Annotated in this window: 103 protein-coding genes, 3 tRNA genes, 3 pseudogenes and 1 riboswitch (1 of these 110 running past the window's edge); of the genes and pseudogenes, 45 read left to right on the top strand and 64 right to left on the bottom strand. The window is 55.5% G+C overall.

All coding sequences use genetic code 11. From position 1 onward, the window contains the following. The 10 genes from P0119_09965 to P0119_09920 all read right to left on the bottom strand — a co-directional run. A protein-coding gene (locus P0119_09965; GenBank protein MDF0666377.1) for a response regulator crosses the window boundary here: on the bottom strand, nt 1–599 show its 5' portion. 418 nt of this gene lie to the left of the window's left edge; only the first 599 of its 1,017 coding nucleotides appear in the window; it begins with the start codon at nt 597–599; its stop codon lies off the left edge, out of view. An 8-nt stretch (nt 600–607) separates the two neighbouring features. Next, a complete protein-coding gene (gene fliG, locus P0119_09960) occupies nt 608–1,600 on the bottom strand; it encodes a flagellar motor switch protein FliG (protein ID MDF0666376.1) in 993 nt (330 codons plus the stop codon). Between the two features lie 9 nt (nt 1,601–1,609). Beyond that, nucleotides 1,610–3,175, bottom strand: a complete 1,566-nt coding sequence (fliF, locus tag P0119_09955) for a flagellar basal-body MS-ring/collar protein FliF (protein ID MDF0666375.1) — start codon at nt 3,173–3,175, stop codon at nt 1,610–1,612. Between the two features lie 188 nt (nt 3,176–3,363). Further along, a complete protein-coding gene (gene fliE, locus P0119_09950; protein MDF0666374.1) occupies nt 3,364–3,672 on the bottom strand; it encodes a flagellar hook-basal body complex protein FliE in 309 nt (102 codons plus the stop codon). Next, nucleotides 3,672–4,121: a flagellar basal body rod protein FlgC gene (gene flgC, locus P0119_09945; GenBank protein MDF0666373.1), complete on the bottom strand. Its 450-nt coding sequence runs from the start codon at nt 4,119–4,121 to the stop codon at nt 3,672–3,674. Before flgC ends, fliE begins: the two co-directional genes overlap by 1 nt. 62 nt (nt 4,122–4,183) lie before the next feature. Then, nucleotides 4,184–4,684, bottom strand: a complete 501-nt coding sequence (flgB, locus tag P0119_09940) for a flagellar basal body rod protein FlgB (protein MDF0666372.1) — start codon at nt 4,682–4,684, stop codon at nt 4,184–4,186. A 95-nt stretch (nt 4,685–4,779) separates the two neighbouring features. Beyond that, the gene (locus P0119_09935; GenBank protein MDF0666371.1) at nt 4,780–6,192 is read right to left on the bottom strand and encodes a sigma-54 dependent transcriptional regulator; all 1,413 of its coding nucleotides are present in this window, start codon (nt 6,190–6,192) and stop codon (nt 4,780–4,782) included. A 16-nt stretch (nt 6,193–6,208) separates the two neighbouring features. After that, complete coding sequence (locus P0119_09930; protein MDF0666370.1) at nt 6,209–7,486, bottom strand: ATP-binding protein; 1,278 nt, start codon at nt 7,484–7,486, stop codon at nt 6,209–6,211. Continuing rightward, nucleotides 7,483–9,669 carry a tetratricopeptide repeat protein gene (locus tag P0119_09925; protein ID MDF0666369.1) on the bottom strand — a complete coding sequence of 729 codons (2,187 nt, stop codon included), beginning with the start codon at nt 9,667–9,669 and terminating at the stop codon, nt 7,483–7,485. Before P0119_09925 ends, P0119_09930 begins: the two co-directional genes overlap by 4 nt. A gap of 112 nt (nt 9,670–9,781) precedes the next feature. Further along, nucleotides 9,782–11,233, bottom strand: coding sequence for a sigma-54 dependent transcriptional regulator (locus P0119_09920; protein MDF0666368.1), 1,452 nt, complete (start codon nt 11,231–11,233; stop codon nt 9,782–9,784). A gap of 397 nt (nt 11,234–11,630) precedes the next feature. Between P0119_09920 and P0119_09915 the strand changes: the two genes are divergently transcribed. Further along, nucleotides 11,631–11,759 carry a hypothetical protein gene (locus P0119_09915; GenBank protein MDF0666367.1) on the top strand — a complete coding sequence of 43 codons (129 nt, stop codon included), beginning with the start codon at nt 11,631–11,633 and terminating at the stop codon, nt 11,757–11,759. Nucleotides 11,760–11,808: 49 nt separating this feature from the next. Beyond that, a complete protein-coding gene (locus tag P0119_09910; GenBank protein ID MDF0666366.1) occupies nt 11,809–12,018 on the top strand; it encodes a hypothetical protein in 210 nt (69 codons plus the stop codon). 179 nt (nt 12,019–12,197) lie between these two features. Here P0119_09910 and P0119_09905 read toward each other — a convergent pair whose 3' ends face one another. From P0119_09905 to P0119_09880, 6 genes are all read right to left on the bottom strand, one after another. Next, nucleotides 12,198–14,042, bottom strand: coding sequence for a hypothetical protein (locus tag P0119_09905; protein ID MDF0666365.1), 1,845 nt, complete (start codon nt 14,040–14,042; stop codon nt 12,198–12,200). A gap of 1,731 nt (nt 14,043–15,773) precedes the next feature. Continuing rightward, on the bottom strand, nt 15,774–19,208 hold the full coding sequence (locus tag P0119_09900; GenBank protein MDF0666364.1) for a hypothetical protein: 3,435 nt from the start codon (nt 19,206–19,208) through the stop codon (nt 15,774–15,776). A gap of 238 nt (nt 19,209–19,446) precedes the next feature. After that, complete coding sequence (locus P0119_09895; GenBank protein MDF0666363.1) at nt 19,447–20,466, bottom strand: hypothetical protein; 1,020 nt, start codon at nt 20,464–20,466, stop codon at nt 19,447–19,449. A gap of 274 nt (nt 20,467–20,740) precedes the next feature. After that, complete coding sequence (locus tag P0119_09890) at nt 20,741–22,789, bottom strand: dynamin family protein (protein MDF0666362.1); 2,049 nt, start codon at nt 22,787–22,789, stop codon at nt 20,741–20,743. 107 nt (nt 22,790–22,896) lie between these two features. Then, nucleotides 22,897–23,271 carry a DUF2628 domain-containing protein gene (locus P0119_09885; protein ID MDF0666361.1) on the bottom strand — a complete coding sequence of 125 codons (375 nt, stop codon included), beginning with the start codon at nt 23,269–23,271 and terminating at the stop codon, nt 22,897–22,899. Nucleotides 23,272–23,557: 286 nt separating this feature from the next. Continuing rightward, entirely contained in the window at nt 23,558–23,806 is a 249-nt protein-coding gene (locus tag P0119_09880; protein MDF0666360.1) for a DUF3467 domain-containing protein, read from the bottom strand. Nucleotides 23,807–24,185: 379 nt separating this feature from the next. Between P0119_09880 and P0119_09875 the strand changes: the two genes are divergently transcribed. After that, nucleotides 24,186–24,383: a hypothetical protein gene (locus P0119_09875; protein MDF0666359.1), complete on the top strand. Its 198-nt coding sequence runs from the start codon at nt 24,186–24,188 to the stop codon at nt 24,381–24,383. 34 nt (nt 24,384–24,417) lie between these two features. Here P0119_09875 and P0119_09870 read toward each other — a convergent pair whose 3' ends face one another. From P0119_09870 to P0119_09835, 8 genes are all read right to left on the bottom strand, one after another. Beyond that, a complete protein-coding gene (locus P0119_09870) occupies nt 24,418–26,301 on the bottom strand; it encodes a M48 family metallopeptidase (protein ID MDF0666358.1) in 1,884 nt (627 codons plus the stop codon). 1 nt (nt 26,302) lies between these two features. Then, a complete protein-coding gene (locus P0119_09865) occupies nt 26,303–27,253 on the bottom strand; it encodes a sigma-54 dependent transcriptional regulator (GenBank protein ID MDF0666357.1) in 951 nt (316 codons plus the stop codon). Nucleotides 27,254–27,760: 507 nt separating this feature from the next. Then, nucleotides 27,761–29,185, bottom strand: coding sequence for a sigma-54 dependent transcriptional regulator (locus P0119_09860; protein ID MDF0666356.1), 1,425 nt, complete (start codon nt 29,183–29,185; stop codon nt 27,761–27,763). Between the two features lie 139 nt (nt 29,186–29,324). Then, on the bottom strand, nt 29,325–31,583 hold the full coding sequence (locus tag P0119_09855; GenBank protein ID MDF0666355.1) for an ATP-binding protein: 2,259 nt from the start codon (nt 31,581–31,583) through the stop codon (nt 29,325–29,327). A gap of 57 nt (nt 31,584–31,640) precedes the next feature. After that, complete coding sequence (locus P0119_09850; GenBank protein MDF0666354.1) at nt 31,641–32,927, bottom strand: outer membrane protein transport protein; 1,287 nt, start codon at nt 32,925–32,927, stop codon at nt 31,641–31,643. Between the two features lie 92 nt (nt 32,928–33,019). Continuing rightward, nucleotides 33,020–35,848, bottom strand: coding sequence for a Dyp-type peroxidase (locus P0119_09845; GenBank protein MDF0666353.1), 2,829 nt, complete (start codon nt 35,846–35,848; stop codon nt 33,020–33,022). Then, nucleotides 35,845–36,522 (bottom strand): hypothetical protein, encoded by a 678-nt coding sequence (locus P0119_09840; GenBank protein ID MDF0666352.1) that lies wholly within the window; start codon nt 36,520–36,522, stop codon nt 35,845–35,847. Before P0119_09840 ends, P0119_09845 begins: the two co-directional genes overlap by 4 nt. Before the next feature lie 84 nt (nt 36,523–36,606). Then, entirely contained in the window at nt 36,607–37,629 is a 1,023-nt protein-coding gene (locus P0119_09835) for a hypothetical protein (GenBank protein MDF0666351.1), read from the bottom strand. Nucleotides 37,630–37,837: 208 nt separating this feature from the next. On the opposite strand from P0119_09835, the gene P0119_09830 reads away from it, so the two are divergent. Next, nucleotides 37,838–38,272 (top strand): transposase, encoded by a 435-nt coding sequence (locus P0119_09830; protein MDF0666350.1) that lies wholly within the window; start codon nt 37,838–37,840, stop codon nt 38,270–38,272. A 10-nt stretch (nt 38,273–38,282) separates the two neighbouring features. Then, nucleotides 38,283–39,071 (top strand): annotated as a pseudogene (locus tag P0119_09825) (IS256 family transposase). A 300-nt stretch (nt 39,072–39,371) separates the two neighbouring features. Here P0119_09825 and P0119_09820 read toward each other — a convergent pair. The 3 genes from P0119_09820 to P0119_09810 form a co-directional block, all read right to left on the bottom strand. Beyond that, nucleotides 39,372–39,608: a JAB domain-containing protein gene (locus P0119_09820; GenBank protein ID MDF0666349.1), complete on the bottom strand. Its 237-nt coding sequence runs from the start codon at nt 39,606–39,608 to the stop codon at nt 39,372–39,374. A gap of 19 nt (nt 39,609–39,627) precedes the next feature. Then, complete coding sequence (gene ltrA, locus P0119_09815) at nt 39,628–41,313, bottom strand: group II intron reverse transcriptase/maturase (protein ID MDF0666348.1); 1,686 nt, start codon at nt 41,311–41,313, stop codon at nt 39,628–39,630. A gap of 563 nt (nt 41,314–41,876) precedes the next feature. After that, a complete protein-coding gene (locus P0119_09810; GenBank protein MDF0666347.1) occupies nt 41,877–42,224 on the bottom strand; it encodes a JAB domain-containing protein in 348 nt (115 codons plus the stop codon). A 360-nt stretch (nt 42,225–42,584) separates the two neighbouring features. Here P0119_09810 and P0119_09805 point away from each other — a divergent pair, with 360 nt between their 5' ends. The 4 genes from P0119_09805 to P0119_09790 all read left to right on the top strand — a co-directional run bounded on the left by P0119_09805 (nt 42,585) and on the right by P0119_09790 (nt 44,300). Next, entirely contained in the window at nt 42,585–42,863 is a 279-nt protein-coding gene (locus P0119_09805) for a type II toxin-antitoxin system RelE/ParE family toxin (protein ID MDF0666346.1), read from the top strand. 13 nt (nt 42,864–42,876) lie between these two features. Then, a complete protein-coding gene (locus P0119_09800; protein ID MDF0666345.1) occupies nt 42,877–43,176 on the top strand; it encodes a HigA family addiction module antitoxin in 300 nt (99 codons plus the stop codon). A 357-nt stretch (nt 43,177–43,533) separates the two neighbouring features. Then, a tRNA-Thr gene (locus P0119_09795) sits at nt 43,534–43,609 on the top strand. A gap of 235 nt (nt 43,610–43,844) precedes the next feature. After that, entirely contained in the window at nt 43,845–44,300 is a 456-nt protein-coding gene (locus P0119_09790) for a hypothetical protein (GenBank protein MDF0666344.1), read from the top strand. Nucleotides 44,301–44,355: 55 nt separating this feature from the next. On the opposite strand, the gene P0119_09785 is transcribed toward P0119_09790, so the two are convergent. The 5 genes from P0119_09785 to P0119_09765 all read right to left on the bottom strand — a co-directional run bounded on the left by P0119_09785 (nt 44,356) and on the right by P0119_09765 (nt 49,891). Beyond that, complete coding sequence (locus P0119_09785; GenBank protein ID MDF0666343.1) at nt 44,356–44,946, bottom strand: hypothetical protein; 591 nt, start codon at nt 44,944–44,946, stop codon at nt 44,356–44,358. A 228-nt stretch (nt 44,947–45,174) separates the two neighbouring features. Then, nucleotides 45,175–46,596, bottom strand: coding sequence for a sigma-54 dependent transcriptional regulator (locus tag P0119_09780; GenBank protein MDF0666342.1), 1,422 nt, complete (start codon nt 46,594–46,596; stop codon nt 45,175–45,177). A 24-nt stretch (nt 46,597–46,620) separates the two neighbouring features. Continuing rightward, nucleotides 46,621–47,391: a hypothetical protein gene (locus P0119_09775; protein MDF0666341.1), complete on the bottom strand. Its 771-nt coding sequence runs from the start codon at nt 47,389–47,391 to the stop codon at nt 46,621–46,623. Between the two features lie 11 nt (nt 47,392–47,402). Next, nucleotides 47,403–48,878 (bottom strand): ATP-binding protein, encoded by a 1,476-nt coding sequence (locus P0119_09770; protein MDF0666340.1) that lies wholly within the window; start codon nt 48,876–48,878, stop codon nt 47,403–47,405. A 182-nt stretch (nt 48,879–49,060) separates the two neighbouring features. Next, complete coding sequence (locus P0119_09765) at nt 49,061–49,891, bottom strand: hypothetical protein (GenBank protein ID MDF0666339.1); 831 nt, start codon at nt 49,889–49,891, stop codon at nt 49,061–49,063. A gap of 155 nt (nt 49,892–50,046) precedes the next feature. Here P0119_09765 and clpB point away from each other — a divergent pair, with 155 nt between their 5' ends. Continuing rightward, nucleotides 50,047–52,662 (top strand): ATP-dependent chaperone ClpB, encoded by a 2,616-nt coding sequence (gene clpB / locus P0119_09760; GenBank protein ID MDF0666338.1) that lies wholly within the window; start codon nt 50,047–50,049, stop codon nt 52,660–52,662. Here clpB and P0119_09755 read toward each other — a convergent pair. Further along, the gene (locus tag P0119_09755; GenBank protein MDF0666337.1) at nt 52,652–53,077 is read right to left on the bottom strand and encodes a hypothetical protein; all 426 of its coding nucleotides are present in this window, start codon (nt 53,075–53,077) and stop codon (nt 52,652–52,654) included. The genes clpB and P0119_09755 overlap by 11 nt on opposite strands. A 156-nt stretch (nt 53,078–53,233) precedes the next feature. Here P0119_09755 and P0119_09750 point away from each other — a divergent pair, with 156 nt between their 5' ends. After that, a complete protein-coding gene (locus tag P0119_09750; protein MDF0666336.1) occupies nt 53,234–53,809 on the top strand; it encodes a Uma2 family endonuclease in 576 nt (191 codons plus the stop codon). Nucleotides 53,810–53,918: 109 nt separating this feature from the next. On the opposite strand, the gene P0119_09745 is transcribed toward P0119_09750, so the two are convergent. The 13 genes from P0119_09745 to P0119_09685 form a co-directional block, all read right to left on the bottom strand. Continuing rightward, nucleotides 53,919–54,644: a DUF3313 domain-containing protein gene (locus P0119_09745; protein ID MDF0666335.1), complete on the bottom strand. Its 726-nt coding sequence runs from the start codon at nt 54,642–54,644 to the stop codon at nt 53,919–53,921. 89 nt (nt 54,645–54,733) lie between these two features. Continuing rightward, on the bottom strand, nt 54,734–54,895 hold the full coding sequence (locus P0119_09740; GenBank protein ID MDF0666334.1) for a hypothetical protein: 162 nt from the start codon (nt 54,893–54,895) through the stop codon (nt 54,734–54,736). Between the two features lie 271 nt (nt 54,896–55,166). Further along, nucleotides 55,167–55,394, bottom strand: a complete 228-nt coding sequence (locus P0119_09735; protein ID MDF0666333.1) for a DUF2283 domain-containing protein — start codon at nt 55,392–55,394, stop codon at nt 55,167–55,169. Further along, a complete protein-coding gene (locus P0119_09730; GenBank protein MDF0666332.1) occupies nt 55,382–55,693 on the bottom strand; it encodes a hypothetical protein in 312 nt (103 codons plus the stop codon). The genes P0119_09735 and P0119_09730 overlap by 13 nt, the downstream gene beginning before the upstream one ends. Before the next feature lie 37 nt (nt 55,694–55,730). Beyond that, the gene (locus tag P0119_09725) at nt 55,731–56,558 is read right to left on the bottom strand and encodes a DUF3387 domain-containing protein (GenBank protein MDF0666331.1); all 828 of its coding nucleotides are present in this window, start codon (nt 56,556–56,558) and stop codon (nt 55,731–55,733) included. Then, nucleotides 56,555–59,236, bottom strand: a complete 2,682-nt coding sequence (locus P0119_09720) for an HsdR family type I site-specific deoxyribonuclease (protein MDF0666330.1) — start codon at nt 59,234–59,236, stop codon at nt 56,555–56,557. Before P0119_09720 ends, P0119_09725 begins: the two co-directional genes overlap by 4 nt. Further along, entirely contained in the window at nt 59,233–60,102 is an 870-nt protein-coding gene (locus P0119_09715; protein ID MDF0666329.1) for a nucleotidyl transferase AbiEii/AbiGii toxin family protein, read from the bottom strand. Before P0119_09715 ends, P0119_09720 begins: the two co-directional genes overlap by 4 nt. Then, a complete protein-coding gene (locus tag P0119_09710; GenBank protein MDF0666328.1) occupies nt 60,099–60,632 on the bottom strand; it encodes a type IV toxin-antitoxin system AbiEi family antitoxin domain-containing protein in 534 nt (177 codons plus the stop codon). The genes P0119_09715 and P0119_09710 overlap by 4 nt, the downstream gene beginning before the upstream one ends. Nucleotides 60,633–60,841: 209 nt before the next feature. Next, nucleotides 60,842–61,411, bottom strand: coding sequence for a hypothetical protein (locus tag P0119_09705; protein ID MDF0666327.1), 570 nt, complete (start codon nt 61,409–61,411; stop codon nt 60,842–60,844). Between the two features lie 83 nt (nt 61,412–61,494). Beyond that, nucleotides 61,495–63,204, bottom strand: coding sequence for a DUF559 domain-containing protein (locus P0119_09700; GenBank protein ID MDF0666326.1), 1,710 nt, complete (start codon nt 63,202–63,204; stop codon nt 61,495–61,497). Continuing rightward, complete coding sequence (locus P0119_09695) at nt 63,194–64,834, bottom strand: class I SAM-dependent DNA methyltransferase (protein ID MDF0666325.1); 1,641 nt, start codon at nt 64,832–64,834, stop codon at nt 63,194–63,196. Before P0119_09695 ends, P0119_09700 begins: the two co-directional genes overlap by 11 nt. 117 nt (nt 64,835–64,951) lie before the next feature. Beyond that, nucleotides 64,952–65,155 carry a hypothetical protein gene (locus P0119_09690; GenBank protein MDF0666324.1) on the bottom strand — a complete coding sequence of 68 codons (204 nt, stop codon included), beginning with the start codon at nt 65,153–65,155 and terminating at the stop codon, nt 64,952–64,954. After that, on the bottom strand, nt 65,152–65,370 hold the full coding sequence (locus tag P0119_09685; protein MDF0666323.1) for a hypothetical protein: 219 nt from the start codon (nt 65,368–65,370) through the stop codon (nt 65,152–65,154). The genes P0119_09690 and P0119_09685 overlap by 4 nt, the downstream gene beginning before the upstream one ends. On the opposite strand from P0119_09685, the gene P0119_09680 reads away from it, so the two are divergent. Continuing rightward, nucleotides 65,369–65,623: an AbrB/MazE/SpoVT family DNA-binding domain-containing protein gene (locus tag P0119_09680; GenBank protein MDF0666322.1), complete on the top strand. Its 255-nt coding sequence runs from the start codon at nt 65,369–65,371 to the stop codon at nt 65,621–65,623. The genes P0119_09685 and P0119_09680 overlap by 2 nt on opposite strands. Then, on the top strand, nt 65,611–65,940 hold the full coding sequence (locus tag P0119_09675) for a type II toxin-antitoxin system PemK/MazF family toxin (protein ID MDF0666321.1): 330 nt from the start codon (nt 65,611–65,613) through the stop codon (nt 65,938–65,940). Before P0119_09680 ends, P0119_09675 begins: the two co-directional genes overlap by 13 nt. A gap of 489 nt (nt 65,941–66,429) precedes the next feature. Here the strand turns inward: P0119_09675 and P0119_09670 are convergent, their stop codons facing one another. Further along, nucleotides 66,430–66,585, bottom strand: coding sequence for a hypothetical protein (locus P0119_09670; GenBank protein ID MDF0666320.1), 156 nt, complete (start codon nt 66,583–66,585; stop codon nt 66,430–66,432). A gap of 29 nt (nt 66,586–66,614) precedes the next feature. Here P0119_09670 and P0119_09665 point away from each other — a divergent pair, with 29 nt between their 5' ends. After that, nucleotides 66,615–67,196: a hypothetical protein gene (locus tag P0119_09665; protein ID MDF0666319.1), complete on the top strand. Its 582-nt coding sequence runs from the start codon at nt 66,615–66,617 to the stop codon at nt 67,194–67,196. A 26-nt stretch (nt 67,197–67,222) separates the two neighbouring features. Here the strand turns inward: P0119_09665 and P0119_09660 are convergent, their stop codons facing one another. The 4 genes from P0119_09660 to P0119_09645 all read right to left on the bottom strand — a co-directional run bounded on the left by P0119_09660 (nt 67,223) and on the right by P0119_09645 (nt 69,496). Further along, nucleotides 67,223–67,405, bottom strand: coding sequence for a hypothetical protein (locus P0119_09660; GenBank protein ID MDF0666318.1), 183 nt, complete (start codon nt 67,403–67,405; stop codon nt 67,223–67,225). 4 nt (nt 67,406–67,409) lie between these two features. Beyond that, entirely contained in the window at nt 67,410–67,547 is a 138-nt protein-coding gene (locus P0119_09655; GenBank protein ID MDF0666317.1) for a hypothetical protein, read from the bottom strand. Nucleotides 67,548–67,746: 199 nt separating this feature from the next. Next, on the bottom strand, nt 67,747–67,959 hold the full coding sequence (locus P0119_09650; protein ID MDF0666316.1) for a hypothetical protein: 213 nt from the start codon (nt 67,957–67,959) through the stop codon (nt 67,747–67,749). 7 nt (nt 67,960–67,966) lie between these two features. Continuing rightward, nucleotides 67,967–69,496 carry a YifB family Mg chelatase-like AAA ATPase gene (locus tag P0119_09645; protein MDF0666315.1) on the bottom strand — a complete coding sequence of 510 codons (1,530 nt, stop codon included), beginning with the start codon at nt 69,494–69,496 and terminating at the stop codon, nt 67,967–67,969. Between the two features lie 344 nt (nt 69,497–69,840). On the opposite strand from P0119_09645, the gene P0119_09640 reads away from it, so the two are divergent. Beyond that, nucleotides 69,841–70,281, top strand: coding sequence for a hypothetical protein (locus P0119_09640; GenBank protein MDF0666314.1), 441 nt, complete (start codon nt 69,841–69,843; stop codon nt 70,279–70,281). A 136-nt stretch (nt 70,282–70,417) separates the two neighbouring features. Then, entirely contained in the window at nt 70,418–70,654 is a 237-nt protein-coding gene (locus P0119_09635) for an Lrp/AsnC ligand binding domain-containing protein (protein MDF0666313.1), read from the top strand. Here P0119_09635 and P0119_09630 read toward each other — a convergent pair. Then, nucleotides 70,651–71,640 (bottom strand): Gfo/Idh/MocA family oxidoreductase, encoded by a 990-nt coding sequence (locus tag P0119_09630; GenBank protein MDF0666312.1) that lies wholly within the window; start codon nt 71,638–71,640, stop codon nt 70,651–70,653. The genes P0119_09635 and P0119_09630 overlap by 4 nt on opposite strands. Before the next feature lie 133 nt (nt 71,641–71,773). Here P0119_09630 and P0119_09625 point away from each other — a divergent pair, with 133 nt between their 5' ends. Together P0119_09625 and P0119_09620 are read left to right on the top strand one after the other, a co-directional pair. Then, nucleotides 71,774–72,574 carry a dienelactone hydrolase family protein gene (locus P0119_09625; GenBank protein MDF0666311.1) on the top strand — a complete coding sequence of 267 codons (801 nt, stop codon included), beginning with the start codon at nt 71,774–71,776 and terminating at the stop codon, nt 72,572–72,574. Between the two features lie 98 nt (nt 72,575–72,672). Continuing rightward, the gene (locus P0119_09620) at nt 72,673–73,566 is read left to right on the top strand and encodes a hypothetical protein (GenBank protein MDF0666310.1); all 894 of its coding nucleotides are present in this window, start codon (nt 72,673–72,675) and stop codon (nt 73,564–73,566) included. 133 nt (nt 73,567–73,699) lie between these two features. Here P0119_09620 and P0119_09615 read toward each other — a convergent pair whose 3' ends face one another. Beyond that, the gene (locus P0119_09615) at nt 73,700–74,137 is read right to left on the bottom strand and encodes a DUF423 domain-containing protein (GenBank protein MDF0666309.1); all 438 of its coding nucleotides are present in this window, start codon (nt 74,135–74,137) and stop codon (nt 73,700–73,702) included. A 193-nt stretch (nt 74,138–74,330) separates the two neighbouring features. On the opposite strand from P0119_09615, the gene P0119_09610 reads away from it, so the two are divergent. From P0119_09610 to P0119_09580, 7 genes and pseudogenes are all read left to right on the top strand, one after another. After that, nucleotides 74,331–74,789: a polymer-forming cytoskeletal protein gene (locus P0119_09610; protein ID MDF0666308.1), complete on the top strand. Its 459-nt coding sequence runs from the start codon at nt 74,331–74,333 to the stop codon at nt 74,787–74,789. Nucleotides 74,790–75,089: 300 nt separating this feature from the next. Continuing rightward, complete coding sequence (locus P0119_09605) at nt 75,090–76,733, top strand: FAD-dependent oxidoreductase (GenBank protein MDF0666307.1); 1,644 nt, start codon at nt 75,090–75,092, stop codon at nt 76,731–76,733. Between the two features lie 38 nt (nt 76,734–76,771). Further along, nucleotides 76,772–77,515 carry a 5-oxoprolinase subunit PxpB gene (gene pxpB, locus P0119_09600; protein MDF0666306.1) on the top strand — a complete coding sequence of 248 codons (744 nt, stop codon included), beginning with the start codon at nt 76,772–76,774 and terminating at the stop codon, nt 77,513–77,515. After that, complete coding sequence (locus tag P0119_09595; protein ID MDF0666305.1) at nt 77,502–78,266, top strand: LamB/YcsF family protein; 765 nt, start codon at nt 77,502–77,504, stop codon at nt 78,264–78,266. Before pxpB ends, P0119_09595 begins: the two co-directional genes overlap by 14 nt. A 772-nt stretch (nt 78,267–79,038) precedes the next feature. Continuing rightward, entirely contained in the window at nt 79,039–80,613 is a 1,575-nt protein-coding gene (locus tag P0119_09590; protein ID MDF0666304.1) for a hypothetical protein, read from the top strand. Nucleotides 80,614–80,627: 14 nt separating this feature from the next. Continuing rightward, a complete protein-coding gene (locus P0119_09585) occupies nt 80,628–81,680 on the top strand; it encodes a C1 family peptidase (protein MDF0666303.1) in 1,053 nt (350 codons plus the stop codon). A gap of 179 nt (nt 81,681–81,859) precedes the next feature. After that, nucleotides 81,860–82,648 (top strand): annotated as a pseudogene (locus P0119_09580) (IS5 family transposase). A 64-nt stretch (nt 82,649–82,712) separates the two neighbouring features. Here P0119_09580 and istB read toward each other — a convergent pair. Together istB and istA are read right to left on the bottom strand one after the other, a co-directional pair. Further along, entirely contained in the window at nt 82,713–83,495 is a 783-nt protein-coding gene (istB, locus tag P0119_09575) for an IS21-like element helper ATPase IstB (protein MDF0666302.1), read from the bottom strand. Next, nucleotides 83,492–84,760, bottom strand: a complete 1,269-nt coding sequence (gene istA / locus P0119_09570) for an IS21 family transposase (GenBank protein ID MDF0666301.1) — start codon at nt 84,758–84,760, stop codon at nt 83,492–83,494. The genes istB and istA overlap by 4 nt, the downstream gene beginning before the upstream one ends. Before the next feature lie 141 nt (nt 84,761–84,901). On the opposite strand from istA, the pseudogene P0119_09565 reads away from it, so the two are divergent. The 6 genes and pseudogenes from P0119_09565 to P0119_09540 all read left to right on the top strand — a co-directional run bounded on the left by P0119_09565 (nt 84,902) and on the right by P0119_09540 (nt 91,497). Further along, nucleotides 84,902–85,201 (top strand): annotated as a pseudogene (locus P0119_09565) (transposase). A 536-nt stretch (nt 85,202–85,737) separates the two neighbouring features. Continuing rightward, on the top strand, nt 85,738–86,334 hold the full coding sequence (locus P0119_09560; protein MDF0666300.1) for a hypothetical protein: 597 nt from the start codon (nt 85,738–85,740) through the stop codon (nt 86,332–86,334). Then, on the top strand, nt 86,327–87,553 hold the full coding sequence (locus P0119_09555) for a caspase family protein (protein ID MDF0666299.1): 1,227 nt from the start codon (nt 86,327–86,329) through the stop codon (nt 87,551–87,553). The genes P0119_09560 and P0119_09555 overlap by 8 nt, the downstream gene beginning before the upstream one ends. 27 nt (nt 87,554–87,580) lie before the next feature. Continuing rightward, nucleotides 87,581–89,680 (top strand): tetratricopeptide repeat protein, encoded by a 2,100-nt coding sequence (locus P0119_09550; GenBank protein ID MDF0666298.1) that lies wholly within the window; start codon nt 87,581–87,583, stop codon nt 89,678–89,680. A 193-nt stretch (nt 89,681–89,873) separates the two neighbouring features. After that, nucleotides 89,874–90,710, top strand: coding sequence for a caspase family protein (locus tag P0119_09545; GenBank protein MDF0666297.1), 837 nt, complete (start codon nt 89,874–89,876; stop codon nt 90,708–90,710). 424 nt (nt 90,711–91,134) lie between these two features. Further along, nucleotides 91,135–91,497, top strand: coding sequence for a hypothetical protein (locus P0119_09540; protein ID MDF0666296.1), 363 nt, complete (start codon nt 91,135–91,137; stop codon nt 91,495–91,497). Nucleotides 91,498–91,519: 22 nt separating this feature from the next. Here P0119_09540 and P0119_09535 read toward each other — a convergent pair whose 3' ends face one another. Continuing rightward, nucleotides 91,520–92,329 (bottom strand): class I SAM-dependent methyltransferase, encoded by an 810-nt coding sequence (locus P0119_09535; GenBank protein ID MDF0666295.1) that lies wholly within the window; start codon nt 92,327–92,329, stop codon nt 91,520–91,522. 24 nt (nt 92,330–92,353) lie between these two features. Further along, nucleotides 92,354–93,469, bottom strand: a complete 1,116-nt coding sequence (locus P0119_09530) for a DUF1679 domain-containing protein (protein ID MDF0666294.1) — start codon at nt 93,467–93,469, stop codon at nt 92,354–92,356. A gap of 355 nt (nt 93,470–93,824) precedes the next feature. Here P0119_09530 and P0119_09525 point away from each other — a divergent pair, with 355 nt between their 5' ends. From P0119_09525 to P0119_09480, 10 genes are all read left to right on the top strand, one after another. Then, the gene (locus P0119_09525; protein MDF0666293.1) at nt 93,825–94,580 is read left to right on the top strand and encodes a hypothetical protein; all 756 of its coding nucleotides are present in this window, start codon (nt 93,825–93,827) and stop codon (nt 94,578–94,580) included. A 204-nt stretch (nt 94,581–94,784) separates the two neighbouring features. Further along, nucleotides 94,785–96,071 (top strand): serine--tRNA ligase, encoded by a 1,287-nt coding sequence (gene serS / locus P0119_09520; GenBank protein ID MDF0666292.1) that lies wholly within the window; start codon nt 94,785–94,787, stop codon nt 96,069–96,071. 66 nt (nt 96,072–96,137) lie between these two features. Continuing rightward, nucleotides 96,138–96,227 (top strand) — tRNA-Ser (locus P0119_09515). Between the two features lie 120 nt (nt 96,228–96,347). Continuing rightward, nucleotides 96,348–96,584 carry an HlyU family transcriptional regulator gene (locus P0119_09510; protein MDF0666291.1) on the top strand — a complete coding sequence of 79 codons (237 nt, stop codon included), beginning with the start codon at nt 96,348–96,350 and terminating at the stop codon, nt 96,582–96,584. 143 nt (nt 96,585–96,727) lie between these two features. Further along, nucleotides 96,728–97,036 carry a hypothetical protein gene (locus P0119_09505; GenBank protein ID MDF0666290.1) on the top strand — a complete coding sequence of 103 codons (309 nt, stop codon included), beginning with the start codon at nt 96,728–96,730 and terminating at the stop codon, nt 97,034–97,036. Nucleotides 97,037–97,252: 216 nt separating this feature from the next. Further along, nucleotides 97,253–97,516, top strand: coding sequence for a hypothetical protein (locus tag P0119_09500; GenBank protein MDF0666289.1), 264 nt, complete (start codon nt 97,253–97,255; stop codon nt 97,514–97,516). 223 nt (nt 97,517–97,739) lie between these two features. Then, nucleotides 97,740–98,294 (top strand): hypothetical protein, encoded by a 555-nt coding sequence (locus P0119_09495; GenBank protein ID MDF0666288.1) that lies wholly within the window; start codon nt 97,740–97,742, stop codon nt 98,292–98,294. Between the two features lie 133 nt (nt 98,295–98,427). Beyond that, nucleotides 98,428–98,847 (top strand): peptide-methionine (R)-S-oxide reductase MsrB, encoded by a 420-nt coding sequence (msrB, locus tag P0119_09490; protein MDF0666287.1) that lies wholly within the window; start codon nt 98,428–98,430, stop codon nt 98,845–98,847. 252 nt (nt 98,848–99,099) lie between these two features. Next, nucleotides 99,100–100,296: a hypothetical protein gene (locus tag P0119_09485; GenBank protein ID MDF0666286.1), complete on the top strand. Its 1,197-nt coding sequence runs from the start codon at nt 99,100–99,102 to the stop codon at nt 100,294–100,296. A 41-nt stretch (nt 100,297–100,337) separates the two neighbouring features. Then, the gene (locus P0119_09480; GenBank protein MDF0666285.1) at nt 100,338–101,249 is read left to right on the top strand and encodes an NAD(P)-dependent oxidoreductase; all 912 of its coding nucleotides are present in this window, start codon (nt 100,338–100,340) and stop codon (nt 101,247–101,249) included. Between the two features lie 5 nt (nt 101,250–101,254). Here the strand turns inward: P0119_09480 and P0119_09475 are convergent, their stop codons facing one another. Next, nucleotides 101,255–101,827 carry a DsbA family protein gene (locus P0119_09475; protein ID MDF0666284.1) on the bottom strand — a complete coding sequence of 191 codons (573 nt, stop codon included), beginning with the start codon at nt 101,825–101,827 and terminating at the stop codon, nt 101,255–101,257. A gap of 75 nt (nt 101,828–101,902) precedes the next feature. Beyond that, on the bottom strand, nt 101,903–103,837 hold the full coding sequence (locus P0119_09470) for an ATP-binding protein (GenBank protein ID MDF0666283.1): 1,935 nt from the start codon (nt 103,835–103,837) through the stop codon (nt 101,903–101,905). A gap of 292 nt (nt 103,838–104,129) precedes the next feature. Continuing rightward, nucleotides 104,130–104,224, top strand: a riboswitch (cyclic di-GMP riboswitch). Between the two features lie 88 nt (nt 104,225–104,312). On the opposite strand from P0119_09470, the gene P0119_09465 reads away from it, so the two are divergent. Then, complete coding sequence (locus tag P0119_09465; protein ID MDF0666282.1) at nt 104,313–104,666, top strand: flagellar basal body rod C-terminal domain-containing protein; 354 nt, start codon at nt 104,313–104,315, stop codon at nt 104,664–104,666. 166 nt (nt 104,667–104,832) lie between these two features. Next, the gene (locus P0119_09460) at nt 104,833–107,007 is read left to right on the top strand and encodes a radical SAM protein (protein MDF0666281.1); all 2,175 of its coding nucleotides are present in this window, start codon (nt 104,833–104,835) and stop codon (nt 107,005–107,007) included. A 238-nt stretch (nt 107,008–107,245) separates the two neighbouring features. Here the strand turns inward: P0119_09460 and P0119_09455 are convergent, their stop codons facing one another. Continuing rightward, the gene (locus tag P0119_09455; protein ID MDF0666280.1) at nt 107,246–107,881 is read right to left on the bottom strand and encodes a peroxiredoxin; all 636 of its coding nucleotides are present in this window, start codon (nt 107,879–107,881) and stop codon (nt 107,246–107,248) included. A gap of 545 nt (nt 107,882–108,426) precedes the next feature. Here P0119_09455 and P0119_09450 point away from each other — a divergent pair. Next, nucleotides 108,427–109,884 carry a patatin-like phospholipase family protein gene (locus tag P0119_09450; protein ID MDF0666279.1) on the top strand — a complete coding sequence of 486 codons (1,458 nt, stop codon included), beginning with the start codon at nt 108,427–108,429 and terminating at the stop codon, nt 109,882–109,884. 143 nt (nt 109,885–110,027) lie between these two features. Continuing rightward, on the top strand, nt 110,028–110,393 hold the full coding sequence (locus tag P0119_09445) for a pentapeptide repeat-containing protein (protein MDF0666278.1): 366 nt from the start codon (nt 110,028–110,030) through the stop codon (nt 110,391–110,393). A gap of 25 nt (nt 110,394–110,418) precedes the next feature. On the opposite strand, the gene P0119_09440 is transcribed toward P0119_09445, so the two are convergent. The 4 genes from P0119_09440 to P0119_09425 all read right to left on the bottom strand — a co-directional run bounded on the left by P0119_09440 (nt 110,419) and on the right by P0119_09425 (nt 115,143). Beyond that, nucleotides 110,419–113,382, bottom strand: coding sequence for a DUF748 domain-containing protein (locus P0119_09440; GenBank protein ID MDF0666277.1), 2,964 nt, complete (start codon nt 113,380–113,382; stop codon nt 110,419–110,421). 363 nt (nt 113,383–113,745) lie between these two features. Continuing rightward, nucleotides 113,746–113,822, bottom strand: a tRNA-Arg gene (locus tag P0119_09435). Nucleotides 113,823–113,837: 15 nt separating this feature from the next. Then, nucleotides 113,838–114,959 (bottom strand): tyrosine-type recombinase/integrase, encoded by a 1,122-nt coding sequence (locus P0119_09430; GenBank protein ID MDF0666276.1) that lies wholly within the window; start codon nt 114,957–114,959, stop codon nt 113,838–113,840. Further along, a complete protein-coding gene (locus tag P0119_09425) occupies nt 114,946–115,143 on the bottom strand; it encodes a helix-turn-helix domain-containing protein (GenBank protein ID MDF0666275.1) in 198 nt (65 codons plus the stop codon). The genes P0119_09430 and P0119_09425 overlap by 14 nt, the downstream gene beginning before the upstream one ends. Nucleotides 115,144–115,343: the final 200 nt, after the last annotated feature.

The following is a 115,343-nucleotide window of genomic DNA, read 5'->3' as shown; positions in this document are numbered from 1 at the left end:
GCGAGATCTTGCTGACGCTGCGCTTCGGAATGTCGCCGGCCCTCTGTCAGCCCACGCTCATATTCCATCTGATCGTCATCCCTTCGGGGCGCGCCGTCATCCCCGAATGTCTGGAATGGTACGCTCTGCAGCCGTACCCCGCCGGACCGGACGGCGGCATGCTTCAACACCGTACTCTCGTTGCGCAGCCGATGGAGTTCCAGCGCACGGCGCACAGTAGCCAGCACAGCGTCTTGGTGAAACGGTTTCATCAAGAAATCGACGGCGCCGGCCCGCATCGCCCGGATCGCCAGTTCGACCGAGGCTGCCCCGGTCATCACGATCCCCATCATGCGACTGTCGATCAGCTGTGCCTGTTCCAGAACTGCAATTCCATCTTGGCCCGGGAGTAAGACATCGATAATCAGCAGGGCGGGAACCATCTGCTTCACCATCAAGAGCGCCTCTTGTCCCGAACCCACGACCCGAATTGGGACGCCTTCCGGCCGAAACAGATCGAGGAACAAACTCCGAATCCCCTCGTCATCATCAACGACCAAAACCGTTCCCTGACGTCGCGGAGCGCGTCTATCAGGAACAGCCGACGTTGGGATGGTCATCCCCGTCACTACAGCATCTCCTCTCCGGCGCCTGCGATGACGATACGACCTTCTTCCTCGAGTTTTCGGCAGACTTTCAGGATATTCTGTTGGGCTTTCTCGATATCGGACACCCTGACCGGCCCCTTGGCCTCCATATCTTCTTTCAACATGTCCGCCGCACGACTCGACATGTTCTTGAAGAATTTCTCCTTCACCTCCGGATTGGCGCCGCGGAGAGCCAATGGAAGGTCGTCCTTGCTGATTTCTTTCATCAATTCCTGTAGGCCGCGATCATCGACCTTCACCAGGTCGTCGAAAACGAACATGAGCGCCCGGATCGCGTCCGCCAACGGCTGGCTCTTCTCCGCAATCTTGACCATAATGCCGCCCTCGTTGGCCTTATCCATCCTTGTGAGAATATCGGCCATCACCTCAGGCCCGCCGATGCTCTGTGAACCAGCGCCCTTACTCCCCAGCAACGTCTCCTGCATGCTTTGGCTCAGTTCTTCCAGGATGTCAGGCTGCACCTCCTCCATGGTGGCAAGCCGAAGCGCCACGTCTCCGCGCATCGATTCCGGAAGCCCTGCGAGCACTTTCCCTGCTTGATCACTTTCAAGATGCGCGAGAATGACCGCCGCCGTTTGCGCATGCTCGACCTTCAGCATTTGGACAAGCGTTTTCACATCGACCCATTTCAGCGCCTCCAGCCCCGGATAACTTTTTCGGGTCATCGATTCGATGATCCGCGCCGCCTTTTCCGGACCCAACGCCTTAATGAGGACGATCTTGATGAACTCTTTTCCCTGAAACTGAACCTCACCGGACGCACTGGCGGTCCGAAAATCCGAGATGACCGCATCTTCCTCATCTCGTGAAATGTGGGCCGTGCCGCTCATAAAACTTCCCAGCCGCTTGATTTCTTTGGGGTCAAGTTGTTTCATGACCTGGGCGGCCGCTTCTTCTCCGATGGCACGAAGAAGGATGGCCGCCTTCTGCTCACCCGTCAGGTTCTTCGGCATGGTGATGCGCTAGGTGGGGTTTTTCAGCCATTGCTTCACAACCACGGCGGTCGTGTCCGGATTCTTTCTCGCCATGTCGATGATCTGCGCCCGGTCAGGTCCGCCGGCCAATGAGGCCTCCGCCGTCCCGACCGCGCCGGGCAGCGAAGCGGTCGAGGCTTCGGCCTGCGTCTGCGCCGTCGTCGAACCCAACATCGTCAACAACGGGCGGACAACGAACAAGAGAATCACTGCAAACAGAAGGATTCCGACCGCATAGCGGAGATAGGGCAACCATGACTTGGAGCCTTCCGCCATGGCTTCTGACGTCGTACTCTGCACCTCGTCCGGTTCCGCTCCGAATTGAACGTTGACGACTTGAACCTGATCTTGCCGCTCGGACGAAAAGCCCATCGCTTTCTTGACGATCTCCTCGATCCTTTTCAAATCTTCTTCCGAACGTGGGGTGTATTTGCGCGCGGCAGCCGGCGCATCCGTCGACTGTCCATCACTGATTTTGGCTGCTTCATATATCCCATCGACCAGCACGGCCACGGACAATTGTTTAATGACGCCCACCGGCTCGACGATTTTTGAAACGGTTCGACTGATCTCGTAGTTGACCGTTTCATTTTTCGTGTGACTGTTGCTTGAGCTGGTTTGCGCCGGCTCCTGATCCGTTCCCGGCGGCACGTTCGACTGCACACCCGGCACGCCGCCGCCGACGCCGTTGGTGCCGTTGGCCTTTTCCTGCCCTCGCTGTTCGCTCCTCACCACCTGGCTGTTCGGATCGTACCGTTCCTCCGTCGTCTCGACCTTTCGAAAATCCACCCGGCTGGACACGCGCACCACGGCCTTGTTGACGCCCACGATCCGCTCCACCATCGATTGGATACGCGTTTCCACGTCCTTTTCGACGCTGCGCTGATAGTCGAGCTGTGCATTGGTCAACCCGGAGGTTTCGTCCGTCAGGGTCGTCGACAACATACGGCCGTGCCCATCCACCACGGTCACCTCGCGGGCCTGTAGACCCTCCACACTGCTGGACACCAGATGGATGACCCCTTGCACCTGCGACTGAGTCAACTGTTGTCCGTTGCGCAGGGACAGGATCACGGACGCGCGGGCTTTTTCCTGCTCGTGGGCGAAAAGCCGCCGTTCCGGAATCGCCAGATGAACACGCGCCCGTTCGACTTCCGGCAGCTGTGCGATCGTTCTGGCCAACTCGCCCTGTAACGCGCGCCGATAGTTGAGCTTCTGGACGAATTCGGACATGCCAATCGACGTCCGATCAAAAATCTCAAACCCGACTCCTCCTCCGTGGGGAAGCCCTTGGCTCGCCAGTTGCAGTCGTAGGTCATGGACCTGAGCGCTCGGAACCAACACCGTCGATCCACCGCCCGTTGTTTCGTACGGCACCTTCGTCTCCTTCAGCTTATCGATGATGGCGGCCGCGTCTTCGCTGCTGAGATTCGTGAACAACACCTGCATGTCTGGTTGCTGCGTCCATAGCGCCAGCGCGATGAGACCAGCCACCGATCCCGCCAGAGCGATGAGGATGATCATCCGCTGATTAATGGAGAACTTGGAGAACATTCTAGCCACTCTCCTTCATCGCGCCTGATCGACTCGCAGGCTGCAGTGCTAACGCCAGAATAATTTCAGGATGCTCAAAAAGGCCGTTCAGCAAGGCCGCAGCGAGCGAAGAGGCGAGGCGTACGCTTCGGTACGTTGAGCCTCTGAGCGATGCGAGAACGCTGCTGGCGGGCTTTTTCAGCATCCTGTTAGACCTGCATCCGTTGAATTTCTTCATAAGCCGCCACCAGTTTGTTCCTGATTTGCATCATCAACTGGAAAGACACGTCTGCCTGCTGCAACGCCACCATCGTCCGGTGAATGTCCTGCGTGTCACCCGTCATGAGGGCTTCCACCGCTCGGCCGGCTTCCAGCTGCGTGTCGTTGACCTTTCCGATCGCGGACTTGAGCGTATCCACGAATCCGGAGGCGCCGGCTGTCCCGGCTGACCCGACGCCATGAGCCACATCGGGAATGGGAGCGACACCGGATGTCGGACCGTATATCTGACTCATCATCACCTCCCAATCTCGAGCGCCTTGTTCCACATGGCGCGTGTCGCATTGATCGCCTGGACATTGGCTTCGTACGCGCGCGAAGCGCCGATCATGTTCACCATCTCTTCCATGACATTCACGTTGGGAAGCCGCACGAACCCTTTGGGATCGGCGTCCGGATGATGGGGATCATAAATCAGCTGTCCAGGCTTGGAATCTTCCACCACTCGTGCGACGGAGACCCCTTCGAGCGCATGCGCCGCCGGTCCGATCGCGACTTTGCGAAACGCCTGTTGAAATGAGCCTGGGACCGAGGTCGAACGAAAGACGACATCCCGTCGTTTATACGGACCACCAGTCGGCGTCTTGGTCGATTGGGCATTCGCAAGATTGCTGGCGATCACATTGAGTCGTCGCCGTTGGGCATCCAAACCGGAAACCGATACGGCCAGACTGTCGGACATTTCCATGGTAGGCCTCCTTGGTCGGCTGTCAGCCGGCTTGCCGACAGGGCAAGCTGAACGGCTAGGTGTTATCTCGCATCTCGTATGGCACTCAGTAATCCGTTGAACTTCTTGGCCAGTATCGTCGCAGCTGCGTTGTACTGCATGGCGTTCTCGGACAATTTGGCCATCTCCAACTCGAGATTCACGGAGTTTGCGTCGAGCGGGAGATCGCCGGCGGGGACTTCACTGAGTTTCCCCGTGACTGCCTGAACACCCTGCGGCCCACGAGCGCCGAAATGTCCAGACTGCGTCGCAGCCATGACGATCGGCAGACGTCCCTTGCGGGCCGCCTGTAATTGATCCATAAAGGTCAATTCCGATGCGCGGTAGCCCGGTGTTTCTTCGTTGGCCAAGTTCGAAGCGATCACTCGTTGTCGTGCGCTGCGAAGATCAAGTGTTCGCTCCAAGAGCCGCATCGTTCGATCAAAAATCGTCATGACCCCATGCTCCTTTCCACCAACGTCGTTATACCCTTGCAACCATAATGCCTGTTGGAGCACTGAGGTGACGGCCATGATCGCTGCCACTGGTCATCCCCATCGGTTTTCGCTCCACTCGCCTGCCCTCCCCTGGCCATTACCGTCCGTAGTAAGAACTTGCCGACCGGCAATTCTTGCCTCGTTCACGGCGCAGTGATAGACAATGGTCGTTCAGTCTCCCGATACTCTCGCAGTTTATTTCGTAACGTACGAATGCTGATGCCCAGCTCCTTCGCCGCGTGGGTACGATTGTCCTTCACTCGTGCCAGCGTCTTAAAAATCAACTCCCTCTCCATTTCCCACAGGGATCCGTTCACCGGCTGTTGCGGACGGACAGACTGGACCGGCGTTTCTCCGCTTTGTTCAGCAGGACAGTGTTCGGGAAGGATCGGACCAGACCCTGCCAGCAACACGGCCCGTTCCATGACATTCTCCAGTTCACGGACGTTTCCTTTCCACATCAACCGTTGCAAGTGAGCAGTCGCGCTTTCTGACAGAGCCGGTTGCGCCAGACCATTTCTCAGGGCCGCCTGGCTCACAAAATGCCGCGCGAGCAATGGAATGTCGATCGTCCGTTCACGCAGCGGGGGAACCGTGACCGGAAAGACGTTGAGACGATAGTACAGGTCCTCACGAAAACGTCCTTGCTCGACTTCTCGAAAGAGCGCCCGATTGGTCGTCGCGATCACGCGAATATTGATTGAAACCGGGTCGCGGCCCCCAATCCGATCGACCTCACGTTCCTGCAGCACGCGCAACAACTTGGCTTGGAGGCTCAAGTTCATTTCACTGATTTCGTCCAGGAGCAATGTCCCGGTATGAGCCATCTCAAACTTGCCGATTTTTCTGATCAACGCGCCGGTGAACGCACCGCGCTCGTGGCCGAACAGTTCGCTCTCGAGCAATCCATCAGGCAACGCCGCACAATTGACCGCAATGAACGGGCGATGGGCTCGCGGACTCCGATTATGGATAAACCTGGCCAGCAGCTCTTTTCCTGTGCCGCTCTCCCCCTGAATCAGTACGGTGGCCTGACTAGATGCCACCCCTTCGATGGTGCTGATGAGCCGGATCATGCCTGGGTCTTGGGTTAGAAGAGCCCTGTTGTCCAGGGGATTGGGCGAGTGACCAGCGACGGTTCCTTCTTCTCGTCCCGATTTGAGATTTGCGATGACTCGCTCCAGCACGTCCATTGAGAACGGTTTCAAGAGATACTCGCCGGCACCCAGCTTCATGGCCTCGACGGCGGTTTCTATGGCCCCATAAGCCGTCATCAGAACGATCGTGGCTTGAGGAGCACGCGCCCTGACCTCCTTGATCAATTCAAGCCCGTTCAGACGCGGCATCCGGAGGTCGGTCAGCACCAGCCAGGGACGAAAATGGACAAGCCGTTCGATGGCGTCCATTCCATCAACCGCTCCTTGCACCGAATAGCCGAGCCGCTTGACCGTCTCCATGAGTGCGGTTCGCATCGATGGGTCGTCATCGACGATGAGAATGCGCTCGTTCTCGTCACCACCTTCAGAAAGAGGGCTACTCTTCTCCCGGTCATTCATGAGACCATTCCTCCGCTCACATTACCTCATGCGCGCTTGGGAGAGCGTCGCTGGATTCAGGCTCGCTCCCCATTCGGACTTGCACCTCATGTGGATCTCCGCCCATCGAAGGATGAGGGAGAATGATCGAGCATGCAGTGCCTCGCCCGACCCTGCTCTCGACATCGATCCGTCCTTGGTGTGCTTCGACAATCGAATACACAATCGCCAGGCCAAGACCGGTTCCCTCCGCTTTCGTCGTAAAGAATGGATCGAATATGCGCGAGCGATGGGCCGGGTCGATACCCATGCCTGAATCACGCACGGTCAGCCGAACGGCGGACGTGCCAAGCGTCTCCGGCGGTTCTTGGGAAAGACTGATCTCCAAGACACCTCCATTCGGCATCGCCTGAACCGCATTGACGATCAGGTTCACGAGAACTTGCTTCAGCTGTCCGTCGTGACACCAGATCGAATGGACGTTCCGGCCCATATCCACTCGGATGTCAACCGGCACTCGGGTGAGTGCATGGGCGGCCAACTTGATCGATTCGCCGATCAATGGCTCAGCCAAGTGCCAATCACGAACCATGCGAACGGGTCTGGTGTACAGTAAGAGATTGCCCAGCAAACGATCCATCGACTGAACGGCCTCCGAGATCTGTAGGGCATAACGTTTGGCGGACGACTGTTCGGCCAGATCGCGCTGCAGCATCGACGCGAAAAGCTCCACACTGCCCAAGGGATTCCTGATCTCGTGGGCGATCCGACCGATCAGCTCTCCCATGGCTGCAAGCCGTTCTTTGCGCTGTAGCTGCTCCTCAAGCTGATAGATGCGGGTGATGTCCTGAAACAGAATGAGGTGGCCGGAGCGATCTGAGGAATCGTTGCGGAGCGGAACCCGGCTAATGGAGACGATAGTCTGTCCGATGCGTTGCGGCCGATCGCGCAGACCGAGACCCGCCTCGGCCAATACATCCGTCGCACGACGGTTCCGAAGTTCGATGTCCCTGGCGCCCAGTAACGTCTCGGCGGCGCGGTTGCTGCGACTGATCGTCTCGCCATCGTCCACCACCAACACCCCTGTCGACAAGGACTCAAGAACCCCATCCAGATGCAGGCGCATGGCCTCGTTGTCGCCGAGCTGCCGACGAAGCGCTTCGTTACTCCGTGCCAACTCCAGATCCATCTGTTCCACGCGTGCCGTGAGCGCGCTGTACGACTGCTGCAACGTTTGAGAAGCCTCATCAAAACTTCTGAAGGCGGCGTGCAGCAGTTCACGTTCCTCCGGATGTCCAGCCACGGCATTCGTCATAGCCCCTCTGATCTCCCTGAACGACCGGCCGTCCGCAAACTCGCTTGAAGGAACGACGACAGTCGGTTCAGCATCGGATCGTCCGTGACATTGAGCTCGGCCAGAGCGACGGTGGCGCGGTCGTATTGTTTTAACGCCGTCCAATGTTGGGCGGTTTGCAGCCGCGCCCAATCGGCTTGAGACACGTTCGGTTTCTTTTCCAACACTCCTTGATAGGCGGCGATGGCCCGCTCATGCTGATTCACTCGCGACAAGGTATCCGCATAGGATATGAGCACATCGGACGATGGCGCTGCGCCGGCTCTGAACGCCTCTTCGTAGGCCAGTGCGGACTCATCGAGTTTTTCCAGTTCGCCCAGCGTCTTGGCCAACTGGATATACATGGCTGGTCGTTCAGGATGAACGGGATGACGCAGGAGCCATGTCCGGCACAGATGGAGAAGCCCTTGCAGATCCCGCTGTTGCCGCATGGTATCGATCAGGAGATACACCGCTTCACCTTCGTACTTTCCGAGAGGGAACTGAAACCGGTATCGCTCCAGCACTTTTCTGGCGGCTTGAGGATCCCGCTGATCCAGATAGATCTTTCCAAGTCCGATCAAGACAGATTCGACCAATGCCGACTCGCTGTGCGATTTAATGACTGACTGGTACAGCCGTACCGCCTCCGGCGAGAATCCCAATCGTCGATGAGATTCCGCTATGTCAAGCAACAGAGGAGAACGCGCATAGCGTTGCTCGGCCATTGCCCCGTGCCTATGAAACAGACTGACGACCGTCAGATCGTCTCGCGATGCGATCGCCGCCTCGACCCACGGTGTCAGCAGGGCAGACAGGCGCTCCGAAGCTTTCAAGGACCATGGCTCGTTCTTGTTGGGGGCTCGAAGCGTGATCTCCTTGTAGGTGTGAAGCGCTCGATTCATGTCGCCTGTACCTTCGTATTCTTTGCCGAGGTAATACAGGGCCTCGCTTCCCATCGCATTACCGACTTCTCGAGTCGCGATCTCTTCGAGCAGCGATCGGTAGGAGGCGTCGGTCTGGTCCGGAAGCGGCACATCATGAATCATGGCGCCGACCGTGAGCCCGAGCGAATTGCTGCCGGCCGGCAACATGTTCTCCGCACGAAGCGCAGCGAGCCGGAGTTTGGCCGTCGTCTCCAACGCGCTGGTCGGATAGAGCGAGGGAATCAGAGCATAGACGAACTCAGCAAGCGGCTGTTTGCCACTCGCTCTCAATCCCTCTGCCACATGCAGCAGAGCCGCAGGCGCATAGTCATGGCGAGGATAGAGATCGTAGAAGAGCAACATGAGCTCTCGAGCGGAAGCCGCGTGATGCAGGTTCGCCTGCGTGAGGGCATACCGCTGAAGAGACAACGGATCGCCTCTCAGCAGATGCGGCCACCGTCGATAGCCGATATCGAAGATCGGTTGCGCCTCGGAAAATCGTTGCTCTCTGAACAGCGCATGGGCCAACCCCAACGTCGCTCCTTGGAGCAACAGTTCGTCTTCACTTCCTTTTCGAACGTCGACAAACGCGTGCTCGGCCTCGCTCCATTTCCCCATGGCCATGAACGTGTACCCAAGACCCAACAACGCTCGATTCCTATCGAAGGGAACCGTGACGGAATGGGCCATAGCTTGTTCGTAAAGCGCTTGGGCCTCTTGGAACACGCCTTGCTCAAAATGCAAATCCGCGATCCGCCATCCCGCCCTCCTAGCATTTGACGATTGCGGATGGTCCCGGAGGAGCTTTTTGTACTCCACGATCGCCTCGAACCGGGATTGTCTCGATCCACCCTCACGCAACAAGAGTTCGACCAGGAAGGCTTTCGCCGATGGGACGAGCGGACTTTCAGGATGTTCCTTTACGATCTTCTCAAAGAATCGTTGCGCCTCCGGCCATGCGTTCTTCTTGTACGCTGACCAGCCTTCTTGCCAAGCCAGACCGTCGATCCCAGAAGATAGGCCCTCCTGACGAGGCCCGTCATCCGGCAGCGGTTGGGCGAGCCGTTCACCAGTTACTGGATTCCGGTTTGATGTCGTTCGTTCGGTGGCTGCCGCGATCGAGGTGTTGAGAGGAGAATGGGAAGGGGCCTCCCCGACGGTCGGAGAGAAGAACGACATCCAGGCGGCCAGTGAGAACAGAAATGGACGATATCGTAAACAGCATCGATACACGGCCATAGGGGCTCAGCAAGGCTCATGCCTTGTACCGGTCCAGGAAACTTGCAATAAATCAGGAGAGTTATCGAGAGAAACCGCGAGCCTGAATGGCCCCTGTCAGGATTGGCGTCGGCTAAGGTGATAGGTCGTCAATCTTTTGACTAGAAGGCCGCGGCCATAATGGGATGGTGTCTAGATTGGATCGTGGATCCACACCCTTACGCTTAAGTTTTTCAACCAATGTCGTCCGGTTCAGATGGAGCAGTTGCGCTGCTCGCGAGGTGACACCGTTGGCTTTGCGCAAGGCTTCCATGATGAGATGTTTTTCGTACTGCTCAACTTCTCTGGAAAGGTTGATGCCGTCCTCGCTGAACCGGATGAACTGCTCCGTAAGTTCGGGGCCCGGCGGCCTCCGGCTGATTTTCTCGGGGAGATCTCCAAGAGAAAGAACTCCGTGTTTTTTGAGCACGACCAACCGCTCGACCATGTTCTCTAACTCTCGAATGTTGCCGGGCCAATCGTATTCGGTCAATAGCTGGAGGGCGTCGGCTGCAGGGCCGGAAACCTCGGTGTGCTTGCTTTGATTAAATCGAGTCAGAAAGTGGTCGATCAAGAGCGGAATATCGCTCCGGCGTTCTCGAAGAGGAGGGATGATGATGGGAATCACATTGAGCCGATAGAACAGGTCCTTACGAAATCGCTTTTCCTCGACCAACATTTCCAAATCCTGATTGGTCGCGGCGACGATACGCACATCCACATGAATCGTCCGATTTCCCCCTACTCGTTCGAATTCCCGTTCTTGTAACACCCGCAGGAGCTTCACTTGCAACGGCAGGCTCATTTCGCCGATTTCATCGAGAAAGATGGTGCCTCCATTTGCCAGTTCAAAACGGCCCATCCGCGCATGAGTGGCTCCCGTGAACGCGCCTTTTTCGTGCCCGAAGAGTTCCGACTCCAGCAGGTTTTCCGGAATGGCGCCGCAATTCACCGGGACCAGGGGACGATCCTTTCGCAGACTATTGAAGTGGAGCATGCGAGCCACCAACTCCTTACCGGTGCCGCTCTCGCCTTGAATCATGACCGTACTGTCGCTGTCGGCAACTTTTCGAACGAACTCCATCACTTGTTGGATGGGCTCGCTGGCGCCCACCAGCTGTTCCAACCGATATTGATCACGGACAGCTTTCCGCAAGAGGTGGTTTTCCTGCCGAAGGCGAAGGAACTCCGTCGCCTTCCGAACCACGACCGCCACGGCTTCAAGATCAAACGGCTTGGTAATGAAGTCGAACGCGCCGGACTTCATGGCACGGACCGCTGTTTCAATCGTGCCGAATCCGGTCATCATGATGGGAATGATCTTCGCGTCCAGTTTCGCAAGGCGATCGATGATCTCGAGCCCATCGATATCAGGCAGCTGAAAATCCGTGATCACGACGTGAACCACCGAATTCTTGGCCGCCTGAATGGCCGTCGCACCGTCCTCGGCAGTGGAGACGTTATACTCTTCCTGGATTAGGGCTTCCCGCAGCACATCACGCACGGCAGGATCGTCATCGACAACCAGAACGTGGACTTGACTCATGTTCGATACCATTTGGAATACGAAAGAATGAAACGAACCTAGAATAATGACCCGCGGCACGCAATGCAAGCCGTATCAATAAACCCAGCAATCGATCCTCCTTGGAAGGAGGTACCTTTCTTGACAGGTTCTTCGGCCTATTGGTACTGTGCGAGACGAGGTTTGCACGCGATCTCACAAACGGGCTGGCGTAGCTCAATCGGCAGAGCAGCGGTTTTGTAAACTTTCCGATCTTTCCGCACAAGTCCTTGTCAGAACAGTTGAACACCGCTGTAGGAGCGGAGTTCTGCCGTTTCCCACGCTCAGTTCTGCTCAGTGCAATTCAGCGGAATTTGGGTGAGTTTGCTGTCAAGAGAACACGCCTGGAACACGTAGGGTTAGTACCTAGGTTCTTCGGATGATCACGACGCCTCCTGAACAGTCGTGGGACATGCTCGGCACGCCGTTCCATGTCGTGGTCGCTCTTTTCGCCTGTCTGGTAGGCTTCGCGCCACAGTACGGCGCCGCTCTCCCTGAAGGTCGGTGATCTCCTCGCCACGCCCTTCACGGTCCTGCGCCTCCTGACGCCGCTCAAGATGTCCTATGAAGCCGCGAAGAAACGAGCAGAGCCGTACACGAAGATTGTGGAAGCGCTTCCAGAGATGAGGCGAGACACCATGGAGCTGGTGAAAAAAGCGCTGGGAGAGAAACGACACACATATGTCTTGGTGAATAACCGTAGCGAAGGGAATGCGCCTTTGACGATTCAAGCCCTACGGAATGTCCTCCAAGCAGCGGGGACATGAGGGCTCGCTGTTTCTATTCTGGCTTTTCATGAGAACAGAAATGGGCCCCCTCCGCCAGGCCGGGCTATCCTCACCCACGCGCGATGAAGGACCACTGCCTAACAACCTCAGGGTGAAGGTCGAAACAGAAACAGCGGTACTGGTGGCAGCGTGACCGACTGGCATGATATCGTGGCCAGTCATTTCTTGCCGTATTTTTGGTCGATCCAGTCATTCATAGCATCCTCGACTTCCGAAACCGCCCCAGATGGCAGCTCTATCTCTTCAAACTCATCTTCGATCGACTCCGATGGTGATGGCGGCTTATCGAAATCGAGCTCCTCGACTCCGGGAGGCAACTCCGATTGAACCCGCGGCCGGTACGGCCGGATCTCATCGGCCGGGCCGATACCGAGCTCGGCCATCTCGTCCTGTAGCCGCAGGCTCAGGCTTTGCTGGACGCCAGGGCTCTGTGGCGAGCCGGCGAAGGATTCGGCGATTGTTTTCTGCACATCCGCAGCGCTGGTTGTCTCGTCGGCCTCAGCCAGGTCCTTAAACTCGTCGATCCAATCTTTGTCGGCCATTCGATGGATGGGCTTTTCCTCCAGGTAGGTCAGCGCCTCTTCACCACTGTATCCTGGGATACCCTCGCCAACCGATTGCGGCAGGACATGCATGGCTTCGACCGGCCGACCTTCGGTCAAGGCCCGTGCTAACGGCGAAATCTGCGACTCTAGCTCGGCGGCGCCAGCCAGATCGCCAGCGGCGCGCAATTCCTCGGCCTGCGCTGATAGCTGCTGAGCCTCAGCGCGCAGTAAGTCCTTGGCTTCGGAAGCATCTTCATATTGCACAAAGCTGACTGGCTCACCCAGCGGATTCACCTGTCCTTCCATACCATTAACAAAATCATTGATTTCGGCATCGGTCAGGCCTGCCAGCTCGCCGGTGGGCGCGCCGATTGACGTGACCTGCATACCTGATAGCTGGCCTTCTGCAGATTCCAGGTCCTTCGAGCTCACCGGCATCTGTGGCTCCGAGAATCCGCCCGGCGGTAATTCTGGGCTGGTGGGTAGCTGTTGTTCAACTTCCAAGTTTGCATCCTGCCGCTGAGTTGCCACGAACGCCGCATCCTGCAGCTCGCTGTCCAACTGCGCCTCGTACGCCTGCCCCGTGGTCGCCGTCTCATCCTGCAGCTCGCTGTCCAACTGCGCCTCGTACGCCTGCCCCGTGGTCGCCGTCTCATCCTGCAGCTCGCTGTCCAACTGCGCCTCGTACGCCTGCCCCGTGGTCGCCGTCTCGTCCTGCAGCTCGCTGTCCAACTGCGCCTCGTACGCCTGCCCCGTGGTCGCCGTCTCGTCCTGCAGCTCGCTGTCCAACTGCGCCTCGTACGCCTGCCCCGTGGTCGCCGTCTCATCCTGCAGCTCGCTGTCCAACTGCGCCTCGTACGCCTGCCCCGTGGTCGCCGTCTCATCCTGCAGCTCGCTGTCCAACTGCGCCTCGTACGCCTGCCCCGTGGTCGCCGTCTCGTCCTGCAGCTCGCTGTCCAACTGCGCCTCGTACGCCTGCCCCGTGGTCGCCGTCTCGTCCTGCAGCTCGCTGTCCAACTGCGCCTCGTACGCCTGCCCCGTGGTCGCCGTCTCATCCTGCAGCTCGCTGTCCAACTGCGCCTCGTACGCCTGCCCCGTGGTCGCCGTCTCATCCTGCAGCTCGCTGTCCAACTGCGCCTCGTACGCCTGCCCCGTGGTCGCCGTCTCGTCCTGCAGCTCGCTGTCCAACTGCGCCTCGTACGCCTGCCCCGTGGTCGCCGTCTCATCCTGCAGCTCGCTGTCCAACTGCGCCTCGTACGCCTGCCCCGTGGTCGCCGTCTCATCCTGCAGCTCGCTGTCCAACTGCGCCTCGTACGCCTGCCCCGTGGTCGCCGTCTCGTCCTGCAGCTCGCTGTCCAACTGCGCCTCGTACGCCTGCCCCGTGGTCGCCGTCTCGTCCTGCAGCTCGCGTCCTGTCCAACTGCGCCTCGTACGCCTGCCCCGTGGTCGCCGTCTCATCCTGCAGCTCGCTGTCCAACTGCGCCTCGTACGCCTGCCCCGTGGTCGCCGTCTCATCCTGCAGCTCGCTGTCCAACTGCGCCTCGTACGCCTGCCCCGTGGTCGCCGTCTCGTCCTGCAGCTCGCTGTCCAACTGCGCCTCGTACGCCTGCCCCGTGGTCGCCGTCTCGTCCTGCAGCTCGCTGTCCAACTGCGCCTCGTACGCCTGCCCCGTGGTCGCCGTCTCATCCTGCAGCTCGCTGTCCAACTGCGCCTCGTACGCCTGCCCCGTGGTCTGCGTCGCATCCTGCAGCTCGGTGTCCAGCTGCGCCTCGTAGGCTTGCCCCGTGGTCGCCGTCTCGTCCTGCAGCTCGCTGTCCAACTGCGCCTCGTACGCCTGCCCCGTGGTCTGCGTCGCATCCTGCAGCTCGGTGTCCAGCTGCGCCTCGTAGGCTTGCCCCGTGGTCGCCGTCTCGTCCTGCAGCTCGCTGTCCAACTGCGCCTCGTACGCCTGCCCCGTGGTCGCCGTCTCGTCCTGCAGCTCGCTGTCCAACTGCGCCTCGTACGCCTGCCCCGTGGTCGCCGTCTCATCCTGCAGCTCGCTGTCCAACTGCGCCTCGTACGCCTGCCCCGTGGTCGCCGTCTCGTCCTGCAGCTCGCTGTCCAACTGCGCCTCATCGGCCTGAGCCGTGGTGGACTCCGCGTCCTGCGACGCGGTCTCCAACTGCGTGTCGGATGCCTGTGTCGCTGCCACCGTCTCATCCTGCGACGCGGTCTCCAACTGCGTGTCGGATGCCTGTGTCGCTGCCACCGTCTCGTCCTGCGACGCGGTCTCCAACTGCGTGTCGGATGCCTGTGTCGCTGCCACCGTCTCGTCCTGCGACGCGGTCTCCAACTGCGTGTCGGATGCCTGTGTCGCTGCCACCATCTCGTCCTGCGACGCGGTCTCCAACTGCGTGTCGGATGCCTGTGTCGCTGCCACCATCTCATCCTGCGACGCGGTCTCCAACTGCGTGTCGGATGCCTGTGTCGCTGCCACCATCTCATCCTGCGACGCGGTCTCCAACTGCGTGTCGGATGCCTGTGTCGCTGCCACCATCTCGTCCTGCGACGCGGTCTCCAACTGCGTGTCGGATGCCTGTGTCGCTGCCACCATCTCGTCCTGCGACGCGGTCTCCAACTGCGTGTCGGATGCCTGGCCCACATCAACTACATCTTCCACTGCGGACGGGGAATCATTCTGAGACTGAAGCATGAGATCGTCTTGCATTAGGTCTTGTTGTTCTACTACTGCAGTGTCTTGGTAGGATTGTGACGATTCCTGATATGGCTGTTGATACGTCGAGGTGTCTTGGTACGATTCATATGTCGAGGAAGGTGTAAATTCCTGGTACGGCTGTTGGTAAGTCGAGATGTCTAGACACGATTCTCCGTAATCGTCTGACATGATCAGATCCTCCTAATTGCGACGGAGTTAGCGGTTGTGTTTCACCGCTGTACCACATAGGACAGAACGCAAGGCATCGGTCCATCACAGTGCGGCCATGCCAGTTTCTTTCAATACACTGATATCTAGATCCGCTATCTAGGCTCGCGATCCAACAACGAGCGCGCTCAATCAGGAAACATTTGTGTTTGGTAAAGTCGAGACTCCTAATCCGGCTGCCCCGCACCTCGCGCAGTTGCCTGCCTTACCGAGTGGAATTGGACTGTGAACTGACTTGGAATCCTGGAAGGAAAGGCCAGCTCATTTCATACTCCACCGTTTGATTCTTGCGTCCATGTTGTCAATGAAGCCTGTAACTCTGCTTTCAGCTTGGCATCTGAAGCTATTTCTATTGCGTTACGTATTTTCTCAAGGCCAGCCTCTGGTTTTCCTTTGCGCTTGAGTATTCTGGCCTCGGTTCTTAAACTCCAAGCCAATGCATCGCTATACATGCCCGGATTCTTTTTCCACAATGGCTGACGTATCGATAACGCTTGCCTTCCCCACTCCTGGGCTTGTTCAACCTCATTGAGATCTAACGCTAAACCTGCGAGGTTATTTAAGGTACGAGCCACCTCGGGCAAATAGGAGGAGCTTTCACCAGCCAACGTCCGGTAGGCTGAAAGTGATTCCTTAAACGCTGCCTGTGCGGCCGGCACCCTTTTTTCCTGATGGCAGAGTGAGGCAAACTCACTGTGGGTTTTCGCGACAATCCGAAGAAGTTTATTCTGATCACTAGCGTTTGCAGCTTGCCGATAAGCTCTTTTCGCTCGTTGGCAGGAGTTTGCTAACCTCTTTCGTCGTACTTCCTTGAAGATAACCTCACCACAACTCTTCTTTAATTCATCACGCAGGACGATGATCGCCTGTACGCATTCATCATCCAAGGTACTCTTCTGTGCCCACCTCCAAGCGAACTCTCCATACACACGCCCTATGGCTTCTCGTTTAAGACGATTAGGTGGAATGATCTGCCCAACGTCGCTTTTCTCTTCATTCTTCGCACTTAAGATCTGGCCTAACCACTCGTACATACCTTGTGTAGCAGCGCAATACACGAGCCCTCTACTCACACTGACTTCATTGGCAGTGTCTTCCGCTGCGTTCCCAATCAACCGTTTCCTCCAATTCACCCAAGCTCCCCAACATTGTGAGTCATCGTCTATGAAAAGACCTTCCAGAAAGAGGTACAGCATGTCTTGTTCTTCGGAGGCTGCGCCACTCAGTTTATGGACAAAATTGCATGGTGAGGGACAGAAGCGACAGCCTGAATGTCGATGCAGGTACCGTTGATCCATTGTCGCGACCGCTTTGTTAATCACTCGAAGCTCATCCTGAGTACGATCTCGGGCCTTCGTGTCTTTAACAGGATGAATGCGAACGCGAACAGCTTCTCCGATGCGATCATCATGGACGATGGCAAGACCACGAGACAGGTTATTCAAGTAACGCATCTGTTGTTCGGTAAGGTTGATGCAGCTTCCAGCAGCTTGTCGATCATCTGGAGCGACTAAGCGATGGAGGATTTTCAAGTTGGAGTTCTTCAGCGTTTCAGGAGCCAGTTTTGTTGGAATTTGATCCGCGACGAGGAACCCTTCCCCGTATGCACGCATTTCAGCAAGCATGTCGGTAAACATGGAAACCGCTTTCGCTCGAGGATTTCCCTCTTCACCAGATGCTGGTCCACGAACAGCCTGTAATAACCGATGTGCTTCTTCAACGAGAGTAAGGTGCTGCAGGCGTTCACGTTTTTCAACGGGAAGGAACTCTTGTCGGACTTCCGCATACTCATATAAGAGAACAAATAGCAATGCCATGACAAAAGATTTCTCCTCGTCATCACCTAGATTTCGTAACTCTATAACCGCAGGAGCCTTAAAGAGATCTTCCATTGGTGTCGAGCGTCGTGCATTAAGCGTCAAACCTTTGTTCCCCACCATCAAGCTACGAAGTCTGGATCGAAGGGCGGCGCCTATGTTTCGATGAACCTCCTGCCCGTAATTTTTGCGGGCAAGTACCGTGTCAATTTTGTCATGGAGATCTTCCAACGAAGGAGTGAGCGCGCTGCGGTCATCGAATGTCGATTTGTTGGTGAGAAATGGGTTATGGGAGGTAAATATATTCCACCCCCGGTCTGTATATACTTCGAGCAGAGCTTCTTCCAGCACATAAGACATTCCCGCGAACATAGGGAATGAAGCATTGAAAACTGCCTTTAATAAGTCGATGTGACGGCCCAGAGGGACTCCGGATACGGGGCTAAAAGGGTTCAAACGTAGCGGAAGAGCTGAGTCATCGCCTATCGCATACACGCGAAGTTTCAATCCTTCGATTTGTCCAAGACGACGGTATTCTGCCTTTGCTGGCTCTAAGACTAAAAAGGGAACCCCAAGTTTCGTGTGAGCCTCTAACAGTATCTGCATGCAGGTGTTGGTCTTTCCGTATCCTGTCAAGCCAGTGATAAATACGTGACGGTTCAATGCCGCGGAAGTTATAGTCACAGGTTCGAGATCACGACCTAAATTATCTTGGAGGATGCCTAACGTGATTGAATCATGCGTAGCTGGAGGTACGGAAAGTGCGAAGGTGCCCTGCTCACGCATTGGGAGACCTGGAATTTCTTGTTGGGGTAAATTCACGATAATCGATAATTCCTTGGAGCTAATACAGGTAGCAAGCGAGTTGTAGGTGCTTCCAAGAGGGTGTCCTTGTTCTCCCTTTGCAGGTTGAATGTCAAGAATTTGACCGTGTTCTACGGCACTCCGTACGAGATACGAGGGCAGTTGAATGATCCGCATTGGATCAAGCGAGGTTTCATCACCACTACAAAGACTTCGTAGGGCACCATTGACACTATCAACGACCGCGTCATGTTCCCCTACAACGTAGACCGCCGTGCGCCACCATCCTCCGTTTTTTGCGGTTTGGAGTCGTGAAATGTATTGCTGAAGCAACTGCTCGCACGCCTCAGCATTGGCGTCCAAAAGCTCCATACTGCCGGACTCTTGCCAGCTCTTTCCAATCTGTGAAGAAGTGCTCTCCGTTTTGAAATTCAGGACATTCGCTAACGAGGAGGATAGCAGGGGGAGTGCTGCAGCAAGCCCGCCTATCAACGAAAAGCCTGCCAGACTTGCTAATCGCGTAGGGAGCATGGTGGCGAGGTAAGCTTGCTGTGGATTTGCTCGTTCTTGTATCCCTTTGTTCTGACTCTCGTTTTCTCCTTTCATCTGAGAAATAGTTCGTCTGGTGTACATATGAACATCGCTTTTAAGACGACGGCAGATGTCCAGCGTGGTGTCTGTGACTTGTGAGTCCAGAGGTTCAGCCACGATGAGCAACGCATAGCGTTGGTCGCCGATCGCTTTAACCAACCTGTCAACGCTTTGAAACGATCCACCTCCTGCGTTACCACGGCCAGAAGGGATACCAGTAATGAGAGATAATGTTGAGGCCCGTTGTAAAAATCCCATCATATCCGGGAAATTATGATCATCGAGCCTTACTGCTCGATCCATCTGAAGCCCTAAGAAATGTGCCTTGAACGCGCTCTCTTGTCGCGATAAGTAGTCCTCTGTTGAATGAGCCCCAGCGCCGATCATGCGCCGTCCACCGAGGTAAATATGGTGACGCACTCCATCTCCGTATAAGGCCATGACGAGCGCATGCCCGGGATCATGACAGGCAGTGAGAACGTGTGGCATGGAATGAGTCCAGCCTCCCTCATGTTGTGGGCGGCCCAGACTCGTGACTTCTCTAAGAAGAGGACGTGCTGTGTCCCCCGGCCGTGCTTCGATACGCCAACTTGAGGCATCAAAAGCTGACAAATAGCGCCGCTCGAGTGACGACACCAACAAAAGCGGCAACACTTCGCCAAATGATCGCATCGCCACATCAGCCTGAGACATCGACGACGAAGTGGACAATGCAGCGGGCCGAGCTTCACTCATTTGCGTTTCCCTTTCTCGAAGTGTTTTTCAGTCCACTTTGCCTTTTCCATGGAGGAAGCACCGGTGGGCGATCAGGCAAACCGGAAGCCTTTGGCGCAGATTCAGCGGTCGATACGTCAAGGCTACGGATTGGAGTTTGAGGTTGTGCTTGTGCAACCGGATATTCACCAAGTAAAGGCCAATAGGTCGCCCCACGTGCGACATCTTCCAATGGATTTGAGCTCTGCCATATTGGAGATTGAGTTTGGCATGCAGCAACACAGTGCCGTACGAAAGGCCAAATTGCCCCTATTCCTCCAATTACTGTGAGATCACGCGAAAATTGTCCTCCCAGAGACCTCATGGATTCCTGGATCACGGTTGAGAGACTTGACTGCAGATCGACGACTTCTGGCCACTCTAGACAGGTATGTAGGGACAATCTTGGCACTGAATACATACGCTCGCGAAACGGGCCGGTCCATTCTATTTCTTGATCAGTATTTGATTGTCCGAGTCTCATAACAAATTCGATCGTGGCATCGTGGAGGACAAGGTCATTTCCCGGTGGAAGAGGTTCTTTGAAACGACTGTGTATTTCTTCCAACATCCTCCTCAACCACGAAGCTGATCCAATTCCTGGAAGGGTAATCGAAGGCCCAGACTCGCTGATGCTAAACAAATGATCGGTTTTACCTTTTACACGATACGAACGGACCTCGGTTACAGTTTCACCAACTGCGACAACTGTAACGTCCTTGCCTTCACCGGAATACTGTTCCCAAATCCAACGACTCAACAGTGCATCAACTGCAAGCATGCACTTTGCATCTTCAAAGCCTACGCTTTGACACAGCGCCTCAAGACGTGGTGCGGAGTCCGTATAGTCACTAGTCTGTATGGCCGCCACAAGTCTATAGCCTTCTTTCGCAGTTGGCTCCACTTGCCCTAAATAAGAAAAACAACGTTGATACAGTCCCTTCCAGAATAGAGATGGCCCTGGCTCCGTCAGCCAAAGGTCATCCTTCGACATACTACCGCTTAGCAGTTTTGGGCCTCGGTTATTAACGGCACGACTCGCCCATAAGCCATCAGGATCCGCGGCATTTGGCACTAGAGTTCGGAGCCCGTCTCCCACGGACTTTGGTAGACAATTTAGTGCGACTCCTTCTCGCAAGAAAACTACTGATGAGGACCGCTGATAGTCGATTCCGAATGTATTCATTGCTGTGCGTTTCCTTTTCAGAAGATATCCAATTACTCACTCATCGTCTTTTGTCCTTTTCGAGAAGCATTTCAGCTTAAGCTCAGATTGCCTGCAGAACGTGCGGCATGGCCATCTCAAGCGCATGAAGTTGAGCGATGACTCGCTGCCTTGCCTTGTCGAGATCTGCAAGACCCTTCCCCTTTTCAGTTCGGCGACGCTGGTTAAGTTCCATCATTTCCTGAATGTTTTTTTCAGCAGCTTCTATCGTTACTACCACTTCTCTTGAGATTTCCACCTCAATCTGCTTGAAGAGCTTTCCTACTTCTTGGTTTATTTGGCTTCTCGTCTTCGTAGGCATCGAGAGGAGTCCCTTCTCGATCTCTTCCCAAACCTTTGTCTTAATCCGGTCCTCCAGGCCCATCGACCCTGCAGCAAGGGCTGCAAGAACCGCTGGGATAAGGACCAGTGGATTGAGAAGCCCCACTGCCCCAAATCCAATGTGATGAAGAAAAGCGACGGCAACCATTTTGCCAGCAAGGGCACCGGCGATCGCGCGGAATTTCGTTCCACCTGCGGCTAAGAACCCAGACAGTTTATATTCAGGTAGCAACCCAACCACTTTTGAGATGACACGGTCCTCCAAGCTGCCTAGGCTATTCACACCACCATCGCTAGGAATTTTTCCTGTAAGGGAAATGTGAATCTGGATCATGGCCTGGTCGATTGCTGCTACTTCCTTACGAATGTCCTCAAATAATTTATTGATGATTGGAGTCAGTGTCATCTGCACCCCAGGAAGCTCCGGCGGGTTTTCTGCCCACAGTTTGACTTGTTCAGCAACAATCACATTGCAGAGCTCCAGCGTTTCCTCGATTGCTGGCTGTGGTCGAAAGGCAAGCTTGACCCTCTCGGTTATGGACTTCATTGAGGCAAGCGGCCGAGCTTTGAGTTCATTAGGCATGTCCCGACCGAGCCTGGCAATTAGCTCCTCGAAACTAGCGGATAATTCCCGTTCGCACTCTAGACGCCGATGCTCGAAAAAGTTTGGCAATTTCTCCTGTCGGGCACGTATGGAAGTTAGCTGTGGTTGAATTAGTTGAGATGCGTGTTCAATCTGTTGTTCATCTGTCTGCAGAGTGCATTTCCGTTGTTCGATCATTTGTGCGATGCTTGTAGCCAAGATGTGTGTCCTACTCAGAAACTCCTCGAGGTGAGTTGGCTGCCGATCATAAAGGAGGAACTTAGCCAAGCGTGTTTCAAGCAATTTCAGACCAGAAACATCTACCCTTGAGCTAACATCAGAAAATGTGTCTTCGTCGTGATTGAGCATGTTTACGAAATAGATATCTAATGCTGTGAACTCACCTATGCTCTGACCGGTGTATTCCGGCCCACCCCTCAACTCTCTTACAAGTCGATTCCACGCTGCTTTCTTCAATTCTTCCACCGGTGGTGCATCGTTCGGTACATTGACAACAGTGAACACATGAGGCCCACGACCTAAGAGTTTGAAATCCATGAACGGCTGACTGTCGGACTCAGCAAAGTCTTCAGCCCGGCATACGAAAATGGCAGCGTCAGCTTGCTTGATTACCTCAGAAATAGCAGGCTTGGCTTGTAATGCACCGCCCGTCTCTGGTGTATCAATCAGCGTTACACCCGCTTGACAAAGCTCTAAAGGCAATCCCAGTTCAATCTCTCGAGTATGCTTAAGAAACTTGTCCATCTCCTCTTCATTCATAGATCCAGTTAATTGCCCAAAATACAACGAGAGTGACCACTCCTGGTACTTCTCATCCAATCCCCATGCCACTACGTACGGTTTCTCTGCATAGCGGATACGTGTTACGGTCGAAGGACAGGAATAGCGACAACCTAACGAAGCAGTTGTTCTAGAATCCAGCTCCGCCACAGGGCGGGTTATTCTGCCCGCTAAAGCATTGAGGAGCGCGGATTTACCGCTCTTAGAGCCGCCGAGAACGATAAGAGTAAAGGCGTCGGAGTTGAGCCTATCATGTACGTCGCTCAGATCTTCTGCAGTTTCTGTCATCTTTAACTCAACGGCGACCGCCCTCAATGAATTCAGAACGCCTCCTATCTGTTTCAGTATGGACTCTCGTGCTGATCTGAGTTCTTCCTTCAGTGGCATATTAATGTTCCTCCTTATTAGGGCAACTCCTTCTTCTCAGCTCAGCCTTCCCCGTTGCCCCCATTCAGATCGTCTGTACCAACTGCTGGGGTACTATGACAAACTTATTACACCACTACGGCCAGATCGCCTTTTGCAAACGTTGCGATGGCACTATCTGAATCGGCAGCCGCTACCGTCCCCTGATACTGGAATCCTCTTGATACCAAATTCTGTTCTCTCCAATCATTGCCGTTGATACCAAACACAACGCCAATTCCAATGCTGACAATGAAATAGCTGATGGTCCAAAGTAGATCTGGAAGTACGACAGGCCCGATGATGAGAAATGAGAACCATGCCACCAAAGAACCAGCACCTAATACCCACATCTGCTTGGCCAATGCCCAGAAAATATTAAAACAACAGGCTGGCCAAGACCATCCTTGCTTCACTACTTCCATCATGCCGAATGAGTGTTTAAAAATTTTGAACTTCTTCATTGGACACCTCCTATTAAGAACGTATTAAGTGTGGGTTGAACTGGCTCCTCATCTGACACTCCTGACCCTCTCGCAAACACTGCCTCCTATTCCTTCTTACCTCGCACTTCTTCGCCAGAGAAACACGGGTGTTTATTGAACCCCCCTAGCGGAAATGAACGTACGCGGATTGTGTTAATTGGAACAATGACTCTGCTCACATAAGGCAACCCTTTGGTCAACAAATCGGCAACAATCAGTCCCTTCGTTCATACAGGATGGGATATTCAGCATTACCGATGAGCAACTACTCTTCACGAATTGCTCCGTAGATTCGCTCATACCGCTCGATCGACTCTTCTAATAGTCGAAGAAGGGCACTAGCGTGGGCAGGGCTCGTAACGATTCGTGTGTGCACCTGCCGTTCCTCCACCACTGCAAAGGCTTGCCCAAAGTCGACGATGAACTCGGCGCCGTTGTGGCCAATCTCAAAATAGTTCGCATACCGTGCTGCCAATCCCCCATTGCTGCGTACGTCTGATGATTCTGCTTCCATGAACCCTCATCTCACTTTCCGAACGGCTCACGAACTCTCTTGCGATCACATGCGAGTGCATAAAGCAGAATGCGTGCCCGACTTGTCGAAATGTGCTCTTGTTACGTAACTACATGAAAGAGCTGCGCATTCGTGCGCCAGCTACAGACTGAGGGAGAAATCTAGTGGAGAACACGATGTGACAGCAGAAAGTGACAGGTTCAGTGGCTCGAAGAATGAGAGCAAGGGCGTATTGTTCGCGCAATAGCAGAAATGCTGGCAATACTGGAATAGCCAACAGCCGCTCACTGCTGTCACAATCACTGTCACACCTCTGTCACAGCGTTAGGTCGGCGTGACAGAGGTAACGGAAGATAATTGATGCGTTGGTAGATAATCTGTGCGGACTGCTGGAGCAACCGGTGCGGTGGGATTTGAGACTGCTCAGTATGCCGAGATGATTCGCGAGATGGTCGCGCTGAATGACGAGACCACCAATATGAAAGGAGTTCTGAAGCGCTACGTTGAAGCGGCGTTAGACCCTCGACGCCTTCTTGAGCCCGTACCAGCCCCTCCCCCTCTCTGGGCTGAAGACTGACAGCATCCACCGAGCAGAAATAGAAGTGACAGAGTCAGATGACTTGCATGCCGATCCCCTTGACCTTGTCAGCCATCGACTTGCCGTCACCAGTAGCTAGAACGACGAAGGTTTCGCCTGGGTAGCGGATGTGGGACGTCAGGGTACGCATGAGGTCATGCTGCTCTGATGGGCCCGTAAACCCCTCAAGTTCTACTGCCAGCACATAGCAGGGCTGTGTCGGGACGGCCGTCGCTTTCTCGCACATCCAGGCATGGTGGACCTGTTCGACCTGGCGTAACTGACTTTGGAGTTGAGCAAGCTGTTCCGGAGAGGAATTTGTGGGTTTGAGCGTGTCAGTGGCTGAGAGCGTGGCCCGCTCTCGATAGGTTGCAACCTGGGTGTCGTAATGCGCCTCTGCGCGAAGGGTCCATTCTTCTGCTAACGGTTTGTCGCCTATGCGCATCGCGTACGACCCGACGATCTGACAGGCTGCGCCGACTAAACGAAATTCTTCAGTCGCGCGAGTGAGGTACTGAAGGCCTGTTCTGTCCTGTTTGCTGAGGAGCAGCCGTCCGATTGCGAGGTCGGCGGCGCGATCCTGTGGGTAGTCCGCTTGATATTGTCGATAGGCCGGTAATGGATCAAACGTGGGATCGAGGTGCTCTTTCATGGCGATCACATTCCAGCGTTCATCTTGTGACAGACTCGACGGGTCTTTGCGTTCAAGGTCAGTCAGCGTTGCCTTCAGGGTCTGGGTCTGCGAGGAGCGTTGTGCCCACATCTCTTCATGGGTCTGAACCCACTGACGATCGAATTCCGTCAGAAGCGATGGGAGGATAGGAAACAGCCACGCTTCAGCGGCAAGAGGTTTCGGCGTACTGACGAGCTCTGCACCAGCGTGTAATGCCTTCAACCGGTCGGCTAAGGACGGATGAGTATCGGCGTAGTTGGTTTCCCTTTTCAGACACTGTGTGACGAGCGCTCGGCCATCAGGCTGATCGAGCCGGCGTTGTGCCGCATAGATCGCATAGTCTGACCAGGGTGTGCGTGGCACCTGTGGGTCATAATCGGCCCGCTTGAAGAAGGGGTCCCAGTACCGCTCAGCATCAAAGTGGGGAACGGTTGAGATAGCCACGAGTGCGGATCCGACCGCCTGTGGAGAGGTCAGGGATGCTGCGGCCGCATCGGCCTCGTATTCGTTTGCTCGAGCCAGAGCAAAACTAGAGGCACTAAAGTAGGGCGCATACCAATAAAAGAAGCGAGCCAAGAGCCCGCTTGCCCAGGAATCCGCATGCTGAAATGCCGTCACGATCCGAAACCAGGACAAGCGAACGCGATAAATCCAGGCTCCGAACCGACTATGGTTGCCGGAGAGATGGCCGATCTCATGGGCGAGTACTGCACGAACCTGTTCCGGCGACAGCATAAAGAGTAGAGGAAGGCCCACCACCAAATAGTTGCGGTGCCATCCAAAGATTCCCAGACGAGGGATTTGGGCAATACTCACATTGGCATCGTTTACGATGAGGACGCGATGAATCCGGGGAGCCTTCATGCGGCAACACAAATCGGCGAGTTGCTCAAAGAGAAGCGGGCAGTCCTGTTTGGTCATGCGGCGTCCTGTGGGAGCATCAATCCGCACCCACAACGCACGCATGAGAATGAATCCAATGGCCGGCACGGCAAGGAGCAATTTGGCTTTCACCAGCAAGACCCACAGATACCCCGAGAGAAGCGCCCAGACACAGAACGAGCCGATCAAAAGCAGCACCGCCAACGTTCCAACAATTACCGCATACCCAAGCCCAGCCAGAAGAGCGATCTTCACCCGATACCAGGAAAGACTCGAGGCCATCGCCCGTTCAGCCTCACGGGCAAGCGCCTCGAAGTGTTCTCGTTGTGCGGTCGTGGAAAGTGGCTGTACGGCAGTGCTCATATCAGGTCCCCACAAAAAGGTTGGACTTCTGTGACATCGCTCCCGCACAAGGGCGTTCGATCCCGTATTGCGCGATCTTGCGGTATACCGTCATCCTGGCCCAGTCGAGTTGCTCTGCGGTCTTACTGATATTCCAATGAGTCGCGGCAAGTGCCGACACAAGCCGCTCTCGTTCTTGGAACGGCTTACTCTGAACGCGGGAGAATGTCGTTTGATAGTGCCCGGGAAGGTCCTTGAACCCGATTATGGCAGACCGGATGGTCAGCAGGGTCGATTCCAGGAGATTCTTGAGTTCTCGCACATTACCCGGCCAGTCGTACTCCAATAAAGAATCGTGCAGATCAGCGTCTAGGCCAACCACCTGTCTGCCCATTTGGGCGTTCAGGACAGTCAAGAAGTGTGCAATCAAGCCAGGGATATCCTCCTTGCGCTCACGAAGAGGAGGGAGATGCACTCTTGCGATGTTGAGTCGATAGAACAAGTCGCTGCGGAACTTGGCCTGTCCCACCAGTTCTTCAAGGCGCTGATTCGTCGCCGCCACCACTCGAACGTCGACCGAATGCGAGTGGGCTGAACCGAGACGTTGGACTTTTCCATTTTCGAGGACACGCAGGATTTTGGACTGAGCCGTCAGCGGCATCTCGCCGATTTCATCCAGAAAGATCGTGCCTCCGCTCGCCTCTGCGAATAGACCTGCGCGTCTCATACTGGCCCCTGTGAACACCCCCTTCTCGTAGCCGAAGATCTCGCTTTCAAACAGGGTTTCCGGTATCGCAGCGCAGTTCACACTGATAAAGGGATGTTTGGCGCGCGGACTATGCTCATGCACCATCGCCGCCGCCAGTTCCTTCCCGGTTCCGGTTTCTCCGGTAATCAGGACATGGGAGTTAAATCCAGCAACTTCGGTGAGATACTCGCGTACAGCAGTCATTCGAGAACTCTCTCCAATCATATTTCCCTCGCTGAGCTTAGATCCGCCTTCGAACCCCGCCAATTATCGTGACCTTGGCCGCAACGCCCATGATGATTTTTCTAATGCCACGGTGGTCCTATCCCTTACTCATAGGTCAGATTGGGAGGAGAAACTTGAATATGTTCAGTTTAATTGCACGGTCAGTGCCACATAGCGAAGCAAGCAAGACCCTTGCATTTACTCGGAATTGGGCCGTGCTGAGGAGACAAGGATATTTCAACTGCGTTAAAAAGAATTCAACACTGCATCATTTGGGATTACCCAGTTGGGTATTAGTGAGAGCCTTGTCGACCTCTTCACGCTGATGCCTAACCAAAGCTATGGAACTTCGACGAGATTCGCTTCTCTCCATACAGGCTCGGACGATACCGTGAGAGTCAGCGAAAATTTGGAAATGATGCTGAGCTGGGCGGGGTGATGGGGCTCGATGCGGTCCAACTGCCATGCTAGGGGTGTTGGCAGAAACTGATACACTCCAGCTGCCAGTCAGCTGCCACGAGAGATTTTGAATTTGGTCAGCAGCTTGGTCAGATGGCCCCTGGTAATGCCGAGATCCGTTGCCGTCTTCGTCTGGTTCCCTCCATTGTCACGCAATTTCTCCTCTATGATCGATTTTTGGAAGGCGCTTGTCCTCTCCTTGAATAAGCCAGTACCCGTCTCTTCGTCGCTTTCCGCAACTGACTCTGAAGGTGACACAGAAAGGGAGGCATCCCATGAAAAGTGTTCAGGCTCAAGGGTATCTTGAGTACATCGCATGAGGGCACCAGCCAGCACGTTCATTAATTCGCGGATATTGCCAGGCCAAGGGTATCGCTGGAGTGCATCTAGAGCGGCGTGGCTAATCTTGCAGCGTCTGTTCACTCCTAGCCGACCTGGTTGAGCGAGGAAGTGCTCGACGAAGTTCGGTACATCTTCCATGCGCTCACGCAAAGGTGGCAAACAAATCCGAACCGGCGTGAGACGGTAGTAGAGGTCTTCACGGAACCGTTTATTCTTGATTTCCTCTCGTAGGTCCTTATTGGTCGCCGCGAGGACCCGCACATTGACCGAGATCTCCTTGGTCCCGCCCACTCGCCTCAATGTCTTTTCTTGTAGTACGCGCAGCACCTTAGCCTGAGCGGGGAGACTCATGTCACCGATTTCGTCTAGGAATATGGTCCCACCATCAGCTTGTTCGAACTGGCCACGCTTCATCGATGTGGCTCCGGTAAACGCGCCCTTCTCATGGCCGAACAGCTCGCTCTCAATCAATGTGTCTGGAAATGCCGCACAGTTTACCGGAACGAATGGTCCCGCTAAACGGGAACTCCCCCGATGAATGGCACGGGCGAACACTTCCTTGCCCGTCCCCGTCTCCCCAAGCAACAGGACAGTGAGGTCTGTGTCCGCGGCCTTTTTCGCCTCCTCAACCTGTTCAAGCATCTTCTTGTTGATTGAGGCAATCGGTAGAAATTGGTTATCGACTTCTCTGCGAAGCGTGCTGTAACGACGATGGCGAACAACGCTCTGCAAAGCCTTATCAATCACGACTGATAAGTGCGCCGCGGTGTAAGGCTTGGGGATGAAATCAAATGCACCGAGCTGCATCGCTTGCACAACCGTGGGAATACTCCCAACGACCGTCAAGATAATAATCACAGGAGGTGTCTGGCTACTGGGTGGTTCTGATCCTTCCCCTCCTTTGCTGCTGCCCACAGCACCCATTTTGGTTTGCCGAAGGATCTCCATTCCCCGAATATCTGGAAGCTCCAAGTCTAAAATTACAATTTCGGGCTGTTCCTGTTTGATCAGCTCCAGCCCCTTTTGGCCGGTGGTTGCCGTTAAGGTATCATGACCCATATAGCTCAATCGTTCCTCAAGCGGCTGTAAAACCGTGAGGTCATCGTCAATGATCAGTATTCGCGCTGGCATCTGGCTCTACCTTATTGATGAATGGATATTTCCGTTGAAATGCCCCTGAGAATCTTCGATGGAACACATTTAATACGGATCTAAATGAGAACGCCCTGGGTGGGCTGGATATACGGGTCAGCTTTATTACTCAAACACATTAAGGGGCATGTGACAATGAGGATGATTGGTTCATGGGAAGCGTAACAAAGAATGAACTCCCGACCCCAACTGTACTCTCTACTCCGACCTTACCTCCATGAAGTTCAACTAAACGTTTTACAATGGCCAACCCGAGGCCGGATCCTGGGATTGTTCCCATAGTCGATGCTCCACGGAAGAACTTCTCAAATACCTTGGGAATATCGTCTGGCACGATCCCGCAACCAGAGTCCGTGACGCGTACTTCGGCATATCCCTCGCTTTGGATCTTGCTCAGGACTTGAACGTGTCCGCCAGGAGGAGTGAACTTCACGGCATTCTCCAATAGGTTCGTCAGAATCTGTATCAGCATATATCGATCTGCCTCAAGTAAGATGGCGTCATCGAGCTGGAATGTTTCGAACGTGATCGCTTTCTCTCGCATGGTTTCACGTAAGCTGTCAGCCACTGCACCGACAAGCTTCTGGAGATCAATCCATTCGGGTCGAAGCACCGGCGTGTCTGACTCTATTTGAGCAAGGTAAAGAAGGGCTTCCCTCATCTTCATCACACGGTCAACGCCGGAAAGAATTTCTGCCAATCTCTCAGCTTGTTTCTCGTTAATTGGGCCAAACAGACCTTGCAGCACATTTTCAGCATGCGAGTGGATCGACGCCATCGGTTGACGAAGGTCATGGGAAACTGCATGTAAAAGTTCCGATCGTATCTGATCCAACTTTTTCAGCTGCTCATTGGCAACCCCAAGCTGCACGGTACGTTCCAACACCTTCTGCTCAAGGTTCGCGTTCATTTGCTCAATGTGGTGATAGGCAGTGACACTATCGATCGCGATGGCTAATTGACTAGCAAATGTCGTCATGATCTCGACATCATCGTGGCTCAGACTATTTGGCTGGGCGCGGTCAACAGTCAAAGAACCGAGAACGCCGTTCTGGGTTTTAAGCGGCACTGCCACAAATGATTGACTGCCAATCTTCAATGCCAGTTCTCTATGTAAAGGATGGAGCCGTTCGAGTAACTCCTGAGAGTTCTGGACTAATACCGACAGACCACGAAGAAGAACTGTGCCTTCGATCGTCAATGGATCGGTTACGGGAATCTCAAGCTTCCGAACAAACGTGGTAAGCTCATCCGTCACTCCTACAATCCTGGCATCATGGGAGAGCTTGCGGGTCTCGTCAAAGAAGCACATCATGACGCGGTCATACGAAAGTTTGTGCCTGAGGATCTCTAAGGCATCTTGAAGAAGAGCTTCCGAGTCTTTTAGAGAAGTAAAGCGTATACTGGCCTCGTGAAGCGTCACCAAGTAATTGACTTTTCGCTGCAACTCCACAACGGTCTGCTGTAGCTCAACGTTGGAGGCTTCCAGTTCTTCGTGGCGAGTCTTGAGCGAGGAGGTTTGCTCCTCAATCACGCGCTCACGATGGACGATTTCGTTTTGTAGTACACGGCGTGCCACCTGTTCGACTACCTGCGTTCCAACCCACCGACGAGTTGGCTCCTTCCACGAGACCTCCCATTCACAGTAATCGTCACCGTTCGTCATGCACTTGCGTTCTACAATAGCCGCTGGTTCAAGGCCGTGAACTTTTTGTGGAACGATTGACACCCCCACTTTGATGGCATTACACCAAATCTTGGCGCACGCACGACGATATGGTCCGAATTGGTTTAAGGCTCGCTCCATGAGACTCAGGCGAAGAATGGCGCTCCCCTCGGTCACTACTATTCCTTCAAGGTCATAAGAATTCTTAGCATAGTGTTTTATCCATCGTGTTGCTCCCTTGTAGATACTCAGTACGGAAAATGGTCGCATAAGGGTTTGGACCAGCGGGGGAATAAGCTTGCTGCGTCCCATGTTGAACTGAAAGTCGTGGTCGCCTGACAGCTCAACACAAAACTCCACCAGATATGCTGTGAACTCATTTGAGTAGCTGGCCCATGGATTTCTTAAAAGCCTTGGTGTGACGTGGTAGGACCGATCAGGGATACGCTCGTTTAAACGCTGTACTAACACAGTCACTACTTCCTCACCTGCTTGGTTCCCTTGCGTCTGAGTGACGTATTCCTCCAGGTGCTCGACATTCGACTTGATGGATACTCCGGCCATGTCTTTGATGACTGCACCATCGATATTCTTACCGAATGGCCTATACAGCATCACTGGACGGTCGAGAATTCGACAAGTCGGTGGGAATAAATCTTCAAGTGCCCTAGCGGCACATGGACTCTCTGAGTCTGCCAGTCTACCGACCATGGGTTCTCCACCGTAAGATCTCAAAAGACCGACTTTTGTATCTGAGACCAGTCAATTTCAGAAATTCATCCGAATATTCATCACACCAGCATGGAGGAGCGTCTCCCACGTGCCGTTCACGACGGGCAGGATATTATTTGTGACAGTACGCGACTCGCAAATCTGATTCTTGTAGGCGAGATCAAGTCCAACACCCTTTATGCTTACAGGGCCCACGAGTGGGTTCTGGCACTTGATGAACCCAAGGAAATTTCCTTTTCCTTTGCAATGAAATCCTAGCCCCACGGAGAAGGAATTGTAGTTGGCGTCTGGAACGGCCGGTTCAAACGTCCGTTCCGGCACTGGAGTTTGTGAACGAATATATCCGAACCGTGCAGTAATGTCCCACTCAGGGAGAATGGACGGACGAATCCATTTATATTCGGTGCCGGTGCGGATAATGAATACTCCATTCCAATTGCGAGGCTTTGGCTGTACCGTTCCGTTGCTCAACCTAAGATCGACTTGCTTGAAGCTATGCCAGTTGGCGTAATCGACATCGACCTCGAGTTTCCACTCTCGGCTCTCATCGCGTATCGGCCAATAGGCCACTGCGCCTGTCACGATTTCGGGAAGGGTCAAATCTACCTCGGCATCCGCAAGTCGCACTCCGTTTCTGAGAAGCTCTCCTTGTAGATTGAGTGTGGTCTGGCTCCGATACACAAATGCCAAGTTCAGGCGAGGCTGCCCCTCAGTACGCCATGGAGTTAGGAGCAGTCCAACATTGTAGGCGAATGCAGTATCTTTCGCATTCAACTCGAGATCGGTGTTTGGAGGAACAATCGAATGACTTTGCAGGGCTCCCGCCCCGGCCAAACTGGTAAATGTATAGATATCCACACCCCCGCCAATCGAGAGGTAGTCATTGACTCGATACGCGAGGGTTGCTTTGATATCGAGTAAGGGCAGCGTAGCGTCGGTATTCAAAGCCCTGAAGGGAACATCCCTAGGATAATTGATGATCAGCCCATACGGGGAATTAAGGCCTAGTCCGATACTCAGATTTTTGAAGAACGCGTTGCCTACATGGGACAAATTGGCCGTAACATAGAAATTCATCGGTGGTGGGACCGCAATCGCACCATCCAGGTTTGCCCTGTAGCTCGTGTTGTTGGCACTCGTGAAGTCGTAATGCCCGCCGACCAGCATGATACCACCGTAGAATTGAACACCAGGCAGCTGGGTCATTCCTGCAGGATTATAGTGCACCGCTGATGGGTCGTCCGCCTGCGCGGCAAAGGCCGTCCCTTGACCGGATGCGGCCGCGCCTTGATCGAGGACACGAAAGGCCTCACCATGAGACAAGGATGGCGTCCCACAGCTCACGAACAGCGCGATGAGAAGCCATCTCTGGCCTCGAAAGGGTTTTACCATCAAGGACATGGGATGGTAGGCTTTCAGAGGTCATATTCGAGGTAGAGGTGTTCCGGAACATGATCGAAAGGGTTAAATGGATCGTCATTGGCTCTGCGAAGATTCTTAAATGCCAGGAAATGCATGAAGACCTCATGGATGACGATTGTAATCAGATGCTGCCCCATGCATTTATGAGAGCTATAACCGAAGAAAAGGTAGTCCCCAGGATTACGGCCCACTTGGAAGACTGTTGGATCTTTAAATGGCCCCTCTTTATCAAACATGGCAGTCATGGTTGAGGCAAATACCATTGTTCCTTCCTTGATCGTCAGCTTTGTCGGTGTTCCGGCAGCAATCGTCACGTCCTTCCGACACTTCCGGTAGAGGACGTGACTCATGGGATTGAATCGCATCGCTTCAAGCACATATCTGAGAACAAGATCCCGGTTTCCTCCTGTTGCGGCATCATGCACTTCTTGCAATTCCTTTGGCCGACGAATGAGCTGGTCGACCGTGCGAGCAATAGTTTTCAAGGTGGGGTCGACCAATCCGACCAGGAGCCCCATGATATTCCGCTTCGCAAAGTCTCGGACGAGATCCGGTTCCCTCTTCTGGATTGCTATCAGTTCCTCCAAAACGGAATTTGGAGAGCCGCCTGATCGGGCAAGTTGCTGAATGAGCCCATCCAAATAGGAACTCATCCCAGCAACTGCCAGGTCTGCGTTGCGTTGGAATACCGTGTCTTTTTGAAGGTTATGAAAGGTATCTTTGTAGATGTCCCGGAGCCATTTCTTGAGGATGGCCTGGTCCGGTCCAGGCACTCCGAAAAAGTGATCGGCAAGCTCGATCGGTACACGCCAGGCGAGATCTTCAATAACATCAATCCGTGGCTGCTTCGTCTTGATATCCGCGAAGACCGTATCCAGTATAGTTGAGAGAAGGCTACCGAGCTTTGGAATTGTGGCTTTGATTGCAGCTGCTATACAAGTCTGCTCTTTCTGATAAAACGGATCGTCTGGGTTTCTCCCCAAAATAAACGGACCGCGTGGAGGCCTTGGAGAGTCCGGGTCCTTTTTGACTTCCATTTTCTGGTTATATAATTCGACGGTCATATCTGGGTTTGTGAGAACTTCGCAAACATCGGCGTATTTCGTCACAATCATCGTCGGCATCATGTCACCTGGGTACCCCGGAGCCGTGAACCGGCCATTTGGTTCCTTGTGAAGTAGTTCCTGTAAGGTCTCATATGGAGAGTGATTCAGCCATTCTTGAATGAGACCTCTCTGAGCCCGTGCTCGTGCACGAGGATCAGTTATGGTGGTCGTAGTCAGATCAAAGGCTTCCTTAAATGAGGAGAACCTCCTTGTGGCCAACGCCTTCAAGGCTGTCTTGCTCGGCAGAAAAAAGTATTCTCCACCTTTGGTGGTGACAAATTCAGGAAGGTTCAGGGCCCATGGAAGTCTGGTCGCAGCGGGAACGGTGAATTTGCGGCGATCCTCCACATGAGAGGGCTTGGACGAGGAGACATCTCTCCTGTCACAGTTGCTCCCCATCAACGGATCGCGTTCATTCTTATCCAGCTGGAAGAAATCTCCATCATTGATCCAATGGCGTTGGACAAACTCGAATTGACGTGCAATATCGGCGACCAAGGCGACGAACATCAGACCACGCTCTTTTTTAATGTCGTCCTGTGTTGGCTCTTCGAGTAGTTCCGGTCCATAGGGAAGGCTCCGTCTGATCATCCGATGTCTCGTGCTAATTGGCTCAATCACAGGCTTGCCATCTTTTCCTGGATGCCAATCACGAGGATTCATTCTCCGAATATGGGCACCGATTGGACATCCCGCACCGTCACCATCCTCATCGTAGTTAAATGCATTGATCTTGTCATTGGTGGCAAATGAGGGATCGTCCTTATCAGGAGAACTGACCACAGGGCATCCACTTGGCCAACGTCCAACCATGAGGGCCATGAGCCGGTCTCGGTGTTCTCTGCGCTTTATTATGAGGAGCTGTCTTTTTTTTGGATCCTCCTTCTCGACCTCCACTTTTCCAAATACATACTCTGCCCTTGCTTCGATTTCCTCCCTGAACAATGCGACCTTTTGAGATAGCTTCCGTAGCACTAAATAGGTGCCGTTCTTGCTGAGCCCATGAGGTACGAGCGGTTGAGGAATGCGGTTCAGCTCATCCTCATGTCCCAGAATGAATTCACCGGTCTTCAGAGGCTTAGGTCCATCTATTGTCCTTTTTCCACCGTGAGGTTGAATCGGATCCCCCATCCGCTCCTCCATGCCTTCGATCCAGGGCTGGCTAATGCCGTCACGAAACCCAAAATGCTCTTTGTCTCCCGGAAGTCCTGTCGCTTTCTCTTGCCCCAGCAAACTCACCCCCGACTTCTCTAAGGCCTCTCTGGACACCAGCGGTATCATTTGGGACTCAAGCGATTTTATGAGATCCTTGCAGTCCGTCTCCTTGTCCCCCTGTACGAGAACCATAATGTGGAGTTGTGGGGTTCCCAGAGGGCTGTCCCAATTCTTAGGCTCGCTCGAGCCAAAATCGCAGAGGATAGGAGCACGCTCTGTCATCCCTTGCTGAAATTCGACGGGGAAACTCTTCAGAGATGCTTGTGGGAGGCCAAGGGCTTTCAACCCTTGAAATGTGAGCGCCACATTCAACCACGTGCGCAGCTTCTCTTGCTTTGATCGGACGTGATCTTCCGTTGTAATTCTTTCGGAGATTGTGCCTAACCATTGCCGTGCTTTTTCAAGAAGATCGACGCGATAGAAGAGATAGGTAGCGGCCTTCGCACCGTACCCAGTCAGAATGTTACCTTGAATGTCCGGTAAATCATCGTTCGTTATCATGCTTCGTTCCCCTTCAAGCCTTTGTCGGTCTCTTGTGTAGGAGCAGCCAAACGCTTTAAAAAAGCTCGGATGTCATTCCTTGCCTTTTCTAAGCCCTCGACTGAGTTAACATACTGTGATTTACCCAATGCGTCTCTCGCCGCTTGATTGACAACACAATACTCTTTCAATTCACGGGCAAACTCGCTCATAGCCTCTAGGTGGCTGTGAATGAAGGCTTCGGTTTCTTTCTTCCAATAGAGCGCTCGTTTAATCTCTTTGACAGTATGTCGCGGATACGCCGAATAGTAATACTCAGCTTGCACTATGTGCTCCTTCACATACTCAATGAAAGGACCAAGCGGTCTGGCCCCAGGCCAGCCCACGCATTGTGAGAAAATGGTGTTGAGAGGGACTTCATCCCGCTCGGCAAACTCTGCCAGATAATCCTCCAGATTCCCGTCGTAGTTGCTCGTAAAGAGGAGGCGAGTTCCTCCGTCGAGAATGACCCACCGTGCATAGTGAATAGTTTCGATAATATTAAGAGGACCGGGATTTCCTTTTTCTTCGTCTTTCTTTTTGGCTTGAAAAATCTGCCGAAGGATCTCTGCTCCGCCTGGGATGAGAGGAGCAATAGCCGTGAGTTCGGTCACATTGTTGGCGAGTTGAATACCCTGTTGTGGGAGATGTGGCATCGGTATCCTCCAGACGGTAGGGAACTTGATCAACGGAGAACGGGGCCAATCTAAATGACCAACGGGTGTTCTCTCGACTCTGGTCTAACCCATATTTCGCCCTGAAATTATAGAAGAAAACCAATTCCCTGTTTTCTTGACCCATTGATCGTAGTGTTCATATTCGCTCTTCAACATCAGTTCGAGGTCGGGCCGATTGGTTTGGAGCCAGTCCAAGGCTGCCTTCCAGCCGATGGCTTTTGCTACGGTCCGGTCCTTCAAATAAAGGTTATGGTTAAAGGGAGTACTTCGCAGTATGAAATGCCAGGGATTCCACCATTGACCCACGCTAATCTCTTTGTCGTGGTACACGGCATTTTGATATGTCTCATTGAGTCCTCTGAGCGGATAACCCACTATGTCTTGAGGATCGTAAAAATTGATCCATCGCCCGTTTTGGTCCTGCATCGTGATGGTTTTCGTAAAGCTGTCTGTCTCAGATCCATATCGCAGTTTGTACAGTGCTAGGGGCGAACCTAAGGACATCATGTTTGCTAAACGAAGCTGAGGGGGCCACCATCTTGTTCTTTTCACCAACGCGTCATACAGGATGTCCGATGCTATGACAGCGCCAAGACTGTGGCCGACAACTGTCAATAACACGGGGCTCTGCGGAGTGGCAGCTTTTGCAAAAAGCTCCTTGGCGCAGGCCTCAAACGCTTGGTAGATCTTGTCATGTATAAGTCGGTACTTATTCGCACCTGGCGATCCGATATAGGCGATGATATCCCCCTGAAAATTGACCACCAGCTTTCTGAAAAAAGTCATGTATTTGAGGCGGCGGAGCAGCGACATCGGGCTCTTGGCCAACTCTGTTTTGGAAATGCTCCTCGTTTTCATCAAAGGGAACACGGTATCCCAAAGGAGGTCCTGGTCCTCTTGCGTGACTCGATACCAGAGCGCTTCACAGAAGTGGATAGCATCTTCTGGCGGCTTGTTAGACGAAATCCTAAGAACTGTATTCGCAAACTCGGATTTAATCTTGCCCTGAAGCCACTCACTAAAACCATCACACTTGTCCCCAATTCCGTGAATGACGACAATGTAGTGTGGAATGTGACCGGTCATCTGAGTTAACGAGCTTGAAATCATTGCACCATAATGCTGATAGGGTTACGACCCAAGTTGAACGGATGCTCGTAATACTCCTACCCGCAACAATTTGCAATCGAGGTATAAGCAGTAGGTGTGTGAATGAGATGAAGGCGGTGTATCCTCGCGGGTGACCAAACCCAACCGGCTGAGATGCTCAGCCAGAGAGGAGGACAACACCGCCATGGAGAAGCAGAGCACAAAGGTTCCTGAAGCGTCAAGTATGAGGTGGGAGAATTTGGAAACCTGGGTCCGTAACCACGTGCAAGGATTTATCCAGCAGGTGCTGGAGCAGGAAGTCAGTGAGTTCTTGGGGCGTCAGAAATCGCAGCGTCGGTCTCCGCTCGATGAGCGCGGCTATCGGAATGGCTATGGGAAGCCCCGTCGCTTGACCCTGAGCTGTGGCACGGTCACGGTACAACGGCCGCGGGTGCGGGACACGGAAGCCCGGTTTGTCAGTCAGGTGTTACCGTTGTTCAAGCGCAAGAGCACGACGATCGAGGAGGTCGTCCCGGAGCTCTATCTGCATGGGCTGGCCCTGGGGGACTTTGAGCTGGCGCTGCGGGGGCTGTTAGGGGAGGGAGCGCCGCTGTCGGGCTCGACCGTGGCGCGGCTCTAAGGAGAAATGGCATGAAGAGTTAGCCCTCTGGCAAACCCGACGCGTGGATGACCTGGAAGTCGTGTATTGCTGGGTCGACGGGATCTACGTGAAGGCCGGGTTGGAGAAGGAGAAGGCCGCACTGCTCGTGGTCCTGGCGGCGTTGAGCGATGGGCGGAAGGTGGTATTAGCAGTCACGCCGGGGTATCGGGAATCTACCGAGAGTTGGGGCGCGGTGCTTCGCGATCTGCGGGAGCGCGGGTTGCGGCCGCCACAGCTCGTGGTCGGCGATGGGCATCTGGGGATCTGGAAGGCGTTGCGTCAAGTCTATCCTGAAGCCGAGGAGCAACGCTGTTGGAATCACAAGATCATCAATGTGCTCGATAAGCTCCCGAAACGGCAACAAGTCGCGGGCACGGCGCTGCTCCGACAGATTCCGGCAGCGCCGACACGCCGGGAGGCGGAGCGACGGCGCGACCAGTTTGTGGCCTGGTGCGGACAGCACGGCGATGCCGACGCGGCCAAGTGTCTCATGGCGGATTGGGAGCGGCTGGTGGCCTTCTACCGATTCCCGCAGCCGCACTGGCAACATCTGCGGACGTCGAATCCCATCGAATCGCCGTTTGCTGCGGCCCGCTTGCGGACAGATGCAGCGAAGCGCTTCAAACTGGTCAAGAACGCGACGGTGGTAATCTGGAAGATGCTCTTGGTGGCAGAGCACGTCTTCCGTCGCGTGAAACATCCGGGGCTCATGCCGCTGGTCTATCGAGGAGTCCGATTTGCGGATGGTAAGCAGGTGCACACGGAGGTCGCCGCCTGATTCTCTTTACACACCTATTGACAGGACTTCTTTGCAATCCTAGTGAAGGACCTTTTCTACTTCCCTACGCGATCTTGTCGTCCCCATCTTCTGGGGATAAGTTTGTGAGCAAGTCGAGCGATACGCAAGCGTCACCGCAAAGCAAGGACAGGTCAGCATGTTGCCTATTTTCTAGGCGTCCGCTTTATCAGAAGCAGACCACCAGTAGTGGTAGGAACTTGGAATCTTCAATGTGTCGACATGGGCAATCTGCCCAAAAGAACAATCGACGGTAGATGCGACGGGGCTTTCGCTGTCGCCTCACAACGGCCAGCCCTGATCTGCAAAGCTATAGAGACGGTCGTCACCGAGAATGAGATGGTCGAGTAGCCTGATGCCCAGTACGTCTCCGGCTTCCCGCAGTCGTGTAGTGAGCGTCCGATCTTCAGGGCTCGGCGTGGGATCGCGTGAAGTAGGGACGGGAGCGTCATACACATCTTCCAATGCGCGATTTCTCCCATCCCTCTTCCCGAACCGGACGTGCGAGTTTCCCCGCATCCGGCTCTCCATTCGACGATTATGAGCCAGCCCTGAAGCCATGCGCCATGTGATGGTGCGTCCGGCATAAGTTCTCCAGATCCTTCACCGCCCAGGACTTGAGTCCCTTCTTGTGATGAACCTGTAGATCGTTCTGGTCCTTGCAGACGATGCACGCAAAACCGTCCCGCTTGAGCACCTTGAGCCGGCGCGTATGCCAGTCCTCAGGAACGTTCCGGTTTTCATCGAGACCTCTGACGGTTCGATAGATGGCCGGATCAGGTCCCTTGAAGGCCTCCGGAGTGTGGTGCTCAGGATCATCAACGAGGTACGGGTGAGCAAAGCCGGCCCGACCCTTCGCGTAGTATCGTGAGCGCTTGAGCTCCTTTGGCGACGGGAGCCATTGATGGATTTCAATGCCTTCCGTTCTGGCAACCCACCGTTGCCGCCGTAAAATGGTGCGTGATTTATCCGTGATGAGTTGCACTTTCCGGCTACCCTTGTATTTGGCCAGCAGCCAAGCGTGGTACCGGTGCCATGCATACCGACTGATCGCCTCCAGATCCGTGTGTAGGGAGGTGTGCTTGTAGTACGCACACCAGCCCCGGACGACCTGATTGAGCTGCATCATTTTGGTACCCTCATCGTAAAGCGTTTGATTTCTGCCTGTCAGGCTTTTGATCTTGGCTTTGACGTGCTGAACACTTTTCCGAGTGGGTCTGAGATGCACCACCCAGCGTCCTTCCGGGTTGACTCTCCGAACCGTGAAGCCCAGAAAGTCATAGCCCTTGTTGACATGTGTAATCAGGGTCTTTTCTTCCGACAAGGTGAGTTTGAGTTCACCTTCCAGAAACGCCTTGATGGCCGCCTTGGTCTGCCGAACGCCTTCGATGCCGTCATTGCTGACAACCACGAAGTCATCGGCATATCGGACCATGGCATAGCTGCCCTGCCCCGATAACCGTGCCTTCCGTCTCTCAGACTGCGGCACCTGCCATTTCTGCACCGCCCATTTGTCAAACTCGTTGAGGTAGACATTCGCCAGCAGCGGCGAGATGATCCCGCCCTGCGGCACCCCTTCACGGGTTGTGGCAAACAGGTGATCGTCCATGACGCCCGCTCTGAGAAACCGATGGATCAGGCTCAAAAGCTTCCGGTCCGCGATACGTTTCTTGAGTAACCGCAGGAGTATTCGATGATTCACGGTATCGAAATAGCTCTTGAGATCGCCCTCGATCACGTAGTAGTGCTTCATGCTGGTATTCGCCAGTGGCATCAGCACTGCAATCGCGTCCATCGTGCATCGTCCTTTCCTGAAGCCAAACGAATAGGGTTGAAAATCGCTCTCGTAGATCGGGTCCAGTGCCATCCTGATGCCTTCCTGAACGATCCGGTCACGTAGGGCCGGAATGCCCAGCGGCCGTTTCTTTCCGTTGGCTTTCGGGATGTGGACACGTCGTACCGGGAGTGGCTGGTACGTGCCGCGCTTCAGTTGCTCGATGAGCATGACCATTTGGGTTTCATAATGGTCTTTGAAGTAGTCGCGGGTTGTCCCATCAACCCCGTCCGTTTGACTCCCCGGTCGGGACAATACGGCGGAGGCCGCGTGATGAATCCAGGGTTCCCAGTGTAGAAGGTCATACAGACGGTCAAATCTGTATTCCGGATCATCAGTGGCTTTGACGGCTAGTGTTCGCTGCTTTTGGGCAATCTTCGATCGTGGCATTACCGCCAATCTCCTGCTTAGTTTGCATTGAACCTACACTTCATCGAACTGCCTCCCTTCGCCATGCGGCTGGCTTTCCCAACCTCGGACTACTATGGAGGCTCCGCTCCCTGTCCGCATGCGGGTTCAGGCCCCCTCATCTCGTTGCCGAGACAGCGGCACAGGGTTCCCAAGTTCACATAAGTAACGTCTGCACCTTGCCGTAGACTCTGACTGTACCCCTTGCCCGGCGCGTTGCCGTGCTCGCTCCCGGGGAATCGACCTGTACTGTTTGGAGTGGCCGATTCCTGTCCCTCAGAGACAGCCCCATCCATCCGAGATGTGACTTCCGGCAGCTCCGCCCTGTCCCTACCTTCATAACGGGCGGTCCAACCTTCGAGGCGTTGAACGTCAGTTTCTTTCGTAGTCATAGCAAGACTCTGGCTGGCAGCTCTCGGCGTCGTAGGGGACGCTTCAGCCACGTTGTCGAGAAGGCTTCACACCGCCATCCGCCTAATGGACGACGGCATGCTTCTCTCGCCATCAAATAACTCCCGTATTTGAACAACTGAGTTGCACTTTACTTATGCGCTTCTTGGCGCACCGGAGGGGTGGTTATGAACGGCCAAAATCGCACAGGCGTTGAGGAGGATGGCCGGTTTGAAGACTTCACGAGGGTGCACAATGCTAAGCGTGAGCGACCCGATCGAGACGATGTTCACGCCGATGCTGGCGTTCTTGGCATCGAGACAACAGACGAGAAACTGCTCGCGATCGAGACCAGCAAAGCATGGACGCAGCGCAGCAGCCGCGGCAGCGGAATCACGAAGCAGACCGCAGGGAGCGGTGTGACCGCCCTCAGACACGAGCGTGATACGGTACCTCGGAATAAAGCGTGGAACGTTGAGTTGCTTGACGGATTGTTTGGCCATGATGGCACCTCCTGCATGTTGAACGAACTGGCGCTTTCGCAGAAACCGAAGCGCCAGGACAGGTCAACGGAGGTGACAGGGCGAGGACTGCCGAAGAAGCACGGGCGGATGAGCGTTCAGCGGCGGCCGTGACAGATCTGTGCTGGCGCGGACGCTGCGTCAGGCGATCAGTGCGCGGCTGGCCAGCGTCCATCCATGGCAGAACAATTCCGATGGACCGACGAGGACAGCAGATTCGGCGCAAGACTCGTTCGAAAGACCACGCGAGTAGCTCAAAGCTGCTTTGCCTGCGGGGTGACGTGACCCGGCAATCATCTGTCGCTGTTGACAAATGTCAAATGACGTTTTACAGTCACAGCGGTGATTCGAAGTTTCCGGCATAAGGGCTTGCGGCTTCTGTTCGAGCACGACGAGGGGAGGAAGCTCAAGGCTGATCAGCTCGACCGGCTGCGATTGATCCTCTCAGCGCTCAACGCCGCAGAAACGGTTGAGGATATGAATCAACCGACCTTTCGCCTGCATCCGTTGAAGGGAAATCGCAAGGGTTCGTGGGCTGTCACTGTTCGGGCGAACTGGCGGGTCACCTTTCGGTTCACTCAAGGACATGCGTACGATGTGGATGTAGAGGACTATCATTGAGAGGCCATCCATAATGATGAAGAATCCTGTCCACCCTGGGAAATTGGTCGCAGCCAATCTCGAGGAATTAGGCCTGAGCGTGGCGGCCGCCGCCAAGGCGATGAAGGTGACGAGGCAACAGCTATACAACGTCATCCGGGGGAAGAGTGCCGTCTCACCGGATATGGCCTTGCGGTTTGAAAAGGCGTTCGGCGGTGGCGCGGCGATGTGGTTGGGGATGCAGGCGGCCTATGATCTCGCGCAGGCGCGAAAAGATCAACGCAAAGTCAGGATCCGACGGCTTGCGGAACATCGGCTAGGGGTTGCGTCGTAATCACGGGCCAGTGACGAGACCGGTGCAGCCGAGCCAGGACATGCAAAGACCGGCGCAGCGGATCAGGCCCGAGCGAGCACGCCCAGATCGAGTCGAGGAACACCCGGGCCGGCGAATGCTGGAGAAAGGGCAAGCACACACATTCCACCGGGACAGAGGCAGCCACGCACGGACAGAGGATGACCTTACTCTCTCGCACTGATCGCACGAGCGTTCCAGTGACACAACGCGGTGTGGAAGAGGACGTTGTACAGGCCGCCAGTAAGCTTGGAAAATAGCTCCAGGGAAACACGCCCGGAACACTTGACCCCAAGGCCGAGAGTCTGTAAAAGTGTAACTCATTCAAATCATTGGGATGCTGGCGTAGCTCAATCGGCAGAGCAGCGGTTTTGTAAACCGCAGGTTGGAGGTTCGATTCCTCTCGCCAGCTCCAAACCAAGCTCGCTCGATCCGGAGCGCTCCCAATCTGCGCGACGGAATAAACGCCTCCTGTGAATCCATTTCTATTGTTCGACCAGGAACCCGTATGATTAGCAGACGGCGAGAGTTATGATTCAGAGCCGAGCGGCGACGGATGGACGATTCGACTTCTCCGGCCTTGCCCCGGCCCAGAGATCCACCAACTCAAACAGATTCTCAGCCGATCAGCCACTCGTAGAATTGAAAGGATGTCTGTGACCTTCACGATGGATACGATGATTCGCCTGCTCCGCATTGCCAACATCGCGATGCTGTTGTTGTACGTACTAGGAACTATCGTCCGAGTTTCAACAGAAATCAGCAGACTATCGAAGGGAGGTTTCGCACCGCTGACTGCTTTCCTCATCGTCGCGTTGCTTGTGTTTGTGCTTCACGTTCTTTCGCTGTCTTACGCCTGGCGTGGGTTAGGTTCAACAAGTACACTAAGGGTTGTGCAGACCGCATGGCGCCTGAACATAATCTTGGTCCTGTTCAGTTTGTACCAGATCGTCACTTCTCTGCTGGACAAGACGGAAGATTTTCTTTCAAACCCTCCCTTCACCATCTTGGTCATACTCAATGTCGTTGCCCTGGCAAAGCGCAAATCCATGTTGAAAGCAACGCCGGCCGCCCCTCCAGGAGGAGGCATTTCACCAGCCGAGTGAAGATCGCTACATCCCGTTCCTGTGCTACAAGCCGAATAGGGAACCTCATCCCGCCCTACTGTGATGGATAGCTATCGATCGGAATCATTAAATGGGCATAGGGCGTTCCGGCCCACATGACCCACGGTCCACCGTTTTTTGAATCAGTCGGCACATTTTTCAACATCTGCCGATCCGGCAAGAGAATCATCAGATGCGCACCGAGTCCTTCCACCCAATCATCTCCGGGCTTCGACTCACCGGCATAGGGGTCCGTATTGCTCGCCGGCCTGTCACCTTGCAACATATAGGCAATGCCGACTTGGGTAATGACAGGATCCTGCTTGTTCTGCTTCGCCTCCATGAAGGTGAGCCAAGGTTCGTTCATGCAAATCGGATCCGTGCCCGGCGTCTCAGGATTGTCGGGCATGCAGGTCCATCCATTACCGCCTCTGCGAACCACGCGCCCATCGCGGCTTATGATCGTTGCGTGTTTTGACAAAGACGACGGTGCGGCCCGTTCAGCCTCGGTCGATTCGGCTGCCTGACGGACCACGTCACGGCGCGCCCCTCCCTCAGCGAAAACCAACGAGGATGATAGTCCGGCGACCACGGCCAAGATCAACGCTCCGGCCTGCACAATCATGTCTGTTCCCTCTCGCGGCATACCTACCTCTCCTTTCTCTCTGGAACGTAACGCCAGCGATCGATCTCCTAAGTGCTCCAAGAGTGGGAGTACAATGGAAAAGGCACGGCACGACGGACCCGGGCCACAGACTTATAGGAGATGGGGGGCAGGCACGGGGCTGTCCGAAACACAAAGGACCGCGTCACCTGAGACGCAGCTCCTTCATTATTCTACCTATACTGCTTCCCAGCTCGAAGGGGCCGGGATCTATCGGTTCGCCTCGGTCATATTCGCTTCGCTTTCGAGCTCATCTATCTCCGAATCCGGCTTTCCACCTTTCGTGGTCGACGGATGAAGACCATATTTCCTTAGCATCTTGTAGAAGTCGGCTCGGTACCGCCCGGCGAACTGTGCAGCACGAGAGATATTTCCGCTCGTCAATTGGAGAACATTTTTCAAATAGGTCCGCTCGAAATCTTCTTTGGCCTCTGTCAGCGGCTTGAGGGGCGAATCTGGGGCCACAGTGACCGCCGGCAGCAAATCCGGCGTGAGCATATCTTGCCGCGACATCACCACGGCCTTTTCAACTACGTTTTCCAACTCGCGCACGTTGCCCGGCCAGGAATTGACCATAAGCCGATGAAGCGCGGCGGGGGTGAATCCCTTCACCTCCTTGTTGGCCCGCTTCACGCTGAGCTTGAGGAAGTGTTGAGCCAACAACGGGATATCGTCCCGCCGCTCCCGCAGGGGTGGAATGAACAGAGGAACCACTGAGATTCGATAGTAGAGATCATTACGGAACGTCCCGTTCTTCACCGCCTCGCCGAGGTCCTTATTGGTCGCTGCAATGATGCGAACGTCCACCTTGACCGAGGTCTCCGACCCCACTTCTCGAACCTCTCGTTCCTGTACGGCACGCAACAATTTGACCTGCATGGACAACGGCATCTCCCCGATCTCGTCGAGGAACAGCGTGCCCCCGTTGGCCAATTGAAACAATCCGCGCTTCGCGCCAAGGGCGCTCGTGAAGGCGCCCTTCACATGCCCGAACAACTCGCTCTCGAACAGCGTTTCGGGTATGGCGGCGCAGTTGACCGCCACAAAAGGCCCCTTCCCACGCCGACTGTTCGTATGGATGACGCGCGCCATCACCTCTTTGCCGGTTCCGGTTTCGCCGAACAGCAAAATCGTCGCATCTGAATCGGCTACTTGCGCGATTTGCTGGAAGAGCCGTTGCATCGCCGGACTCCGCGCCACGACATTTTCGAGTCCGTACAGCTCTTTGACCAGCGACTTGAGCCGCTGAATCTCTCGGCCCATTCGCTGTTGCGCGAGCGCTTTCTCAATCGTGGCTTTCAGCTCTTTGTCATCAAACGGCTTCGTTAGGTACCCGAAAGCTCCTCGTTGCATCGCCTCGACAGCATTTGGAATGCTCCCATGCGCCGTCAGGATGATGACCGGAAGACCCGGATGGCTTCTGAGTAGTTCTTCGGTCACGTCCAACCCATCTTCCCCGCGAAGACGCAGATCGGTGATCGCTAAATCAAACATCGTTTTCTTCGCCTCTCCGACCGCGTCCTTCCCCGTGGTACAAGGTGTGACACCAAACCCCATCGCGGACAGCCGCATTTTCAACAAATGCAACAGCCCCTCATCATCGTCGACTACGAGAATGTTTTCTTGCTCCATAAGCACCATCCCTTCTAAGAATCGTTACGGTGTCGTTTCATGGCCGGGAACCGGAACGGTGGGCAATGGCGGACGTATCGGGCGCACCTTTTCCCGCATCTCCTGATCAATTCGTTTCAGCGCCTCAAGTTGCGTAGACAGCTCCTCAATCTTTCTATCCCGCTCTGCAAGCTGTTTTTGCAGATTTTGAACCGTAATGGCTGAATCTTTCGTGGCCGAATCTTTCTTCGACGATAACGTCCCAATCTTTTGATCTCGTTGGGCGAGTTCACGTTGCAATACTTCAACGGTCTGAGAATCGCCGTCCTTCGATGAGCGAATTTGTTGAATGGCCCTCTGTTGACCAAGCAAATCTCGCACCAGGCGATCTGCAACGAGCGCTGAGGATGAACTAGCCTTCGCGAGGGCTGGTGCTGTAAGCACCGCTTCCGGCCAGGATTTAGGTCCGGGAGTAGAAGGTTCATGCAGCAACTGAAGCCAAGCCTTACTCGACTCCGCCAGTTGGCTCTGTGGAGCGACGGCCACGACTTTTTCAAAATATTTTTCAGCCACTTCGCGACTTTCATAGAGCCCGAGTAATGCCCGCGTAAAATACACATGGTCGCAGGAGTTCGATGTTCCACATTTTGAGGCCACACCTTCTTGCTTCTTTGCAAGCGTCTGAAAAACTTCGAGATCGCGAGACTCCACAAAAAAGTAGGGATGAGAACGGGGTGGTGGCGTTGTCCAGGCCGCACAGCCTGTCAACAAGTAGATAGAACTGATGATGATAATGGAGGCTCTTGTCAGCGACATCGCTCTTCTGGTCACACTTGTCCTACCTTCTCCGGCCTTGCCAACCGTAGGATAAACCGTACAGTCGCCCCCTTGCCTTTCTCACTTTCAATCCAAATTCTCCCACCGTGAGCTTCAACGACGTTCTTCACCAATGCCAACCCCAATCCGCTCCCTTCCGTATGCCTCGCCTTCATGCGGCCTTGAACAAAACGCTCGAACACATGGGGGAGGTCCTCTGCGGCGATCCCAGGTCCCGTATCGGAAACAGCCACCTCGAGGGCACCGGCTTGTGAGTCTGGCTTCATCTGAACCTTCACCACACCCCCCTCAGGGCTGAATTTCAGAGCGTTTGACAGTAAATTGTCGAGCACTTGTTCCAAGCGGGAGGCATCAGCCTTGACCCACGTCCGTTCCCCGATGCTATCCAGCATAAGTTGCACATGTTTGGAGTCCGCCAACAGACGCACCTTGTTCATGGAGATTTCGGCGATTCGGTGGAGTTCCACCGGGACAATGCGATACTCCATCATCCCGGCTTCCATTTTTGATAAATCCAGAATCGTGGAAATCAGATGGATCAGCCGCTTGCTGCTGTCGGCCATAATCCGAAGGATTGTTCGCTGCTCCTGTACCAGCGGACCTGGAATCTCATCGAGCAGGAGGTGCGTGCCTTCTTGAATGGAGGCCATGGGGGTACGCAATTCGTGAGACACGTGCGCGAGGAACTCCGTTTTCATATCGTCTATGTCCTGCAGCTTTTTGCCCATCCAATTCACGGTATCAACCAACTCGCGCAACTCCGCAGGAGCTTTGATTTGAAGGGATGCCCCGAGGTTTCCTTGCCCGATCTGTTTGATGTGCCCCTGCAGCTGCCGGAGCGGACGCAAAATCGTATAGCTGGCAATACCGGCAAGCCCCAACCCGAATACCAGCGCCACCAGGACAAGTTGCTCGGTGACGGCCTCCGCTTGGGCGGCGCTTGCTCGGGATTCCGTCACCCCGACATTCACTCGAGCCTCGTGTAAATCGACGTAGCCCTGAATCGAAGCAGACATCCGATCCATCAGACTATCGCGTCGGTTTTCGTACTCGGGAGTAGGCTGACGAATCTTCCCCTTGGCGATCTGCGATTCATCCTGAAACAGCTTCAGCTGCTCCTTCAGCAGCTCGTCTGTCTCTTGGAGCAGCTTCAGCCCCTGCGGAGAGCTTTCCTGATCCCGTAGCAATTGAAGACTGCGCTTAAACTCATCCACCTCCTCGGTCAGACTCGTCAGAAAGGTGTGATCTCTGGTTGCAAGATATTTCTTTTCACTATTCAATTGAGCATAGAGCGAAGCCAACAGTCTCTTCGCAGATTCAGCAGCTGGATAATGGTAGGACGTCATCTGGGTACTCATTGCCGTCAACTGCCGAAGCTGAAGGAGGGCGTAAATATTGACTCCTCCCATGACCGTAATAATGACGAGGGAGGTCATCACCAACCGCCAAAAGATCGAAAGTTCCACGAGTCTGTACCTTCTCCACGCCACATAAGTGAAGGAACAAGCTCACGTGTAGGCTAACCCATACACTATTTCATGTCCGATCACAAGCCAGGGCCTATCAACGGCCTAAGAAGCGTCTCAAACTGATACAGGTGTACAAGTAATGAACCAAGTCGTGGTGACAGCCTATCCTGACTTCACCCCTACTGCCTGGCACCAAACTGGTGAGAAAATAGACGTTGCCGTCTGGAGGACCCATGAAGCGAGGCAAAAAGGTGGCCGCGAAACAGCAAAATCGCCATGGCCACAGGCGGAGTCAGGAGTAGCAGAATAATCCCTTGCCCTTCGGAATCCAAGCCCACATAGGATAACCACCCCCCGATCGCGGTGAGCGGCAGCATGAGGATTTGGAAAAAGTCGAGGCCCGCTCCCCGACCCACACGGCCGGACAGCGTAAAAAATTCCTGCAGCCCGCTCGGCGAAAGCACCACCGGCAAGATGAGAATCGCGAAGGGGAGGAACCACTCGACCCAATGCTCCAACACAAACTCATAGGAAGTCTTGAACACGTTGAGCGTTGAATCATGGCGGACTTGATAAATCACCTCCGGCGCCGGATTCAAGAGGATGAAGACCAGAAGCAGAAACGCCGACAAGAGAAACTGCCCGTATGGATTCGCTTGCATCCCCATATCGAGCAGCATCGTCGGCAGCCACAGCACGAATCCCACGCCGATCACGTCCCAGAAATAATGCCCGAAGCTCTCGGTCACATCCCTGAGTTGAATGGACCTCGCTCCACTGAGAGACTGCTCGATCAGCCGGAGAGTCGCGCCCACCAACAACGCGTTGACGATGCCGAGTATGAACCCGCCTCCTATTCCGAATGGAGCGGCGATCCGTGAGGTTCCCAAAAACAGGATGGCGAATACAATGAGCGCCACCACGGTCAGCCAGCTTCGAGCGAACGAACGCCCCGTCGCATACAGGACATGCCGGTACAGCTGAAGCGTGGCTGAAACAAGGTTGACCATGCCGCTGCGTACCCTAATCGGGATTGAGCCAGAGGTCAAGAACTAGTCGCGCATGGAAACGGAAAAATGGATTCCATGGATTCTTGGTTGACTTGCCCCGACCTGATGATTATCACATGTTTCATCAACACGTATCTCTTCAGGAGTGAGTCACCATGGACATGAACCGAATGACGATCAAGTTGCAAGAGGCACTCCAGTCCGCCTCTGCCCATGCGCAGCGAAGAAGCCATCAGGGCATCGATGTCGAGCACGTGCTGTTGGCGCTGCTCGACCAGGAAGGTGGAACGACCCCGGCGCTGCTCGAAGGGGCCGGTCTTGCCCTACCTGCGGTTCGGCAAGCGGTCGAACAAGCCCTGGCAAAGCTGCCGCAAGTGCAAGGTTCCGGGGCGGCTCCCGGTCAAATGCACATCGCCACCCGTCTGACTCAGGTCCTCAACCGTGCGGAGGACGAACAGAAATCGCTCAAGGACGACTTTCTCAGCGTCGAGCATGTGCTATTGGCCATGGTTCAAGAAGGAGGAGTGCTCAAGAAACTGGGACTCACCAGAGACCGTCTCTTGTCCGGATTGCAACAGGTGCGCGGCAATCAGCGCGTCACCAGTCAGGATCCGGAAAGTACCTACCAGTCGCTGGTGAAATACGGGCGTGATCTAACTCAATTGGCCGGACAAGGCAAGCTCGACCCCGTCATCGGTCGTGACGACGAAATCAGGCGTGTGATTCAGATTCTCTCACGTCGAACGAAGAACAACCCGGTGCTCATCGGCGAACCGGGGGTCGGAAAAACCGCGATCGTGGAAGGGCTGGCAATTCGTATCGTCAAAGGGGATGTTCCCGAAAGTCTCAAACAGAAGAAGCTCTTCGCATTGGACATGGGCTCGCTTGTCGCCGGAGCCAAGTTTCGCGGTGAGTTCGAAGAGCGGCTCAAAGCGGTATTAAAAGAAATTCAATCCTCCCAAGGTCAGATTCTGCTGTTCATCGACGAATTGCATACGGTCGTCGGGGCCGGGGCGGCCGAAGGCGCGATGGACGCGGCCAACCTGTTGAAGCCGATGCTGGCGAGGGGCGAATTGCACCTCATCGGCGCCACGACGCTCGACGAGTACCGGAAACACATCGAAAAAGATGCCGCTTTGGAACGTCGCTTCCAGACGGTCCTGGTTGACCAGCCGTCCGTGGAGAACACCATTTCCATTTTGCGCGGCCTCAAAGAGCGGTATGAAGTCCACCATGGCGTGCGGATCAAGGATAGCGCCCTGGTCGCGGCGGCGAAATTGTCGCATCGCTACATTTCCGATCGGTTTCTTCCGGATAAAGCCATCGACTTGGTCGATGAGGCCGCCGCGCGGCTCAGGACGGAAATCGACAGCCTTCCGGCTGAGCTGGATGAGGTCTCACGCAAGGTGCTTCAGCTGGAAATTGAACGGGAAGCCTTGAAAAAAGAAACGGACCCGGCGAGCATCGCCCGCTTGGCCGCTATCGAGACCGAGCTGAACGAAAAGCAACGCGACCTGCAGGCCCTGAAAACCAGGTGGGAATCGGAAAAGACCTCCGTCGCACGCCTTCGCAAAACCCGTGAGGCGATCGAAGAGGTCAAACTGAAGATCGATCAAGCCGAACGGGCTTATGACCTCAATCGGGTGGCTGAGCTGCGGTACGGAGACCTGCCTCGACTCGAGCGGGAGTTGGAACTGGAACAACAGCAGTTAGGGGAAAAACAGGACGAGACAAGACTCCTGAAGGAAGAGGTGGATGAAGACGAGATTGCCGCCGTGGTCAGTCGGTGGACCGGTATTCCCGTCTCCCGTTTGCTCGAAGGGGAAACCGACAAACTGTTGAAACTCGAGGAACTGTTGCATCAACGTGTCGTGGGCCAAGATGAAGGCGTGCGAGCCGTCGCGGACGCGGTGCTTCGTGCCAGGTCGGGAATCAAAGATCCCAATCGTCCGATCGGTTCATTTCTGTTCCTCGGCCCAACCGGTGTCGGGAAAACAGAATTGGCCCGTGCGTTGGCCGCAATTTTGTTCGACGACGAAGGAAACCTGATCAGAATCGACATGTCAGAATATATGGAAAAGCACACGGTCGCCCGCCTCATCGGCGCGCCTCCCGGCTACATCGGGTACGAAGAGGGAGGGCAACTCACCGAAGCTGTTCGACGGCGCCCATTTTCGGTGATCTTGTTCGATGAGATCGAAAAGGCGCACCACGATGTCTTCAATGTTCTATTGCAAGTGCTGGACGATGGACGACTCACCGATTCACAAGGCCGCACGGTCGACTTCAAGAATACCGTGTTGATCATGACGTCCAACATCGGCAGCCCGCACATTCTCGAAGCGCAACAACGGGGCGCGTCGTATGAGGAGGTCAGAACGGTCGTCATGGGCGAACTGCGCCAACATTTTCGCCCTGAGTTCTTGAACCGGGTCGATGAACTCGTGGTGTTCCATCCACTCGGCACCGAACACTTGATCAAGATCGCGGACATTCAGCTGGAGCGTCTCCGCAATCGATTGGCTGAACGGCGGATCACCCTGACACTCAGCCCAGCCTCGCTCAGGCACCTGGGGGAACGTGGTTACGATCCGGTCTATGGAGCACGGCCCCTCAAGCGCCTCATTCAGCAGGAATTGGACACACCGATCGCACGATTGCTGGTCAAGGGAGAGTTGCGGGATGGCGAAACGGCGTCGGTGGATATGAAAAACGGGGACCTGGTCGTGGTGCCGACAACGACCGCGCAGGCGTCTTCGCCTAACCGATAGACACAACGCCTCCGTCGGCATCTTGAGTAAGCCCGCTCCTCTGCTGCTTGTCAAGCTTCCACTCCGTCGGCGACACATGCAGCAGGCGGCCTTTCATCGTATGAAACTCTCCTCGCGACAAAGACACCACGTCGGAGGCCTTCACTTCGACATGAAGAAGAATTTTGCCGGACTCAGATTCTTTCATCGCCACGCTTTGGTTCGTCTTCGTTAATTCATAGGCGCGCCGTTCGTTGAACATCATGGTGCTGTCCACCACCTTCGCCAGCATTCGGCCGTTCGCGTCAAACAGTGCAAACGTCACCAGGAGATTCCCGGTTGAAGAATGTCGAGCCAGTTGGATTTGCGGCACACCTTCGACTTCAATGGTGCCGTTAGAATTGCGGTAGAGATTGGAGCCGATTTCAATATCCATGTTCCTTGCGCCTCAATGTGGTAATCGTTCAGCCGTCCTTTGTATCCCTGAAGCCCGCCCATTTTCAATCCTATCCCACAACTATCTTGCTAGACAGGTCGATCGCTTGTGACCAGCCTGGTGGTTTGTTACACTCAGCTCAGCCGATGCGAGGCAATGATGGTCGCCCCCGTTATACAAACGAAGCGCTGGACCCGCCTGGAATACGACCGTATGGCTGAGGTGGGGATTTTCAGTCAGGATGATCGCGTCCAATTAATTGAGGGTGATATCCTCACGATGACTCCCCAAAACAGTCCACAGGCATCAGCCATCGGAAAAACAGAACGGGCCCTCGAACGGCTCTTCGGATCCAACGTGTGGGTGCGAGTGCAAATGCCGCTCATCGTCGACCCTGATTCAGAACCGGAACCGGACCTGGCGGTCGTTTCTGGAACGCCTGACGACTACCGAGACGAACACCCACGGTCGGCGTTGCTTGTCGTCGAAGTGTCCGATACCACCATTTCATTGGACCGAGACCGCGAACGCGCCATTTACGCCCGCGCCGGCATCCGAGAATACTGGATCGTCAACCTCGCCGAACGTTGTCTGGAAGTGTACCGAGATCCGGTGGTTGTTCCCGGCCAAGCAAGTGTGTACGGGTCATCCCAGAAGCTCGCTCCTTCCGACCGCATCGCTCCGCTCGCCGCCACCACAGCTACAGTCGTCGTCGCCGATTTGCTGCCGTAAGGTCAAATTGTAACCTGCCCTCGCGCTCGACGCCGGTTTTCGTGCGATCGCCATTGCTGACTCGGTAACGCTGTGGACGATCTGACTGATGTGGCGGCTAACCCATCCCTCACTCCTTCGGCGGCGTGCAGTGGGATTCCCCGCGTTCACGCTCTTTGCACAGCCGGTACCGGAGCTGCTCCGCCCAAAACGCCAAGGTTTGATGAACATCGTCCCAGGAGTCGAATGAATGAGCATCTAGATGCCGCTTGCCGACTCGCCGGTCGGCGGAAGCGCCAAGTACTTCTCCCGTTTGAGCATCCACAATCTTCCCCTCAATGCTGGCCTCCCCAACGAAGAGCGGCTTTCCGGTCCCTAGGTCCTTCAGGAACGAGGCAGCGGCAAGGTAATTCATCGGAGCGGGGATCGTGGACACGGCGCGCAGGACGACATACGACTGATCAGCCCGCGTGATGGCCGCCTGAATGCGCAGGGTATTCGGCCCCGGCACGGAAACCATCTCGTAATCTTTCGACAAACTCTCGTACATCAGGCCGTACAACATATCAGCCACCGCCTGGAGCTCCTTCTGTGGAGCGGTCTTATGCTCCTCAGCCGGTGGCCCCCACATGGTCACCGGTTCCAAGAGCATCTTCTTGTACGTCCCGCGTGGGATGAGAGCCACGCGCGGGCTCTTGTACACCAGTAGCGCCTCTCCCTCCTTGCCTTTCTGCATCAGTGGGTACAGATCGCCAAGAAAGCCTGATTGTTCCATCGACCTCGCTTGCTTGGTCGAGGCACATCCGACCAGCAGGGCCACCATGATGAGCAATACGACACGGGACGATGCAACCATCAGACACCTCCCTAACTGATGACGATGATCCTGGGCAATGTTTTTTGCTGACGCAGTCGGCTAATCTTTCCTTGAAACTCTCCTACCTATTACGCCGATGATGATGGTGCCGACAGCGCGGCCGCTGCTGGAGCCGGCGTGTCACGCCCCACCGGGACGAATACCAACATCGACCGCACCTGACCGCTGAACTCCTCTCGCAGCAATCGAAGAAACTCCTGCACCAGCGGCCCATACTCTCGCTGCATCACGTCCCCTTTCTTTCCTCATGCAATCCACCGCATCGACGGCCGCCGGTTTCACAATGTCGGCATTGTAGCGAATGTGCCGAGGGATTAACAGAACAGAGGCAGGCTCAATGTGGACAAAACAAGTGGCCTTGCATGCGTATGGTCTTACGACCTCGAGTGTACTTCGTCAGACATGGGTATCCGACCCCTTTGGATTGTCCGCTGCACCACTGCCTGCAATGTCGCTTCATCCAGAGAGCGTTGATCGGTCATGTCTCTGCCGCCTAGCCCCTCACGGCTTATTCTTCACATATTCTTCCAACCGGCGTCCAACGCCGACGATCGTCAGCCCCACGACCTCCTTGGCTTGCTCATCGTATCGAACGACGACCCCTTCCCTGATATCAAGGCCCACGGCGGCCTTCGGCTTGCCGAAGCTCAGGTAGAGCGTATCGGCGTCGTCATTGTAGTCCCAATCCAGAGGCACATCTTTTCGTTCGAACACCTTCACAGCTTCCATATGATCCTCCTCCAGACGGCTGGACGACTTGTGAAATACGCGGTTACCACAAAACCATCACCATCGCTCAATTCTCGATACATGACAGCACAAGCTTTCTGGGACAGCGGCGTTTTCGGATACGACTTTACCGCAATCAGCGTCTCGCTGTCCCCTTCTTGAACGTAGTCCGGCTGATTCACTGTTTCCAGAATGCGGTCTTGTTGATCTGCCATTTCAGGATGGCGCGCGGCAATATGGCCAAACCGCTCAGGAGTGAGGCGAATGGGAACACCCGAAACAGAACGGATAATCTTCAACGCAGGCCGCCTTCCCGACAAATAACGACAGCCACTCTCATGCCACCACTTCGCCGCACAACACCTCTGCCTGTTCCAGTACAGTCTGCGTCGCCTTTTCTTGCTTATCCGGCGGATATCCATACTTGCGGAGAATACGTTTCCCAATGACGCGCAGCTGAGCGCGGACGTTCTCCCGAACCGTCCAGTCGATCGTCACATTTTTACGCACCGCTTCAGCCACTTCGCGCGCGATGGCCCGTAGCGTCTCATCCCCAAGTATCTTTACTGCACTGTCGTTGGTTTCGAGCGCATCATAAAACGCCATCTCTTCCTCGGACAGACCAAGCCGTTCCCCTCGTTCATGGGCTCGCCGCATATCCTTGGCCAAGCCGATCATTTCCTCGATCACCTGCGCGGCCTCAATTGCTCGGTTCTGATACTTCCTCACCACCTGCTCCAACATTTCTGCAAAGGACTTTGCCTGCACCACATTCTTGCGAGATCGCACCTTGATTTCTCTGCTTAGCAACTTCCGTAACAGTTCGACAGCTAAGTTCTTCTGCGGCATGCCGCGCACTTCGGCGAGAAACTCATCAGAGAGGATAGAGAGATCCGGCTTCTTGAGCCCGGCAGCAGCAAAGATGTCTACGATCTTGTCGGACACCACGGCCTTTGAAATGATCTGGCGAATGGCATGGTCGAGCTCTTCATCAGTCCTCTGCTCGCCCGGTGTGCTCTTCGCCAGCACCGCACGCACAGCCTGGAAGAATCCGACATCATCCCGAATCCGGAAGGACTCCTCATGTGGCACGGCTAACACAAAGGCCTGCGAAAGCTCCGTCACGGCACGGAGGAGCCGTGTCTTACCATCTGGCTGCTTCAAAATATGCTCTTGCGCAGCAGGAGCCGCTCTTGCGGCTTGCCGGTCATCCAGAGCGACCAGTCAAACGCCCTCACTAGGCCGGCAGGCGTGTTGTATGAACCGAAGAGGCCTCGACAGATTTCATACTTCTCCAGCATCACCGCGACAGCCTCTGCCTGGTCAATCGCCGTCTTCCCCGTCCCACCGCTTTCTGTGTAGGTCGCAAGAGCTTGTTTCAGTTCGTCGGCAAGGCCAAGGTAGTCCACGACCAATCCACCAGGCTTATCCTTGAACACGCGATTCACTCGCGCAATGGTCTGCATCAGCCCATGCCCACGCATCGGCTTATCGATGTACATCGTATGGAGACTCGGCGCGTCAAAACCAGTCAGCCACATGTCACGAACGATGACGAGCCTGAACGGGTCCTTGGGAGCACGGAACCGGAGCGCCATGTCTTCTCGGCGTTTTTTATTCCGGATATGGCCCTGCCATTCGATCGGATCGGACGCCGAGCCGGTCATGATCACCTTCATCGATCCTTGGTCATCCGCATCGGCATGCCATCGTGGACGCAGGGCAGCGATCTCTCGATAGAGCTCCACGCAAATCCGTCGGCTCATACAGACCACCATCGCCTTCCCATCCATCGCCCCAAGGCGGTCTTCGAAGTGATCCACGAGGTCCCGCGCGATCAATTTGATCCGATTCTCCGACCCCACCACTGCTTCCAGCTGCGCCCACTTGGTTTTGAGCTTCTCCTTGCGTTCGACTTCTTCCCCCTCGGTCGCCTCTTCAAACTTGGGGTCGATCTTTGGCCGCTCGGACGCCTTCAGTTCGAGCTTCGCAAGCCGGCTCTCGTAGTAGATGGGAACGGTCGCCTTATCGATGACCGCCCGCTGGATATCGTAGATGCTGATGTAGTCGCCAAAGACCGCTCTGGTGTTGGCATCGGTCTTCTCGATCGGCGTTCCGGTGAAACCGATGAACGAAGCATTCGGTAGCGCATCCCGCATATGGCGGGCAAAGCCATCGATGAAGTCATACTGGCTCCGATAGGCTTCATCCGCGATCACGACGATGTTGCGTCGATCAGACAAGACTGGCATGCGCCAGTCTCCCTCACCCTCCGCTTCGCTCCCTCCTCTCCCACTGGGAGAGGGCTGGGGTGAGGGTGCCGCCGAAGGCGGCATGAACTTCTGAATGGTGGTAAACACCACGCCTCCAGAAGCCACGCTCAACTTTGCGCGCAAGTCAGCCCGGTCGGTTGCCTGAACTGGGTCCTGCCGGAGCAGGTCGCGGCACCGAGCGAAGGTGCCGAAGAGTTGATCGTCTAGGTCATTGCGATCGGTGAGCACCACGATGGTGGGGTTCGCCATCGTCGGATGGAGGATGACTCGCCCCGCATAGAAGGCCATCGTCAGGCTCTTCCCCGATCCCTGTGTGTGCCAGACCACACCAACCCCTCGATCCCCAGGTTCACCACCTGGCTGATGCCCAGACTGGTATTGACCTAACGGCTCAGCAGCTCGATGCTCTGCCGCATGTCGAGCAGCCCGCAAGGTTTCCTCGACCGCCACATTCACCGCGTGGAACTGGTGATAGCCCGCCATCTTCTTAGTGAGCTTTCCCTGGCCCTCGTCCTCGAAGACGATAAAATGGCGCACAAGGTCCAGAAACCGTCGTTTTTCAAAGACTCCCTCCAGGACCACTTGCAGCTCAGACATCGTGGGAGCCGCGTCCTGACCCCCCGCAATCGTTCGCCAGGGCTTAAACCATTCCTTCCCAGCCCCAAGAGTCCCAATGCGAGACTGCACTCCATCAGAAATGATCAGCGCTGCATTGGTAGAGAAGAAGGAGGGAATCTGTGCTTGATAGGTTTGGAGCTGCTGATAGGCACTCCAAATCGTGGCGTCTTCGTCCGCTGGGTTCTTGAGCTCGATCACCGCCAGCGGCAGCCCATTCACGAACAGCACCACGTCCGGCCGTCTTGTATGCTGACCTTCTGACACCGTGAACTGATTCACGGCGAGCCAGTCGTTGTTGTCGGGCCTGTCGAAGTCGATGACCCGGGCCTGAGCCCCGGCAATCGAGCCGCCTGCCTGCCGCGTCCGCCCAGCAGCGATCTCTCTCTTCAGCCATGTACGACCGTAACCGGTCTTGAGCCATTTCTCACGCTCCACAGCGGCTTTGCGCGATGCATGCTCTTCGTAGTGCTCCAGATGGACGGGCCTGTGTTTGCGTGTATGATCTGCGGCAGTGCCGGCAAGGTGCTGATGCCAACGTTGCTCTAGATTTTCCGTCTGGCCGATATAGATGCTTTCATCGGTGCAGCGGATTGCATAGACGAAAAAATGGCCTGGGCGCGGCGCAGGCAGGTCCTTGCGGCGATACTCAACAGTGATCCCATCGACCAACAGTCGATGCACTGCGCGGTTACGCTCCACGAGTAAGGACGCATCCATGCGCGTGAGTTTACGGAATGCATCTTCCAGCGCCTCGGACGGCAGGTCGGGGTTAAGGCGCACCAGAGCCTGGCGCAGGCGGCCTTCCAGCACCACATCGCGGTAGTTCGGGTCGCTGCGCTCCGCGGCGGGTTCACCCGCGGCGATGTCCGGCCCGTGCAGCACCCGGTAGCCCAGCACTTCGAACCAGCTGAGGGCTGCATCTTCGACAACGGACTCGGTGAATGCAGTCATCGCATCTCCGGTAGCTTCGATGCCTGGCTGAGCGGCACCTGGAGAAACGCGCGCACTTCGCGCACCACGACTTCCAGGGGCGGTCCTTCCAGACGATTCTTAGCGAGAAATGCGTTCCACTGAGCCTGCTTGACCTTGTCATGGGCGAACTGATCCTCCAGCCCCAACAACATGCTCGCCGGTAACGACGTGCGACGCCTTTCGAACGTTGCACGAATCGCCTCGGACAGAACGCGCGGGTCGATGGCACCTCCGCGCGCAAGCGCCAGCAGATCAAAATAATCTTTCATCCGGCTGTTGGCTATGCCGAGAGTTGCGATCGCCTCAAGCTTTTCTGCAATCACCGTCTCGCGCGGATACACCTTCAATCGCGGCGCGGGGAGATCATCGAGCAGCGTCGGATACAGCGCCTCTTCCGGCCCCGGTGTGACCGCGTCGCCATAGCCAACGTCGAGCTGCACCGGACAGCGGGCATTCTTCAACCTGCCCGTGAGCGTGACCCGTAATCCTACGTAGCGCGCATCTTCCCGGATCTCACGGACCCGCATCGAAGCCGGCTCATAGCTCATGCCGTCCGGCACGTCGATCGCGCACGCCTCGCGAACCATGGATTCCAACGCGTCTTGATCCGCCGGTTCGAACCCCAGGAAATCCGCATCGCGCGTCGGTCGATGCGGTACGTCGAACCACAAGTCGAAGAGCAGTGCGCCCTTGAGCCACAGCCTGTCGCGTGCGGGGGTGCAGGAAAGCCGGTAGAGGAAGCGCTCGATGCCGTAACGGGTAAGCACCTCCTGGAAGATCTCGCCGCGCGCCTTCGCGCGGGAGGAAAGCCGCGCATGGATGGAGGCGGCAAGGTCTGCCTTCACGCGGTCGCCTCCAGGTACGGGCGCATCACATTGGCAACACGGTTCACCTTCGCGCAGAGCCACAGCTCGTCGGCCGTCGCCTTTCGTTCGCGCAACACTTCCCTGAGCGCATCGAGCGCGACGTCGAGCCCGACCTTGTTCCGGAATTTGAAACAATCCGCCACCGTCTTCGCCGGGCTGGTAATCCGCAGCGCCACACCTTCCGCTTTTCTCACATCCACACCGTACCGCAGCGAGGCTTCGGAAAAGCGCACGGTCCGCAGCGGCGGATAGTCGAGGCGGGGTGGATGATCTTTGTTCGCGATGGCGATCCACACCTCGAACGGCGATTGCGTCGTAATCTCGTGGAAGCGCAGCGCGGTGAGCAGGCAGAACACGACGTTAGGCGCTCGCTTTGCCACGGTAACGAGTGCGCTGTGTTCGGTCCCCTGATAGTCCGCCGGCGCATACAGCCCGCGCCCGATCCGTTGCAGCTTTCCCGCCGACACCAGCCGCGCAATCTGCATGCGTGTGATCCCAGCCTGCTCCAGCTCGCGCGCGCGCGGCGCCTACCTTGCGAAGCGCCTTCCTCAGACGATCTTCCATGGATCTCACCATCACATCATGTTACATAGTTGCGGTAGTTAACGACAACTACCGCAAAAAAGAAACGGTCGTACAGCGATAACCGGTCCATGCAGCTCCTGGTAGCCCAAGCCTTCGAGCCAGGCGAGGGCGGCGGATTCGACGATGGATTCGGTCAAGCCTGCCATAGGCCCTTGAACGGGGGCGGTTCACGAATCGCCCCTACCGCCTGCGGGTTCTCGCGATCTTCCTCCCAATGGGCGGGATTGCCGACGATGTATCGGCGAATGTGGATGAGAGCTTCCTCGCTGCGGACGATGTGCTCGTAGTAGTTGCGCTGCCAGACCGGAACACCAGGGGAGTTGTGCATTGTATTGAGACGTTTGGTGGAGACGGTTTTGAATGCCCCGATCAATCGCCCGATGGGTTTACGGTTCTCTGTAGGGGCGGTTCGCGAACCACCCCTACCGTCCGGCCCCGTCAGAATGATGATGCCGTGCAGGTGATTTGGCATCACCACCCATTCATCCAAATCAACATGAGGATATCGGGCAGACAGCCACAGCCACGAATCCGCCACCACCTGCCCACATTCATTGAGCCGCATCTGGCCATCGACGACGTTGCCAAACAGACAGGCCCGATTCTGTGTGCACATCGTCACGAAGTACGCACCGGCTTGTGCATAGTCGTAGCCCTTCAGTCGAATGGACCGACGATGGTGCCTGCCGTGATTCATCGTCATCACATTCTTCCCTTTATGAACCCATCACCCGTCCAATGGATTTACGATTCTGTGTAGGGGCGGTTCGTGAACCGCCCCTACCATCAGACCCTGTATGAATCATGATTCCGGGCAGTTGATTCACATCCTCTCTCCATGAACCTCCCTGCATCCTTCACCCGCAGCTCCCCCGAAATGAGCTTGGGCAGCAGCGTATCGCGCAAGGCAGTGAGGGTGCGCGAATCTCGCCGACATTCGAGAGTTCGCGCAAGCAGAGTTTCAGACATGCGATCGAACGCTACGACAATGGACGAAGGTGGAAAGACTACTGGGACGTTGAGAATGGACTCGACTTGCGCTCGCTGATGGCTCTTCGACGTTCCTGTTACAAGACTCTCAATCTGCTGGCGAAACAACGGCGTGCGTGCGAGGCAATAGACAAAGCCTCTCGTGAACGGAGATCTCCCGCGAAGGACCAGAAACTCCGTTGAGCACACTGCTCGGTCGGTCGGGCTTACGTCAACGAGCCACACCCGCTCGATCTCGGGATTGAGCTTGGAAAGCAAGACGACGCCCGCTGGCACACGAGACTTCTGGCTCTTGATGCCCTCGCCGTATTCAGTCTTGGGGCTTTGCCCCTCGTCAAAGGCCGGAAGACTGAAGTGGTAGAAGAGCACATCCGGCGACAGAAGAGGATTCTCCTGATCCTTTAAATGATCCACCACGTCACCGAAATGACCAACCGCCCACCCCCTTGGAATCTCCCCTAGTTCGGAGTCTTCGAAGGAATCGGGGAACAATCGGTCGAGATCCTCGACCGAACCCTCACCCTGACCCTCTCCCAGTGGGAGAGGGTGTGGAGACGTGGGCCGAACGCCCTCGGCGATGGCCCGAAGCACGGACTCTGGATCGTCCAGCAGCTGCTGATTCGGAAACTGCAAAACGGTGAACTCCTGGGCCTTCATCCACGCATCACGCTTGTGATCCTTTTTTCGCTTTTCGGCATGGATGCCACCGTCCAGTTCGATGACCAGCCGATGTTCGTGGCAATAGAAGTCGGCGATGTAGTCTCCCATCTGGTGTTGACGCCGAAACTTCAAACCCATCAATTGTCTGTCGCGGACCAATTCCCAGAAGATAATTTCCGCAGGTGTCTGCTTCTTTCGCAAGGCTCGCGCTGCCTCAACCAGCCCTGCAAAGGCATACCCACAACGATAATGATTGCTCCCCTCGCCCTTTGGGAGAGGGGCTGGGGGTGAGGGTTGATTTCGAGCGCGGGCGGCGTTTCGCCGCACCGGATCGAAATCAACGAACCACGACTTGAAGAGCGACCGCGCCATCGCCTCCAGCGTCTCGTTCATCTTCCGGTTCAGCTCAATCTTGTCGTCCAGCGTGCCGAGGATGTGGGCGATGGCGCGTTGTTCATCCGGAGGCGGAACCTGAACTTCAATCGGATAGATGAAGTTCCTGTTCAGGGACGGCTGTGCACTACCAGAGTTGAAGCAACTGAAGTCGAGTGCCTTTAGGAAGTAGTAGGCAAAGCGCGGGCTGTTCTCCCCAAAATCTGTGACGTAGAGACCAGTGTTGTGTGGCCAGAAGTCCTTTTCGCAGTAATGCACTTGTCCGAACGATGCACCACTTCGCCCGATGACAATCCCCGGACCTTTCGCCAGCGCTGTGTCATGAAAGCCGTTCTGTCCGGCGGCGCCCATGACGGGAACTGTGCCGGGCCTGCGCTCGGCGTCGGTCAGGTCGTGACCCCGCTGCAGGGTCACAAACCCTCCAAGCGTCGTATCGCGCCACTCACTCGCCATACCCAAACTCCTTCAGGTTAGCTCCAATCGCGGCATCGAGTTTCGCTCCCTCAGCTTGCTGCTCGCGCAAGGTCGCGATCAGCCGCTTCATCTTCTCCTCGAACGGCTCGGCATCATCTTCGGCAGCTTCAGCGCCGACGTAGCGACCTGGCGTGAGCACGTGACCGTGTTTACGGATGTCGTCGAGTTTCGCCGCCTTACAGAAACCAGGGATGCCCGAATATGGAATTGGATTCCCGCTTTCGCGGGAATGACGATCGAAGGAGTCGCCGCGCCAAGCATGATACGTCCCGGCAATCTTGGCGATGTCGGCATCGGTCAGCTCCCGGTGCACACGGTCCACCATGGTGCCGAGCTTGCGCGCGTCGATGAACAATACCTCGCCCCGTCGGTCTCGGTATCCCTCACCCCTAGCCCCTCTCTCACTGGGAGAGGGTGGCCGAAGGCCAGGTGAGGGTTGCCCACGCTTATCGCGAGCAATGAACCAGAGACAAACAGGAATCTGTGTCGAGTAAAACAATTGGCCCGGCAGCGCCACCATGCAGTCTACGAGGTCGGCTTCAATGATGGCTTTGCGGATCTCACCCTCGCCCGACTGATTCGATGACATTGATCCGTTGGCGAGCACGAAACCGGCAATCCCGGTGGGAGCCAGATGATGGATGAAGTGCTGTACCCAGGCGTAGTTGGCATTGCCCGTAGGCGGCGTGCCGTAGACCCAGCGCTTGTCATCTTTCAACAGCTCGCCGCGCCAGTCGCTGTCGTTAAAGGGCGGATTGGCGAGCACGTAGTCGGCTTTGAGATCTGGGTGTTTGTCGTTGTGGAAAGTGTCGCCGTGCGCGATCTGCGCGTCGATGCCACGGATGGCAAGGTTCATCTTGGCCAGCCGCCATGTGGTGTAGTTGGACTCCTGACCATAGATGGAGATGTCACCGAGCTTGCCGCTGTGCGCCTCGATGAACTTTTCGCTGCTGACGAACATGCCACCCGACCCGCAGCAGGGGTCATAGACACGGCCCTTGTATGGAGCCAGCATTTCAACGAGCACGCGGACGACTCTGGAAGGCGTATAGAACTGTCCGCCCTTTTTGCCTTCGGCGCTGGCGAATTGCGCAAGAAAGTATTCGTAGACCCGACCCAGAATATCTTTGGCCCGATCCGCCGGACTGCCGAGGCCGATATCGCTGACCAGATTGATGAGCTGGCCAAGCCGCTGCTTGTCGAGCCCTGGCCTGGCATAATCTTTTGGGAGAACTCCCTTGAGCGACGGGTTATCCCGCTCGATGGCGCTCATCGCATCGTCGACGATCGTTCCGATGGTCGGTTGCGGAGCACTCGCCTTGAGATGTGACCACCGCGCTTCCTTCGGTACCCAGAAAATACTCGCGGCTTTGTATTCGTCTGGATCTTTCGGGTCTGCACCCTGTTTCTTTTGCGCCTCAAGCTCGGCATGTTTCGCTTCGAACGCATCCGAGATGTACTTGAGGAAGATCAGGCCGAGCACGACATGCTTATACTCCGCTGCGTCCATATTGTTTCGCAACGCATCGGCCGCGGCCCAGAGCTTTGCTTCAAGTCCTGCTGATTCGCCGTTCTTAGCTTTCGCTGATTCCATCTTCGCTTTCGACATGCCCTACTCTCCGATTGATTAGAAGGAAAGCTTACAATAAGACTCCTAGATAAATCGGCGGGAGCTTACCCTTTTCCATTTAGGAAATCACGCCCTCAGTCGTTAGAACCCAATGGCTTACGGCCGATGAGAGACCCGATAAGCGTCACCCGTCAATACCATGCGCTTTAAGCGCGAATTGGGTAATGACACCTCGCCCACCAGATCACCCACCGTGCGCAAATGGTCTTCAAGATGGTGGATCGCAAACGACCCGTCTGCGTTCCGGCGCACATGAGCCGCATGAGACTGGCAATGTTCTTCCAGAATGCGGGTCCTCATCTCAGGCTCCCTCGACGAATCCCACCCTCCACCGGCCCAGCCACCCTTCGGAGTTCTCCGTATTTGCCGGATTGCTCCACATCCTCATCGGTTCCCCCACATCCGTACACCTCGCTCTTGTTCAGCCACAGATTCCTCGCGATGTTCTTGACACAGAGCCGACACCCAATGTAATTACTCCGTAGCCACATCGTCTTGAATGGGGCCTTGTCCATGAAAACCAAGATCGTACCCATCGGCAACTCTCAGGGTATCCGCATCCCAAAATCCGTTCTCCAGCAGTGTCATCTGGACGGTCCCGTGGAGATCGAGATCCAGGGCAATCAACTGGTGGTACGTTCCACATCACGGCCCCGTAGCGGATGGGACGAGGCCTTTCGCGCCATGCACAAGACCGGCGACGATCGACTCCTCGACCAAGAGCGCTCCTCCCCTTCGCAATGGGATCGCGATGAATGGCAATGGTAGTCCGTCGCTTCGAGGTCTATCTCATTCGCCTCGATCCGACCCAAGGCCGAGAAATTCGAAAGACCCGTCCTTGCCTGATCATCTCGCCCGATGAAATGAATCGGCACATCGACACGGTGATCGTGGCACCTATGACGACCAAAGGGCGCCCGTATCCGACTCGCGTGCCTGTTCGCTTTCACCGCAAGACGGGGCAGATTGTGTTGGATCAACTTCGCACCGTGGATAAAGCTCGCCTGATCAAGCGCATGGGCGCGATCGACCAAGCTGCCGCCGACCGCGTGCTGGCTCTCCTCGCGGAACTGTTTGCCCCCTAATCTGCTGCGTTGCACCTGATCATCTCCCATTCTGATTCCCACGTATCCCTCCCGCCAACGGTTCGTTGGAGGGTAGACCATGTTGAAGCGAACGGTTCCACAGTGATGCCTCTAGGCTTGCTGGTTGCTGCGGATTTCATCTCAAACTCCATTCACCCACTAGGCAGAGGCACTTGATGACTGCGCGCAACTGGTCTTCCAGTTCATGAATCGCAAACGACCCGTCGTCGTTTCGCCGCACATGAGCAAGCCAGTCTGTCATGTTTGGATCACGAAGCAAGATTGGGAATCCAACAAGGATTCTCGTTGGTAGACGGGCCAGATCATACAACCGCCCTTTCGTGCCGGGAAGAAGCAAACGTCGGAGTTGTACTTATTGGCCAGAGTTCCCACATTGCCCGGACCACACTCGCCCGCCGGCTTTGCCTTTTCTCTTGCTTCCTGTACAATCGCGCCATGGCCTTCGATCCCGCCAATCCGCCTATCTGGCTACGCAAACTCCATGCGAGCGCCGCTCAGATCAATCCCACAGACTATCCCGTTTCCGCAACCGAGGGCATCCTCGCCGTTTGTCGTCTGTCGAGCGCCCAACATCGCTGGATATCGGCCCTCCGTGGCGCCATAGAGGAATCCGATTGCACTCACCCGGTTATCCCTCACTCCTAATTCATGTCATGACTCAACCCGAGGGTTTTCAAAACGACTACCTCGCGGTAGTGGAGTTAGCCCATCGCGCCCTGTCCTCAACAGAAGCGCCCTACTGTGTCATCGGAGCGTTAGCCCTTGGTGTCTGGGGAACTCCACGTGCCACGTACGATGTCGACTTTCTTATCCTCGCTCAATGCAACGATCCCCAACCGTTCCTCAGTCTGCTGAGTACAGCCGGATTTGCGATCAACAAGCCATGGCACGATGCCAATCCGATGGCTCGTGAAGTCGTCCTACGACTCGCGCATCCCACTGCCCCTCATTTTCCCGTTGACCTGGTCTTTTCGCTGAGCCCATTTGATCGCGCGGTGCTCGATCGGCGACGAGCTGTCGATTTTCATGGCTTGACGATCTGGATGAGCTCGCCAGAAGATCTCGTTCTCTTGAAATTGCGAGCGAGCCGACCACGAGACTTTGACGACGTGATCAGCATCGTCAAGAACTCGCGCCTGCAGATGGATCTTCCCTACCTCTGGAACTGGGCGGAGCGGCTTGGACTTCAGGGCGAATTGCAGTATGTCTTCCATGCAGCCAACGCCGAGAGGTGACCGGTCGATCCGTGTCGGCTCCAGCCTCACCATGCTCCGGTCCTCCGACCGCCGCTTCCATCGAGCGGCGCGAACGGCACCGCGGGGTTGAACTTGTTCACTGGGTTCAGTGGATTATCCGGATTGTAATGGTTCACGGGGTTGAACGGATTGTTGGGGTTGTATTGGTTGATCGGGTTGACCGGATTGCCGGGATCATGTTTGTTCACCAGATTAAACGGATTGTCCGGCCGACTCGAGCGCTTTCAGATCGCGCCTCACGGTTCGGGCATGGCGGGTATAGTCGGCGGGCAGCCGCTTGGGCAGTTCATCCAGCGTCACACCGCGCGGCGATTCCAGCAATCGAAGCACATGCCACTACCTGGTTACTTGGTCGTTGCGCGGCATCGATGAGTCTGTCGATCTGTCCGAAGAACACAGCACTCAGAGGGGATAGACTTTCCTTCGTATCACAAGCAGGCAATAGGCACGAAGGTATTTGTCGATTTGCGAGCGCAGGGCATAAACCGGATCGTGGAAAATCTGTACGGAGGCGAAGAGGCAGGTATGGTTAAGACTTCTTAATCCGATTCAGAATCAACGCGACACAGCCGCCCAACAATCCTCCGCCCATGATGGTCGTCAGCACCTCGACGAGTTTCAGCTCCCAGACGGACCCTTGAGCCTGCATGACCTCTCTGATGCCGCCTTGCACCATGATGACGGCCAGAGCCATCGTCGCTCCCACGACAAACCACCAGAGAAACACTTTTACCGATGCCACTGATGCCTCACACGTCAGGATTGCGATCGAATGAACGGTATTGAATAGCCTCCGCGATGTGGATGGCCTCAATGTTGTCAGAGTCAGCTAAGTCGGCAATGGTACGGGCGACGCGCAGGATGCGACCATGCGCCCGCGCCGACAGTCTGAGTCTGGTCATCGCTTGTTCGAGCAAGTCTTGGGCTGGTTGACCCAGGCCACAATACCGCTTTACCATCCGCGGCTTCAACTGGCCATTCGTGTAGATGCCGTCGCTTCGGTACCGCCGTCGTTGACGCTCGCGGGCCGCCACGACACGCGATCTGATCGCAGTCGATCCTTCGGGAGCAGGGAGTTCGGTGCGTAGTTCGCGCACCGGAACAGGCGGCACATCCAGGTGAATATCCAGCCGATCGAGCAGCGGCCCGGAGAGTTTCGCGCGATACCGACGAATCTGAGTGCCGGTACAAATACAGGGTCTGGTTCGATCCCCATAATATCCGCAAGGACAAGGATTCATCGCGGCAATCAACATGAATCGGGCAGGATATTTCAGAGTTCCGCTCGCTCTGGTCAAGATCATATGTCCGTCTTCCAACGGTTGCCGCAATCCCTCAAGCACACCTCGTTTGAACTCAGGGGACTCATCCAAAAACAGTACGCCGTTATGCGCAAGTGACACCTCCCCAGGCTTGGGAACGGTGCCTCCTCCCACCAGCCCGGCATCAGAGATACTGTGATGAGGAGCTCGGAACGGTCGTACAGCCAGCAACGGCCGATCGGGAGTCAGTTGTCCGGCTACGCTATGCACGCGCGTCGTTTCAATCGCCTCTTGCAATTCCAACAACGGAAGGATCGAGGGAAGTCGCCGTGCCAACATCGTCTTGCCGGAACCAGGAGGACCGACCATCAGCACGTTGTGTCCGCCGGCAGCCGCAATTTCGAGTGCACGCTTCGCATGCTCCTGCCCTCGAACGTCTGAATAGTCGTCGTCCTCCGTCGTCCTGGCTGATTCCAGCAAGTCTTGGTTCGAGCAAGTTGGAACAATGAGTTGGCTTCCCTTAAGAAACTCCACGGCCTCCGGAAGACTCCGGATCGGATAGGCGCTCACTCCTTCTATCAGCGCTGCTTCGGGGCCGTTATCGGCGGGCAGTAACAACTCGTATCCGGACCGGCAAGAGAGCGCAAACGACAAGGCTCCGGTGATCGATTTCACCCGACCGTCCAGAGAGAGTTCTCCGATCAAGACACGCTTGTCCAGCATGGCCTGAGGGATGACATCTTCGGCGACGAGAATCCCGACGGCGATGGCGAGATCGAGCCCCGAGCCCTCCTTTTTCACGCCGGCAGGAGCCAGATTCACGGTAATTCGTTTGGCAGGAAAGTGAAACCCGGTGTTTTTCAGCGCGGAGCGCACACGGTCTCGACTTTCCTTGACGGTCGCGTCAGGCAACCCGACAACCGAGAACTGCGGCAGGCCGCCGGCGATATCGACCTCCACATCAACGAGATGGGCATCCAGCCCGACGAGGGCCGCGCTCGTAACCTTGGCAAGCATGAAAATACTGCCTTTCCTACTCTAGACCGCGGCCAAACCGGGCGATTATAGGAAGTCTCTCAGGGGGTTTCAATAGAGTAACCGACTGCCGGATCTTCTCTAGCACCATTCTCACCGACTCTGTATAATCCCCGCCCATGTGCCTCTGGTTTCGCCCGGAGGGAGCCATCGCTTCGAATCGGTCACGATCCAACCGGACGCCTTACCCGCTCTTCGCCTCCATTCCGCTATCTATACTGATTTTTTTCGTCGTGACCAGTATTTCTCCATCCTCCGCGGAGAGCCGAATCCACGGGATTCAGGCTCAACACGCAAGAAGCGCCTCCCCCTTTGTTGGGTCGGCCATGGCCGTCCTCGCCACCCTTGAACAGGCGAGCGTGCTCCCACCGGAAGGCACCAAAGAAGCCGACCGCGTCATCAGGTCCGTAATCCAGTTCCAATCCGCGTTCAGTAAGAGCACCGATGCGTCGGTACAGGGTTTTCTGCGCGATGCCCTCACCAACAAATACGGCGAGGAAGCCACTCCCCTTCTCGAACGATTTCGCGCAAACGGATGGACCGCTGAAATATTGGAAGCGCTCGCGGACGCGGACCAGCGCACCTCTGCGGAAGAGCTGGAGCGGCTGGCAACCGGTCTTGGACAATTCAACCTATCGGTCGATGATTTCGAGCGATTCATGCAGCTCGTACGAGAGGGCCGGTCGGCGCTCACCGCGCGAGGACAAAGGTTTGAAGAGGTCTATGATCACCATCGAAAGGCAATGCCCGGGGCAGCGGGACGGTGAATCGACTGGCTCGTGAGGCGTGTCTTGCATCTCGCAACCACGACAAAGATATGACCGTTCTGAATCTGATTACGCATGACCCGCGCCTCGCGGCGAAGCGGGTTTTACGAACGTCCGAACCTACAAGGAGGGACACGTGGCAACAAGAGCCTACATTCTCATTAAAGTGAAAGCGGGAAAGACCAAGGACGTGGTCGGCGCGCTGAAACAAATACCCGGCGTGGAACAGGCTCACTCCTGTTTCGGCCGTCCAGACATTTTTGTCTTTATCAGCGTCCAGGATGAACGGGCGCTTTCCGATGTCGTCATCACGAAGATCCATGCCATCGACGGTGTCGAAGAGACGGATACTCACATCGTCGCTGAACCTTAGTGTGTAATGGGAAGGGTGACCGGCTTGCCGCCTGCTTGGGCCGACCGGTAACAGGCTTCGGCGATTTCCACGGCACGACACCCATCCTCCCCCGTGATGGGCATCGAGCAATTGTTTCGTACCGCCTGCAAAAAGGCGGTGAGAGCGGCAAGGACCGTCTGGGACGGAGGAGGGTCGGCGTGCATCGTCTCGACGCCGGCATCATCCACACAGCGAATTCGACGCTGAATCCAGTCGGCCTCCACGCGCCCCTTCGAACCGATCCATATCGCTCGACCGGCACGTGCCCCCAAAACTCGGGTGACTTCTATTCGGCAGGTCGTCCCCCCGATCGTGGTGAGATCAACCGAGGCTCTCGTTTCCGGCGCATGCGGGGGCTGCCGGTCCATCGTGCAACGCACGTCTTGCACCTCTTCACCGGTCATGAACCGAACCAGATCAAGCATGTGAACTCCGATTTCCAGCAGCGCACCCCGCCCCCCATAACCAGCGACATGATCGGGAGCTGTTTGTCGTAGCTCAATGTTGAACACTAGGTTCAATTGTTGCGAACCCCCGATACAGGGCTGGAGCATCTTCATGTGCTGGATCGTATTGTCGAATCGGAGGGTCTGCGCCGTCATCAGGGGCACATCAGCTCCACGGGCTAGGGCGACCATCGCATAGGCATCGGACGAAGTGGTCCCCAACGGTTTCTCAATCAGCATGGGTTTGCGGGCCTGGACCGCCAACCGACAGATCTCCAGGGCAAATATGGGAGGAGTGACGACAATGGCCACGTCGACCATGGGGTCGGCGATCAGCGACAGGGCCTCCCCATAGATCTTGACCGGCGGGGCTCCAGGTACATCGAACCCTTGCTCAGGATGTCGCCGGCAGACTGCGCTCAGAACAGCCGTCGGGAGGTCGCGCACGATGTGCTGCGCATAACGAAGCCCATGCCTGCCCACCCCGATCAACCCGACGCCGATGCGACCCTGATTCACGAGTCCCTCACAACTGATTCAGAGTAAAACGGAAGCATCGATCAGTCAACGCCGCTCATTTGACATTCCCGCAAGCGGCTTCATATAGTAACGCATGTTGAGTGCGATTCCCCTCCGATAAGACATTCCCGTCATGCCTACGACACACCGCGCCCTTTTTTCGTTAGAACAGATCGGAACAGGAACCGCGCGTTTCTCAAGCGGCGTGCCGATCCCTACGCGCACCGATCAAATGGTCGATCCCTACTTCAAGACCAAGGTGCCGAAGGAGCACCAAATCGATAGTCTCTTATTCTGGCCGCAACCACCGGGGACCTATCCAGGGCTCATCCTGCTGCATGATCGGTGGGGATTGACCGGCCAGATCAAGGATGTCGGCGCCCGCCTGGCCTGTGAAGGGTATGCAGTGATCATTCCGAATCTCTATGGACGGTTGGGAGGAATGGTCACCGCCGACGATGACGTCGCGGCCGCTCTGCTGGAACGTCAGAACGACGCCCATGTCATGACGGATATCAATTCCTGCTGTGAGTATCTCAATACACGCCACTTCACGAAGGGGAATATCCATGGAGTCGTGGGCTATGGAATGGGGGGATCCTATGCGCTCCGTTTCGCTTGCCATCGGAAACGGCTTCGCGCGGCCGTCTCGTACTACGGCAAGGCGGTCACTCCCAAAACATTGATGAAAGATCTTTTTTCACCGGTGCTGTATCACCAAGCAGGAAAGGACACCTGGGCCACGCAGGACGACGTCGAACAATTGCGCGGCGCAGCGGCCGAATTTGCCAAGCGAGTTGAGATTCATCTCTATCCCGATGCATCTTACGCCTTCTGTAATGACATGAAGCCACAGGCCTATGACCCCGACAGTTCGGCCATCGCCTGGGAGCGAACTGCGAGCTTCTTGAAATCTTGCCTTCAAGGAACATGACCCGACGTAGACCGCCTCTTCGTTTTCAGACTCGCACAGATGTTGATGGTTCGAAAACCTCCGGCCATCGACGAGGTCGCAGCCGGTGTCGTCCTACGATGACCGGTTTCTTCCTGTTCGTGGGGCTGTCAATTCTCACGCTGTCACCCACATTCGCTGAAGAACGAACGTCCCCGACGTTGCTGGCCCAACAAGTCGTTCAGCGTGCCGACCAGTTCGCTCCGATCGATTCGGACGAGAAAGCCATGACCCTATTCACCACCGCCGTCGGCCCTGCTCTCGGCCTGAAAGATGCGGCAGGAATACTGGGGGCTAAACGTCTCCCAAGCAAAATGGTCAATGAGCTGAAGTTGGCTGAATTGTCCCAGTCGGTCTATGAGTTGATGGCGGCGCTGGCTACATGGCAGTTGGCCAATCCAATCCGTCAGGCTGTGGAGCCATCCGCTGTCCTGCTTCCACCTGCTGCTGCACGACAAGAGTGGTTGCGCGCTCGCAGTCGAAGCGCAGCGCTTTCAGATTTGCTCCGCATCACCCAGGAGGACCAGACCCTTCGAGCCTCTCAACCAACACCCGGTCCTCACAATACAGAACTTCTGTTGGCAGCCGAGCGCACGGCATTTGAATCCAGCCAACAGGCCATCGCCGCTTGGTGGGAAATCTATGGCTGGAAGGACCGCATTAGGCAGACGAAAGGCCGGGCTCGCCTCTGTGGGACTTGGCAGTGGACCATTCACAATCACCAGCACCACGAAGAGCAGAAAAACACGCTGGTCTTTCCTCCCGATGGACAGGTCCCGTCCACTATTCCCGCACTGTCGGAAATGATCATTCTTGGCGACAGCATTTACTTGCGCTGGGAGCAGAACGGGCACATGCAAGAAGACAGTTTACTGTTCATCAAGGACAATACGAAGATCGAAGGGTCTTTTGTGAACAACATGGGAGGATGGGGAGCCATCAGCGGCAAGCGTACGGCGGCCTGCAAGCCCTAGGCAGGATGTTGAAAAAGTCCTCCAGCTTCGTTCTCACGTCGCTCAGAGGCTCAACGTACCGAAGCGTACGCCTCGCCGCTTCGCTTGCTGCGGCCTTGCTGGAAGGCCTTTTTGAACATCTTGCTCGTCTTTGTTAACAGATTCTCCCACGCCAGGCGCGCCAAGCCAGCAAGCCCCAGCCGACAATGAATAACGTGCCTCCAATCGGTGTCACAGCTCCGAGCCAGCGCACTCCCAACAACGACACGCCATAGAGACTCCCGGAGAACAAGAGCGTCCCGGCCAGAAACATCCACCCGGCTTTGACTGCTCCGGCATCGCGCCAGCTGCGAGCAGCAAACCCGCTCAAGATCATGCCGAAGGCGTGATACATCTGGTACCGGGTCGCTGTCTCGTAGACGGCCAGCATCGGCTGATCCAACATGTCCTTCAGCATATGGGCCCCGAAGGCGCCGGCTGCGACGCCAACTCCGGCGCTGATACAACCGATACACAGTACCCACCGAGACGATGCCTCGCCATCCATCCTGTCCGGCTCCCTGAACCACCGGTTGCGGAACGGTCGGATCATACGCGATCCAGGCCGAATACTCCATCGCATGAAAGAGTTCGGACAACACGCGAGATCAGGATCCATTCTCTACCAGGAAAAACCTTTCCGCGCTCCTCATGCCTCATTTCCAAAATCAGCCTTTGATTCTTGCTTCTGACTCCTGTATGGTGAGCTTTTATTGCTCTTGAAACCACTCCGAAAGAGGATCATCATGTGGGACAAAAAGCGAGGCGAGATGGACCCGGATAACGGAAATTTTACCGTTTTAGGGAAGGATGTCACATTTAAAGGCATCGTCCACTTTCACAGTACCGTTCAACTCGATAGTGCCATCGAAGGAGAAATCCACGCCAAAGGAATGTTGGTCATCGGCGAAAATGCGGTGGTCCGTGGTTCGATTATCGCCGAGACTGTTGTGAGCAGAGGAAAGATCCATGGCAACGTGAGTGCCACCAGCAAGATTCAACTGCTCAAGTCCGCCGTCCTGCTCGGGGATGTCTCCTCTCCGTCGTTTTCAATGGAAGAAGGTGCGTTCTTCAAAGGATCGATCGACATGGGTTCCCATCCGGTGGTCGATGAACTGCAACAATCGACCATGGTCCTACCAGATTTTTCACATCGACTCAGTTCATCGCGACCTGTGCTGATTGAAAGTGAACGAGGGAACTGACGCTCCCGCTTGGCCATCTTGCTGGATCAAACCCTCGCCTCGCCGACGATTCCGAAGACCTCCTCGACCTCGTGGCCTTTATCATCACATTCCCCATGCCGATGGAAATAGGTCGCACGCTTCTCTGTGTCGAAAAGGGAGTGATTGGAAGCTTCGGATTAGGCGATCGATCAACGGCTTCGCGACGGCAGCCCAGCTGCAGCCATCGGTAACAGCAACCTCCATCTCTCCTCTTTTCACCTCCACCTCCCTTCTGTAAGATACCCACCCTCGGTTGGCCGCCAACCGGAAGAGGGCTCGATGGCTCGAAGCGCTGCATTCCGTTCATTCACTCGATTGATGGCGACGGCCATGTTGGCCGAGAGTCGAGGGTGTTCGAATGCCGATGCTGCCGGAACGCTCCAAGAAGCCACTCAGGCCAAGTTTTCTCCCACGATTTCCCGACGCCAATTTCTGCTCGGCGCTGGGGTGACCGGCGCAACCTTCGCTCTCGGAACGATCACGGGGTTTCCGCTCCGCATCGCCGATGCCAAGCCACTCCCCTCCTCCCTCTCCATCGGTATCGTCGGTGCAGGGCTTGCCGGATTGGCTTGCGCCGATACACTCAAGGCCCGCGGCATCTGGACTTCCATCTACGACGCAGCCACGCGGACCGGCGGCCGCTGTTGGTCGTTACGAGGCTTCTTCCCTGGTCAGGTCGCAGAACGAGGCGGCGAGCTCATCGACAATTCGCACAAGACTATGCTGGGCTACGCCAAACGATTCGGCCTGGCTCTGGAAGATGTGAATAAACAGCCAGGCGAGGTCTTCTACCATTTCCTGGGACAACGGTATTCAGAGGGCGCGATTGTGGCCGAATTTCGTGATTTCGTATCGGTGATGCGGAGGGACCTCAATCGCCTGTCCCGAGAAGTCACGGCCCGCTCTCACACACCCGATGATGTGGCACTGGACCGTACGGATCTGCTGGCCTATCTGGAAGGGCGGAACGGAGCCGGAGTCCCAGCTGGCCCCTTGGCCAAGGCAGCCATTGTGGCAGCCTATGAGGCAGAATATGGACTTGCCGCAACAGAACAGAGCTGCCTAAATTTTCTCTTATTCATTCACGCCGACAACCGTTCGACCTTCACCCCGTTCGGCGGCAGCGACGAACGCTATCATCTGCTGGACGGCAACGCCCGCATCGTCGAAGGACTGACTCAGAACCTCGCCGGTCAGCTCACATATGACAGCCGGCTGGTGCGCGTCCGTCGCCTGAGCGACAGCCGCATCGAACTGACGTTCCAGCTAGGCAGCCGCACCGTTGCCAAGACGCACGATATCGCCGTGCTGGCCATCCCCTTTACCATGCTCCGCCAGGTGGATCTGGATGAAGGCCTCGAACTCCCTCCCGCGCAACGCGCCACGATTCAAGGACTCGGCTACGGCACCAATGCCAAGTTGATGATCGGCTTTTCCAGTCGACCGTGGCGCGGGTTGGGAGGGAACGGAACTGTCTATGCCGATCTTGCGAATGTACAGACGACATGGGAAACCAATCCGTCACGGGGCACAGAGACCAGAGGCATACTGACCGACTATTCCAGCGGTGCTCGAGGTGCAGGTTTGAACCAGCATATGGTCCAAACAGAAGCTCGGCGATTCTTGCAAGACTTGAATCTCGTCTACCCTGGAGCGCTCGGAGCTGCGCCCCTGGTGCAGGGACAGTACCTCGCGCATCTTGAACATTGGCCGGCGAATCCTCTGATGAAAGGCAGCTACACTTGTTACCGTCCCGGCCAATTTACGACCATGGGTGGTCTCGAAGGTGTTCCGGCAGGCAATTTGTTCTTTGCCGGCGAGCACACCAACTCGTTCTACGAATGGCAGGGATTCATGGAAGGGGCAGCACTTTCCGGTATAGCCGCTGCCCAATCCATCCTGGCCACAGTCAAGACTCGTTGATGTCTGTTCTGTGATTCCGTGGCTTGGTGCCCTAGCTCATGCCTCCATCCAATCAGGCAAGAGGTCGAAGTCGAACCTCTAAAGACATGTTCCGCATCCTACCGCTTGGCGACTCTGCCATCACGATCGAATTCGGCAACCAGATCGATCCGTTGATCAACGCACACGCCATCTCATTTGGAGAGACGGTCGCCGATCAAGGGTGGGGCGGCATCCTGGACATCGTGCCCACTTATCGGTCAGTCACCGTTTTTTTCGATCCACTTCAGTGGAGTTTGCCTGTAATGACCCGGAAACTACGCAGACTGCCTCGACCCAGTCCAAACGAAACGGGATCGAACGGCACCGCCCATGAAGTCCCTGTCTTGTATGGTGGGGAATGGGGACCTGATTTGGAGGAGGTCGCAGCATTCGCCGGGCTGCGACCGGCAGATGCGATCGCATTGCACACATCGATGCCCTATCGTGTCTATATGCTCGGGTTCAGTCCTGGTTTTCCTTATTTAGGTCCGATCCCTGAACGTTTGGCCATGCCTCGCCGCTCGACTCCTCGTGCGAAAGTGCCAGCTGGATCCGTCGGCATTGCCGACCGCCAAACCGGCATCTATCCCAGCGCTACACCTGGTGGATGGCGACTGATCGGCCGTACACCGCTCGTCATCTATCGCAAGACCGGAGTGACTCCCTTCCTATTGAAGCCAGGCGACCTGGTCCAATTCAGACCCATCAACCGGAACGAGTTCGATCGTCTGCGCCATGAGACACAGGATGACGACCATTGATTTGAACAGCGACATGGGTGAGTACGACAGCGAGGAGTTCCTGGCACTCGAAGCCCAACTTATGCCGCTGATCACCTCGGTGAATATCGCTTGTGGCGTACATGCCGGCAATCCCACGCTCATGCGCCGCACCGCCAGGTTAGCCGCGCAGCACGGAGCTGCAATCGGAGCACATCCAGGTTTTCCTGACGCCGAGGGTTTCGGACGGCGTGACTACCAGGTCTCTCCGCTGCAAGTCGAATCACTGGTGACCTCACAACTGAAGATGCTTGTCGACGTGCTGGCATTGGATCATCTGACCGTCACCCACGTGAAGCTTCATGGCGCGCTCTATAACTTGGCGTCGAGAGATCAGACAATCGCAGATGCCGTTGCGCAAGCAATCGCCTCGTTCAACCGACACCTCTTCCTCTTCGTCCTTGCCGGATCAGTCTTGGTTGAGAGTGGAAAGAGTACCGGTTTGACCATCGTTCAGGAAGCCTTTGCCGACCGAGCGTACCGATCGGACGGTTCATTAGTGCCACGCTCTCAACCAGACGCTCTCCTCAAGACCGAACAGCAAGTTTGTCGGCAACTGCGCCAGATCCTGTCAGGCTATGTCACGAGCATTGAGGGTCAACGCGTCGCCCTGCATGCCGAAAGTCTGTGCATTCACGCCGACACACCGCAGGCAGTTGAATTCGTCCGGCTCGTCCGAAACGAGATCGAATCAGCGGGCATCGGCATCGCCCCGGTATCCATCGCGAAATGAATCGGCCATCGACCCACATCATCGTGGTCAAAGACAGGTAGCTCTACAGAGCGCAAGACCTGGGGCGATACGGCGATCAGCAATGCGGCGAGTCCGCCCGCCATACCAAGCTTCGCTTGAGCCGCCGCGTTCGATCGCGTCGCGACGGAGAGGTCTGTTGCCTTCGACTCCGCATGTTGGCTTGTCACAGCGGCGAATCCACGATGGTAGCAGAAGTGCTCACGCATAATATGGGCTAGTTGAGCAAGAGCGGGTTGCGCCTCAAAAAGGCCCTGATCTCGCCGGCTGGAATCAGAGCCAGCGGCCGAGTGTGCCCGCTCCAGTTAGCCCTTCTCACAGAATCCTGCGACATCGCTCCTCGGCAGCTTCCTTTCTCGCAACACCGTAGCCCATCCGGGCTTGCCGTGTTGCACCTGGAGTTAGAACTCAAGGTTTTCATCAATGTGCTTCCAAGTACGGTACGGGAAAATGGTGGTTCGGTCCGCCTGTCGTTCCGAGGAGGTACCATGTATCCATTCAGATACTCCCTGAATCGAAAGAGATTCACTTATGAGGCTTTTACGTACGAGGCAGCAGCGCAATGCCCGAGAATTCTCACGGACTCATCGTGGTCCGCTCCTTGCTGAATGAGTAAGCACTGAGCTGCGGAATTCGACGAACATGTGGCCGAGATACCAGGCTGATCACCTTTGGGATCAGCCTGAGCATCAAGACCTGACTGAAAGCTTGAGTCTCCATGGTCAATAACTTATTCCTTTGAAAGGATCTCTTCATGAAGTCTCTAGCGCCCTATCTCTTCCTCCTTATCACGCTTCTGCTGGCGGCGTGCTCTAATCAACACATCATTACCGGTGAACCTCTGGTCTACGGGATTGGCCCTCCCAATCAAGGGCAGATGCTCGACCGCGATACGACAGACACGACGAACACTACATCGGTGACTCCACACAAGGGTGAAATCATCTCCCTGGTTCTCAATAACGCCTTCATCAAGTATCTGAAGGAAGTCGGCAGCCCCCACGTGCTGGTCTATGCTCAAGTTTTTGACGATGGCACAGACAATGTCGACACCGCTGTGACAAAGGTGCTCTATAACGAGAGAAATTCACCAGCGGGTGTGAACTTGGGCTTAGCTGATCGTGTACTCTACGGACCGACTCCGTTCAAAGGCTTTCCCCTACGGATCAAACTGGCAATTGTGGAGCTTGATAAAGAGGAGAAGGAGTTAGCTTCAAAGATCATTGATACTGTGGGCACAACCGCAGCCGCTGCAAAGCCTGAAGCAGCGCCAGCCATCGTAGTCGCAGTGGACATTGCCAAGGCCATCAACGCCATGAACGAAGACGATTTCGAATTGCGCTTTGATATGACCTTATACCCTGTAAGTGCCATCGGCAAGGCTTCCACAGGCAATGACGCCCTCGACAAGGTCCATGAGCCTGTTCAGCGCCATGATAAAACCGTGACCATGGTATCACCTTTGCGCACAGGATCCTATGCCATCATGAAACGTGAATTGGAAGAGCGATTCACCACATGGAAGCGGTTCAGCAAATTGATGGATGCACCCCGCCCGGAAGCCAGTGTCTTCGATATGGACTATTCACAAGAGTACTTCATTGCAGAATACATTGGTGTCGATGGAAAAAAATACTATGCGAACGAAATCTTGCGCTACGAAGGGGGCTATCTCTATCGCATCATCACCGAGATCAAGGATGCGGAGTCGGGAAGCGTTAAGGATCGCGCTCTGGTCCGACTTCGGACAGGCCCCAACCGCACTGTCGACTTTTCCATCGCAACAGGCATTCGCCAGCGGTTCACCGATCGCACCCATGTAGTGCTTTCCATAGTAACCGGCCTACCCCTTGGGTTAGAACCAGAGGCACTCAAGGCCGCCTCTGAGCGCGAGGTCCGCCAATTGACCAGGTTACTGGATAATCCGTCCCACGCCTCTCTCAGTCAACGGATTGGTCCGGAAGTGGACGCTATAGCAGCATCTCTCAAATCTGTACTTGAACAGCGACGCATAGCGGCAGAAGCAACGCGTCGTGTCGGTCGCGACCCTTCGTTCAGAACATCGCCGGATTATGCACTGTTCTGGTCACAACAGATTGCCCTACTCACTGACCCCAAGGACTCAGTGCCTCGCCGAAACGCCGAAGCAAAGAACGCCGCTATTCTCGAAACGTTGGCCGAGATCATTGTGAACTTGCCGATCCTTAGTGCCTCTAACCCCGCTCAAATGGATGCTCTACATAAGCTCACGTCCACCGATCTGGAAAAGATGGAAGGTAGTCCAGGCATCTTCCGATTAACACACCAAGGCAAGACTAAATTTCGATAAGAGGAGGCTTTACCATGGGGAAGAAAGGTTCTGGGTTGAAAGCGGGTGGAGGTCCTATTGTGCCGCGAGCCGGTGGCGGTGTCATCATTTCTCGCGCAGGAGGTGGTCCCATCACTCAGCGTGGCACAAGCTCAACAATCATCCCTAGAGTCAGGGGTGGTGGCATTATTCTTAGGGCCGGTGGTGGCCCTGTCATCCCCCGCTCAGGTCGGCGTCAATTTGCCGGCGGGTGGCAAGCCGACATCCCAGACTTTCGTGACCAGGCACTAGATACAGACGAGTTCCGGCAACCATTAGAAAGAGCGAACGCACTTCTGGTCTCGAAATCTTCGGCCAAGATTCCGAGTCGGATAGATAACCGGCAATATTGCTCACCGATAGAAGACCAAGATACTCTCGGCTCCTGTACCGCACATGCCGTAGTCGCCATGCTGGAATACATGATGCGACGTGGCCTCGGTGAACACACCGACCTCTCTCGCCTCTTCCTATATAGGGTCACCCGCCGCCTTCTAGGCTGGACCGGAGACACTGGTGCCCACATTCGGACTACGATCAAGGCTGCGGCAGGTTTTGGTGTGCCCCCTGAACAATATTGCCCCTATGACATTAGTCGCTATGAAGACGAGCCAGACGCATTTCTTTATAGTTATGCGGATAACTTTAGGGCGATCAAATATGCGCGCCTCGACCCTTACAATGCCACAGGCAAACAGACGTTGGATGCGGTCAAACGCGCACTGGCAGCTGGTTTTGTGGTGAGCTTTGGGTTCCCGGTTTACAGCTCTATGACAGAATCGCCATATGTGCCCTATCCTACGACTAAGGACAAGTTGCAAGGCGGCCATGCCATCCTGGCTGTGGGTTATGACGACAACCTCGTGATTGAAGACAATGTTGGTAAGACGACGAATGAAGGTTGCCTAATCTTTCGAAACTCTTGGGGCGATAAATGGGGTGAGAATGGCTACGGTTACCTGCCCTACGAATACGTCGAGGACGCACTAGCCGTAGATTTCTGGACAGTATATAGATCCGAATGGCTTGCGGATGGAATGTTTTCATGATCCAGACGCTCTGACACTGAAGTCCAATATATGAATGAGTGCTTATACCGGAGGAAATATGAGCATGCGGAGCGCCAGATTATCTCTGCCTCTAGCAGGCTGCGGAAAAACTCTTGCGTTCCCCTATCTCCCTGGGGTAGTACATAGAAATAACTAGGATATTGGCAGGGAGGTTCAGGATGCGCGGTCAGGATAGCCAACAAGCTGGGCTGCTCAGTTATCTGTCGCCGGAGGAGCGTGTCCCGGCGACGCACCCGTTGCGGCCCATTCGGCAGTCTGTGGACACCGCGCTGACGGCATTGTCCCCCAAGCTGGAGCAGCTCTATGCCCGGACTGGTCGTCCCTCGATTGCCCCAGAGAGACTGCTGCGAGCCCTCTTGCTGCAGGTGCTCTACCGCCTCCGCAGTGAGCGGCTCTTGATGGAGGAGTTGCAGTACAACCTGCTGTTCCGCTGGTTTGTCGGGCTGGATCTGGACGCGCCGGTGTGGGACGTGACGGTCTTCACCAAGAACCGGGACCGTTTGTTGGAGGGCGAAATGGCCATGGCATTCTTCAAGCAGGTCTTGGCCCAAGCCAAGGCCCAGGGCCTCTTGTCCGATGAACACTTCACGGTGGATGGGACGCTGATCGAGGCCTGGGCGGGCCAGAAGAGCTTCAAGAAGACGGCGGAGCCGGCACCGACCCCGCCAGCGGATGACCCGGGCAATCCCAGCGTGGACTTCCGGGGCGAGCGGCGGACCAACGCGACGCACGCCTCGACGACCGACCCGGAGGCCCGGCTGTATAAGAAGGCGGCGGGCCAGGAGGCGAAGTTGTGTTTTCTGGGCCATGGGCTGATGGAAAACCGCCACGGCTTGGTCGTCAACGCCACGGTGACGCGGGCGACGGGGACGGCGGAGCGGGAGGCGGCGCTGGCCTTGGTGGATGCGCAGGCGCCCACCGGACGCATCACGCTGGGGGGCGATAAGAACTCTGACTGTCAAGGGTCATCCAAATTGCCCCAGTTATGGTCATCGAAAATTCCCCACCCCGTTAGGTTGTCGTTGACGCTTCTTCGACCCGCACAAGTCCGGCTTTGAGTTTCTCCTTCAGCCGGTAGGAATGGCCCCGGATGTTGATGGTGATCGCGTGGTGGAGCACCCGATCCAGGATCGCAGTCGCCAGCACCCGGTCGCCAAACACCTCGCCCCAAGCCCCGAAACTCTGGTTACTGGTCAAAATCATCGGCCCCTTCTCATAGCGGCGTGAGATGAGCTGAAAGAACAAGTTGGCCCCGGTGCGGTCAATGGGCAGATAGCCGATCTCATCAATGATCAGCAACCGGGGAATGGTATAGAGCTTCAGCTTGTCCTCCAGCCGATTCTCCGTGAGCGCCCGAGTCAGCGTAGCGATCATGGCGGCGGCTGTCGTGAACAACACCCGATAGCCCTGGGCAATGGCTTGCAGCCCTAGCCCGATGGCCAGGTGGCTTTTGCCCACACCGGGCGGCCCCAAGATCACGACATTCTCGCCGTGCTCGATGAAGTGGCAGGTCGCCACCTGCTGAATCTGCTTCTTATCCAACGAAGGCTGGTAGCTGAAGTCGAAGACCTCCAGACTCTTGACGAATGGAAATCGCGCCAAACTCGTCCGCATCGCAATGTTCTTCGCGGTCTTGGACGCGACTTCTTCGCCGAGCACCTGGTCGAGGAAGTCGGCATAGGGCAGCTCCTTGACGGCCGCTTCTTGTAAGAGGGCCTCCAGCCGCTCCCGACTCTTCAAGAGCCGTAGGCGCGTGAGTTGGTCACGGAGCCGTTCCAGTTGCGCCGCGTTCATGGCCGCCCCTCCTGCGACGCCGTGCGCTCACACACCGCCTCGTACCAGGCCAGATCCCGCACTTCGACCTCCGGCAAGGCATCGGGGCGAGGGGACCGATCGCTCACCGTGGACCGACGGTGGCGGGCGAGACGCGCACTGGCTCCAGGGCCGTGCTCGGGCTGGATTCGGAATTGGTGCTGGCCCGGGAGCACCGGGTGCGTCGCGATCTCTTGGTCACGGTGAAAGATGTGGACCGTGTCCCCCCGTCGTTGCACTTCAACCCGCTGACCAATGAGCCGGAAGGGCACGGAGTAGCGGTTCGTCGCCAGGCTGACCAAATAGTCCTCGGCCACGATCCGTGAGACGCGCGCCTCCTGCTGGAAGGCGCGCTGGTCCGCCAGCGGGACCAGGTGGTTGCGTTCTCGCGCAAACCGGACGAGTGGCTCCTCATGCGTCGTGCCATGGATGCGGCGGTCGGCAATTGTCGCGGTCCATTCGTCAAGTTGGGTTTGAAAGTCCACCAGATCGACAAACGTTCGTCCCGGCAGAAAGTTCCGTTTCAGATATTTCACGCCGGATTCGACCTTACCCTTGGTCTGGGCCCGATAGGGCCGACACACGCGCGGCTCAAAGCCCCAATAGTCGGCGAAGGCTTTGAAGGTGGGATTCCAGAGCCGCCGCCCCGTCTCATCCGCATAACAGACGGTTCGCGGTCGGTCATACAGATGCTCTCGCGTGTGGCCACCGAAATGCGCAAAAGCCCGTTCATGGGCCTCGAGAAACTGCGCCAGCCGCTCATCGGCACAGGCGTAATAGAACCCACGTCGGCTGAACCCCAACGTCAACACGAACACGTGCACCACCGTCGGGCCGGCGCGGAAGGGCACGGTGGCTTGGCCCCAATCAATCTGACTCTGCTGGCCCGGCGGTGTCTCAAAGCGGAGGAGGGCCCGCTCCGCCTGCAGCTGACCCTCACGCAGCGGCGCCACCCCTCGCTTCACCGTCTCATAACTGCCGATGTACTCGTGGCTCGCTCGCAGTTCCTGATAGAGAATCCGCGCCGAATAATTAACCTGCGACGCACGGGTCCGCACAAAGTCGGCATGGGCGGTCAGCAGCGTCTCCGTCATCGCCGCTCGGCGATAGGGTTGCCACGTCGTCTGCTGCAGACTGCGCCGCACGGTCTTCCGATCCAGGTCCAACCGCCGCGCAATCCCTGAAATGGATCCCCGCTCTTCATGACGCAACCGTCGAATCTCCGCCCACCGCTCTTGATCCACCATACATACCTCCCGAGTGTGGTCTACCTGGGACGGTATGATCGTTGTCTCCTTGCTATCGTCAAGTTCCATCACATCCCTCCTTCGGTGAGAGGGTGGGGAGAATTCATTGACCACATCTGGGGATTATTGCATGACCGCTGACACTCTGACACGGCCGCGTTCGTGGACGCGTTGCGGGAGCGACAGGTCACGCCTCATGTGGCGCAACACAAGGCGGGGCGGACAAGTGCCATCGACGGCCGGACCACGCGGCACCCCGGCTATGCCGTCAGTCAACAGAAGCGCACACGCGTGGAAGAAGTCTTCGGCTGGTTGAAGACCGTCGGCTTAATGCGCAAGGTCAAACTGCATGGCGTCCAACGAGTCGGCTGGCTGTTCACCTTCGCCGTGGCGGCGTACAACCTGGTGCGAATGCGCAATCTCATGGAGGTCGCGACATGAGCCGACACGGGTCCACCGCATGCCGCGTGGCCCACAGCGAGCGTCCACGGTGGGACACTCCCTCACGGATGCGCGGCGATGGCTCGGGCAAGTGGATTTGGGGGCATCGGTCTCATTCAATCCGGGTTTTTCCGCAGCCTGCTAGTGTTTCCCAATTATTATGTCCGGAGAACTCTGGTGGATCGCGATGGAGAAGCAGCACCGGTGGAAATTTGGCCACTATCTAGACTGACCAGTCCGCTAACGCCAAAGTCGCAGAGAGGAGCAGGTACCTGAAACACCGCCGGTGTTCCTGAAGTCAATAGCATGCCTGACACCAAATGTACAAATAAATGGAAGGCCTACCGTTCCGCACAAGTTCGGAAGAAAAGAGATCATAGTGCAAGGGCGGAGGATAAAATCTTGTCGTTCTTTCACTTGATTGACTTGCGGAAAGCGCTTAGTTACAGTACTCGCCAATTAAACCGGTCGCCCTATCCAAATGATAAATATCTCGTCACATTAGTCCACCTTAGCAACGTGCATGGAGCAGGTTCATGCCGTACCGACTGATATTCTCCGAGCCTGACGAGCATGGAACAAAGGCGATAGGGGAAAATGTTTTTCTCGACAATCTATCCAGAGATTTCAAAGTCTATCTCCTTTATTTTTCAGGCGCCGTACCGGACGAAGAACTCGAAGCCAGGCTTAGGAGTTTGGGCAACGCCACGGGAAACAACCTGTTTGTGAACATCGGCAGGTTGTCCGATCCGAACTACAAATCGATTCAGAAGAAGTTTGGGATAAAGCCTCTGCCCGTCTTGGTAATGACCGGCATCGAGGAGTTGGCTTCCGCAAGATCCGAAGCCGCGACCGCCTATGTCCGTCTGGACAGCAAAGCCTTGCTTCATTCTCCTGATGCCACGATCGAATGCGTGCAGAGATTATTCAATCTCTATATCGGTGGGAAAATTGCCGACGCAATGCGAGAAGGTAAGCGTGATCAATTTCTGGCTCGATTGAAACAGATCGTCCTCGCTCCCTTGAAGGGTATTAAAGCCTTTGTCGCCGAGCGCGATATTTCCGTTTCCGTAATCGATGGCACTCTCAGACTGCAGCGTGGCGAAGCACAATCGATAAGGTCCAATGCTTGAAGGCACGCGTCGCGCCGTTATTGTTGGAATCAATAAGTACAAGAACCCGGGCATCCCGGAGTTGATGGGTGCGGAGAATGATGCTCGGGAACTGTATGAGCGTCTTGGCAATCGCGACATCGGCAACTTCCAGATTGCAGAGGATCACTATTTGCCCGGTGATGAAGCGACGGCCCAGCGCATCCGCAAAGCCATCAGCGACGTTTTCTGGAATACCGATGATCCTTGCGATCTTGCGCTTTTCTATTTTTCTGGGCATGGCCTGGTTTACGGCGGTGACGAAGGCTACATCGCCCCCTACGATTTTTCCAAAACAGACCCTTTCGTTTGTGGTGTGAGCATTCCGGAATTCAAGCGTGTGGTATCCAGGTCTACTGCCAGTTCGGTGATTATTATTCTGGATTGTTGCTATAGCGGTGTGGCAACAAAAGGCGAAAAGGCCATCGCGGACTACAGAACCGCGTATGAATCCACCTTGGAAACCCTGTCCGGGGAGGGCCGAATCATTTTTGCCTCAAGCAGCCCTGACCAAACATCTAGGGAAATCATCCAGCGACACATCAATGAAGAGGAGCCTCATGCTCACGGGGCATTTTCATACCACCTGATACAGGGACTTGACGGCAGTGCGTCCGACGAGGCAGGTGTCATCAACCTGCGGATGCTGGAGACCCATCTCGAAACACAGTTCAAGTACAATCAAAAGCAAACCCCCAGGTTCTTCAGGGAAAGCAGCAATCTCGGAGCAATACAGATTGCCGTCGCAACCGAGAAATACAACCGAAACATGCGCGACAAGATCGAGAACGCGCTGGATAACCTCGCGCGAAAGGACTTTGCGGGATTGTTTCGAGCTGTGAAGGATGTCGACAGCTTGTTAAACGTGAATGGGAAGCACAAGGAGGGTCTCGCCCTTAGGACGAACTGCCAAACGAGCCTGGATGCTTATAAAAGTCAGATGCAAAAATGGCTCTCAGATAATATTCTCGATCTTAATGGTCAGCTCCGATTCGTGTACAACGAGCTTGATAGCCTCGTAGACAGGCTTGACTTCGCTGTGACGGCTAAACTGGAAGGCCGGGATGGGACCTTGATTACATTGCTCAGCCGAGCTGTAACTTCGGAAATAACCAAAGAACAGTTCGTGACCAAGTGCAGGCCCTACGACAACACCGAGAGCCGGCAGCAGACCATCAGCCGTTCAGCGGCCGCAGGCTAATGTTGTCCTGGTTGGGATCGACTTTTCATGGCGTTTAACGAGAAAGCTGACCAGTTAGTGCAGCAAGGCAATGTTCATTTCGAGAAGAAGGAATGGACTGAAGCTCAGCGCTACTACGACGAAGCCATTATTATTGACCCCGATAACTTTGATGCCTGGTACAACAAGGGGCTTGTGTTTTCGCGCCTTGAAAACTATGAAGAAGCGCTCAAGAACTATGGCCGTGCTGCGGAAATGCGCCCGGCTGAACCCGATGTCTGGTTGGCCAGAGGCGATGCGTTCATCAAGTTGAGCAAACCGAATGAAGCGCTCAAGTCCTACGAGAAAGCTCTCGAAATCGATTCGCATGCACCAAACGCGTTGCACGGGAAAGCGATAGCGCTGCATAACCTGGGACAGTACGACAAAGCGATAACCTTTTACGATAAGCTGCTCACCACTGAGCCTGGCAACAAGTATGCGTGGCGGAACAAAGGACTTATCTTCTCGAATCTCAAGAAATATGAAGAATCGCTTGAGTTCTACGACAAGTCCATCGCTATTGATCCTGAGTATGCGCCAGTATGGGATGACAAAGCAGCTGCCCTGTATGCCCTCGAACGATCTGATGATGCGATCCGATGCAGTGATGTGGCCATTCGCATCGACCCCAAACGATCATCGTCCTGGATCAGAAAGGGTGACACGCTTTTTCAAAAGAAGGATTATCCCGGCGCATTGGAGTGTTATGAAGTCGTTGCCAATATCGATCAGAGTAATGTGTGGGCCTGGAGCAGTAAGGGCAATGAGTTACTGTCATTAGACCTAGATCAGGCACTGGTTTACTTTAATCGCGCGATTGCGAAAAACCCTGCATGGGCTTGGGCCTGGGAGGGTAAAGGATCGGCCTTGAGGAAATTGAACCGCCACCAGGAGGCGATCACAGCCTACGACAAAGCTATCGAACTGGACACAAACTATGCCGAGGCATGGCTGCATAAGGGCGATCTACTCTTCGAGTTCAAAAAATATGATGCGGCCATCGAACAATATCGAAAACTTACGGAGATTGATGCCAATTACGGTTGGATATGGATTGCCAAAGGCAATGCCCTGTTCGGGCTGACCCAGTACCAAGAGGCCATTAAATTGTATGACGAGGCGCTCAAGCATGATGGCAAGAATGTTGAGGCTTGGGGGAATCGTGGAGCTTGTTACGAGAACCTAGACAAGGTTGACGAGGCCAGAAACAGTTATGGCAAAGCCATCGCCTTGAAACCGGATTATTCCTGGGCCCTTTTGAGTCAGGGGAACCTTTTTTTCAACAAGGAGAAGAAATACGACAAGGCGATCGAGTTTTACGATAGGGCGCTTGAGGCGTCCAATAATGAAGAGGTCTGGGCCGCATCTAACAAGGCCGTTGCGCTTGCTAAGTTGGGTAAAGAGAAAGAGTCGCAGGAGCAACATCGCAGGACTATTCGGCTTGCCGAAGCCGTAATCGCAAAGAATTCGGATGACGTAGAAGCCTGGGCCGTCAAAGGTATCAGCTTAATGAGACTGAGGGAATTGGACGCTGCCGAATTCAGTTTCAAAGAGGCTGTGCGGATCAACCCTGAACACATCAATGCCCTAACTTACTTTTCGGAGTTCTACTCTGACTACAAGTTGGATTTTGCCGAAGGACTGAAGCGGTTGCAGAAGTTGAACAAGATCGAGAATAGCGTGAGCGCAAAAACCAATCTGGTTGAAATTCTGCTCAAGACGGGCCACTTTGACCAGGCAAGGACGCACGCCTTTCAAGCCTTGGAACATGCACAGATCTCGCAGCCTTATGCTTGTGTGCTGCGTTTTTTCGTTGCTGCATCATTTCTACTCGATCCGAGTCATTCAGATAATACGCAGCTCGATAATTTTTTGAACTACTATAGGGATGTGAATCCAAAAATCGGACCAGAAGACTGGACTTTCAGGGGGTTGATTTACGCTATTCAGAACTCGGAAGTGGCTCCGCATGCCAAATTCTTGCTGCTGACCATGATCGATTTCATACAGGGCCGGATCGACAGTCAAACACTTTCCTTTTTCCGAGAACCGCAAACAACCATTGGGGTCACACACCATCAGAGCGTCGAGTCTCTAGATGCGTGAACTCTCAGGATCCAAATTTCTTGACCGCTTCCGCTGCACTGTCGTCGACGATCTCACTCTGTGCAACCATCAACTGGATGGCTAACCGAACATTCTGCCTGCCTTCGTGGTCACCGAAATGGGAAGACATACTGGTGCCCTACGCGAAGTGGGTCACAATTAACCCTTCATCACTAATTCCAGGAGGTGCAACATGACTAACGGAATCTCACTTCATATCGGATTGAACTCGGTTTCTGCAGCCGCCTATGGCGGCTGGAGTGGGAAACTAAACGCCTGTGAGGCGGATGCAAACGACATGGAAGCACTCGCAAAGAACCGAGGCTTCGGAACCACTAAGCTACTAACGAGAGCCGGAACGCGAGACAACGTGCTGCCCGTCATCAAATCTGCTGCAAGCAAACTCGTGTCTGGAGATATCTTTTTCCTCACGTACTCTGGCCACGGCGGCCAACTCCCCGACCTGAATGGCGACGAAGATGACAATCAAGATGAGACCTGGTGCCTTTACGACGGCGAGTTAGTCGATGACGAACTGAATTCGGCCCTATGCGCTTTCAAGTCCGGCGTTCGCGTCCTAGTACTATCCGACAGTTGCCATAGCGGCACTGCAACGAGAGCTATTGAGAGGAAGGCCGACAATACCACGTTTGACGCGGCTGCGCAGGTGCTGCGTAATGCTGACGGTGTCGCCATTCGTATGATGCCGGCGGCGTACCTGCTGGGGGCTTATTACGCACAGAAGAAGGCTTACGACAAGGTCCTAATGAGACCGGCACCTTCAGCACCAAGAGCCTCGGTGCTGCTGATCTCAGGCTGTCAGGACAATCAGACGTCTCTAGATGGCAACTTCAACGGCCTCTTCACTGGAACCCTCAAGAGCGTTTGGGGAGACGGAACATTCGAGGGTTCCTACAGGGCATTGCACAAGGCGATCGTCACGAAGATGCCCGAGAGCCAAAGACCGGCTTTCTTCCAGAGCGGCGCGTCGAACCCGAAGTTCATCGCGCAGACGCCGTTCACGGTCTGACACCGTTTGGGGTGGCGATCGGAAAATGTGGAGTGGGGGCTTGAACCGTGCATCACCCAGAACTCTGAGCACCTGAAATGAGGGTCAGGGCTTGTTCCGTGTCTCACCAAATTATGACACTGCGGGTGTTCGAAGCACATAACCAGATGTACCCCTGCTACCATTTCGCACTGTACAGAAGGAACGGACCGTCATATCACCGACACTAAGCGGGATTGAATGAAAGTCTACGGTGACGGGTAGACGAGCGGATTGCGGGTACTTCCCCTTGTTCCTGACGGTCTTATTCCTCGATTTCCATCCGGATTCGCGCGACTCCTGATGAAGCAAAGGCAAAATGCGAGGCTGCTGTTGATCTCGTTGGCTCGCCCCGCTAGGATGGCCACCTTCGATGTGGCCCAAGCTTTGGAAGACAAGAGCGACGATGGTGATCCTGACCGTGTCTCTTGCCGGCTGTGCGACCGGACGCTATACGTCGCTGGGCGAGGCGGAGAAGGATGAGATCGAGCAGCTCCAGGAGACCGTCTATCGGGTGGAATACCGGGTGAGCGCCTTCACCTCGCAAGAACAGCTTGACCGCTATCTGCGTCGACGCTGCGCGGAGCTGACCCTCCGCGAGGGGTATGACTTTTTTCACCTGGCTCAGCGCGCCGACGTACTTGGCTACTCGCGTCGGACGGCTATGACGGTGACGCTGTACAAAGGTCAAAAGCCCGTCGGGGTTGCGAACCTCTACGACGCCAAGGACGTGTTGGCCGAGGCCTCATTTGCTCTGAAGTCCAACTAAGGAGGTCATCTGGAAGGCAGGCTCACTTCCACCCCACCGCCTCACAGCGGCAGCGGGCATGGAAAGCATCGGGATCTCCACCCCACGTCAGCAGAGCGTTCTGCATGGCAGTGAGCTCCGACTCGGTCGCCCACTGTTCCTCCAGAATCAGCTTACGATGCTGTTCGAGAAAAACACCGCCGAAGTAACGACTGAAGCCTGCGGTCATCTTCGGTGTGCCAAAGACATCGGACGACGCCGAGGCGACTATGTTCTGAAATCCGACTTCGCGCAATAGCCTGCGCTGTTTTCGGCCGAACCGTACATCGCCGCCGTTGTATTCGATCACCCGCATCGTCAACTTCCACAATCGCTCGACATCCTCATGGAATGGATAATACACATCGCCGTCGAAATCCGCATCGCGTAGGCCGATGACCCCTCCCGGCTTGAGAACGCGCCACAGTTCCCGCAAGGCCTTCATCGGCTCGGCGAGATGATACAGAACGGCGTGAGCCAGGACCGCGTCGAAGGTTTCGTCCTCGAACGGAAGTGCATACAGACTGGCATGCTGGAACTCGATGTTCCCGATCCCACGCTGTTGCGCCTCTCGGCGGCCCATGTCGAGCTGGCGGGCTTCAATATCAACTCCAACAACTCGTCCCTGCGGGACCAATGCCGCAAGTGTGACCGTGATTCCGCCCGGCCCACATCCACAATCCAACACATGCATGGCGGGAGTGAGATACGGCACAAAAAACGAGGCCTCGCGAGTCGCGCTTCGCATGGCCAGTCCTCGCAACACCAACGGATCGTAGCCCGCTGAATAGGTTTCGTGTTGCGTCAAGGCCATGTTGCCGATTGAATCAGTGCCATGTCAGGCAAGTTCGTCGAGATAGCTCATAAACTGATGATCCTCCAGCGATGCGCCAAGCCGCTCGCACACTCGCTTCAACAAGTCGGTCCCTCGTTCACTAGAGAAGTCGAGCATGCCAGCGGCAATCACCCATGTCGTCAACGGAGCGCCGAGCCCGACCTGAACGTCACGGCGGAGGTCTCTAGTCGAATACCCTTCCACGCCGTTCGCTTTCAGTGTCTCATGATACAACCCCAGCAGCGACTCCTCCAGAGTCCGACGCTGCTCCACCGACAGTGAACCTGATAGAAAATAGGCAAGGTCGCGCGGGCCGCGAGAGCGCCGTACCACCTGCCAATCAAATACGGTCACGCCTCGTCCCTCGCCTGTGTGGGCAAATGCCAAATTGTCGGCTCGGAAGTCGCCGTGCGTGAGTGTCTGAGGACCAGTTGAGCACTGTTGAGAATATTCCGGAAAAACCAACGCGAATCTTCGTGCGGCTTCACGTAAACCTGGCGTCAGAAATCCAGCGCACCGTTGTTCGAAGCGGGGCAACATCGCCTGGTAAATAGCCGCTCTTGCCTGAGCCTCATCGGTCAGGGCACGCAACCATGAGAGGGAGTTAAGGAGAGGGGCGCCCCAATAGTGAGCATGCAAGAGACCGAGCTGCCTCACAGCAATCTGAGCGTCCGTTGCGGAACAACCAGTGAGATTGTCGCCGAACTCCACCGAATTGAGATCTTCCAGCAACAGCACACTTGCACTCGTGCCTTCGTCATACCGACTCAGGTACGGACGGGGCACGCGTATAGGGAAGGCCGGCTGCAGAGCCACGTCTCGATAAAAACCTGCCTCGATCTCGTAGATTCCCACTCTGCGCAGTTGCTGCCTGACAGCGGGATCCGCTGAGGACAATTTGACAAAGACGGTGGCGGGAGCGCTGCTTTCTGGCGCATCATACGCGACCTGAAGGCGGGCTGTTTGCCCGACAAACCCATTGCCTCCGGCAACCGGCGTCACAGTGATCCCCACCACTGCGGCCCGGTCGAGCACGCCGGCACGCCGCAGCATCGTCGTGAGCCAAGCCGTGGTGATAGACTCCGGCGTCGAAGGAATTGAGAGATCATCTTCCTGCATGAGGCGGAGACTAACACACAGGGACATCCATTTCAAAATGGACCTATCACAGGATGTGCGGCCGAACAGACAAGGGGGCCTTGCACCGGTCCTCGGACGCGGGCAATCTTCCGCTGGTTTGCTTCACGGTATGCACGTCAGGAACTGCAACACATTGCACCGGAAATGCGAGACGGGCAAACCACGGCTCTCGTGCTTACGAACCATCATCACCACGCTACTTCTGTTTCAGGCAGGCTGTGGAGCAACACAGTTGGGGATGTGCGCGCCGCACACAAAAGAAGAAGGTGCGCCTGCTCGGAATTGGGTCGAGTGTTTCGGCGAACCCTTCTCGCATGGAAGGATCACCCATTCGGTGTTCTGTCTGAATGACGGTACCGGCAAGCCTCCGGTGCTTCTGCTCCATGAGTTGACCGGCCTGTCTCCTGGGACACTGGCCTACGCCGAGGAACTCTCGAAGGACTTCACTATATATGCGCCGCTGCTATTCGGCGAGAAAGGCAAGTTTTCCCTTACGAAGGGCTTGTCGGCCTATTGGTTCCGAGGATCAATGGAGTTTTTCCCCGGCGGTGAATGGGGCGTCCCCTCTCAGCGAAGCGCTCCCATCGTAAACTGGCTGCGAGGGGTGGTGCAGAAGCTCGGAGAACGGCATACGCAACAGTCCATCGGCATCATTGGCAACTGTCTGACCGGCTCGATCCCTGTCGCCCTGCTTGATCACCCACGGGTCGCTGCCGTGGTGGTGGCGCAGCCTGCCCTCCCCCTCCGTTTCTGGTGGTACACGGATGCCGACCACAAGTCTCTTGGTATTTCTCCAGAAGATATCGCTCACGCTGAACGCAGCAGGGCCAAGATTTTCGGATTGAGGTTCCAAACTGACTGCATCTCGCATCCCGATAAAATGAACACGTTGCGGAAGCGTTTCCCTGACCGGTTTCGATTCGATGGAGAAATCGAGTATCGGATGAACGGAAAGCCGGCCAAGGCTCACAGCACATTGGTCGGTTCGTGGAGAGAGCAAGGCGAGGCGGGACAGCCTTCGCGAGACGCGCGCGAAAAGGTTCGAGATTTTCTCTTGAAGGAACTCAGTGAGTCTGCGCCGCGCGGATGAACAGCTGCGCGACGGCAAACCACAGGACGATCCCACCAGGCGTCGCGTTCGCGTGGGTTTGATGGGCCATCAGTGGGAAATGCAATAGACGCAAGGATCGAAAGGCTTCGTCCACGTCCGGCTGCCTCGAGTTGTCACCGGTCGTTTCATTGACTCTCCTCGACCCAGGTGCTAGATTCCAACCGCCTTCGTGAAGTGTGACCCTTGTACGATCTGAAATATCTGCGCGAAAACCTCGACCATATCCGCACCTCTCTCGGACGACGCGGGAACGATGTTCCGTGGGCTGATCTCCAAACATTGAGCGAAGAACGGCGAGCGGTTACGACGAAGGTCGAGCAATTGAGGTACGAGCTCAATAAGGGCTCGGAAGAGGTTGCTCGCCTGCGTCGAGCCAAAGAACCGGCTGAAGAAGCCATGGCGGCGATGAAGCGACTGGGTGATCGCATCAAGGACAGCGAGGGAACACTCCGAACAGTCGAGGAGGCGCTGAGTGACCTTGCGCTTCGCATCCCCAATCTCCCACATGCCTCGGTCCCGGTAGGGGCTGATGCATCAGAAAACGTCGAGGTCCGTCGATGGGGTACCATACCGTCTTTTTCAAGCCCTCCCAAACCTCATTGGGAAATCGGAGAGAACCTCGGAATCTTGGATTTCGATCGAGCCGCGAAGATTGCAGGAGCCAGGTTTTCCGTCCTGACCGGGGCAGGTGCTAGGCTGGAACGAGCGCTGATCAACTACATGCTTGATCTACACACAACCCAACATGGATATCGAGAGGTGATTCCTCCTTTCATGGTGAATCGTTCATCGATGACGGGAACCGGTCAGCTTCCCAAGTTCGAAGAAGATCTCTTTCGTATGAAGGACGAAGACTATTTCTTGATCCCGACCGCAGAAGTGCCGGTGACGAACCTGCATCGTGAGGAGATCCTAGGTGGAGACCACTTACCGCTCCGCTACACAGCCTATACTCCTTGCTTCAGACGAGAGGCAGGGTCATATGGAAAGGACACGAGAGGACTCATTCGGCTTCACCAATTCAACAAAGTAGAGCTTGTGTCATTTACGACACCGGATCGTTCGTACGAAGAGCTGGAGCGGCTGACGGGCCATGCCGAATCGATCTTGCAGGGATTGAACCTTCCCTATCGCGTTATCACACTCTGTACCGGTGATATGGGATTTTCTGCGGCGAAGACCTATGACCTTGAGGTGTGGCTGCCGTCTCAGCAACAATACCGGGAGATTTCGTCCTGTAGTAATTTCGAATCTTTTCAAGCCAGGCGAGCGAGCATCAAGTATCGCCCAACCGGGGGAAAGAAAGAGGCAAAGACGGACTTTGTGCACACGCTCAATGGTTCCGGACTGGCCGTCGGGCGAACCTTGGTGGCCATCTTGGAAAATTTCCAGCAGCCTGACGGCTCGGTTGAGATACCTTCGGTGCTGAGGCCGTATATGGGAGGAATGGAACGGATAGAAAAGGGATAGAATTCTAATGTGGTATTATCCTGTCGCGCTCAATCGTAAGCGCTCCAGGTCGAACAAGTTCTGTTTGGAGGGGTGACGGAGCGGCCGAACGTGCCGGTCTTGAAAACCGGAGATGGGGTAACTCATCCGCGAGTTCAAATCTCGCCCCCTCCGCCATATATCAATTGAGTGATTCAGAATCTATAGGACTTTCTCACACAAGACCCTCTAGTGCCACCGCTTGAAAAGAAGGGCGAGCTGCCGACGGGGAAGTCGTTAGATAAGGGCTAACAGCAAATGACCCAGGCGGTGACTTATAAGGGGTTCACCATTCAACCTGCGCCTCGGCAGCTCGTCGATACCGGCCAATGGGAATTGAATGTCTTCATTTCATGGGCGGTTGACGACGAGGAGGACAGTCGGCATTTCGTGAAGACTGGTCGGTATGCGACGGAGGCCGAAGCCACGGCCCAATGCCTTGTCTATGGCCAACTAATCATTGATGGCAAGATTCCCGGCTCCTCGGTGGGATAAAGCAGACGTGTGGGTCGGCGTGGCGCCACCGAAAGGCAAGTGACCACCACACGAATCTTGTCTTGGCCGAACCTCCAAAATCGCTAGAGCTGCGAAAGGTATTTTCGTAAACTTTTCTTTCACACTCACCTATGGAGCACTCTATGGGCAGTGATAAATGTGGCATTGATCCAAATACAATTCAGACCATACGAGAATGTCTCGAAAAACACTTTGTAGACATCAAGTTCAATCAGAATATCAGACCGACGTTTGGCTTTCACCACAGCGTCGAGAAGCAGTCTTGGCACTTGATCTTTAATGAACAGTTTTTAGCCGACCACACGTCTAGCGAAGAGTTGCAGCATTTCGTAGAAAACAAGGTGATCCCGAAGGTCCTCAAGAATCCCGGTAAGCGCATTCAGATTTCGAAGTTGGGAGACATCACCGTCGAAGAGAAAAATCTTTCGTAGCTTTCTGCAGAGGGACAGAGGCCCGCTCACGGCTGTTCATGCATTCGATGCGAGCCACCACCACTTTCCGGTTCTACGATCTTCAGCTATACTTCTTCTGTGAATTCATCTCAACGTGACAACGGCAAGCCCTCCTCTCTCGAAACTGTGCTCCGGCTTCAGGGTCTTTTCCGTCATCGCTTGCATCCGCTTGGCGTCTCTCCTCTCCAAGCAAGTATGTTGCTCTATCTTGACCGGCATCCTCAATGCGAGGTGATGGAGATCGCCGCGGCGCTCTGTCTTCAGAATCTCTCAACGGTCAAGGCCGTCCAGCTTATTCAGAGACAGGGATGGATACGCAAGCCACGGGTCAACTCGAATAGGCAGATCGTCAAGCTGCAGCTCAGTGCAAAAGGCACGGCCCTCGCCCGGAAGATCAAAGCGAATATAGCAGTAACCGACAAACTTTTTGCTCTAACCGACAGCCGCAAAGCCGCCTAAGCATTTCTGGATGTTGCCATCACTCAAGCCTATCTTATAACGCTGTTCATGTAGTACCCCCCTGGGTTAAAGCGTGATAGACAGAAGGAATGGATGTACCTGCAGAGGTCGGTCAGTGACGGCTTCATGTGCGCAGGCTGTCAGTTGACTCTCGCCTCTCCTCCACGTAGGGTTTCTCCGTCTCCGATCGAGCGGCACCTGTTCCCATTAGGGCACCTTCGCCATGGATTGGTTAGTGCTGATCGCCTTGCTTGTTGTACTCGTCATTGGTGGCGTGGGCGCTTTCGCGTGGCATAGATTCGCCGGCAAGATCAGACGCGAGTTTCAAGCCTATCAACCGGCTCTTCGCATCACCAACATGTCGGCGATGAACGCAGGAGAGATGGTCACATTGACACCTGAGGTGGAAAACATGGGCCATGGAGCAGCCCATGATTGCATCGTCCAATTGGCAGGATGGGAGGGGCGGTTTTCGATCCAACTCATTCATCCCAAAGGCCATCGAGATCAACGCCGCTTGGTTCCTATCGTCCTGAGCCAAGATCAGCCGATCCGCGCGAAATTGTTGAGCCGAGGCTATCTTCGATTAGCCTATCGCGACCGCTGGGAACAACGGTATGAATGTTGGTACCCGGTCGTCCAGGTCAAGAACGTCAACACTTCGCTCTATGATATTCAGATCGACCTTGCTCACCCGGAACTGACAGAGCCCCATCCATCGTTTAGAGACATGCGGAGGCTACTTCGCAGAACTCATGCGCATGAGGCCTCATCTTGAGCCCTTGCATTCTGGGTTCCTGAACCGTACCATTTTATTATCAAAGGGCGACCGTGCCTCTTGAGGAGCCCTGTAAGACTTCGCCGGGCCTTCCGACTGAGAGGCATCACACTACCGAGGAAGGAGAATTCCCATGCCGCCTACTATTCAGATCGATTCCATCGTTAAGGTCACGAAAACGGATGACGAATGGAAAAAACAGCTCCCGGCTGCCGCCTATCGTGTCTTGCGGCACGAAGATACGGAGAGAGCGTTCGTCAACCCACTGCATGAGAATCATCAAGCAGGGGTCTATTATTGCGCCGGTTGCGACCTGCCGCTCTTTTCATCCGAGCACAAGTTCGACAGCCGTACCGGTTGGCCAAGCTTCTGGCAACCGATCGATCCACGCGTGATCGAGACCCGAACCGATTTCAAACTCTTCATGCCCAGAACAGAAGTCCATTGTGCGCGATGTGAGGGCCACCAAGGCCACGTGTTTAAGGATGGGCCGAGGCCCACCGGTCTCCGTTACTGCATCAATGGCGTGGCCTTGAGATTTGTGGCCGGCTGATTGTTGCGGGTCGTTACTCTCCCCTCACGACCAAAGGACTCCGGCGTTCCAACACACGTAGACTGCTGCGGTCGAGCACATCTGGCACTCCTCAACTTATTCACGGTACAATCGCGGTCCCAGGACCATTGAGGCAACGTTGCGATGTTCTCACGAGTACTACCCTACACATTTCTCGGACTGGCTCCCTTGCTTCTTTCATGCAGCGAGTCATCCAGTCTGTTCGGGTCAAAATCATCCCCTTGTTCCTTAGTGACCGCTGTAGACGCGGAAGGGGCGCTCGGGGAGCCGGTTCAGGACGGGACGCTGACCGATCCGACAACCTGTATCTTCAAAGCCAAGCGTAATGAGGGAAATTCCGTCACGGTCCAGCTTGATGAATCACCCGGGAAGGAACGGCGGACATGGTTCAATAAAGAGCGTCTGCGCCGTGACAGCCAGCTCATTCCCGGCCTGGGCGACGGAGCGGTGAGAATTGACTCCTCTCCGACTTTGTCTAGACTGACCTTCATGCACAAAGACGCATTCGTGACCGTGATTGTTGCTTCAACCCGACAGAAACAGCTCGGTGAGTCTGTCACTCAGTTGGGAAGGACGGTTGCAGCCCGGTACGGAGCATCCTCAACAGCGACTCTCCCTCCCTCAGCCACAACCGCAGCCTCAGTCTCCAACTCAACCCACATACCCAGCCGCGGAGCCCACACTGAGCCCGTCGCTTCGCCGGCCCCGGTGACGCTGGCGCATACACTCTCCACCCCTTCTGATAGCCAGGCCGGGCCCAAAAGAACTGCATCGTTTGACCCGACAAACCTAGTAGGAACCTGGCACGCGCATGTCACACGGGGTACGACACAGCATGACATGCTCCTCATCATTCAGCCCAATCTGAAGTGGTCGCTCTCATCGATGATGCAGTTTGACGGCATCTTGAACGCTGAAGCAGGCCTGTGGTCACTCGAGCGGGCGAACACGTTTAAGGGCCTTGGATGGAAAGGGACGTACCGCAAGACGATCCCGAATTCGTTCGCCAGCACCGGCAGTGTTCAAGCGACCTGGAAGAGACTCTCAATCGATCAAAACCCAACGCTCATCCCAGCCGAGCTATGGAAACTCAGACGCGAAGCCACCAGCGTGCCGGTCTTCCAACTCAAGACGGTCGATCCTGACCTCGTTGGCCAATGGGAGGGATCAGGCACTTATGCCGGAGGTTCCGCCACCTTCGTGTGGGCCATCAAGCCTTCCGCCGCGACCGACCTGCTGATTGTCGATACGTTCCGCGGGACCGTGCAAACCAAAGAGGGCATTCCCCAGCTCCGACCTGTCCAAAAGCAGCAACAACGCGTCAGCATCATCGCCTTCCATGACCACGGATTTACCACGAGCGATGGGAAGACCAACCTTCGATGGACCAAAGTGCTTCCTGAACCGACAGAGGACCATCAGCTTTAGCCCCATCGTTGGTCGCATGGATCAGGAAAGGATGCTCTCTCATGGCAGACACACAAGCTCGCATCGGCTTCGTCGGAGTCGGTCGAATGGGCGCCAATATGGCCCGCCGATTGAAAGAAGGAGGATACCTCATCGCGGCTGTTCAGGACCGCCATACCGACGTGTCGGAATCCTTGTCACAAGAGCTGAGTTCGGAAGCGGCCAGATCACCGGCACGTGTTGCTGAGATATCGGATATCGTCATTACCGTCGTATCGGATGACGATGCGATGCGTGAGATTTACGCAGAGCAGGACCCGACCGGGCTAATGGCTCATGCGACAAACCGGCTATTCATCAACTGTGCGACTCTCACCCCGGCTCTCCACATCGACCTTGAACAGGCGGTCGAACGGCGTGGTGGTGCGACTCTTGAAGCATGCATGGCGAGCAGCATAACCCAAGCGCGCGAGGGCACCCTGCATCTGATGTGCGGAGGCAAGCAGGACGTGTTCTATCGGGCTCTCCCCCTGCTGGAGACCCTCGGCGCGAAGGTCCGATATGTCGGCCCGGCCGGAGAGGCGGCAAAAGTCAAGGCGCTCGTCAACATGGTGATGAACAGCAACACCGCCGCGTTGGCCGAAGGGTTAGGACTGGGGGCAGCGCTGGGGATCGACCTGACTCTTCTGCGTGAGGTATTCAGCCAGACCGGAGCGGCTTCGAGGGTATTGGAAACAGACGGAGAGGATATGCAGCTACGTACCCACGACTGTTACTTTTCGGCAGCCCATGCCGCGAAAGACTCGGCCATCGCGCTCGACTTGGCCAAACTGGTCGGCCTCTCCCTACCACTCGCACAGGCAACGTTGAATCAATATCGCCGATTGATTGAATTGGGTAAAGGTGACCTGGATAAATCAGCCGTTGCTGAATTGACGTTCCTTGACAGAAATCCTTCTCGGCTCCTGACGTAAATCGGTTACAGAAAGAACTGTCGAACCTGCTCCTCGGATACACAACCGACGAGCAGATCGCCGTCTGGAGACACGAGGAGGGGAACTCCATTTTGACCTGTCGCATGCCAAGCAGTTTCCCACTTCTGTGCGATGACTTGGTTCTGCCCATCACTGTCTTCAGCAAAATCTTCTCCCGCCAACTGCTTCAAAATCAGCGGATCAGAAATGTCTCGCCCATCGCACCAGAAAGCACGGTAGGTTTGCCGAACAAAGTCCATCCCCTTCCGTAGATCCTCTCGTAGGAGCCCAACCGCCTGTTCGATCGCCGGCAGAGTATTCGGTTTCCCAGGCGGCAACGCGATCGGCAATCCCGGTGCCAACCGCTGCACCATCGCGACCTCGTGCCGCAACTCGGCCCCCAAGGAGCCGCTCCAGGGCTTCATAGGGCGAGGCAACTGCGGTGCGTGTTGTACTCCACGCCACTCACACCGGTCGATCAAACTCAAGTCGTGCAGCCGTTCGTGCAGCGCGTAACAGAAGGGACAGTTGAAGTCGCCATAGAGAAGAAATCGATCGGAAGCGGAACCGGTATTCATGCGCCCACTGTACCGAAGTAGCTCGGCAGAGTCCACCGCTATCGAACAGGCGGGGTATTGGGGTGCTCTCTGGAATCAACAATCGGCGTGCCGTAACAACTCCTGGAGATTTGCGCGGAGCGCCGACAATGTCAACGGCTTGGTCATAACTTTATCCATCCCGGCCTGACGACACTTCTGGGCATCCTCGTCGGATGCATGACCGGTAAGGGCCATGATAGGCAGGTGGTTCAACGTCCCTTCCTCGCGACGACGAACTTCCCTGGCGGCTTCATAACCATCCATCTCGGGCATCTCACAGTCCATCAATACGACGTCATAGGCCGTTCGGGTGATGGCCTCCACCGCTTCGCAGCCTGTACGGGCAACTTCGACCTGACAGCCAAGCTTTTGTAGAAACTTACAGGCGACAACTTGATTGATTTCATTATCGTCCGCGACCAGGACACGCAGCGGCTCCAGCGGTTCGCCCGCACCGCGTTGACCCGCGCCCAGGGAAGATACTGCGGGATCTCGATGAATGGCCGGAAGGAGGTTGGTGGTATAGACGAACGTACTGCCATGACCGAACCAGCTGTCGACAGTGATGGTCCCTCCCATCAACTCGACGAGTTGACGACAGATCATGAGACCAAGGCCTGTTCCCCCAAATCGTCTCGCGGTCGATAGATCAGCTTGTACATAGGCCTTAAACAGCTGGGCTTGTTGCTCTGGGGTCAACCCGATGCCCGTATCTTGTACGCTCCACTGCAGAAACACGGTCCCCGAGCTCTCCTGCCGTTTCGTCCTCAGCGACACCGCAATGGTGACCCCTCCATGCTTTGTGAACTTGATCGCATTCCCGACGAGATTGAAGAGGATCTGTCTCAGCCGGATCGGATCGCCTCGAAGCTCTTCCGGAACATCGGCATCAATCTTCACCGAAATAGTAAGACCTTTTTGGGCAGCCAACCCCTCCGCCAATGTCGTGACGTCGCGGATCAGCGCGCGCAGATTGACATCGGCCACCTCCAGAGTCATCTTGCCGGCTTCGATCTTTGAAAAGTCGAGAATGTCGTTCACCAGCGCCAACAATGCCTCTCCGGAGCGATGCATCGTCTCGATCAGCTCCCGCTGCTGATCGGTGAGCGAGGAGTCCTTGAGGAGTTGCGTGCATCCCAGCACCCCGTTCATCGGGGTCCGAAGCTCATGGCTCATCGTGGCGAGAAAGATTCCCTTCGCTCGGGCTGACTCTTCGGCTGCCTCTTTCGCACGGCGCAAGACCACATCCGAGGTGATATCAAGTCCATACGCACGGACCAACGCTAGCTCTTTCAAAGGGAAAAACGACCAGGCAATAACTCGATCCGCCACGGCATGTTCCACCCGCAACAGCGCGGAATTGTTCACGAGGCACTCCTGCAGCATTGTTGATAGAGTTGGCGGGAACATCACTTCGATACCGGCTTCAAGAAGTCCACATTCTCCCATCAAGTTCAGCATACCGGTGTTGGCATAGAGCATGACACCCATCGAGTCAAATTCCACGATAGGATTCGGCGCATCCTCGGCCAACCGTGCAGCGCGATCGACATCCCGCTGAATCTCCATCGCGTCGGTCACGTCGCGTACAACCACCAGGCCACCCACGTGTACGCTTTGCTGCATTCTCGGCCAGAACGACAGTGACAACTCGAACCGGCTCCCATCCTCTCGATTCCAAAACTGGGAAGGGATCACGACATGCTCGCCGGTATTCACCATCCGAGTGAACGGGCACTGAGCTACCTCACTCTCGCCTGGCGTCAGGCATCCAATAAGGTCGTGAAACCCCAGTCCGATCACGTCTCGCATTCTGCCGACAAGTTGTTTGGCGACAGGATTGAGAAATAGGATTCGACCTTCTTGGTCCGTAATAAAGATCGCTTCTGTCGAAGTCTCGAGAATGAGGGAGACATCCTCTCGGGTCGACAGCCAAGCCAGCGAACCACTGGAAGGATACTCGGGAATGGGTGCGGCAGGAACCGTCATCCGTTGACCTGCATCACTATTGCTCCACCGACACAATGCACTCGGTCCATCAGCCCTACCTTATCGGTACCTAGGTGTGTTTTCTGAATTGCTGAACTTGGCAAGGTCATGCCGCAGGCGACCAAACGCGGCCACCACTCGTGGTCATATGCGAACCATCCACTGTACCGTAAAGGCTCGATTCTGCCGGTTCGTGGCGGTCGTCCGCAGTTGCCGCAGATCGATCTCTCCTACACTTGAACCACATCAGATGCTCAAGTCATAGGTCAAACGGCCGATACAGTTTTCGACAGGGTGAAAAAGGCAAACCACCCGAGAGGGTGGGACGCAAAGCCAAGGGACCTTAACAGGGACGGAACATGTTCCAGGGTCAGCCTAGCTGCCACACAACCGATGACCTGACCGATCGAGGTTTCCCTCCCGCTCCCCTGGTGCTTTCCGCTACATTCCAGCCTCACCAGAATGGAGGTGCCGCATGATTTCCGCCATCCATACAGCTCTCTCGGCCCTGACTGCCTTCGGCAAGCAGATTGAGGTCGTGGCCCACAATGTTGCCAACGTCAATACCGACGGCTTCAAAAAATCCAGAACAGAGTTCGTCGAAATCCCAAGCGGTGGGGTCCTCCCTGTTGTTGAGAAAGACGACTCATCCGGTCCAAGCGTTCTTCGTGACACAGGCGGCAATCAAACCATGGTTGAGCTCTCGAATGTGGATCTGGGCGAGGAAGTGGTGCAGAAAATCGTGGCTCAACGCAGCTTTCAAGCGAATCTCCAGACCTTGCAAACAGGAGATACCTTACTCGGCAGCATCCTGGATACAAAGAAATAGCTAACTACGGCCATTCCTCACACGCCACCCAGTCGCATCCCCGAAAACGCCGGCTACATTTGGAATTGGCCGATGTCAATTGTCGTGTACCGCCTCTGCAGATCGGTCGGCTTTTCACCTTTCTGAGACGTAGCATTCCCGTCGATCCGTATGTTATGCCGAAACCATGGCTTGCCCCCGTATTTTGTTGGTGATTCCTCCCTTGACTCAACTGAATACCCCCTACCCATCCACCGCCTATCTAACTGGGTTTCTTCAGTCTCGTGGAATTGAGGCAGCGCAAGCCGACTTGGGCATCGAGATGGCGTTGCGCCTATTCAGCCCCGAGGGGATCCGAACTGTCTTTCGACAACTTCGCGGCCGGGAGGGTTCCCTCCCCAAGGAAGCCCTCGGCATGATGAGGAACGAACAGACCTACGTGAAAATGATCGGACCGGTCATCGCCTTCTTACAGAGCAAAACTCCTGAAATCGCCGCTCGCTTGATTCGACCAGGAGTGTTGCCCCAGGGCCCGCGATTCCGGGGGCGCCGGAAATTCGCACGTTCTGTATCAGTGCCTGATAGAGCCAAACAATGGGCGACATTCTTCCTCGAAGATCTCGCCGATTTGGTGCAAGCCACCATTACACCGCACTTCGCCTTGAGCCGATACGCAGAACATATCGGGCGCAGCGCCTCATCGTTTGACCAAATCGTGACCGCCTTGGATGAGCCACCGAGTCTGACTGATGAATGGCTCCTGGATGCATTCTGGGAACACGTCAACCGCGTCAACCCATCGCTGGTTGGTCTCTCCATACCGTTTCCAGGTAATCTCTATGGAGCGTTCCTCATTGCTAAGGCGATCAAAAAGTATCGTTCTGATCTGCCTGTGGCCATCGGCGGCGGCTATGTGAACACGGAATTGCGCCGGGTTACCGACCCTCGTGTGTTTGATTATGTCGACTTCATGACGTTCGACGACGGTGAACGGCCCCTCCTCTCCTTAATTGAACATATTTCCGGCTCGCGCCCCCGCAGATCTTTGTGCCGCACGATGTATCGCCATCGCGATCGCGTCGTCTATGCCGATGACCCCTTGTCACGTGACTTCACGATGAACGACATCGGTTGTCCAACCTACCGCGGGCTGTCACTGGATCGTTACCTGACCATTCTCGACAGTACCAATCCAATGCATCGCCTCTGGTCTGAGGGGCATTGGAATAAACTGACCGTGGCACACGGCTGCTATTGGAAACAATGTACGTTCTGCGATATAGGGCTCACCTATATTGGTCGCTACGAGATGACTCCGACCGAGCGGCTCATCCAGCAAATCGAACAACTCGTCGCAGAGACGGGCCGGAGAGGGTTTCACTTCGTTGATGAGGCAGCACCACCATCAGCATTGAAGTCACTGGCCCTTGCCCTCTTGGAGCGACGGATCGATATCACCTGGTGGGGGAACATCCGTTTTGAGACTGCTTTTTCGCGGGACCTTTGCCGCCTTCTCTCCGCCTCCGGTTGTATCGCGGTGACGGCGGGTCTTGAGGCAGCCTCAGACCGGCTCCTGGATAGTATGAAGAAAGGCATTACCGTCGATCAGACCGCGCTGGTCGCCGCCGGGTTCAAAGAAGCCGGCATCCTGATCCATGCCTACCTCATGTATGGTTGTCCATCGGAAACGATTCAGGAAACCATCGACTCACTTGAACGAGTCCGTCAGCTTGTCTCGGCAGATCTCCTTCAATCGGCCTTTTGGCATCGTTTTACCGTCACCGCTCACAGCCCGGTGGGGCTGGATCCCACTGCTCATAGTGTACGGGTTCTCGGGCCGGAATTTCGAGGCTTCGCGGAGAATGACCTCTTGCATCACGATGATAAAGGGGAAGCGCCGACCTGGCTCGGTGAAGGGCTGCGACGATCGCTCCTGAATTACCTTGAACGACGGGGACTCGATCTCGATGTTCGTCAGTGGTTCGATGACGAGGTCCCGCGCCCTCATGTACCTCACACATGGCTGAGACGAGTGCTCACCAAGCGGCCGATCGATGATCATTCAGACTTAGAACGGCGTGTGGTCTGGGTGGGTGGAGCGGTGGCTTGTAAGCAGATCGGAAAGAAGGCAACCGTCACTATCACCGGTTCCAGACAGGATCACAGCATCTCTCTGCGGGAACCAGAAGCCCGGTGGTTGGAGCGAGTGATCAGAGATGCCACCCCGCAACAGGCATTTCAGACCTATCCCCATATGCGGGAGGCCGGTAACTCGTTTCCTGGGATGCTGTCGGACTTCAACATCTTCCTGCGCAGCCCTTCGTGGAAAAAGGTCCGCGACGCGGGCCTCGTGCTTGTATAACGCTCCGGTACTTCTACCCACCCACCGACAGCCAAACGCAGACTCTACTGTATCCGTGTGGCGAGGAGGGGGATGTCATCGAAAGCCAGCGATGATCTTTTCCTGCCCGATACGTTTGAGTGAACAATATCGCTAGCAGGTCAACCAGCGAGATCGGGAGAGGGTATGTTCTGGTAGGCGAACGGGGCAGAAGGCGCTTCAGCACCTTCTGCCGGTCCAGCTGGAAACAATTCGACGTTTACCGATTCGGCTGCGGAGTATAGCGCAAATAGGGCTTCACGGTCTTGAATCCCTTGGGGAAGAGATCCTTCGCTTCGGCATCACTCACCGCCGGAGTGATGATGCAATCTTCGCCGTCCTTCCAATTCACCGGGGTAGCGACCTTGTACTTCGATGTCAGTTGGAGTGAATCGATCACCCTCACCAGCTCATCGAAGTTCCGGCCGCAGGAGGCGGGATACGTCAAGGTGAGCTTGACCTTCTTGTCAGGACCGATAATAAAGACCGAGCGCACCGTCATATTGTCGATGGCGTTGGGATGGATCATATCGTACAGCGTGGCGACCTTCTTGTCCGGATCGGCGATGATGGGATAATTCACCGTCGTTCTTTGAGTTTCGTTGATGTCGTTGATCCAACCCTTGTGCGAATCCATGGGATCAACGCTGACCGCCATGACCTTCACCCCCCGCTTCTTGAACTCGGGCGAAATCTTAGCCATCGTCCCCAGCTCAGTCGTACAAACCGGGGTATAGTCCTTGGGATGTGAAAAGAGAACGCCCCAACTGTTACCCAGCCACTCGTGAAAATTGACCGTCCCTTCGGTCGTTTCTGCAGTAAAGTTCGGGGCATCGTCGCCCAATCGTATAGCCATGGGATACCTCCTTGTCTCGCGATCACCTACGACAAAATTCTACTGTCTGCCTACAATACTGCGTCCAAATGAACAAGTTCAAGAGGTCGCCTGTGAAGCCCTAGGGCTTTCAGCCGTGGCTCCCTCGTAGGCGGGTGAATCTGATCGTCAGCGCGGGGTTGTCGACCTGCCCGGATGAACCTGACCTGCGTCGTCGGCCTCGGCCAGATCCGACTCCAACTGTCCCGCAGTCAGGAGGACGCCACAAAGCTCCGCAGAAACACTATTGACAAAGCCACCCGGCTCATAAGATAAGGCTCACGCCGGGAGCAGACTTTCGTCACATCCGGAGGACATAACAAGGAAACCCATAAGATGGGAGCCAATACTCTCCAAATGCTCACCAATCGTGCGGGACAGACGGGTGCCTTTGGCCAAGGCAGCGGCGAGATACAGTGGACCAATGTGACCTACAGAGGAATTGCGTACAAATACCCTCCCGCGCACTGAGTGAGCCTCATGTAGCATTCGAAAAAGCTCGGGGGATCGTACGGTAGGTACCTCATATGGCAACTCAACCCAGTTATCGTGCCGGGCTGTGGCTCCTGTGTAGCCTGTTGAGCGTGACGCTCGGCTGTGAGTATGTGCGTCCAACCATGAATGCGCCGCTTGCCCGATGGGATGTCAACTACGGCTATCGTTCGACCAACCTGCCTCCCTCCAAGACCGGCAGCTCGGACAGCTTGTTTATCATCGCCTCGTTTTCCGGTGGTGGCACAAGGGCCTCGGCACTCTCCTATGGCGTGCTTCGGGAATTGGCTCGGACACCGATCCGATGGGAAGGCAGAACCGAACGACTGGTCGATGAACTGAACGTCATTACGGCTCTCTCGGGCGGGAGCTTCACGGCAGCCTATTATGCGCTCTATGGCGATCGTATTTTCCACGACTTCGAATCCCGCTTTCTCCGAAAGAACTGGGAGCACGAGCTGCGTGCGAGGATTTTTCGCTCGCCCCATAACTGGCTTCGCCTGTGGTCGCCCTACTTCGGTCGCGCACACATCTTTTCTGAACTGTTGGATGAGGCCCTCTTCGACGGCCACACCTTCGGTGACCTGGTTTCACGCCATCAGCGGCCGATCGTCTTTCTCCATGCGTCCGACATGGCCACGCTCTCGCGGTTTGAGTTCAACCAGCGACAGTTCGATCTGATCTGCTCCGACCTGAACCAACTACCGCTTTCCGTGGCGACGGCGTCCTCGAGCGCCCTACCCATGATCCTCAGCCCGATCTCGATGAAGAACTACGCCGGGCAATGCGGTTTTGAGCCCCCGGCCCGCTTTACGGAAGTGCGAAAGACCACGTGGGGCCGCCGGCGGGCAACCGAACTCAGGTCGTACCTGGATGCAGATAAGCGTCCCTATGTCCATCTATTGGATGGCGGACTGTCCGACAATGTCGGCATGCGTAGTGTGCTGGAAACGACGGCACTGGTCGGAGACCTTGAGTCCTACTTCCAACTGCTCGGCGTCAAGCACATCAAAAAGCTCGTCTATCTGATGGTCAGCGCCGAGACTGCCCCGAATGTGAACCAGTATACGTTGAACGAAATTCCGGATCTCTGGCGGGTGGGCAGCGCTCTGGTCGATATTCCGATCAATCGCTATTCCACCGACACATTCGAACTCATGAGCCAGGCCGTGACGCAATGGCGGGCGCAATTACACCGCCGCCCGCCAACCGCTTCGAGCGTGTTCGCGCATGATGCCGACATCTATTTCATCAATGTCAGCCTGATGGAATTGGAGGATGTTGAGGAGCATGCCCGGCTCATGAGCATTCCCACCAACCTCGCATTGACCGATGACCAGCTCGATCATCTCCTGTCGGCGGCGTCCAAGCTCCTCAGAGATGACAAGGAATTTCAGCGACTCCTCCGCGACCTCGAAGCGGAAGCGGCAGCCGCTCCGTTGCCGCGGCGGGCACTGGACCACGCGACCGGTGAGAACCGGCGGTCTTTTTAGCCATCCCATAAGCGATCCGTATTTGAAGTTCCTCGCCTTTCCAAGTTGACAACTGAGATTAGGATTTCCATTCCTGCTTAACTCAAGCTTCTCGCCTCTTCTGCCGATAGGAGGTTCAGCAACCCATTTCAACGGAGCCGAACATGGCCGGCGCGGACAGATCGCATACAAAACTGCATATCTCAAAGGAGCCGATGTACCTCATGCTGCGTGAAGGCTGCGTCAAGGAGTTCAACGCCAAGAAAGCCTCCGGAGAACAATGTGATCTTCGGGGAAGCGATCTGCGCGGTCTTGACCTTCGCGGCTTGGATGCCGACGGGCTGGATTTCAGCGACTGCTATTTTCGGCAGTCCGATCTCCGAGGCCTCGACTTGAGCAAGGCCAACTTGGATGGAGCCAGTATCAATGCCTGCAAAATTTCCGGCGCTCTCTTCCCCAAGGAACTGAACGCCTCTGAGATTGAGCTGTCTCTTCTCCACGGGACGCGGATGCGGTACAGCGCGAAGTAACCGGGTTTGGAACCACGATAGACCCTCAGGGCATCTCATCAGAGATTGACGCTGGTCGATCCTGCGACCCGGCAGAGAGCGACAACTGAGTCCGCACCTTCTCATGACCGGACTCAGCAACGCCCGGATCGAGAACAGCGACTCGTTCCTCTGTGAGCTTTCCCCCTTCCAGAATATGGTGACGGATCGCCTCAGCGCGTTGGTGGGCCAGCGTCTCCAATTCACTCGGGGAAATTTGAATGGCCGACGCGAGTTGTTGCTTCATTTCCGCCACCGTCGGCTGCGCGGATGTGGCTGATGGATCAGGCATGGGGAGTTTCGCAAACAGTTTCTCCACAAGCCGTTGCTCCTCTTTCGGCGACAGCGCTTCTTGATCGGGCTTCTTCCCGCCGTTCATTACAAAAAGCTGATCTTGAAGTTTCATCGTTTGAAGCACGGCCACATCCAGAGTCGAATCGGTCGTTCCCTTGATATCGAGCCGGAGCCCCGGTCGCTCATCCAACGCCTTCGCGAGTGCGTCGAGCTTTGTCAGTTCACTGTCCGCCAGCGAGGCGTTTCCCGGTGGGAATTCGATCACTTGAAGATCTTCCTCGCTACCGCCGGGCACGAGCTTACCCATTAACGCAAGCGGCGAAGCGACGACCTTGCCAAGCAGATTGAGCAACGTCGAAATGACCGCTTTCCCATATTTGAAATCCGGATCGTTGAGATCGCCGCGAATCGGCATATCGATTTCGATGAGGCCCTTCCGATCTTTGAGGAGCGCCACAATCAACGGAACTGGTAGCGACGTGGCGTCCGTGCTATTCGTCGTCTCACCGAACGTCAGTTGATCGACCTGCACAAGATTTTCCGCTTCCAACACTTTTTGCGATACCTTGTACTTCAAATCGAGCGACAATTTTCCCTTCGACAATCCATAGCCCACATACTTACCGATGTACGGCCCGGCCTGCGTTAAATCCACCCCGTCAAGGGACACTTTGAGATCGGTGAAGGCATCTTCGCTCAGTGGGTTGATCTTTCCGACTATCTTTAAGGGAGCCGCTCTTCCAACTTTGCCTCTCAGGTTGACGTCGGCTTTCTGCAGGTGCTTCGACGACAGTCCTTTGATGGTTCCGCCGAACTCCGTGAGGCTGGTTCTCACCTGTGGTTCCACAGACATATCCTGAAACGTTGCGGCCAATTTGCCTACCTTGACCTGGTCGATGGTAACCGGCGCAGGATCGCCTGTCTTAGCTTGCGTTTTCTCCCCCTCAGATTCTTTTTGACCCGCCGCCTGATCGCCAGGCGGAGGTGTGACAACGAGACGCGAGAGATTAAGTCGGCCTTCGGAATCCACCACCATGTGGAGGGACGGCTCTTGCCAGACAATTTCTCCAAGCTTCACCGCCGTCGGCTCCACATCCAGCGCGATGCGGTTCAGGCTCAACGCCTTCCAGGTGAGAACATTGTCGAGGTCTGTACGATCCGCGATCGCCAGTTGATTCACCCCCAGATTTCCTTGAAATCGCATCAACGGTTCGTTCGCATGTTCCTTGGAGAAATGCATCGATCCGGCGAGATCGACCGCCCCCTTCTGCACATCGGCATTCAGGAACCGATCCAGATAGGGTTGGAAGGGGCGGATTTCGATATGTTTCAGATTCAGCTCTGTATCCGCAGCCGGAGGTGCAAGTCCGACCTTCCCCTTCACAGCGATGGAGCCGGTCTCATTCAGCTTCAACGACAGGTCGATGGGGAACGACTTTTTGAACGGGATCTGAATACCCTTTACGGTGACATTCATCGCATCGACGTCCACATGTCCAGGACGTGCAAGGGTTCGGTCTTCAAAGACGGCTCCATAGTTTCGCAACGCGACCTCAGCCACCGTGATCGACCAAGGCTTGCCGGGCTTGGCTCGCTCGCTCTTTGCGGCTACGGCCTTTTCCGCTGTGCCACCTTCTTCACCGACAGGCGTGAACAGCGGTTGGAAATTGACGATCCCGCCTGGATCCATCCAGGCCTCGAACCGCGCATCGGCTGAATGCACCTTAGCGATATCGAGGGTCTGCTTTTGCAAATCCAGCTGAATCCCCTCCACATCAAATGCCGGCACGCTGACAACCGGATCAATCCCATCCCGTTCCACGATAGCGAGATTCTGAATCGACACCGTTCCATCCTTAACCGTTGCCTGAGGAGCCTGACCGCGGAGGTCAAAGTGATACGAGGCGGATAAGCCCAGTACGCCCTGCGGAACATCGAACTGAAACTGATCGCGTACAGCTTGATACAACGTCCGCAGCCTGATTCCAGATAAACTCAACTTGCCGTCGGACTCTACCGGCTCCAGCGAGAAGGTCCCCTCCCAGGCCACTTTTCCGTCCTTTCCAATTTCGGCCTTGAAGGCATAGGCATTCTCGCTACCTTGGCTTGGAACGGTACTGAAGTCACGCAGTACGATCTGAAAGGGGACAATATCGATCAGGACCGGCCTTGGTTTGGAATCATCGCGGTAATCCAGGATGCCTTGAGTGATCTCCAGCAGCTCGATCTCCACCGGCATTATTCTTTTTGGTTCCCCCGATGGTGGAGCCGGTGGTTGTGTAGTTTCATCCTGCGGTGGAACCAACGACATCAGATTCATCTTCCCCTCAGGGCTCACCCTGGGCGCCAGGAACGGCATGACAAGACGGATTTCGTCGAACGCGACTTTTTGAAAGAACAGCGTGGTCGCGCGCAGATTCACAAACAGTTCCTCAAAACCCAGCATCGCCGTTTGGTTCTGCTCCCGCACTTCCAGACCGGTCAGTCGAATGGAGAGCGCAAAAGGATTGAAGGCGGCCTCGCGAAGAACGACAGGGTGATTGATCTGATCCGAGACCTTGGGAACGACGTAGGATTTAATCAGATAGGGAAGTAGAACAAATCCAACAAGCGAGTAGAAAGCACTCAGTCCCACCAACGTCCCTACCAGGACTCGCGGTCGGAGGATTCGGCGCATCAAATATCAGACCCTTCGAAGACACAAGGAAAATTAAGTCGTGATCAAACTATAGGGGACACGAACGTAAAATGTCTACTGGAAGATCCAGACCGAGGCATGGAATTTACTAAGGAATATGACCTTCTGATGGCAACAGCCAAGGCAGTGTTCGGGAAATTGCCTTAGCACGATAAGGAGCACGTGGTACGAGCGAAGTCGGAAACTCAGATCACTGGAGGAATTTATCCCGTCGCCACAATAGAAGAATAGGCTCCGGGTCGAGCAAGGGGAGAGAGCAGACGACACTGTAGGTGTTTATCCGCCAGCAACAATGAAGAGACGCTCCGCCTGGTGAGCCGGCGGTACACACGAAGTGCGGTTTGGTGCGCCCGGCTGGAATCGAACCAGCGACCCTCAGCTTAGAAGGCTGATGCTCTATCCGACTGAGCTACGGGCGCATGCAAATATTTCAACTACTTGGAAGAATGACCCTCAACGGCCATGTCGCTTGGTGTTATTAGGGTGTTAACGTCAAGGTACTTTTGCACCTTCACAGCAGCATCCGTCAAGTCTTTCTCTTCGATTGAATTGTATCGCTTCCACATCTTCTCAGACTTGTGACCAACAATCTTCATCGCGGTTGCTGTATCCACACCGGCGCGTCGTAGGTTTGTCGATGCACAATGACGGAGATCATGGAATCTAAAGTCAGTTATTCCGGCATCTCTCAACGCGGTCCTGAAGGATCGGCTGATACGTTGAAGCGGTCGGCCCTTGTAGGTGAACACGTGGTTGTTGGTCAGACTGCGAATTTTGGCCAAGCGTTGGAGGGTTGACCGAACGTCTGCGGTCATGGGAATACGCCTCCCGGTTTTGGTCTTGGTGTCTTGGCTTCGAAGGCTGATGAATCCCCGACGGAGATCAACACGGTCCCACGTCAGAGACACAATCTCCCCGAACCGTTGGCCGAGTTGATAGGCCGTCAGGAGAACCGGGCGGAGGTGTGGCTTCGCGGCCTGATGTAACCGACCCCATTCTTCTTCCGTGAGCACCCGATCCCGTTCGTTCTGGGGGTTGGGTATCTCGACTCTGGACGCGGGGTTGGCCTGGAGCAGTCCCCGCTTGATCGCCATGTTCAGGCAGTGTTTCAACGCAATGTGATCATGGTTGATTGTCTGTGTACTCGCCTTAATTCCGTTGGGTTTCGTGCGTTGATTGCGGAAGGCTTCTACATCCTGAGGCTTGATCTCGGACAGGATCTTCTGACCGAAGAACGGGATGAGGTGAGTGTCGATACTGTAGGCTCGTCCCACGAAGGAACGAAGTCCTCGGACGGTTTCCAGCTCCAAGTAAGCCTTCGCCCATTCTTTGAAGAGGATCGGCTTGGCTTGTTCGGTCTTCTCGTGGCCGAGGAGGAGTCGTGTCCTGATGGTGGCTTCCATCTCCTTGGCAACAGTCTTATTGAGACACCCCACCTTCCAGCGTTTCCAACGGGCACCACGTACACCACTCGCGAGGACCAATGATTTTCCGTCCACACTTTCGATCACCGGAAACTCTACATAGTAACTATCGCGCCGCTTAGTGAGTCCCATGGCTGTCTCTCCGTGGTGTGATCGTATGCTGATCGATCCAGGCATCCAGCTGAGTTTTCTTAAATTTCACCAGCCGTCCGATTTTGACGTACCCCAGTTTCCTCGCGGAGACCCATCCGTACAGGGTCAATTTGGATATGCCTAAATACTTCGCGGCTTCATCCATTGTCAAAAGGTTATTCATGGCGCTTCAGCAGCCCTTTTCTTCATGCACAACACATTTGGTGGATCGAACCAACCGACATACCTACACAGCTCTTGCGAGTGGCACTTATGAGAGGGTTCAGAATTTATGACCATACCGAAAAGGTAGGGGTGGCCGTGGGTCGGATACGCCCGAATCCCGGGGCAATCATCTGGATTCGCAGCAAGGCGGAGTGTCGC

Source organism: Nitrospira sp., from assembly GCA_029194665.1.
Taxonomy (GTDB): Bacteria; Nitrospirota; Nitrospiria; order Nitrospirales; family Nitrospiraceae; genus Nitrospira_D.
Note: the sequence above shows the minus strand (reverse complement) of the source record. Positions and strands in the feature narration are given on the sequence as shown.

Coding starts and splice junctions, on each gene's coding strand:
- fliG (MDF0666376.1), bottom strand. CDS start 1,600: ATGCCGAAGAACCTGACGGGTGAGCAGAAGGCGGCCATCCTTCTTCGT.
- fliF (MDF0666375.1), bottom strand. CDS start 3,175: ATGTTCTCCAAGTTCTCCATTAATCAGCGGATGATCATCCTCATCGCT.
- fliE (MDF0666374.1), bottom strand. CDS start 3,672: ATGATGAGTCAGATATACGGTCCGACATCCGGTGTCGCTCCCATTCCC.
- flgC (MDF0666373.1), bottom strand. CDS start 4,121: ATGGAAATGTCCGACAGTCTGGCCGTATCGGTTTCCGGTTTGGATGCC.
- P0119_09935 (MDF0666371.1), bottom strand. CDS start 6,192: ATGAATGACCGGGAGAAGAGTAGCCCTCTTTCTGAAGGTGGTGACGAG.
- P0119_09930 (MDF0666370.1), bottom strand. CDS start 7,486: ATGACGAATGCCGTGGCTGGACATCCGGAGGAACGTGAACTGCTGCAC.
- P0119_09925 (MDF0666369.1), bottom strand. CDS start 9,669: ATGGCCGTGTATCGATGCTGTTTACGATATCGTCCATTTCTGTTCTCA.
- P0119_09920 (MDF0666368.1), bottom strand. CDS start 11,233: ATGAGTCAAGTCCACGTTCTGGTTGTCGATGACGATCCTGCCGTGCGT.
- P0119_09915 (MDF0666367.1), top strand. CDS start 11,631: ATGATCACGACGCCTCCTGAACAGTCGTGGGACATGCTCGGCACGCCG.
- P0119_09910 (MDF0666366.1), top strand. CDS start 11,809: ATGTCCTATGAAGCCGCGAAGAAACGAGCAGAGCCGTACACGAAGATT.
- P0119_09905 (MDF0666365.1), bottom strand. CDS start 14,042: ATGAGACGGCGACCACGGGGCAGGCGTACGAGGCGCAGTTGGACAGGA.
- P0119_09900 (MDF0666364.1), bottom strand. CDS start 19,208: ATGCCACACGTTCTCACTGCCTGTCATGATCCCGGGCATGCGCTCGTC.
- P0119_09895 (MDF0666363.1), bottom strand. CDS start 20,466: ATGTCGAAGGATGACCTTTGGCTGACGGAGCCAGGGCCATCTCTATTC.
- P0119_09890 (MDF0666362.1), bottom strand. CDS start 22,789: ATGCCACTGAAGGAAGAACTCAGATCAGCACGAGAGTCCATACTGAAA.
- P0119_09885 (MDF0666361.1), bottom strand. CDS start 23,271: ATGAAGAAGTTCAAAATTTTTAAACACTCATTCGGCATGATGGAAGTA.
- P0119_09880 (MDF0666360.1), bottom strand. CDS start 23,806: ATGGAAGCAGAATCATCAGACGTACGCAGCAATGGGGGATTGGCAGCA.
- P0119_09870 (MDF0666358.1), bottom strand. CDS start 26,301: ATGAGCACTGCCGTACAGCCACTTTCCACGACCGCACAACGAGAACAC.
- P0119_09865 (MDF0666357.1), bottom strand. CDS start 27,253: ATGATTGGAGAGAGTTCTCGAATGACTGCTGTACGCGAGTATCTCACC.
- P0119_09860 (MDF0666356.1), bottom strand. CDS start 29,185: ATGCCAGCGCGAATACTGATCATTGACGATGACCTCACGGTTTTACAG.
- P0119_09855 (MDF0666355.1), bottom strand. CDS start 31,583: ATGGTCGGTAGACTGGCAGACTCAGAGAGTCCATGTGCCGCTAGGGCA.
- P0119_09845 (MDF0666353.1), bottom strand. CDS start 35,848: ATGATAACGAACGATGATTTACCGGACATTCAAGGTAACATTCTGACT.
- P0119_09840 (MDF0666352.1), bottom strand. CDS start 36,522: ATGCCACATCTCCCACAACAGGGTATTCAACTCGCCAACAATGTGACC.
- P0119_09835 (MDF0666351.1), bottom strand. CDS start 37,629: ATGACCGGTCACATTCCACACTACATTGTCGTCATTCACGGAATTGGG.
- P0119_09830 (MDF0666350.1), top strand. CDS start 37,838: ATGGAGAAGCAGAGCACAAAGGTTCCTGAAGCGTCAAGTATGAGGTGG.
- P0119_09820 (MDF0666349.1), bottom strand. CDS start 39,608: ATGCGGGGAAACTCGCACGTCCGGTTCGGGAAGAGGGATGGGAGAAAT.
- ltrA (MDF0666348.1), bottom strand. CDS start 41,313: ATGCCACGATCGAAGATTGCCCAAAAGCAGCGAACACTAGCCGTCAAA.
- P0119_09810 (MDF0666347.1), bottom strand. CDS start 42,224: ATGGCCAAACAATCCGTCAAGCAACTCAACGTTCCACGCTTTATTCCG.
- P0119_09800 (MDF0666345.1), top strand. CDS start 42,877: ATGATGAAGAATCCTGTCCACCCTGGGAAATTGGTCGCAGCCAATCTC.
- P0119_09790 (MDF0666344.1), top strand. CDS start 43,845: ATGTCTGTGACCTTCACGATGGATACGATGATTCGCCTGCTCCGCATT.
- P0119_09785 (MDF0666343.1), bottom strand. CDS start 44,946: ATGCCGCGAGAGGGAACAGACATGATTGTGCAGGCCGGAGCGTTGATC.
- P0119_09780 (MDF0666342.1), bottom strand. CDS start 46,596: ATGGAGCAAGAAAACATTCTCGTAGTCGACGATGATGAGGGGCTGTTG.
- P0119_09775 (MDF0666341.1), bottom strand. CDS start 47,391: ATGTCGCTGACAAGAGCCTCCATTATCATCATCAGTTCTATCTACTTG.
- P0119_09765 (MDF0666339.1), bottom strand. CDS start 49,891: ATGGTCAACCTTGTTTCAGCCACGCTTCAGCTGTACCGGCATGTCCTG.
- clpB (MDF0666338.1), top strand. CDS start 50,047: ATGGACATGAACCGAATGACGATCAAGTTGCAAGAGGCACTCCAGTCC.
- P0119_09755 (MDF0666337.1), bottom strand. CDS start 53,077: ATGGATATTGAAATCGGCTCCAATCTCTACCGCAATTCTAACGGCACC.
- P0119_09750 (MDF0666336.1), top strand. CDS start 53,234: ATGATGGTCGCCCCCGTTATACAAACGAAGCGCTGGACCCGCCTGGAA.
- P0119_09745 (MDF0666335.1), bottom strand. CDS start 54,644: ATGGTTGCATCGTCCCGTGTCGTATTGCTCATCATGGTGGCCCTGCTG.
- P0119_09735 (MDF0666333.1), bottom strand. CDS start 55,394: ATGGAAGCTGTGAAGGTGTTCGAACGAAAAGATGTGCCTCTGGATTGG.
- P0119_09720 (MDF0666330.1), bottom strand. CDS start 59,236: ATGACTGCATTCACCGAGTCCGTTGTCGAAGATGCAGCCCTCAGCTGG.
- P0119_09705 (MDF0666327.1), bottom strand. CDS start 61,411: ATGACGATGAATCACGGCAGGCACCATCGTCGGTCCATTCGACTGAAG.
- P0119_09700 (MDF0666326.1), bottom strand. CDS start 63,204: ATGGCGAGTGAGTGGCGCGATACGACGCTTGGAGGGTTTGTGACCCTG.
- P0119_09695 (MDF0666325.1), bottom strand. CDS start 64,834: ATGTCGAAAGCGAAGATGGAATCAGCGAAAGCTAAGAACGGCGAATCA.
- P0119_09690 (MDF0666324.1), bottom strand. CDS start 65,155: ATGAGGACCCGCATTCTGGAAGAACATTGCCAGTCTCATGCGGCTCAT.
- P0119_09680 (MDF0666322.1), top strand. CDS start 65,369: ATGAAAACCAAGATCGTACCCATCGGCAACTCTCAGGGTATCCGCATC.
- P0119_09685 (MDF0666323.1), bottom strand. CDS start 65,370: ATGGACAAGGCCCCATTCAAGACGATGTGGCTACGGAGTAATTACATT.
- P0119_09675 (MDF0666321.1), top strand. CDS start 65,611: ATGGCAATGGTAGTCCGTCGCTTCGAGGTCTATCTCATTCGCCTCGAT.
- P0119_09665 (MDF0666319.1), top strand. CDS start 66,615: ATGACTCAACCCGAGGGTTTTCAAAACGACTACCTCGCGGTAGTGGAG.
- P0119_09645 (MDF0666315.1), bottom strand. CDS start 69,496: ATGCTTGCCAAGGTTACGAGCGCGGCCCTCGTCGGGCTGGATGCCCAT.
- P0119_09640 (MDF0666314.1), top strand. CDS start 69,841: ATGGCCGTCCTCGCCACCCTTGAACAGGCGAGCGTGCTCCCACCGGAA.
- P0119_09625 (MDF0666311.1), top strand. CDS start 71,774: ATGCCTACGACACACCGCGCCCTTTTTTCGTTAGAACAGATCGGAACA.
- P0119_09620 (MDF0666310.1), top strand. CDS start 72,673: ATGACCGGTTTCTTCCTGTTCGTGGGGCTGTCAATTCTCACGCTGTCA.
- P0119_09615 (MDF0666309.1), bottom strand. CDS start 74,137: ATGATCCGACCGTTCCGCAACCGGTGGTTCAGGGAGCCGGACAGGATG.
- P0119_09610 (MDF0666308.1), top strand. CDS start 74,331: ATGTGGGACAAAAAGCGAGGCGAGATGGACCCGGATAACGGAAATTTT.
- P0119_09605 (MDF0666307.1), top strand. CDS start 75,090: ATGGCTCGAAGCGCTGCATTCCGTTCATTCACTCGATTGATGGCGACG.
- pxpB (MDF0666306.1), top strand. CDS start 76,772: ATGCCTCCATCCAATCAGGCAAGAGGTCGAAGTCGAACCTCTAAAGAC.
- P0119_09595 (MDF0666305.1), top strand. CDS start 77,502: ATGACGACCATTGATTTGAACAGCGACATGGGTGAGTACGACAGCGAG.
- P0119_09590 (MDF0666304.1), top strand. CDS start 79,039: ATGAAGTCTCTAGCGCCCTATCTCTTCCTCCTTATCACGCTTCTGCTG.
- P0119_09585 (MDF0666303.1), top strand. CDS start 80,628: ATGGGGAAGAAAGGTTCTGGGTTGAAAGCGGGTGGAGGTCCTATTGTG.
- istB (MDF0666302.1), bottom strand. CDS start 83,495: ATGAACGCGGCGCAACTGGAACGGCTCCGTGACCAACTCACGCGCCTA.
- istA (MDF0666301.1), bottom strand. CDS start 84,760: ATGGTGGATCAAGAGCGGTGGGCGGAGATTCGACGGTTGCGTCATGAA.
- P0119_09560 (MDF0666300.1), top strand. CDS start 85,738: ATGCCGTACCGACTGATATTCTCCGAGCCTGACGAGCATGGAACAAAG.
- P0119_09555 (MDF0666299.1), top strand. CDS start 86,327: ATGCTTGAAGGCACGCGTCGCGCCGTTATTGTTGGAATCAATAAGTAC.
- P0119_09550 (MDF0666298.1), top strand. CDS start 87,581: ATGGCGTTTAACGAGAAAGCTGACCAGTTAGTGCAGCAAGGCAATGTT.
- P0119_09545 (MDF0666297.1), top strand. CDS start 89,874: ATGACTAACGGAATCTCACTTCATATCGGATTGAACTCGGTTTCTGCA.
- P0119_09540 (MDF0666296.1), top strand. CDS start 91,135: ATGGTGATCCTGACCGTGTCTCTTGCCGGCTGTGCGACCGGACGCTAT.
- P0119_09535 (MDF0666295.1), bottom strand. CDS start 92,329: ATGGCCTTGACGCAACACGAAACCTATTCAGCGGGCTACGATCCGTTG.
- P0119_09530 (MDF0666294.1), bottom strand. CDS start 93,469: ATGCAGGAAGATGATCTCTCAATTCCTTCGACGCCGGAGTCTATCACC.
- P0119_09510 (MDF0666291.1), top strand. CDS start 96,348: ATGACCCAGGCGGTGACTTATAAGGGGTTCACCATTCAACCTGCGCCT.
- P0119_09505 (MDF0666290.1), top strand. CDS start 96,728: ATGGGCAGTGATAAATGTGGCATTGATCCAAATACAATTCAGACCATA.
- P0119_09500 (MDF0666289.1), top strand. CDS start 97,253: ATGTTGCTCTATCTTGACCGGCATCCTCAATGCGAGGTGATGGAGATC.
- P0119_09495 (MDF0666288.1), top strand. CDS start 97,740: ATGGATTGGTTAGTGCTGATCGCCTTGCTTGTTGTACTCGTCATTGGT.
- msrB (MDF0666287.1), top strand. CDS start 98,428: ATGCCGCCTACTATTCAGATCGATTCCATCGTTAAGGTCACGAAAACG.
- P0119_09480 (MDF0666285.1), top strand. CDS start 100,338: ATGGCAGACACACAAGCTCGCATCGGCTTCGTCGGAGTCGGTCGAATG.
- P0119_09475 (MDF0666284.1), bottom strand. CDS start 101,827: ATGAATACCGGTTCCGCTTCCGATCGATTTCTTCTCTATGGCGACTTC.
- P0119_09470 (MDF0666283.1), bottom strand. CDS start 103,837: ATGACGGTTCCTGCCGCACCCATTCCCGAGTATCCTTCCAGTGGTTCG.
- P0119_09465 (MDF0666282.1), top strand. CDS start 104,313: ATGATTTCCGCCATCCATACAGCTCTCTCGGCCCTGACTGCCTTCGGC.
- P0119_09460 (MDF0666281.1), top strand. CDS start 104,833: ATGGCTTGCCCCCGTATTTTGTTGGTGATTCCTCCCTTGACTCAACTG.
- P0119_09455 (MDF0666280.1), bottom strand. CDS start 107,881: ATGGCTATACGATTGGGCGACGATGCCCCGAACTTTACTGCAGAAACG.
- P0119_09450 (MDF0666279.1), top strand. CDS start 108,427: ATGGCAACTCAACCCAGTTATCGTGCCGGGCTGTGGCTCCTGTGTAGC.
- P0119_09445 (MDF0666278.1), top strand. CDS start 110,028: ATGGCCGGCGCGGACAGATCGCATACAAAACTGCATATCTCAAAGGAG.
- P0119_09440 (MDF0666277.1), bottom strand. CDS start 113,382: ATGCGCCGAATCCTCCGACCGCGAGTCCTGGTAGGGACGTTGGTGGGA.
- P0119_09430 (MDF0666276.1), bottom strand. CDS start 114,959: ATGGGACTCACTAAGCGGCGCGATAGTTACTATGTAGAGTTTCCGGTG.
- P0119_09425 (MDF0666275.1), bottom strand. CDS start 115,143: ATGAATAACCTTTTGACAATGGATGAAGCCGCGAAGTATTTAGGCATA.